Source organism: Pseudomonas sp. IT-P74, from assembly GCF_949768175.1.
Lineage (GTDB): Bacteria > Pseudomonadota > Gammaproteobacteria > Pseudomonadales > Pseudomonadaceae > Aquipseudomonas.
Genome location: NZ_CATKQD010000044.1, coordinates 114,315 through 229,179 on the forward strand (window position 1 = coordinate 114,315; position 114,865 = coordinate 229,179).

A 114,865-nucleotide genomic window follows, 5' to 3' on the forward strand; every position below is an offset into this window, starting at 1 on the left:
ATACGCCGCAGGTGCTTCAGGCCAAGGCATGACGGCGGACGGTCGGACATGGGATCCTTGTGATTTCCATCAGGGTCCATGGCTGACACATGACATCTGCATCCACTGTTTCACCGCACATTATCCATATCGCCGCCGCCCTGCTGATCGGCCCTGATGGCCGCACACTGTTGGTGCGCAAGCGCGGCACCACGGCGTTCATGCAGCCGGGTGGCAAGATCGAGCCTCACGAGTTGCCGGTCCACGCCCTGGCCCGGGAGCTGGAAGAAGAGCTGGGTCTGGGCATCGACCCGGCGCAGGCCGCTTACCTCGGTCACTTCTCGGCACCGGCCGCCAACGAGCCGGGCTTTGTCGTACACGCCGAGATTTTTCAGCTGCACATCGATGTCGACGTGACGCCCGCGGCAGAGATCGAAGAAGTGATCTGGATCGATCCGGCCACCGACGGCGGTGTCAGCCTGGCACCATTGACACGGGACCTGATCCTGCCGTTTTATCGAGCGTCGCTGACCGCGATCGCCTGATCATTACGCAAAGGACCTCGCCCATGATCCCGCTTCAAGACCTGCTGATTTTTGCTGCTGCCGCGTTGCTGATGGTACTGACACCGGGGCCGAACATGATCTACCTGATCTCCCGTTCGATCTGCCAGGGTCGCAAGGCCGGGGTGATTTCGTTGCTTGGGGTGGTTGCGGGATTCTTCGTGCACCTGTTTGCCGCCGCCGCCGGTTTGACCGCGGTGTTCCTGGCCGTGCCGATGGCCTATGAGGTGTTGAAGTGGGCCGGTGCGTTGTACCTGTTGTGGCTGGCCTGGCAGGCGATCAAGCCCGGTGCGCGCTCGCCGTTCGAGGCGCAGCAGTTGCCCCCGGATTCGTCGCGCAAGTTGATCACCATGGGCTTTCTGACCAGCGCCCTGAACCCGAAAATCGCGGTGTTCTATCTGTCGGTGTTTCCGCAGTTCATCACGCCGGAGCACGGCTCGGTGTTCAGCCAGAGCGTCATCCTCGGCCTGACCCAGATCAGCGTCAGTTTCTGCGTCAACCTGTTGATCGCCATGTTTGCCGCGGGCATCGCCTCGTGGTTCGTCAACAACCCGACCTGGCTGGCGATGCAGCGCTATTTCATGGGCTTCGTGTTGTCGGCGCTGGCGCTGCGGCTGATGCTTGAGCAAAAACGGATGGCTTGAGGATGTGGATCGAACGACTGAATGCCAGCCATGCCCTGGACTACCGGGCGCTCATGCTCGAGGCCTACGACCTGCACCCGCAGGCCTTCACCTCGAGCGTGCGTGAGCGGGCGGCGATGCCGCTGGGCTGGTGGGAGTCGCGCCTGAGCGGCAAGCTGGACGTGGTGTTCGGGGCGTTCGAAGAAGGCCGGTTGGCGGGCATCGCCGGCCTCGCATTCGAGTCTCGGGAAAAGGCCCGGCACAAGGTGACGCTGTTTGGCATGTATGTTTCACCGACGGTCCGCCAGCGCGGGCTCGGCTATCAACTGGTTCAGGCGGCATTGGCCGAGGCGCAGAACGATGCGGGTTTGCGCCTGATCCAGTTGACCGTCACCGCCGGCAATGATGCCGCGTTCAACCTCTACCAGCGCTGCGGTTTCGTCCAGTTCGGACTTGAGCCGATGGCGGTGCGGGTGGGGGAGGATTACTTCGACAAGATCCACATGTGGCGTGAGCTCTAAGGATCACCAGGATCCCTGTAGGAGCGAGCCTGCTCGCGATGGCGGCGTGTCAGTCAATGCAGATATTGAATGTCAGACCGCTATCGCGAGCAGGCTCACTCCTACAGGGATTTTTGTTGCTCTATCGAACGGCGCTGACACCATCGAGCGTCGAAAACGACGTGTCCTTGGCCGTCAGCAAGAAGTCACGCATGTACGGCGCATCGAGCATGTCGGCGCGGATCGCCGCATACAGTGTGGCGAACAAGCCTTTCTCACCCAGCCGCTTGGCTTTCACATAGCCTCGCGAGCTGTATTCATGCAGTGCCCAATGGGGCATGCCGCACACGCCGCGTCCGCTGGCCACCAATTGCATCATCATCACCGTCAGTTCCGAGGTGCGGACCTGGGCCGGTTCGATGTCGGCGGGTTCGAGGAAACGGGTGAAAATGTCCAGCCGATCCCGTTCCACCGGGTAGGTGATCAAGGTTTCCGGGAGCAAGTCTTCGGGAACGATATAGGCCTTGCCGGCCAGGCGGTGCTGGTTGGCCACCGCGAGCATCGCTTCATAAGTGAACAACGGTACATAGGTGATCCCGGCCAGGTCCACCGGATCGGAGGTCACCACCAGGTCCAGATCGCCACGGGCCAGGGCCGGCAACGGGGCGAAGGAAAACCCCGAGGCCAGGTCCAGCTCGACTTCCGGCCAGGCGTCGCGGAACTGGTCGATGGTCGGCATCAGCCACTGGAAGCAACTGTGGCACTCGATGGCCATGTGCAAACGACCGGCGGTGCCACCGGCCAGGCGACTGATGTCGCGTTCGGCGGCGCGCAGCAGCGGCAGGGTGGCGTCGGCCAGTTGCAGCAGGCGCAAACCGGCGCTGGTGAAGCGCACCGGTTTGGTCTTGCGCACGAACAGTGGCATGCCCATGCGCTCCTCCAGCTCCTTGAACTGGTGGGACAGGGCCGATTGGGTCAGGTGCAGGCGATCGGCCGCATCCACCAGGCTGTCGGCTTCGCGCAAGGCGTGCAGGGTCTTGAGGTGACGGATTTCAAGCACCGGAGGCTCCATGAGGAAAACTTGTCGACAAATCGAAAAGGTTGAGTTTGTCTCATGTTGAAGCCGCTGTCGACCACAAGCACGGCGGAGCACATTGCGTGCCCCGCCGTTGTTACTTTACAGCGCGGAAAAGTGTTTGTTGCCCAGCGGTTTGCCGATGTCACCGCGCCAGATCGCCTCGACCGTACCGCCACTGGCGGCCACGTCCTTCTGCCATTGCAGGCCCAGGTTGCGTTGTTCCGGCAGTTTCAGATGGCCTTTGACGAAGTCACTGAATTGCGGCTTGGCCGAGGTGTAGTGGAAGTGTGCATACCACAGGGTTCGGGCCGGTACGCTGCGCAGGTCGCGCACCTCGTACTCCTGCAGGAAGTCCCGTCGCCCGTCGGCGCGTTTGCCCAGATCACGCAAGCCGCCTTCCTTGCGGATGTCCACCATCTGCTGTTCCATCAAATAGTCCAGATAACCTTCGGTCGGGGTTTTGCTGTTCATGCTTTGATCGATGCGCAGGGTGCGCCCCGTGCGCAACATCTCATCCGCCCGATTGCGCAATTGCAGCGCCACGGCCTCGGTGGGGGATAGGCGTTCGATGTCCAGGGCGCGCGTGGTCAACTCCGTGGCCTCGCTGCTCATCATGTGTTCCAGGTCGACGGGCAGCATGTTTTTCTGAGCATAGCCTTTGACTTTGTGGGTATAGGCGTCCGCGGCCGCCAGCCTTTTTCCGGCCTCTGTCAACAGCAGCCTGACATCGGTCAGCAGCATCGGTTGCGCGGAGACGGCGGGTTCACTGAGGTGATATTTACCGGTGGAGCGGGGCAGCCAGGTTTCCTTGTAGCCATTGATATCTACGATGAAGTGCTGTTGCCGAGTCACGACATCGGTACTGGGCTCGCCAATCAGCAATCGGTTGTCTTCAGTCTCGAACAGTTGTTTTCCGGTGCTTTTTGTCGGAGGCGGGGCTGCAGATCGATTTCCGATGGCATGGCGGGCGAGCGCTTCCATCTGGTCGAGGTCGTCCAGAAACGCACGGACTTGTTCCATATCCAGGTGTTGCGGATAGCCTAGCGTCCAAGCGCCAAGCTGGCGGCGGAACTCGCTGTAAGTGGTCAGGCATTCTTCGAAAACGCGGTTGCGCTGGCCGATATTGGAACGGACTTGTGGTAGTTGATATTGGGTGAATAGAACACGCCCGACCTTTTCGCGGGATTGTTTCAATCGCACTTGGAAGTAAAGCCACGTAAGGTCGTCAACGGCTTCAAAATGGGGGATGGTCTCCAGGACATACGCCGTCCTCAAGTAACGGTAAGTCGAGTCACTGTACGTGTCGTTTAGAAGCTGCATGGTCTTGGCCGCCTCCTCTTTTTGCGGGGAGTGAGTGATTCGACGGACCCATTGTCTGGCGTCTTCGACAGCTTGGTGTTGCTGGCCAAACTCTTTGATAAAGTCCATTCGGGCCTCTTTGCGCTCGGCCAGCAGTTTCAAGTGTGCGGAGGTATTGGTGTCAGGCGTTGCGCCCGAACGATCGATCAACTGGTCGATCCTTGCGTTGTACTCTTGCAGGCGTTCCGTGGAGAAGGCGATCCGTTGTTCCTGACGGTAAAAGACAGTCGCGGCGCAAGTACTTTGGTCTTTGTTGATCAAGGCGCGCTTGTTGCCATGGCTTAACACTTTCAACTCGCCCAAAGTCAGGTACAGGGTCTGCGCGGCTTCGATATCTTCCAGACAGGCACGGTCGGCAGTCGCGAGAGGCGGACGCTGAGTACCTTCAGGCTTGAAGTAGCTCTTCAGTAAGGCGTCGGTGTTTCTGATTTGAGATTTGAGGCGACGGATATTGGCGTCGACGGTGTTATTCAAGGTCAATTGACGACGCAAGGCACGATCGGTCCACCAGCGTGGCAGCCAGCGGCGAATGGCGACCGGCCAGAGTGGGTCCAATCCATCGGCCATGTGCCCAAGCGCCGCGCCACCACCCAGGCCGCCGCCTTCGATCACGGTGCCGTACACCGCGTAATGGGTGTTCCAGTGGCCGGACTCATCGAGGGCGATCGGCTGTTTGTAGGTTCGCGTGTTGGTGCCGCTCAAGCGCCAGCGGGGTGGTTTGCCCTCCAGTTCGATGCGATAAATTCGCCCCTGGCTGAGCATGAAGTCGCCATCGGCGTGACGATACACGTTGCGATACAGGCCTTCGGTGCCCGGTTGTAGCCCCGCGAGGGAAACCGGCTTTTCATATTCATAACCCTTGAAGCGTTCCAGGGCGCGCTTCGCCTGATGTCGTGTCGATACCTGAAACGCCCGCGGACTTTTGCTCAGCGCCCGCCACTGCCGGCTGCGGGTGGCGATGCGAGCGGCAGCAGGGGCGGCAGATATGCCGGGGAGAATGTCCATGGCCGCATCGATCAACGACAACAGCACCGCCTCCACCTCGGCCAGGCCATGGCCGACATCACCGCGCAGGAAGGCCGCCACGGCCAGGTTGGCACTGTTCCAGGCGTCGTACAGGGCGATGGTCGTACCGATGAAGGGCAGCATACCCACGGCCATTTTCAGGTAGTTGAACATGGCGCCGGATTGCAGCGCGACCTGTTCCAGATACAGCGCATCGTTGGAGCGCGATGTCGCCCGATGGGCTTCCAACAATCGGCCCATGTGCACGTTCAGCAGATGCGTCGCCAGGGATGTGCTGGATGGCCAAGGCGTGCCGACACCGATCAGCCCGTCGAAGTTTTTCAAACGGGCCTGATTGATCCGGCTGACGTGATGGGCGACATCGCCCTTCAAGGCACGGTCGGCCAGGTAGTTGACCATCGGGCTGCGCAGGCAATCGTTGAACAGGCGCAGCCGTGCCTGCTCAAGGCTGTCGAACTGGCGCAGAAAAACACCGTCGGGACTGTCGGGCAGATAGAGCAGGGTCAGACCGCTGACCTGCTCCACGATAAAGGTGACGCCGGAAAGCGTGGTCGGCCCTTGGCCTGAGGTGTCCTTGCCGCCCACGGTCAGGTGTGCCGGCAGCAGTTCGATGCGCTTGCCGTCGCGCGCAAAGGCTTCACGACTGCTGGCCTCGATGGCGATTTCCAGCACTTGCTGGCCGTTGGTATCGATGTCCTTTGTCAGCACGGCGAATTCGCCTTGCAAACGCAGCATCAGGCGCCAGGGTTCGCTCAGGCATTCACGCCGGTATTCGTTGCTGAATTTCGATGCCGTCGAGGTGCCGAGGAAGGTTTCACGGATCAGCTTTTCATACTGTCCGGCCAGGTCCAGTTCGGTGACCATCTTGCGCAGCCAGGACGTAGTGATGCCGCTTTTCACCTTCTGCCGTTGTACGGCGTCGGCACCGCTGACCTCTACCTGCATCAGCGACAGTCGCCACCACATTTCCTGGTCGATGTTGCTCAGCGCCAGGTCGCCGAGGGACAGCTTGCTGCGTTGCTGGCTGGCGACCAGTATATTTTCCTGGGGTGTCCCTGGTGCCGCGCCTTCAGTGACGACCTTGCGCCAGGTGGTGGAGTCAGGCGCGTCCAGTATCACATCAACGTTCCGGCTCAGGCCGAACGCCTGGCGCAGGTGAGCATCGACGGCCTTTTTACTGAAGGCATCGCGGGGTGGCAACTCACGCTCCAGCCATTCATGGGAGCGCTTCATGGCCGTGATGTATGACTTGAACAGCGTCTTGATCCGCTCACGTTGCACGGAGGACAGAGTGCTTTGCCACGCTGGCAAACGTGCGGCCAGTGCACTGCTGTGAACTTGCTCGACAATGTGCTGGTACGCCAGCTCCCGGGCTGCGGGGACAGGGACCGTCAGACAGGCGAGGGTCTGTTCGCGCAGCTTTTCCAGTTCTGTCTCGCGTTGACTGGCACGGGACGGAACCGGATTGGCGGTCAACAGCCGGGTCACTTGTTGTTCACAGCTGTGAAGCTGGTTCTGCAAGGCGTACTCGAACGGGTTTGCAGTCAGCGGCAGCAGATGCAGCGTTTGAGTGTTGTCATTGGCCGCAAGCTTGAACAGCGTCTGTTCCAGCGTCTGTCGAGAGGCAAACCGTTGCAGGCCACCGAAACGGCCGGGCCAGTAGAGCAACAGGCTTTCGGTCGAGGACGGCAGCAAGGTCGATGGTTGGGCGAATAGCAATACGCCGTCCAGTTCCTGGGTTTGTGTGCCGGTGGTGTCACCTTCGGTATCCGTCATCGACAACACCAGGCGCGCCACCACCACCCCGGCCGGGCGTGGTTGATCCGGTGCATCCAGTACGCTGATCAGCCATTGATGTTCCTCGTGGTTAATCTGGTTCAGGCTCAGTTGCAATTCGGCTTCGGCGCGCAGGCCGTCCAGGCGTGCCTGGTAAAGGGTGGCGTAGTGCGGGCGGTTTTTGTGGCGCAGTTCCAGCATTTTCTGCGCACTGTCGGTGTGCAGCAGCGCGGTTGCGGCGGTGGTACTGGCCTGCTCGGCTATCGTGAGGGCGTTCATTTGCTGTTGCAGACGTTGCAGGCGCTGGTCTGCGTGGTTGCCCTGAAAGTTCTCGCCCAGCAAGGCATCCATTGCCGTGCGCTGTTGCGCCAGTGCCTGGCGACGGATGCCCAGTGGAATGTCGGGGCTTATCTGGCTGAACAGGACACCGTCGTCGTGGGTATCCGCGTCCGGCAGGGTGGCGGGCAGGGCCAGGATCGATTCGTTACGCGACCGGTCCTCAAGTGCGACGTGCAAACGCGACCACAGGGATTCGGCGCTGGTCTGCAGCACCCTCTGCTCAAGCATTGTGTACTCGACCCTGAGGGTGCCTGTCGGTAGCCGGGGTTGGTCGAATAGCTGCGGCTGATGTTCGATCAGCCAGCTTTCCATATCGACACGTTTTTCAAAGGTCATCCAGGCGGATGGCAGGGAAGGCAAGTACAACAACTGAGCGACCGGTTGCTTCGTATCCCGGGTGATGACCAAGGCGCCCGATAGTTTGACTGACAGGCCTTTTTCATCCTTGAACTGCATGTGCTCGACGTAGACCCGTGGAGTGGGAGGCGTTGCTGTCCGCGCGGGTGGGTCGATGATCGCCTGCAGTGTCTGGAACTGTTCGGTATCCAGGATACCCTGGGCAAAAGCCCATTGGCTCGACGCTTCGAAATGCTGGCGGTACAAGCGGTTTGCCTGTGCCTTGCGTGACTGATCCGTACCACGCGCACGGGCATTCCACCAGGTGCTAGCGAGCGGCGACTGCGGGTTTTGCGCCATAAGTGCCCACCACTGCTCACAGCATTCGTTCCAGCGTTCCGAGGCGCTCAGGGTCAGACCCTGATCCGGGTTCGCGGACAAAGGGAAGGCAAGGCCGAAATCGGCCGTTAGGGGTGTGGTTTCGTCAACCATGACGATGAATCTCCAGAAGGCCGGACCGTGCCGGCGGTTCGGGCATTAGGAGGCAGTCGTCAAACGGTCGGGTGGTACATAGTTATGGCGAGGCTGAATTTGACGCCGGATGACCGCTCGGCACTCTTCATCAAATTGTCATGGAACTGTGGCAGCGCGCTTGAACAAACTTCATCAGACTCGCGCTCTACTGGGGTTCTGCGTTTTGGTGTTTTTCATGGGTGCTTCATTCCTTTCACGAATCGTATTGTTGGCCGCGCTGTTGTTCGACCTGCCGTCCATGGCGGCTTCGCGTTGTGACGTCAATGTTCCGACCGAACGGGTGGATCTGGCCCAGGTAAGCCTGGCGTACCAGAGCATCGGTCGTGCGTCGGACCCGGCCTTGTTGCTGGTGATGGGCCTGGGCGGGCAGTTGATTCACTGGCCGGACGAGGTGGTGCTCGCCCTGTGCCAGCAGGGTTTCCGGGTGATCCGCTATGACAATCGCGATGTCGGCCTGTCGACCTGGCGGCAAGCACCGGCCGAAGCCAACCTGACCTTCGAAGTGCTGCGCTACAAACTCGGATTGCCGGTGTCGTCGCCGTATTCGCTGACCGACATGGCCGACGATGGCCTGGGCTTGATGGATGCCTTGCACATCGATCAATTCCACGTGTTGGGCGCCAGCATGGGCGGGATGATCGCCCAGCATATGGCGGCCATGGCACCGCAGCGGGTCGAGAGCCTGACCCTGATCATGACCACCTCCGGCGCCGAAGGCTTGCCGGCGCCGAGTGCGGCGCTGGTGCAGTTGTTGGCCCGGCGCGGCGCACCGAACCGCGAAGTGGCTCTGGAGCAACAGGCCGATCTGCTGGCGGCGCTGGGCAGCCCGATGGTCACCGATGATCGCCAGGTGTTGCTGCATCAGGCGGCGCTGTCCTATGACCGTGCATTCAATCCCGAGGGCGTGAAACGCCAGATCATGGCCATTCTTGCCGAGCCGAGCCGGGTGGTGCTGCTCAATCAGTTGCGGGTGCCGGCGCTGGTGGTGCATGGCACGGCCGACCCGCTGCTGCCGGTGATGCACGGGGTGCATCTGGCGGCGCATCTGCGTGGCAGTCGGTTGATCCTGATTCCGGGCCTGGCCCATCGTTTCCAGGAGGCGTTCAAGGCGCCATTGCTGGGGGCTGTGTTGCCGTATTTGCGCGAGCACCGCGAGGACACTTCGCACTGGGCGCAGATCGAGCCGGTGGCCGATCGCAACCTTCTCTAACTCCCTCCGATCACCTGTAGGAGCGAGCCCGCTCGCGATAGCGGTGTTTCAGCCAACGACGATGTCGACTGACCCGCCGCCATCGCGAGCAGGCTCGCTCCCACAGGAGAACACCTTCTAATGGCTCAGGCCGTACTTTTTCACTTTGTCGAACAGCGTGGTCTTGGCCATGCCCAATTCCTGGCTGGCCTGGGTCAGGTTGCCGCCGCTGCGTTGCAAGGCATCGCTGAGCAGGTTGCGCTCAAATGCCTCCACCGCTTCGGCAAAGGCCAGGCCCTGATTGCCGCCGCCGGCGCCGGTTTTCTTGAATGCCGGCAGGCCCAGGGCAAAGCGTTCGGCGACGTTGCGCAGTTCACGCACGTTGCCCGGCCAGTCGTGGCTCATCAGGTTCGAAACGGTCTGGTTGTCCAGTTCCGGCGCCGTGCGGTCGAAGCGTAGACACGACTGCTGCAAGAAGTGTTCGAACAATTGCAGGATGTCCTCACGGCGCTCGCGCAGCGGCGGCAGTTCCAGGGTCACCACGTTGAGGCGGTAATACAGGTCGCTGCGGAACTCGCCGGCCTTGCTCGACTCGACGAGGTCGGATTTGGTCGCCGCGATCACCCGGCAATCCACCGCTACGCTCTGGTTCGAACCGAGGCGTTCCAGGGTGCGTTCCTGCAATACCCGCAGCAACTTGATCTGCAAGGGCAGGGGCATGCTTTCCACTTCGTCGAGGAACAGCGTGCCGCCGTCGGCGTGTTCGATCTTGCCGATCCGCCGTTTACCCGCGCCGGTAAAGGCGTTGGCCTCGTGGCCGAAAATTTCGCTTTCGAACAGGTTCTCCGGCAGGCCGCCGCAGTTCAAGGCGACGAACTGTTTGGTGTGGCGGCGACTGAAATCATGCAGGCAGCGTGCAACCAGTTCCTTGCCGGTGCCGGTCTCGCCTTCGATCAGCACGTTGGCCGAGGTATCGGCAACGTTGGCGATCAGTTCCCGCAGGTTCTGCATGGCCGGCGAGCGACCGATGATCCGCCCTTCGAGGGAATCGCGTTCGGCCAGTTGCCGGCGCAACGACGAGACTTCCCGCGCCAGGCTGCGTTGCTCCAGGGCGCGGCGGGCGACATCCACCAGGCGCTCTGGGGAGAACGGCTTTTCCATGAAGTCGTAGGCGCCTTTCTGCATCGCGCCGACGGCCATGGAGATGTCGCCGTGCCCGGTGATCAGCACCACCGGCAGGCTGCGGTCGCGCTCCTTGAGTCGCGTCAGCAGTTCCAGGCCATCGATGCCCGGCAGGCGGATGTCGCTGACGACGATGCCGGCGAAGTTGTCGCCGACCCGCTCCAGGGCTTCTTCGGCGCTGCCCACGCCAATGCAGGGAATGTCTTCCAGGGTCAGCGCCTGCTGGCAGCCGAGCAGCACATGGGGGTCGTCTTCGACGATCAATACACTAAGGTCGTTGTTCATATTGGCTCGGCGGGAGTGAGGCTTACCAACGGTAAACTGAGGACGAATGCGGTACCACCGCTGGCCGGGTGCTCGACACCCAGGTGACCTCCGGTGGCGGCGGCAAGGCTGGCGGAAAGGGTCAGGCCCAGGCCCAGGCCCTGTTCGCCGGGTTTGGTGGTGAAGAACGGCTCGAACAGGTGCTTGCGCGCTTCGGCGTCGATGCCGTGGCCGTTGTCACGTACGCGCAGGCGGTATTTGCCATCGAACGCTTCGCCTTCGAGCCACAGTTCGGGTTGCGGTTGCGCTTGCATGGCGTCCAGGGCGTTACCGATCAGGTTGACCAGAATCTGCTCCAGGCGGGTCTGGTCGATCTGCACCTGCACCTCTTCGAGATGGCGGTGCAGCTGCGTGTTTTTCATTCGTCCATCGAGCAACTGCAACGCCGCGTCCACACCTTTGCCGAGGCAGGCCTGGCCCTTGTCATCACCGCGCCGGGCGAACGAGCGCAGGCTGGCGGTGATTCGGCCCATGCGGTCGATCAGTTCGTTGATGGTCTTGAGGTTGGTGCTGGCCACGTCAAGCTGGCCGCGTTCGAGGAAGCGCACGGTATTGCCGGACAAGGTACGCAGCGCCGCCAGCGGCTGGTTCAGTTCGTGGGCGATGCTGGTGGACATCTGGCCGATGGCTGCGAGTTTTCCGGCCTGTACCAATTCATCCTGGGCGCGGCGCAAGGTCTCTTCGGCCTGCCGGCGTTCGCGGATCTGGCCCTTGAGCCGTTCGTTGCTGGCGCGCAGGTCGGTGGTGCGTTCGGTAATCCGACGCTCCAGCTGATTGTTGGCTTCCTGCAAGGCTTCCCGGGCCGCCAGGCGGGTGGCGATCACCTTGCGCCGCTCGTTCCAGGCGATCAAAAGGAACGCCAGGAGGGCAAACGCCACGGCCACCAGGATCCCCCGGTTGATCGCTTCGCTGCGCAGGTCCTGGAGCGGCGTGAGCAGGGTGAAATTCCACGGCGTATCGCCGAGCGGCCGGGTTTGCGCCAGGTAGCTGATGTTTTCGTCGTCGGACACCAGCTCACTGTTGGCCGGGAACGTGAGTTTTTCCACACCTTCGGACAGGGTTTCCCGAGCCAGCGGCTGCAATTCGTTGAGCGGGAACCAGTAGTACTGCAGGCTGCGGGCGAGCTTTTCCTTGGTTTCTTCGCTCAGCGGCACCACCGATTTCAAGCGCCGCGCCGGATCGCTGGACAGAATGATGATGCCGTTTTCGTCGCTGACGAAGGCCTCCAGGCGTGCCCGTTGCCAGCGTTCTTCCATGGCTTCCAGGCGGACCTTGACCACCGCGACGCCGATGATCTTGCCGTGTTCTTCCAGGCCATGGGCCAGGTAGTAACCGGGTTCGCCGTTGGTGCTGCCGATGCCGTAGAAGCGCCCCGGCTGACCGCGCACGGCGTTCTGGAAATAGGCGCGGAAGGACAGGTCTTCACCCAGGTAACTGTCGACATCGCGCCAGTTGCTGGTGGCCATGACGCGGCCGGTGGTGTCCATCACGTAGATGGCCCGACTGCGGCTGCGCCGGTTCAGGCCTTCGAGGTAATCGTTGACCGTTTGCCGGTGTTCCGGGGTCGGGTCGGCCAGCAACTGCGAAACACTGGTTTCGAGCTCCAGCAGGCTGGGCAGGTAGGTGTATTTGCTGATTTCGCTTTCGACGGCGCGGGCGTGCAGTTCCAGCTGGCGCTGGCCGTTTTCGCTGAGGCTGCGGATGCCGTAGTGCTCACTGATCCAGAAGCCGATATAGCCCAGGCCGACCATCATGGCGATGATCAGCGGCGGCAGGAACAAATGACGAACCAGACGGGGTTTCACGGCAAGTGATGGCATTGCTGCGCGATAAAGGGTGGGGTCGCATTTCATCACAGATGCCTTGGGTCAACCAGCGATTGCCTGCCTACTCCGACTGTAGGAGCGAGCTTGCTCGCGAAGAACTCAAGGACAACGCGTGCATTCAGGATGAACGCGTCATCGTTAACGACCATCGCGAGCAAGCTCGCTCCTACAGGGTAGGGGCGAGCTACGTTGGTATTAGTGCTGCAGAATCTTGTTGAGGAAGTGCTGTGTACGCTCGGCGCGGGCGTTGATGTCACCGAAGAACTCTTCTTTCTTGCAGTCTTCGATGATTTTGCCGGCGTCCATGAAGATGACGCGGTCGGCCACTTTACGGGCGAAGCCCATTTCGTGGGTCACGCACATCATGGTCATGCCTTCGTGGGCCAGTTGCACCATCACGTCGAGCACTTCGTTGACCATTTCCGGGTCCAGCGCCGAGGTCGGTTCGTCGAACAGCATGACGATCGGGTCCATCGCCAGCGCACGGGCAATCGCCACACGCTGCTGCTGACCACCGGACAGTTGGCCAGGATGCTTGTGGGCGTGAGCCGAGAGGCCGACGCGCTCAAGCAGTTGCAGGCCTTTCTTGGTGGCTTCTTCCTTGCTGCGGCCCAGCACCTTGATCTGCGCGATGGTCAGGTTTTCGGTGATGGTCAGGTGCGGGAACAGCTCGAAGTGCTGGAACACCATGCCCACGCGCGAACGCAGTTTCGGCAGGTTGGTCTTTGGGTCGGCGATGGAGGTGCCGTCGACCACGATGTCGCCTTTCTGGAACGGTTCCAGGGCGTTGACGCACTTGATCAGGGTCGACTTGCCGGAACCGGACGGCCCGCACACCACGATCACTTCGCCTTTTTTGACCTCGGTGCTGCAATCAGTCAGTACCTGGAAGTCCCCATACCACTTGTTGATGCTTTTGATAGAGATCATACGGCGAACCTTTTTTGCAGACGCTTGACCAGCTGCGAGGCGGCAAAGCTGATGATGAAGTACACGAGACCGGCGAAAACCAGGAACTCATTGGAGCGGCCAATGATGTCGCCACTGGCGCGCGAAGCATTGAGGAAGTCCACCAGGCCGACGGCGTAGACCAGCGAGGTGTCCTGAAACAGGATGATGCTCTGTTGCAGCAACAGTGGTGTCATCTTGCGGAACGCTTGCGGCAGGATGATCAGGCGCATCATCTGCCCGTACGTCATGCCCAGTGCCTGGGCAGCGCCCATCTGGCCCTTGGGAATCGACTGCACACCGGCGCGGACGATTTCGCAGAAGTACGCCGCTTCGAACATCATGAAGGCCACGATGCAGGATGCGAACGCACCGATCGGCGTGTCTTCGCCAGTGATCCAGCGCAGCACGAACGGTACCGCCAGGTAGAACCAGGTGATCACCAGCAGCAAGGGGATCGAGCGGAAATAGTTGACGTACGCGCCGGCGATGTTCGACAGCACTTTGTTGTGGGACAGGCGCATCAGGGCAAGGATGGTGCCGAGAATGATGCCGCCGATCACGCCCATGGCCATCAGCTTGAGGGTCATGATCATGCCGTTCCACAGGCCCGGCAGGGACGGGATGATGCCCGAGAAGTCGAATTCCATCATTTACCCCCTACGGAAATCAGGCCCGGTACGGCGACTTTCTTCTCGACCATACGCATCAGCAACATCAGGCTCATGTTCAGGGTGAAGTAGATCAGCGTTGCCAGGGTAAAGGCTTCGAACAGGTTGGCGGAGAACTCGGCGGTCTGCTTGGTCTGCGCGAGCAGCTCCATCAAACCGATCAGCGAGGCCACGGAGGTGTTCTTGAAGACGTTCAGGAACTCCGAGGTAAGCGGCGGAATGATGATCCGGTAGGCTTGGGGCAGCAGCACGTTCCAGTAGATTTGTGGCAGCTTGAAACCCATGGCGCGGGCCGCGGACTCCTGGCCTTTTGGCAGGGCCTGGATACCGGTGCGCACCTGTTCGCAAACCCGGGCGGTGGTGAACAGGCCCAGGCATACGACGACGCTGAGGAAGGCCGAGGTGGTCGGGTTCAGGTCCTGCTTGTACCACTCTTGCAGGTCCGCCGGCAGCAGGTCGGGTACCAGGAAGTACCAGATGAACAGCTGAACCAGCAGCGGCACGTTACGGAAGAGTTCGACGTAGCAGGTGGCGATACCCGATACGATGCGGTTCGGCACGGTACGCATGACGCCCAGGATCGAGCCCAGTGTCAGGGCAATGATCCAGGCCGCGATGGCGATGCCGATGGTCCAGGCCAAGCCGGTCACGTACCAGTCGAAATAGGTCTCGCTGCCCACGCCGGTGGACTTGAAGAACACGCCCCAGTCCCAGTTGTAATTCATTAGGGTCTCCCCTCAGTTCAATCGATGTACAAGTGCCCGCTTGGGGGAAGCTCCGTTCCCGCCCGACCTTTACGATCAGGCACACGCTCCCGGCTCGACAGCCACCGGTTCGAGTGTTTCCAAAAAATGCCAGCAGGAAGTGACCACCTCCTGAAAGGGCCAGGGCCCTCTCAGGAGATAAGGTTAGTCAGAAATCAGGACTTCTTGTCGTCAGCCGCTTTATCAGTCGGTTTGGCGATCAGGGCCTTGAGTTCTTCGCTCATCGGGAAGTTCAGGTTCAGGCCTTTTGGCGGGATCGGTTGCATGAACCATTTTTCGTAGATCTTGTTGATCTCGCCCGATGCGTAGGTGGCCTTGATGGCGTCATCCACAGCCTTTTTGAACGGCTCGTCGCCTTTACGCACCATGCAGCCGTAGATTTCGTACGACTGTGGCGTGCCGGTCACGGCCCAGTCATCGGCCTTCTTGGCCTTGGCGGCTTCACCGGCCAGCAGGGCGTCGTCCATCATGAAAGCCACGGCGCGGCCGGTTTCCAGCATCTGGAAGGATTCGCCGTGGTCTTTGGCGGAGATGACGTTCATGCCCATCTGCTTGTCGGCGTTCATCGCCTTGAGGATGCGCTCGGACGTGGTGCCGGCGGTGGTCACGACGTTTTTGCCTGCCAGATCGGGGAAATCCTTGTACTTGGAGTCTTTCTTGGACAGCAGACGAGTACCGATTTCGAAGATGCCAACGGAGAAGTCAACCTGCTGCTGACGCTCGACGTTGTTGGTGGTGGAACCGCACTCCAGGTCCACGGTGCCGTTCTGCACCAGCGGGATACGGGTTTGCGAAGTCACCAGGTTGTACTTGACCTGCAGGTTCGGCATGTCCAGGTCTTTTTTCAGCGCTTCGACGACTTTCAGCTGGATGTCGTGGGAGTAGCCGACCGGTTTGCCGGAAGCGTCTGCAATGTAGGAAAACGGGATGGAAGCGTCGCGATGGCCCAGGGTGATGGTGCCGGACTCTTTGATCTTCTTCAGGGTGCCGGTGAGTTCGGCGGCGAAAACTGGCGTGCTGATCAGAGCGGCAGCAATGGCTGCGCCCAGGATATGGGGAACGATGCGCATCAAATTTTCCTCGACATTGTTTTTTTTATGGAGCCAGTTCATCGGCCCTTTTGTGCTGCAAAACACCTGAGCGCTATTGAGAGTCGGCGCAAAGGACATTCGTCGAAGAAGTGTAGAGCATGACTCGTGCCAGACCAGTCTCAATTGATCAACGTATTGATTTATAAGGGAATTAAATATTTTTTGCGTTGAAATTTCAGTGAGATGATCCGGTTAACCGAACCGACCCGCAGGTCGCGTTCGGAAAACCGAATGGTGGCAGGGGGCTACTCGGTCATCAGCTGTACTTGCGTTTGTCCGGCGCAGGCGGGAAGTACTGGTACAACCAGGTTTCACTCAGGGTGCGGTCGTTGGTGCGGATGAACAGGCGCAGCTCGACAGGCTCCACGCTGTCATTGGTCGGGTACCAGTCAAACAGGATGCGGTAGCCTTTGATGTCGTCGAGCTTCAGGATGCTGAAATCCTTGACCTCGCCGTTCGAGCAGGTAACGACCGGCTCGATGCCCGTACCTTCGGGCAAGCGGTCCAGGCCGCCACCGGTGAAGTCCACGGCAAAGCGCCGCGCCCACACCGGCGGATAGTGTTCGCCTGGCGCCCAGCCTTCGGTGAAGCCGCCCATGCCCGAACGGGTCGCGTTGACCCGTGCCAACGGCGTTCCGACTGGCGGCAATGCGCTCCAGTACAGCTTGTAGCCGTAGTTCAGCGAATCCCCTGCAGCCACCGGTTTCTTCGGCGTCCAGAAGGCGACGATGTTGTCCATGGTCTCGCCGGTGGTGGGGATCTCCAGCAGATCGACCGAGCCTTCGCCCCATGCGGTGGTCGGTTCAACCCACAGGCTCGGGCGACGGCTGTACCAGTCGACGGTGTCCTGATAGCTGGCGAACTCGTGGTCGGTCTGCACCAGGCCGAAGCCCTTCGGGTCGGTATCGGCGAAGGCATTGAATTGCAGGGTCGCCGGGTTGTTCAGCGGGCGGCAGATCCACTCGCCGTTGCCGCGCCACATGGCCAGGCGGTCGGAGTCATGGATTTGCGGGTGAATGGTGTCGCACATGCGGCGCTCGTGGGTGCCGCAACTGAACATGCTGGTCATCGGCGCAATGCCCAACTGGTCGATGGCGGTGCGTGCATTGACGTGGGCGTCGATCTCCATCACCACGCGCTCGGCCTGGCAGTCGATATCGAAGCGGTAGGCACCGGTGGCGCTCGGCGAATCGAGCAGGGCGTAGACCACGAAGCGGGTGCTGTCCTTGTCCGGGGTCTCGAACCAGAACTTGGTGAAATCGGGGAATTCTTCGCGCTTCTTGGCGTAGGTATCGATGGCCAGCCCGCGGGCCGACAAGCCGTACTGGCCGGTGGCGTCCACCGCACGGAAGTAACTGGCGCCGAGGAACGACACGACATCGTGCTTGTCCAGTTCCGGGGCCTTGAACAGCTTGAAGCCGGAGAAACCCAGGTCGCCCTTGAGCTGCGCGGTGTCGACCGTGGTGTTTTCATAGTTGAACAGCGACGGGCGGAAATGCACCTCGCGGGCCATCCGGGTTTTCGGATCGACGCTGTACATGCGCACCGGCTGCTTGAACCCCATGCCAACGTGGAAAAACTGCACGTCCAGCTGGCCCTTGAGCTCTTTCCACAAGGAATGATTGCCGTCGTAGCGGATCGCATTGAAGTTCTGCGGCGTCATGGTCGCCAGGGTCGGCGGCAACTGTTGCTTGGTGTCCTGATAGCGGTTGCTGGCGAGCTGTTTGGCCTGGAGTTTCAGCGCCTCGAAATCGAACGCGGTGGCCTCGCCATCAGCGGTGCCACCGGTGGCGGCCCAGGCCTTGGCGGCCAACAGGCCCGTAGCGGACAAACCGGTGTAGGCCGCGATGGCCATGGAGGCTTTGAGCAAGTTCCTGCGGTGCATAAATACAACCTGTCGTGAACAATCCCGTGCCGTTCCTGGCACGTGCTGGATCAGAAATATCGGTTCGGACATGCCTTCGGCCAAACACAACGGACTTTTACACAGATGCCCGACAGCTTAAACCGTTCGATTGAAGAGCAAAATTGATTGATGGCACTGCGCCGTCTCGGCAATGAAACAAGACATGTCGGGAAACAATTCCGACAGGGGTTTCTGATTTAGAGGGCATTTCTGCTTTTTTCGACTAATTACTCTAAAAACCGCTTTTCAGCGCCCGGAATATTTCTATTCTGTGCACATGACCGGTTTATGCCCTTCGGACCGGTGCGGTTCAGCGGGCACCCAGCGGCTGCTGAAAAAGGGATAGGGCGATGCGGTTTTTTGCAGTTTCTTTGACGTCTAGAGAAGGACATCGTCCATGTCGAAAGTACAAGGCATCACCGAAATGTTGGGAATCTTTCCGTGTCTGGCACTGGTGCGACGAAGACGCCGGCTCAACAGCGAGGAAATGAAACTGGTGGAACGCTATCGGGAACTGTCGGAGAGCGACAGGATCGCGATGAGGTATCTGGTGGATGCGATGAGGAGTGTTTCGAGGTTTTAATAAGGCAAACCAAAGGGACGGACTGTGAAGTCTGTCCCTTTTTTATCAGCTCGATTTATCCCTTCAGCGGCAAGTGCCAGCGATTGGGAAGGGTCGCTGCACCTGCATCAACTCAGGCATGTCTCGCCACTTGATCCAGGCGTGATGTTGGTAATGCAGCAAGGGCACTGAAACTCCGGCCCAATTCAAGGAACTCAGGCTTGGCAGGTTTTCCACAGGCGCTGATTTCGCATCACGCAATGAGGGTATGACTTCATTGCTCAACCACTGGCGCAGGTTGCGGTTTTCCGGGACGAAGTGGTGAACCAGCAAGGCGTACATGCCTGATTCGCTGATCATCAGGGTTTCGACCGTTTTGCCGTCCTTGCGCAGCCAGACGGTGCGACGTTGGTCGGGATCGAGTTTCAGGGTCAGGCGTTCATTGAGTGGTTTGCCCATCAAGCGACCCAGATCCTGGGCACAGAACCAGGCTTGGTTGTTTTGCATGAAGGCGTGGAGGAAACGGTTGTGGCGGGTGAAGACATTAGGAATGAAGCAGGAAGGAATTTCAGTCGGATGTGATGTGTGCTTGTGCATTTTTCGACTCCATGTTGAAGAAAGGAGCCGCCAATAATCCTTCGACAGATTTGGGTGGCGGACCGTGGGGCGTTCGAAGTCGGAACGTTCTCGATCAACATGGAAGCCGAGAGGCCCGCGCCACACGGCCCGCCATAACGCGAAACTGAAAGGCAAAAAAATGCCCCAGCTCATATGGGGGCGCGGATGCGCCATGTTGATATGTTCCGGCTTCGACTCCGGGCCGCTGATTTGGCAGCGACGGAGCAAAGCCTATCGGTCAGGCGCTCGCGGCGCCAAGTCTACTCTGGCGACGCTTGTTGTAGGAATCGAGGGTTTTTCAGGAAGGCTGTATCTGTAGGAATTTCCTGTTTTTGCATCTACCGAGGTGACATAGCGTTGCTCCCCTGATTTTTCCTATAACTTTTCCGGGTTCAAGAATGGACTGCAGATTTTTCTGCATTGATCGAGTTTCCAGCTAGTGCTTCTTCTATAAAACGCTTGTGGGAGGCGCGAGTTTTTTCAGAAGAGTCCAGCGAAAAAAACGTTCTTTCTACAAGTCAGGGAAGCAAATGCAGACGATCGTTGTCCGTTATCTCGAAACGGTGATCAATAAAACTACCGGCGGATCCAGCCAAGTCGTTCTGGGAACGGAAATTTACGAAGATATCCGTGAAACACTGATTCCAGGGATGCCGCGCTCCAAGCCGGGGACAGCCCTACACCCGGTTTTCCTGACCAAATGCTTCATCAATGACAGCAATCACCTTTGGCGACTCGAATCGATAAAGTCGACCGCCGCCACGGCTACGCGGCCCGCTGTTTTTTCGGTGCTGATTCAAAGACAGGATGTTTCTAAAGAGATTTTTCTGAATCAGACGCTGAAAAAAGACAAAAGCTTGAAGCTACAGAAACTTCTGGGGCGCCAAGGGAAACTGGTCGAAGTGGACTATGGGTTCGTGCAGCGAAGCGCACGCACAGATGCGTCGAGCAAGTCCAACAAGCGGTACATGGACACGCTGCTTGAGGCCGAGATGCATAAGCGCAGGCTTGCTGTCGTTGTGAAGGTGATATCAAAAAATCTTGTTCAGGTTGCCCCTGTGACATCAAGAGCTATTGCCGTCGAAGACAGGTCAGCCTTCAAGCTGGAACAGGCTACCTTGGACAAAATGCCTCGCTACCAAAACAGCGGAAAAGAAAGCTATGTGCTTTGCAGCATGCTTGAGTGCGTTTCGACCCAACGAATTTTGCCTCCAATCAGCTATTTCGGCGACGGGAGGGATACAGGGAGGAGCGTTAAGTACCCTTTTGCGCTGAGTGTCACCGAGAGCAAGTTGCTGAGGTCAGCGCTGATTCACGCCGTGGGAGCCTCCGGTTATGTTCCGTACAACGACTTACTTCAGGCTCAGCTTAAAGCTCAAAAGCTGCAGGAAGTCGTCGACCAACTCAATACAGCGTTGGACATTCGCAATACCGCATTGAGGCAGCTTGTTGCTGTCCAGAAGCTAGCCAAAAGGTGGGCGGCGGAAATGGGGCTTGAGTATGAGGATGAGCTCGAATTTCAACGAAATCTGGATGCTGAAAATGAAGTCGCGGCCACTGTTTTTTAACAAGCAAAACGAATTGACACCGCCTTCATCGGTTAATATCATTGGCTCACATGGCCTGGCAAAGAGAGCAGAACTCTACCCAGGCGACAGGGTTAATACCCTCTTCTGTGAAAGTAAAACCGCCTTTAGGGGCGGTTTTTTTATGTCTGTTCAAATGCTCAATTTGTTTTAGCAACCTCAACCCTGCCCGCATCGCTGCGGGCAGCGCGTCCGATCAACGAACTATTACCGACTAACCTTCCACGCATCCCCCGCAGGTGCCGTACCGTGGTCATACGGCTTGGCGATCCACATGTAAAGCAGGCCCAGGCCAATCACGATGGCAGTGCTCAGCACCATCGCGTAGTTGATGTACCACGCGGCGTCCGGGGTGCGTGGCCAGGCCATGTTGATGATGGCGCCGACGCCGTAGACCAGCGCGCCGACGTTCACCACCCAGCCCCAGGCGCCGAGGGTGAATTTGCCGCTGGGTTTCCAGCCCTTCATGCGGGCGTACAGGGCTGCGAGCACGATCATCTGAAACGCCAGGTAGATGCCGATTGCCGCGAAACTGACGATGGTGGCGACCGCGTCTTGCAGGAAGAAGCCGAGGATGATGATCAGTGCCGGCAGGACACCGGACACGAACAGTGCGGCAACTGGAACCTGAGTCGTAGGGGAAATCTTCTTCAGTAGTCGGCTGCCGATGACCATTTCGTCACGGGCGTAGGAATACAGCAGACGACTGGCCGCCGCTTGCAGGCTGATCACGCAGGAGATGAAGGAAATCATCACCACGCCCATCACCACTTTCGAACCGACCGGGCCGAAGGCGTTGTTGAGGATGGTGGTGACCGGGTCCTTGTCGGTGCCGTTGATCACCGCCTGCATGTCCGGCACGGCCAGGATCAGCGCCAGGCAGGCGAACATCGCCGCGATGCCGCCGATGTAGATGGTCATGCGCATGGCCACCGGGATCTGCTTGCTCGGGTTGGGGGTTTCTTCGGCCACGTCGCCGCAGGCCTCGAAGCCGTAGTACAGGAACATCCCCGCCAGCGACGCGGTGAGGAACGCCGGCAGGTACGAGCCGTCGACGCTGATATCGAAGGTGTTGAACAACACGCTGATGGGTTGATGACGCTCGAAAATCAGCAGGTAAACGCCAACGATCACCGCGCCCACCAGTTCGCAGAGGAAGCCGAACATGGCGATCCGCGCCAGCACCTTGGTGCCGCTGAGGTTGACCAGGGTGGCGAACAACGTCAGGAACAGAGCGATGATGATGTTGGTGTTGTTGCTCGGTTCAAAGCCCATCATGGCGGCGAGGTACGGACCGGCACCTACAGCAACGGCGGCGATGGTGACGCACAGGGCGATGGAGTAGATCCAGCCGACCATCCACGCCCAGCGCTTGCCCACCAAGCGGCGAGCCCACGGGTACACACCGCCGGAAATCGGGAACTGCGAAACCACTTCGCCGAAGATCAGGCACACCAGCAACTGGCCGCAACCGACCAGCAAGTAGGCCCAGAACATCGGAGGCCCGCCCGCGGCGAGGCACAGGCCGAAGAGGGTATAAACCCCTACGACCGGAGAGAGATAGGTGAAGCCCAGGGCGAAGTTTTCCCACAGGCTCATGCTGCGGTTGAAGTTGGAGGTGTAACCCAGTTTGCGTAGTTGCTCGGCATCGCTGTCGGCAAGGGCTGCAGAGAGATCGGGTGATGCACTCATGTGTGATTGCTCCGGAAAATCGGCAGATTTCGGATGTCCGAAACCGTGACGGGGCCTTGGGGGCGCCGCCCGGATCGGTGGTTATTGTTTTGAATTCCTGATGGTGCTTAGTGCCGGTTTCTACCTTGAAGCCGGGGTGACGCAATCGCCAGCAGGCTGGCTCCCACAGGGAAATGCATTCCAAACTGTGGGAGCCAGCCTGCTGGCGATGCTTTTAGTGCTTGAACATCACATGCCGCACAACGGTGTAGTCCTCAAGCCCGTACATGGACATGTCCTTGCCATAGCCGGACAGTTTCTGACCTCCGTGAGGCATTTCGCTGACCAGCATGAAGTGCGTATTGACCCAGGTGCAGCCGTACTGCAAACGCGCCGACAGGCGATGAGCGCGGCCGACGTCGGCGGTCCACACGGAGGAGGCCAGGCCGTAGTCCGAATCGTTGGCCCAGCCCAGCACCTGTGCTTCATCGCTGAATTTAGTCACCGAGACCACCGGCCCGAACACTTCACGGCGCACGATTTCGTCGTCCTGCTGCGCATCGGCCAACACCGTCGGTTCGAAGAAATAGCCGTTGCCCTCGACAGCCTTGCCGCCAGTGATCAATCGAATGTGCGGCTGGGCGATGGCGCGCTCGACGAAACCGGTCACGCGGTCGCGGTGTTGCGCGGTGATCAGCGGGCCGAGTTCGGTCGACGGATCATCCTGCAAGCCGTACTTGATGCTGCTGACGGCGGCGCCGAGTTTCTCCACGAACTTGTCGTAGATGCCTTCCTGGGCATAGATGCGGCAGGCGGCGGTGCAGTCCTGGCCTGCGTTGTAGAAACCGAAGGTGCGGATGCCTTCGACGGCGGCATCGATGTCGGCGTCGTCGAAGATGATCACCGGGGCCTTGCCACCCAGTTCCATGTGCATGCGTTTGACGCTGTCGGCGGTGCTGGAAATGATGTTCGAGCCGGTGGCGATCGAACCGGTCAGCGACACCATGCGCACTTTCGGGTGGGTCACCAGTGGACTGCCGACGGTAGGACCACGGCCGAACACCAGGTTGAGTACACCGGCCGGGAAAATCTCCGACGCCAGTTCGGCCAGACGCAGGGCGGTCAGCGGGGTTTGTTCCGACGGCTTGAGCACCACAGTATTACCGGCGGCCAGGGCCGGGGCGATTTTCCAGGCGACCATCATCAGCGGGTAGTTCCACGGCGCGATGGAAGCGATCACGCCCACCGGGTCGCGACGGATCATCGAGGTGTGGCCCGACAGGTACTCGCCGCCAGCCGAACCGCTCATGCAGCGGCTGGCGCCAGCGAAGAAACGGAACACGTCGGCAATCGCCGGGATCTCGTCGTTCAGTGCGGCGCTGTAGGGTTTGCCGCAGTTGTCCGATTCCAGTTTGGCCAGCTCTTCGCCGTGGGCCTCGATGACATCGGCGAGTTTGAGCAGCAGCCGTGAACGCTCTTTCGGCGGGGTTTGCGACCAGCTGTCGAACGCGGCGTCGGCAGCGCGTACGGCGGCATCGACCTGGGCCTCGCTGGCTTCGTTGATTTCCACCAGTACACGACCCAAAGCCGGGTTGAAGACGGGTTGGGCGGGGCCTTCGCCGTCGAGCAGTTGGCCGTTGATCAAGAGTTTGGTTTGCATGGCTTTGTCCTCACTAACACTTTTATTTTTCTGCTTGAACCGGCCCCCTGTAGGAGCGAGCCTGCTCGCGATGGTCTCAAACACACCGCGTTGAACCAGACTGAACGCGTCTTCGTTCACGTCCATCGCGAGCAGGCTCGCTCCTACAGGGGATGTTGGTTGTCGGTTACTTACCGCCACTCCCCGCAACGCTCTCACCACCCCGCGTCAGGTAATAGGCACCAAGAATCGGCAGCATGGTCACGATCATCACCAGCATCGCCACGACGTTGGTCACCGGCACGTCCCGTGGGCGGCTGAGCTGGTTGAGCAGCCACAACGGCAGGGTGCGTTCATGGCCGGCGGTGAAGGTGGTGACGATGATTTCGTCGAACGACAGGGCAAACGCCAGCATGCCGCCGGCCAGCAACGCCGAGCCGAGGTTCGGCAGGATGATGTAGCGGAAGGTCTGCCAGCCGTCGGCACCGAGGTCCATCGAGGCTTCGATCAAACTGTGGGAGGTACGGCGCAAACGGGCGATGACGTTGTTGTAGACGATCACCACGCAGAAGGTCGCGTGGCCGACGATGATGGTGAACATCCCCGGTTCGATGCCCAGTGTCTTGAAGGTCGCCAGCAGCGCGATCCCGGTGATGATCCCCGGCAGGGCAATCGGCAGGATCAGCATCAGCGAGATGCCTTGCTTGCCGAAGAAATCCCGGCGATACAACGCGGCCGAAGCCAATGTGCCAAGGACCATGGCGATCAGGGTGGCAATCGAGGCGATCTGCAACGACAGCTTGATGGCTTCCAGCACGTCCGGGCGCGAGAACGCCACGCCGATCCACTTCCAGGTGAAACCCTTGGGTGGAAAACTGAACGCCGCGTCTTCGGTGTTGAAGGCGTACAGGAAGATGATCAGGATCGGGAAGTGCAGGAACAGCAACCCGCCCCATGCGGCAATGCGCAGGCCGAGAGAGGCTTTGTCCCCCTGCTTTTCTGAATTAGAGTGCATCGAAGGCCCCCAGTCGTTTGACGATGGACAGGTAGATGGCGATCAGCACGATCGGCACCAGGGTGAAGGCCGCGGCCATTGGCATGTTGCCGATCGCGCCTTGCTGGGCATACACCATGCTGCCGACGAAGTAGCCGGGCGGGCCGACCAGTTGCGGCACGATGAAGTCGCCCAGGGTCAGCGAGAAGGTGAAGATCGAGCCTGCGGCGATGCCCGGGACCGACAGCGGCAGAATCACTTGCGTGAAGGTCTGGCGCGGCTTGGCACCGAGGTCGGCGGAGGCTTGCAGCAGCGAGGGCGGCAGGCGTTCCAGCGAGGCCTGGATCGGCAGGATCATGAACGGCAGCCAGATGTAGACGAACACCATGAAGCGCCCCAGGTGCGAGGTCGACAAGGTGCTGCCGCCGACGCCAGGAATCCCCAGCACGAACTGCAGGACCGGTTCCAGTCCCAGGTGCTGCACGAACCACTGCGCCACGCCGCCCTTGGCCAACAGCAGCGTCCAGGCGTAGGCCTTGACGATGTAACTGGCCCACATCGGCATCATCACCGCGATGTAGAAAAACGCCTTGGTCTTGCCGGTGGTGTAGCGCGCCATGTAGTAGGCAATCGGGAACGCGATGACGGCGCTGGCCATCGACACGACGACCGCCATGCCCAGGGTGCGCAGGATGATGTCGAAGTTCGACGGCTGGAACAGCGCGGTGAAGTTCGCCAGGGTCAGGTCGGGTGTGACCGCCATGGTGAAGTCATCGAAGGTGTAGAAGCCTTGCCACAGCAGCACCAGCAATGAGCCCAGGTAGATCGCGCCGAACCACAGCAACGGCGGCACCAGCAGCATCGACAGGTACAGGTTCGGCCGGCGATACAACAGGTTGGAAAACCTGCGCAACGGCGAGCCGCCTGAGGAGGTTTGAGAAATAGCCAGGGTGTTCATCTCACACCCCGCCTGCAAGGGTATCGTGCAACTGGACCATCGCTTCCCGCGCCCAGCGTGCGCTGAGGCGCTGCCCGGTCTGGTGTTGCGCGCTGCTGTCGATCCACTGGATGTTGGCCTGGCTGATGTTCAGGGTCTGGCCGTTTTCCAGTTTCAGTTCATAGCGGGTGGCGCTGCCCTGGTACTGGATGTCGTGCAGCAAACCGCTGACTTCGATCTCGTGACTGGCCAGCGGGCCTTCGGCGAAGCGCACGTGTTCCGGACGTATCGAGAACGGCTGCGGATTGCCACTGAGCTGCTTGGCCAGATCACCGCGAATCACGTTGGAGGTGCCGACGAATTCCGCCACGAAGGTGGTGGCCGGTTTCATGTACAGGTTGCGCGGGCTATCGACCTGTTCGATGCGCCCCTTGTTGAACACCGCCACCCGGTCGGACATCGACAACGCTTCGGTCTGGTCGTGGGTGACGAAAATGAAGGTGATGCCGAGCTGGCGTTGCAGCTTCTTCAGTTCGCCCTGCATTTGCTCGCGCAACTTCAGGTCGAGGGCGCCGAGGGGTTCGTCGAGCAACAGTACGCGAGGACGGTTGACCAAGGCACGGGCCAGGGCCACACGCTGGCGTTGGCCTCCGGAGAGCTGCACCGGCTTGCGCTCGCCATAGCCGCCGAGGGCGACCATCTCCAGGGATTCCTGGGCGCGCTTGAGGCGTTCGACCTTGCCGATGCCTTTGACTTTCAAGCCGTAGGCGACGTTATCGCGAACGTTCATGTGCGGGAACAGCGCGTAATCCTGGAACACGGTGTTCACGTCACGCTGGTACGGCGGCAGGCCGGCGGCCTCTTCGCCATGAATACGGATGGAGCCTGCGCTCGGTTGTTCAAAACCGGCGATCAGGCGCAAACAGGTGGTCTTGCCCGAGCCGGACGGCCCCAGCATGGAGAAGAACTCGCCGTCCTGGATGTCGATGGAAACCCGGTCGACGGCTTTCACTTCGCCGAACTGACGGGAGACGTTGGTGAACTGGACTGCAAGCGTCATGGTGCGGTGCTCCAAAAAGGCGAAGGCCGTCGCAGCGGCCCTGCCTGGACTTCTGAAAAAACGAACATCTTTTATCGGTGGGCCGAGCACGATAGTGGCAACGGCGCTGATCAACTGTAGGAGTGAGCCTGCTCGCGATGAGGGCGGAACAGTCAGAATCGTTGTCGACTGACACTCCGCCATCGCGAGCAGGCTCGCTCCTACAGGGTGGGGCGGGTTATCTACCGCCCATGATCGCGATGTAATCCTGGGTCCAGCGGCTGTACGGCACGAACTTGCCGCCTTCAGCCTGTGGAGTTTTCCAGAAGGCGATCTTGTCGAACTGGTCGAAACCGTTGGTCTTGCAGCCTTCGGCGCCGAGCAATTCACTGCCCTGGCACGCCGCCGGAACCGCTGGCAACGAGCCGAACCACGCTGCGACGTCACCCTGGACTTTCGGTTGCAGCGACCAGTCCATCCATTTGTAGGCGCAGTTCGGGTGCTTGGCCTCGGCGTGCAGCATGGTGGTATCGGCCCAACCGGTAGCGCCTTCTTTCGGGATGGTCGAGGCGATTGGCTGCTTCTCGTTCATCAGGCCGTTGACCTGATATGGCCACGCACCGGAGGCGACCACGCCTTCGTTCTTGAAGTCGCTCATTTGCACAGTGGTGTCGTGCCAGTAGCGATGGATCAACGGCTGCTGGGCGCGCAGCAGGTCGAGTACGGCCTTGTACTGGGCTTCGGTCAGTTCATAGGGGTTCTGGATGCCCAGTTCCGGCTTGGCGGTCTTCAGATACAGCGCCGCGTCGGCGATGTAGATCGGGCCGTCATAGGCCTGCACGCGGCCCTTGTTCGGCTTGCCGTCCGGCAGGTTTTCCGCATTGAACAGCACGCCCCAGCTGGTGGGCGGGGTCTTGAACACGTTGGTGTTGTACATCAACACGTTCGGGCCCCACTGATACGGGGCGCCGTAGGTCTGCTTGTTGACCACGTACCAGGGTCCATCCTTGAGGCGCGGGTCGAGGTTTTTCCAGTTCGGGATCAACGCGGTGTTGATCGGTTGCACACGCTTGCCGACGATCAGGCGCAGGGACGCGTCGCCGGACGCCGTGACCAGGTCGTAGCCGCCCTTGGCCATCAGGCTGACCATTTCATCGGAGGTGGCAGCGGTCTTGACGTTGACCTTGCAGCCGGTTTCCTTCTCGAAACCGGTTACCCAGTCGTAGGCCTTGTCACTCTCGCCACGTTCGATGTAGCCAGGCCAGGCCACAATATCCAGTTGGCCTTCGCCCGCCCCGACAGCTTTGAGCGGCTCGGCGGCCTGGACACTGGCGCTGGCCAGCAGCGCGGTGGTGATTGCACTGAGCAGTGCGGTCTTGTGCACGGACATGGGAATTCCCTCTTCTTTAATTATGGTCGGGGCAGTGTCTTGAACGTGGTGAAGCGCGCCGTTGGTGGCTTGTTATTAGCGTAGTCAGAGATGCTCGCCATGGCGGGCCATGATGTGCCGCACCACGCTGTAGTCCTGAAGCGAATCGCTGGACAGGTCTTTGCCGTAGCCCGAGCGTTTCAGGCCGCCATGGGGCATTTCGCTGACCAGCATGAAATGGCTGTTGATCCAGGTGCAGCCGTACTGCAAGCGCGCCGCGACCTGCATGGCCTTGTCGAGGTTCTGGGTCCAGACCGACGAGGCCAGGCCGTATTCCGAATCGTTGGCCCAATCCACCGCTTGTTCCAGCTCATCGAAGCGGGTCACGGTGACCACCGGCCCGAACACTTCGCGCTGGACGATCTCGTCACTTTGCTTGCAACCGGCGAGCAGGGTCGGCTGGTAATAGAAGCCGGCGCCGGAATGCACCGCCGCGCCGGTCACCCGTTCGATGTGCGGCTGGCCGAGGGCACGTTCGACAAAACTGGCCACGCGATCGCGCTGGCGGGTGCTGATCAACGGGCCGATTTCGTTGTCGGCGTCGCGTTTGCCAGCAAAGCGCAGGCTACTGACGGCTGCGCCGAGCTCGGCCACCAGACGGTCATGAATCCCGGCCTGGGCATAAATGCGGCAAGCGGCGGTGCAATCCTGGCCGGCGTTGTAGTAGCCGTAGGTGCGTACGCCTTCGACCACGGCCTGAATGTCGGCATCGTTGCAGACGATCACCGGAGCCTTGCCGCCGAGTTCGAGGTGGGTACGCTTGAGTGTTTTCGATGCGGCCTGGAGAATCTTCTGGCCGGTGACGATATCGCCGGTCAGCGACACCATGCGGATCTTCGGATGGCTGACCAAATGGCTGCCGACCCCTTCGCCGCCACCGCAAACGATGTTGATCACCCCCCGTGGCAGGATCTCGGCCAATGCCGGGGCCAGGGCCAGGATCGACAGCGGCGTGTGTTCCGACGGCTTGAACACCAGGGTGTTGCCGGCGGCGAGGGCCGGGGCGATCTTCCACGCGGCCATCATGATCGGGTAGTTCCAGGGCGCGATCGACGCCACGACCCCGATAGGATCGCGCCGAACCATGCTGGTGTAGCCCGGCAGGTATTCGCCGCTGAGCTGGCCGGTCTGGCAACGCACGGCACCGGCGAAGAAGCGGAACACGTCGACCGTGGCGCTCAAGTCGTCCTGGCGGGCCAGGTGCAGCGGCTTGCCGCAGTTCATGGATTCGAGGCGGGCCAGCAGGTCGGCATTTTTTTCGATGGTGTTGGCGATCTCCAGCAACAGGTTCGAACGTTGCTGCGGCGTGGTCCGTGACCAACCGGCAAAGGCGCGGTGGGCGGCGAGGATCGCGGCTTCGACTTGTTCGGTGCTGGCTTCGGCGATCTGCGTCAGGACTTCGCCGGTGGCCGGGTTGAGGATCGGCTCGACAAAGCCTTGCCCGGCGACCAGTTCACCATCAATCAACAGTGCGGTGAACAACGGGGTCTGCGCGCCAGCCATTTTTCGGGTTCTCGTTTTTTGTGTGGCTTGTTGTGTAGACATGGCAGCGCTCCCTGTGACTGGGGCCCGGCCGTCTTTATTAGATGCAACAAGACTAGTTCGCGGACCCGAGGACAACAAATACTAAATACTGAAGGTGGCGTTCGATTAAATAGATGGCTTGCGCCCGCCGTGGGGTTGTTCGCGAGCGACCGTAAGGAAGGGGTCTACCAGCGCCGGCCGCGCGGTGCCGCGACGCCAGGCCAGGCCGACATCCAGGGTCTGGCTGAGGTCGGCGATCGGTCGCGCTTCGATGATGTCGCCCTCCAGTGACCACGGGCGATAGGTCATGTCGGGCTGGATCGATACGCCCAATCCGGCGGCCACCAGGCTTCGCACCGCTTCGGTCGAAGCTGTGCGCAGGGTGATGCGCGGTTGCAGGGAGGCTGCCGACCACATGCGCTGGGCGTTGCGGTCCATTTCATCGACGTTCAGTTGAATCAATGGCTCGCGGGCCACGTCGGCGAGGTTGATGCTGTCGTGTTCCAGCAACGGGTGCTGGGCCGGCAGCCATAGTCGGTGCGGCGAGTGGGTCAGCACTTCGGTCTGCAAAGCGTGGCGGTCTTCGAGATTGGAGAGGATCAACACGCCGACATCGATTTCGCCGCTGACCAGCAAATGCTCAATGTACGGGCGCTCATCCTCCATTACGCGGATTTCCACGTTGGGGTAGGCGCGCTGGAAGCGGGTGAGCAGATCCGCCAGGTAATAACCGGCCACCAGGCTGGTTACACCGACGATCAATTGCCCGGCGACCTGGTCGGTGCTCTGTTGCAGGCTGCGCTTGGCGTTATCCACGGTAGCCAGGATCAAGTGCGCCTGACGCAGGAATTGATGCCCCTGGTGGGTCAGGGTCATGCCTTTGGCGTGGCGGCTGAACAGGCTGACGCCGATTTCCTCCTCCAGTTGCTGGATCGCCAGGGTCAAGGTCGACTGGGAAATGAACGCGGTTTGCGCGGCGGCCGAGATCGAGCCGGTCTCGGCCACGGCGATGAAGTGACGGATCTGACGCAAGGTCATCATGGGAAAGCACCCGGTGGGCTGTTTTTATCGATTGGCCAGAGTGTATATCGTTTTTTCTGATAGTCAGGTTCGAGCGGCAATACGCGCAATGCAACATCTGGAAGCACTCTCGCCCACGGGGCGTGGGTACTTTCGTTTTAGGCTGGTGGTCCTGGTTTAAGGTTAAACGTCTTGTGGAGGCGGTAAATGAACACCCGTGGATTGCTCGATCAACTACTCAAGTCCGGCCAGGACCTGTTGCAGAACAAGGCCGGCAGCTCACAGCAAAAGGGCGCGAGCGGTGGCAACGGTGCCCTCGGCAGTTTGCTTTCCGGCGCGAGTGGCGGGGCATTGGCGGCCGGCGCCATGGGCTTGCTGCTCGGTAGCAAAAAGGCCCGTAAAGTCGGGGGCAAGGTCGCGGTCTACGGCGGTCTCGCCGCGTTGGGCGTACTGGCTTATAAAGCCTACGGCAACTGGCAAGCGCAGCAGGGCGGCGCGGCCGGTACGGAACCGCAAACCCTGGACCGCGTGCCGGCCGCGCAAGTCGAGCTGCACAGTCAGGCGATTCTCAAGGCGCTGGTGGCCGCGGCCAAGGCTGACGGCCATGTCGATGAGCGCGAGCGTGCCTTGATCGAAGGTGAATTCACCCGCCTCGACAGCGACCAGGAGCTGCAACACTGGCTGCACGCCGAACTCAACAAGCCGCTGGACCCGAGCGATGTCGCCCGCGCCGCCCGGTCCCCGGAAATCGCCGCCGAGATGTACATCGCCAGCGTGATGATGGTGGACGAGGAAAACTTCATGGAGAAGGCCTACCTCGAGGAGCTGGCGCGCCAGCTCAAGCTCGAGCCGGGGTTGAAAGCCGAGCTGGAGAAGCAGGTTCGCCAGGCTTCGATGTAAGCCTTCAATCCGCTATCGCGAGCAAGCTCGCTCCCACAAAGAAGTCAAATGTGGGAGCGAGCCTGCTCGCGATGGCGTTTTCAGCCGGCCCACCGCCCCAATGGCCATTGCACGGCCCCTTTCTGCCCAATCACCCCTGGCACCCATCCCCTCCATTAGCGGACAGTCCCAACCCTGAGCCCATCCCGCCTTTTTTCAACGGGATGCGAAGTGGCGCGCATCCGTCTTATAAATGAAACACCGCCCTCGGCTATACTCCCCGCATTTCGAATCAGGCCCGAGGATTGACTGTGAAGAACTGGACGTTGCGCCAACGCATTTTGGCGAGCTTTGCGGTGATTATCACCATCATGTTGCTGATGGTGGTCGTGTCGTATTCCCGTTTATTGTCGATTGAGTCCAGTGAGAACGTTGTGCGTTCGGACAGTGTTCCCGGGATTCACTACAGCTCCCTGATTCGCGGTGCCTGGGTCGATGATTACGTGCTGACCCAGCAACTGATCGGGCTGGGGGGCGGTCGAGGCATGACCCAGGCTGACAAGGAGATGTACCAGGGGATTGAGGAACGGCTGCAACGCGCGATGGCCAGCTACCAGGGCACCATCTTCGAGAAAGATGATCGGGCAAGGTTCGAGGCGTTTGAAAAGCAGCACGATCAATATGACAAGCTGCTCGAAGAAGTGCTCGATGCCTACCAGCAAAAGGACTTCGAACAGGCCCGTCGCATCCTCGCCGAACAGATGACCCCGGCATGGGCTGCCGGCCGCAAACAGCTGGATGAACTCATTGAGTTCAACAGGGAGGCGGCTGAGGCGGCCACTGACTCGATCATTTCATCGGTAGCGATGGCGAAGTTGATCATGGGCATTTCGTTGCTGGTCGCAGTCATTAGTGCCGGGTTGTGTGGTCTTTTGTTGATGCGCGCGATCATGGCGCCGATGAACCGCATCGTGAGAATCCTCGAAATCATGCGCACTGGCGACCTCAGCAGCCGCCTGAATCTGGAGCGCAAGGACGAATTCGGCGCGGTAGAGACCGGTTTCAACGACATGATGACCGAGCTCACTTCTCTGGTGTCCCAGGCCCAGCGGTCGTCGGTGCAGGTGACTACGTCGGTGACCGAGATCGCCGCGACATCCAAGCAGCAACAAGCCACCGCCACCGAAACTGCCGCCACCACCACGGAAATCGGCGCGACCTCCCGTGAGATCGCCGCCACTTCCCGGGATCTGGTGCGCACCATGACCGAGGTCTCCACCGCCGCCGATCAGGCTTCAGTGGCCGCCGGCTCCGGACAACAGGGCCTGGCGCGCATGGAGGAAACCATGCACTCGGTGATGGGAGCGGCCGATCTGGTCAACGCCAAGCTGGCGATCCTCAACGAGAAGGCCGGCAACATCAATCAGGTGGTGGTGACCATCGTCAAGGTTGCCGACCAGACCAACCTGTTGTCGCTCAACGCCGCCATCGAGGCCGAGAAGGCCGGGGAATACGGACGCGGTTTTGCCGTGGTCGCCACCGAAGTGCGGCGTCTGGCGGACCAGACGGCGGTGGCCACCTACGACATCGAACAAATGGTGCGCGAGATCCAGTCGGCGGTGTCGGCCGGGGTGATGGGCATGGACAAGTTCTCTGAAGAAGTGCGCCGAGGCATGTCAGAGGTGCAGCAAATCGGCGAGCAGTTGTCGCAGATCATCCATCAGGTTCAGGCGTTGGCGCCGCGGGTGTTGATGGTCAACGAAGGCATGCAGGCCCAGGCCACGGGCGCGGAGCAGATCAACCATGCGCTGGTGCAGTTGGGCGATGCCAGCAGCCAGACGGTCGAGTCTCTGCGCCAGGCCAGTTTCGCCATCGATGAGCTGAGCCAGGTGGCCGTCGGGCTGCGCAGCGGCGTTTCGCGATTCAAAGTCTGATGAGCGAAATCACGGCCAAACGCTCTGTCGTGACGCAGGCGCTGCATGCCTTGTTTCTGGTGTTTCGCATCGGCAACGAGCGCTATGCCTTGAAGGCTGTCGAAGTGGCTGAAGTGTTGCCGCGCCTGCCCTTGAAGCCCATCCCCCATGCCCCCGCCTGGGTCGCCGGGGTGTTCGCCTATCGGGGCACCGTAGTGCCGGTGATCGACTTGAGCGCACTGACCTTTGGTACGTCTGCACAGGCCCGTACCAGCACGCGACTGGTGCTGGTCAACTATCACCCGGATGAATCCTCCGAGTCGCAGCTACTCGGGTTGATTCTGGAACAGGCGACTGACACCTTGCGCTGCGATCCGGCGGATTTTCAGCCCTACGGCCTGGACAATCGCCAGACGCCTTACCTCGGGCCGGTGCGCAAGGACGAGCAGGGCTTGCTGCAATGGGTACGGGTCGGCGATCTGCTGGACGACCGGGTGCGCGCCTTGTTGTTCCCCTCGCCGCCAATGGATCCGGTGCTGCTGCAGGAGCGGCCATGAACAGCGACCAGCGTTTTTTCGACTTCCTCAAGGAAACCATCGGACTCGACGTGACCTCGGTAGGGCCTGCGATCATCGAGCGAGCGGTGCGCCAGCGCAGCATCGCTGCGCAAGCACCCTCGGCCGATGAATATTGGCGAACCTTGCAGGGCTCGCGGGACGAGCAGCAGGCGTTGATCGAAGCGGTGATCGTTCCGGAAACCTGGTTCTTCCGCTATCCGGAGTCCTTCGTCACCCTGGCGAAACTGGCGGGCAAGCGTCTGTCCGAGATCAACAACCTGCGCGCACTGCGGATTCTCAGCCTGCCATGCTCCACTGGCGAAGAACCCTACTCGATCGCCATGGCGTTGCTCGATGCCGGGCTCAAACCGTACCAGTTCAAGGTCGACGGCCTGGACGTCAGCCCGTTGTCAGTGGAAAAAGCCCGGCGGGCGTTGTACGGCAAGAACTCCTTTCGGGGTGACGACATTGCGTTTCGCGACCGTCATTTCATTGCCGAAGGCGAGAGCTATCGCCTCGATCAGCGCGTGCTCGAGCAAGTGCGCCTGCAGGTCGGCAATCTGCTGGATCCGGCCTTGCTGGCCGGTGAACCGCCCTTCGATTTCGTGTTTTGTCGCAACTTGCTGATCTACTTCGACCAGCCGACCCAGAAGCAGGTCTTCGAAGTGCTCAAGTGCCTGACCCACGTTGACGGTGTGCTGTTTATCGGTCCGGCCGAGGGCAGTCTGCTGGGGCGTTTGGGGATGCGCTCGATCGGTATCGCACAGTCCTTCGCGTTCAGCCGGCAAGGGATGCCGGACCCTGAACACTTGCCGGCATTCGTTCCAGCGCCATTGCCAGTGCCGCAACCGCTGCGCAATCCACCGCCTGCGCCAGTGCGCAGCCGTCCGTTTGCCCAGGTTGCGCCGCTGCGGCCTGCGCCTGCCAACTCCGGCCCCGACACTGCCGCGCTACTGGCCAATATCGCCGTGCTGGCCGATGAAGGCAAAAGCGCCGAGGCGCGAGCGGCCTGTGAAAGCTACTTGCGCAGCCATGAGCCAGTGGCTCAGGTCTTTTATTGGTTGGGACTGCTCAGCGACGTGGCCGGCAATACCCTTGAAGCCCAGGGTTTTTACCGCAAGGCGTTGTACCTCGAACCGCAACATCCTGAAGCGTTGATGCACCTGGCCGGGTTGCTGCAGGCCCAGGGCGATGCGATGGGAGCCAGACGATTGCAGGAACGTGCCGCCCGCAGCGCACGCGCCGCCGACAGTGAGCTTAAACGATGATCGCCGCCGACACCTTTAGCGTCACCCGGGATGCCCAGGCCATCGACGATTGCTGGAACCGTATCGGTATCCACGGCGACAAGTCCTGCCCGCTGCTCAGCGAGCATATTCATTGCCGCAATTGTACGGTGTATTCCGCGGCCGCCACACGCTTGCTCGATCGCTATGCATTGCAGCAGGAAGATCGCGGGCCAGTGTCCGTCGCGGTCGAGAGCGAGGTGAAAACCCGCTCGCTGTTGATGTTCCGTCTGGGGGAGGAGTGGCTGGGGCTCGCGACCCGTAGTCTGGTGGAGGTGGCGCCGCTGCAAGCGATTCACTCTTTGCCGCATCAACGTTCCCGGGCCTTGCTCGGTGTGGCGAATGTGCGCGGTGCGCTGGTCGCCTGCCTGTCGCTGGTGGAGCTGCTCGACCTCGACGGCACCAGCAACGTGGCACCCGGCGCGCGGGTCATGCCACGCATGTTGATCATCGCTGCTGATGGCGGGCCGGTGGTGGTGCCGGTGGACGAGGTCGACGGGATCCATGCCATCGATGAGCGCATCCTCGATGCCGCGTCGCGCTCGGGTGCTCAGGCCAGCGCCAAATACACCCGTGGTGTGTTGCAATTCAAAGGTCGCAGCCTGCGTTGGCTGGATGAAGAACAGCTGCTGTCCGCCGTGACCCGGAGCCTCACATGACCCCCGAGCAAATGCGCGACGCCTCTCTGCTGGAGCTGTTCAGCCTGGAGGCCGAAGCCCAGACCCAGGTCTTGAGCGCCGGCCTGCTGGCACTTGAGCGCGATCCGACCCAGGCCGATCAACTTGAATCGTGCATGCGCGCGGCGCACTCGCTCAAGGGGGCGGCGCGGATCGTTGGCGTCGATGCCGGGGTCAGCGTTGCCCATGTGATGGAAGATTGCCTGGTCAGTGCCCAGGAAGGCCGCCTGTTGCTGCGCCCCGAGCACATCGATGCGTTGCTGCAAGGCACCGATTTGCTGATGCGCATCGCCACGCCGAACAGCACGCCGGGGGCCGCGGACATCGACGCCTATGTGGTATTGATGGCGCGGTTGCTGGACCCGGCGGCCTTCCTGGTTGCGGCTGTTGCACCGGTGATGGCCGAGCTACAACTCGAGGCACCCGCGCCCAAGGTCGAGCCGCCGGCGCCTGCAGTCGAACCGCCATCGGCGCCAGCCCCAAGCAAGTCCAAGCGCACCACCGAAAACGGCGAACGTGTACTGCGTGTCACCGCCGAGCGCCTGAACAGCCTGCTCGATCTGTCGAGCAAATCCCTGGTGGAAACCCTGCGGCTCAAACCGCACCTGGCGACCATGCAGCGACTCAAGCGCATGCAGAGCAACAGCCTGCGCGCACTGGAGAATCTCAATGTGCATCTCAAGGATCACGTCTTGAGCCTGGAGGCTCAGGAGACCCTTGAGGATGCGCGACGATTGCTCGCGCAATCCCAGCAACTGCTCATGGAAAAGAACGCCGAACTCGATGAGTTCGCCTGGCATGCCAGCCAGCGGGCACAGGTGTTGTACGACACGGCGTTGGCCTGTCGCATGCGGCCGTTTGCAGATGTGCTGACCGGGCAGGTGCGGATGGTCCGGGATCTGGGGCGCGATCTGGGCAAACAGGTGCGGCTGGAAATTGAAGGCGAAAAAACCCAGGTCGATCGCGACGTACTGGAAAAGCTCGAAGCACCGCTGACTCACCTGTTGCGCAATGCGGTCGACCACGGCATCGAAACCCCGGAGCAGCGCCTGCTGGCGGGCAAGCCGGCTGAAGGTTTGATTCGCCTGCGCGCTTCTCATCAGGCCGGTTTGCTGGTGCTCGAATTGAGCGATGACGGCAACGGCGTGGACCTGGAAAAGGTCCGTCGCAGCATTGTTGAACGAAGTTTGTCGCCCGCGCAAACCGCTGCTCAGTTGAGTGAAGAGGAGTTGCTGACGTTCCTGTTCCTGCCCGGTTTCAGTCTGCGCGACACAGTCACCGAGGTGTCCGGTCGCGGCGTCGGCCTGGATGCGGTGCAGCACATGGTCCGGCAGTTGCGCGGCGCGGTGGTGCTGGAGCAGGCGGCGGGCGAGGGCAGTCGTTTCCACCTTGAGGTACCGCTGACCCTGTCGGTGGTGCGCAGCCTCGTGGTGGACGTCGGCGACGAAGCCTATGCCTTCCCGCTGGCCCATATCGAGCGCATGTGCGACCTGGAGCCGGCGGATATCGTGCAGGTCGAAGGCCGCCAGCATTTCTGGCACGAAGGCCGGCATGTCGGCCTGGTGGCGGCCAGTCAGTTGCTGCAACGTCCGGCCAGCCAGAACAGCGGGCAAACCCTGAAAGTCGTGGTGATTCGCGAGCGCGATGCGATCTACGGGGTGGCGGTGGAACGGTTTATCGGTGAGCGCACCTTGGTGGTGCTGCCGCTGGATGAGCGTCTGGGCAAGGTGCAGGACATTTCCGCCGGGGCCCTGCTCGACGACGGTTCGGTGGTGCTGATCGTCGATGTCGAAGACATGCTGCGTTCGGTGGAGAAATTGCTCAATACCGGGCGTCTGGAGCGTATTGCCCGTCACAGCAATCAGATGGTCGAGGCGGTCCGCAAACGGATTCTGGTGGTGGATGATTCCCTGACCGTGCGAGAGTTGCAGCGCAAACTGTTGCTCAATCGCGGCTATGACGTGGCGGTTGCGGTGGACGGCATGGACGGCTGGAACGCGCTGCGTTCGGAGGATTTCGACCTGCTGATTACCGACATTGATATGCCGCGCATGGACGGCATCGAACTGGTCACGCTGCTGCGTCGGGACAATCGACTGCAATCGCTGCCGGTGATGGTGGTGTCCTACAAGGATCGTGAAGAGGACCGGCGCCGTGGACTGGATGCCGGGGCCGACTATTATCTAGCCAAGGCCAGTTTTCATGACGACGCCTTGCTCGATGCAGTGGTCGAGCTCATCGGAGGAGCACGAGCATGAGGATCGCAATCGTCAATGACATGCCCATGGCGGTGGAGGCCCTGCGTCGCGCCCTGGCATTCGAGCCGGCCCACGAGGTGGTCTGGGTCGCCGGCAATGGCGCCGAGGCGGTGCGCCAGTGCGCGCTGAACACGCCGGACCTGATTCTGATGGACCTGATCATGCCGGTGATGGATGGCGTCGAGGCCACGCGGCGGATCATGGCCGAGACCCCGTGTGCCATCGTCATCGTCACCGTGGATCGCCAGCAGAACGTGCACCGGGTGTTCGAGGCCATGGGCCACGGTGCGCTGGACGTGGTCGACACCCCGGCCCTCGGCGCCGGCAATGCCCAGGAAGCGGCCGCGCCGTTGCTGCGCAAGATCTTGAACATCGTCTGGCTGATCGGCGACAAGGGTAACCGCCCGCGCTTGGCGCCGACACCCGTGCGAAGTTCCGGCTCGCGCCAGAGCCTGATCGCCATTGGCTCATCCGCCGGCGGGCCGGCAGCGCTGGAGATCTTGCTCAAGGGACTGCCGCGTGATTTCTCTCCGGCCATCGTGCTGGTGCAGCACGTTGACCAGGTGTTTGCCGCCGGCATGGCCGAGTGGCTCGGCAGCGCCAGCGGCCTCGACGTGCGCCTGGCCCAGGAAGGCGAACCGCCGCAAAGTGGCGCGGTGTTGCTGGCCGGCACCAATCATCATATTCGCTTGCTGAAAAACGGCACGCTGGCTTACACCGCCGAGCCGGTCAACGAGATCTACCGGCCCTCCATCGATGTGTTCTTCGAGAGTGTGGCCAGTTACTGGAATGGCGACGCCGTAGGCGTTTTGCTAACCGGCATGGGGCGTGATGGCGCCCAAGGGCTTAAACTCATGCGCGAACAGGGCTACCTGACCATCGCACAGGACCAAAGCAGCAGTGCGGTATATGGCATGCCGAAGGCGGCCGCGGCCATCGACGCTGCCGTGGAGATTCGCCCGCTGGACAAGATAGCGCCACGATTGCTGGAGATTTTCGCCAAATGAGCACATTTTTCCTCATTCCTGGCTCAGGTAGTACTCAGGTGACCGCACATGACTGAATTACAGCTCGACGACTTCAAGACCGACGAAAACGCCGCCATGGTGTTGCTGGTGGACGATCAGGCCATGATCGGCGAAGCCGTGCGTCGCGGCCTGTCGAACGAAGAGAACATCGATTTCCACTTCTGCGCCGACCCGCACCAGGCCATCGCCCACGCGGTGCGCATCAAGCCGACGGTGATCCTGCAGGATCTGGTCATGCCCGGTCTTGATGGCCTGAGCCTGGTGCGCGAGTACCGCAATCACCCGGCGACCAAGGACATTCCGATCATCGTCCTGTCGACCAAGGAAGACCCGTTGATCAAGAGCGCGGCCTTTGCCGCCGGGGCCAACGATTATCTGGTCAAGCTGCCGGACAACATCGAACTGGTCGCGCGCATCCGCTATCACTCGCGCTCCTATATGACCCTATTGCAACGGGACGCGGCGTACCGCGCGTTGCGGGTCAGCCAGCAGCAACTGCTCGACACCAACCTGGTGCTGCAACGCCTGATGAACTCCGATGGCCTGACCGGGTTGTCGAACCGCCGGCACTTCGACGAATACATGGAGCTGGAGTGGCGCCGCGCTCTGCGTGAGCAGAGCCAGATGTCGTTGTTGATGATCGACGTGGATTACTTCAAGACCTACAACGACACCTTCGGCCACCTGGAAGGTGATGAAGCCCTGCGCAAGGTCGCCACTGCCATCCGTGAAGCCAGTGCCCGGCCTTCCGACCTGCCGGCCCGCTACGGCGGCGAAGAGTTTGCCCTGGTATTGCCCAATACCTCCCAGGGCGGTGCACGATTGATGGCGGAAAAGCTGCGCATGACCGTGGCAGCCCTCAAGATCCCGCACATTTCGCCGAGCGAAGGGGCGAGCCTGACCATCAGCATCGGCCTGTCGACCATGACGCCGACAGCGGGCAGCAATTGCCGCGAATTGATCTCGGCGGCGGACAAGGGGCTGTATTCGGCGAAGAACAATGGGCGTAATCAGGTGGGGATCGGGTAAGCGCATCGAAACCTGTAGGAGCGAGCTTGCTCGCGATGGTCGTGAACGATAACGCATAGAGCAAGATGCCCAGCGGTGCTTTTGGCTTTTTCGCGAGCAAGCTCGCTCCTACAGTCCCTTTTCAGCCAAGCGGACTGCCGTTTCAAGCCGTTTCCCGGTATACTCGCCGGCTTTCAAAAGTTCGCCAACGAGTGCTGCCCGTCATGGAAATCAACCCGATCCTGAACACCATCAAGGACCTGTCCGAGCGCTCCGAAACTATTCGGGGGTATCTTTGACTACGATCAAAAGCATGAGCGTCTGACCGAAGTCAATCGCGAGCTTGAAGATCCGGCTGTCTGGAACAAACCTGAATACGCCCAGGAACTGGGCCGCGAGCGCGCTGCGCTGGCGCAGATCGTCGATACCCTGGACGAATTGAACACCGGTCTGGCCGATTGCCGCGACCTGCTGGACATGGCCGTTGAAGAAAACGACGAAGGCGCAGTGGGCGATGTCGTCGCCGAGCTGGCCCGTCTCGAGGAAAATCTGGCGAAGCTGGAATTCCGACGTATGTTCAGCCATGAAATGGACCCGAACAACGCCTATCTGGACATCCAGGCCGGTTCCGGCGGCACCGAAGCCCAGGACTGGGCCAACATCCTGTTGCGCATGTACTTGCGCTGGGCTGACAAACGCGGTTTCGACGCGACCATCATGGAGCTGTCTGCCGGTGAAGTCGCCGGGATCAAGGGCGCGACCGTGCACATCAAGGGCGAATACGCCTTTGGCTGGTTGCGGACCGAGATCGGCGTGCACCGTCTGGTGCGCAAGAGCCCGTTCGACTCCGGCAACCGTCGCCACACCTCGTTCAGCGCAGTGTTCGTCTCGCCAGAGATCGATGACAAAGTGGAAATCGAGATCAACCCGGCAGACCTGCGGATCGACACCTATCGTTCCTCCGGTGCCGGTGGTCAGCACGTAAACACCACCGACTCGGCCGTACGTATCACCCACGTACCGACCAACACCGTGGTCAGCTGCCAGAACGAACGCTCCCAGCACGCCAACAAGGACACCGCCATGAAAATGCTGCGGGCCAAGTTGTACGAGCAGGAAATGCAGAAGCGCAACGCGGCGTCCCAGGCGCTGGAAGACACCAAGTCCGATATCGGCTGGGGTCATCAGATCCGTTCGTACGTGCTCGATGCCTCGCGCATCAAGGACCTGCGGACGAACATCGAACGCAGCGACTGCGACAAGGTGCTCGACGGCGACATCGACGAGTACCTGGAAGCCAGCCTGAAATCGGGCCTGTAACAGACGCCAACACAGGATCGACCGTTTCAGCTCGATCCCTGTAGGAGCCAGCCCTGCTGGCGATCCCCGGGCCGCAAGGTCCGGGGGCAACGAACCTGATGGAATATTTAAAGACATGAGCGACCTAGAACTCGACCCGCAAGCCCTGCAACAGGAAGAAAACTCCCTGATCGCCCTGCGCAAGGAAAAGCTTGCTGCCGAGCGCGCCAAGGGCAATGCCTTCCCGAACGACTTCCGCCGCGAAAACTACTGCGAACAACTGCAGAAACAGTATGCGGACAAGACCAAGGAAGAGCTGGCGGACGCTGCGATCCCGGTCAAGGTTGCCGGTCGTATCATGCTCAACCGTGGCTCGTTCATGGTGATCCAGGACATGACCGGTCGCATCCAGGTCTATGTCAACCGCAAGACCCTGTCCGAAGAAACCCTGGCGGCGGTGAAAACCTGGGACATGGGCGACATCATTGCAGCCGTTGGCACCCTGGCCCGTTCCGGCAAGGGCGACCTGTACGTTGAAATGACCAGCGTGCGCCTGCTGACCAAATCCCTGCGCCCGCTGCCGGACAAGCACCACGGCCTGACCGACACCGAACAGCGCTACCGCCAGCGCTACGTTGACCTGATCGTCAACGAAGACGTGCGCCAGACGTTCCGCGTGCGTTCGCAAGTCATCGCCCACATCCGCAGCTTCCTGATGAAGCGTGACTTCCTGGAAGTGGAAACGCCGATGCTGCAGACCATTCCTGGCGGCGCGGCAGCCAAGCCGTTCGAAACCCACCACAATGCGCTGGACATGGGCATGTTCCTGCGTATCGCGCCGGAGCTGTACCTCAAGCGCCTTGTTGTTGGCGGCTTCGAGAAAGTGTTCGAGATCAACCGCAACTTCCGTAACGAAGGCGTTTCGACTCGTCACAACCCTGAATTCACCATGTTGGAGTTCTACCAGGCTTACGCCGACTACGAAGACAACATGGACCTGACCGAAGAACTGTTCCGTGAACTGGCACAGCTGGTTCTGGGCAGCACCGACGTGCCTTACGGCGACAAGGTGTTCCACTTCGGCGAGCCGTTCGTGCGTCTGTCGGTGTTCGACTCGATCCTCAAGTACAACCCCGAGCTGACCGCCGATGATCTGAACGACATCGACAAGGCTCGCGCCATCGCCAAGAAAGCCGGCGCCAAGGTGCTGGGCTTCGAAGGTCTGGGCAAGCTGCAGGTGATGATTTTCGAAGAGCTGGTCGAGCACAAGCTGGAACAGCCGCACTTCATTACCCAGTACCCGTTCGAAGTGTCGCCGCTGGCCCGTCGCAACGACGACAACCCGAACGTCACCGACCGTTTCGAGCTGTTCATCGGTGGTCGTGAAATCGCCAACGCCTACTCCGAGTTGAACGACGCGGAAGACCAGGCCGAGCGCTTCATGGCCCAGGTGGCCGACAAGGACGCCGGCGACGACGAAGCCATGCACTACGACGCCGACTTCGTTCGTGCGCTGGAGTACGGCATGCCGCCAACGGCGGGTGAAGGCATCGGTATCGACCGTCTGGTGATGCTGCTGACCAACTCTCCGTCGATCCGCGACGTGATCCTGTTCCCGCACATGCGGCCGCAAGCGTAAGTGTTTCAAATAAAAAGCCGCCTTTGAGGCGGCTTTTTATTGCCTGTCTGGTACAAACGTATCAACTTGTTACTTTCATCTGAGAGGAAATACCTGTCGTGATTCGTGCAATAGCTCAAGAAGGTGCAGCGGGTGTCGCCACTGCGGTCGCTGAAAGTGTTCAGTACCAGGGTCGCAAGGCCAGCCGACAGGGCAGCGAACAGCGACGACAGGAAATCCTGGATGCCGCCATGCGCATTGTCGTGCGTGACGGCGTACGGGCTGTAAGGCACCGTGCGGTGGCCGCCGAGGCACAAGTGCCATTGTCGGCGACCACTTACTATTTCAAGGATATCGATGACCTGCTCACCGATACCTTCGCCCAATACGTGGAACGCAGTGCGGCGTACATGGGCAAGCTGTGGGTGAACAACGAGGGCCTGCTGCGCGAGATGATCGACAGTGGCGATGGCAGCCCGCAGGCGCGCTCGAAGCTGGCCGACGACATTGCACGGCTGATGACCGATTACGTTCACCGGCAACTGGTCAATCGCCGGGAGCATCTGATGGCCGAGCAGGCGTTTCGTCAGGAGGCATTGCTCAACCCACGCCTGGCCGAACTGGTGCGCTCGCATCAGCAAATCCTGTTGCAGGGCTCTTGCCAGCTGTTCCAGGTGCTAGGCTCGCGCGAACCGCATCAGGATGCCAAGGTGTTGACGGCGATTATCGGCCGGATGGAATATCAGGGCCTGCTCAACGTAGACGAGCCTGCCGCCGAAGAGGAAATGCTCGGCATCCTGACGCGCTACATGCACCTGGTGCTGGCGTCGGTGTAGTTCCTCCTGATTGGAGGCTACCCCTGTGGGAGCGAGCCTGCTCGCGAATACGGTCTGACATTCAACATCTCTGTTGACTGACACTGCGCTTTCGCGAGCAGGCTCGCTCCCACAGAAGGGCGGTGTTCATCTGAAGGCGACGTATGTTCATAGGGAGTATTGAATGAAAGCCTGGCGTGTCGTTGTGATCGCCTTGTCGTTCCTGTTGCTCAGTGGCTGTCTGGTGGTCTTCAAGGAACCGCTGCCTGCAAGCGAACCCGCGCCCAAGGGGTTGCTCGGCAAATGGACCAGCACCAACGCCTGGGGCGAGCCGCTCAACCTCGAGCTGACCCGCATCGGCGACAACCGCTATCAGGCCGTCAGCTATTACCGGGCCAGGCCCGGGGAGCGGGAGGCCTATCCCTTCACAGTGACGCGCCATGGCAACCGCTGGTATCTGTCGGCAAAGGTGCCGGCGCAGTTCGGCGGGCATTTCACCATTGGCGGGTTTGAACTGACCGACAAGCATGAGCTGGTGGTCTACAACCTCGACCTCGACCAGATCAACCAGGCCATGAAGCAAAAAGCCCTGAGCGGTGAAAGCTTCCAGACCGACAATGGCGATGGCGTATTGATCGACAGCCACATGGATCAAGTCGCCGCCTACCTCGACGACCCGGCCAATTCCGATGTGTTCGTCGAAGCCGTACGCTACCAGCGTCTGGCCAAAGCCAAATAAGCAGCACCAACAGGTTTCTACAGGAGTTTCGCGTGGACGATTACCAACAGTCGATACGCATTTTGTCCGATCGCATCGTGCTGGCGCAGACGCCGATCCGCGTCCTCGATGCGGTCAAGTGGGATGACAACATTCGTAAAGGGTTCCTTAAGGCCAAGGGCAAGGAAATGCCGGCGGTGGACCGCGACTACTACCTCAACCGGCCGCTGGCGTTCGACTCCAGCAAAGTGAAGCTGGAATTCCAGAACATCGAGCGCGACATCACCCGCCAGCTCGGCCAGTTCAACCCGGTCGGCCAGATCATGCGCCGCATGTGCAAGGAATACCGCATGGTGGTGCGCATGCTTGAAGCGCGTGGCACCGAGGATTTCGGCCTGATTTCCCAGGAGTTGTACGGCGCTGCATCCGATGCGTTCCATGCTGGCGACCCGACGCTGTCGGACCTGGGCATGATGTTGTCCGAATACCTGAACAACATCGACGGCCGTGGCGACCTGAAGGATGAACCGAAGACGCTGACGGCCAAGGACGCGGTGGACTTGTTGCAGCATCGCTTGAACAAGGTGTTTGGCGAGGCCGAGGAAACCATCCGTGTGTTCGAGTCCGACGGCATCGTCGCCGATGCGGCGGCGGGTGCCGACTACATCAAGATCCGCGCCGACGCGATGTTCAACGACCGCGACGTGCGGGCGCTGGAGGTCCACGAAGGGCTGGTGCACGTCGGCACCACCCTCAACGGCCTGAACCAGCCTATCTGCACCTTCCTCTCCAAGGGGCCGCCCTCGTCGACGGTGACCCAGGAAGGCCTGGCGATCCTGATGGAAATCATCACCTTCGCCTCGTACCCGAGCCGTCTGCGCAAACTGACCAACCGCACTCGCGCCATTCACATGGTGGAGGAGGGGGCCGACTTCCTGCAGGTGTTCGAGTTCTTCCGCGAGCAAGGCTTTGAAATGCCCGAGAGCTACAGCAACGCCAGTCGTGTTTTCCGCGGCTCGGTGCCGACAGGTCTGCCATTTACCAAAGACTTGTCCTACCTCAAGGGCTTCATCATGATTTACAACTACATTCAACTGGCCGTGCGTAAAGGCAAGCTGGAGCAGATACCGCTGTTGTTCTGCGGCAAAACTACGCTGGAAGACATGCGCACCTTGCGCCAGTTGGTGGACGAGGGCCTGGTGGTACCGCCCAAGTACCTGCCGGAACAGTTCCGCGACATGAACGCGCTGTCGGCGTGGATGTGCTTCTCCAACTTCCTCAACCACCTGAGCCTGGACCGGATCGAGGCGGATTACTCCAACATTTTGTGAGGCTGGAGTTATCCCCTGTGGGAGCCAGCCTGCTGGCGATAGCGATTGTGCATTCAACATTGATGTTGACTGATACACAGCTATCGCCAGCAGGCTGGCTCCCACAGTGTTCGGTGTTTCAACCTCATTTATTGCGAGGTTTCAACGGATGAGAATCCTCGGCATCCTCTGCCTTCTCCTGGTCTTGAACGGTTGCAGTTCGCTGCTGTTCTACCCCGAACCTGGCCAGTTGTTCACGCCGGAAAAGGCCGGGCTCGAATACCGCACCGTCACCCTGATCACCGCCGATGGCCTCAAGCTGAACGCCTGGTGGCTGCCGGCGAAGAAGGGTGTCGAGGTCAAAGGCACGGTGCTGCACCTGCACGGCAACGGCGGAAACCTGCCCATGCACCTCGGCGGCAGCTTTTGGTTGCCGAAAAATGGTTACCAGGTGTTGCTTGTGGACTATCGCGGTTATGGCCTGTCCGAAGGTGAACCGAGCCTGCCGGCGATCTATCAGGACATCGACGCGGCCTTCAAATGGCTCGACCAGGCGCCGGAGGTCAAAGGCAAGCCACTGATCCTTCTCGGCCAGAGCCTCGGTGGCTCGATGGCCGTACACTATCTGGTCCAGCACCCGGAACGGCAGAAACAACTGAAGGCTATTGTCCTCGACGGTGTGCCCGCCAGTTACCGAAGCATCGGTCAGTTTGCCTTGAGTACGTCATGGTTGACCTGGCCGGTGCAGGTGCCGTTGTCGTGGCTGGTGCCGGACGGCGACAGTGCGATCAACTCCATGGCGCAGCTCAAGGACGTGCCGAAACTGCTCTACCACAGCATCGACGATCCGATCGTGCCTCTTTCCAACGGCATCCGACTGTATCAAGCTGCGCCGCCGCCACGGGTGCTGCAACTGACCCGTGGCGGTCATGTGCAGACGTTCGCCGACCCGGTCTGGCGCAAGGTCATGTTGCGTTATCTTGATGATCCGCAGCATTTCAACGGCCTGCGCCGCCTGGGTGAGATCCCCAATTACCCGGCACCCCCGAATTCAGAAGATGAACCACCAGAGAGTCCGCAATGAGTGAAGAACGCAACGCCATCCCGCTGATCATCACCGGTATCTGCAGCATCCTCGGCACCGTCGGTGCCCTGTGGTGGTACGGTTACCTGCACTTCGCCAAGCCTGAGGATGCGTTGCTGCTCAACGAATTCACCATGCTCAAGACCGTGCCGGGTGAAGACTACAAAGTCTCCCTGCAACCGGCCGCCCAGGTGGCGCAGTGCATCGACGGCGTGCTGGTGCTGTTCGACATGGAACAGAAAGGCCTGACCGGCGTGCTGGTCGACAACAAGAAAAAAGCCGTGCGCTGCATGGGGCAGGAAACGCCGCAGAAGCTGGAGCAGTAACGCAATTTTCGCAGGCAACACAGAACCAATGTGGGAGCCAGCCTGCTGGCGATAGCGATTGTGCATTCAACATTGATGTTGACTGATACACCGCTATCGCCAGCTGGCTGGCTCCCACGGGTTTTTGTGTTGCGGCTGATTATTGGGTGTATGAACTCACCGCCGAACGCGGCATCACCGGCCGACTGTCATTGGAAATGGTCACCTCCACCCGACGGTTCATCGCCCGGCCCGAGGTGCTGCTGTTATCCGCCACCGGATACTCCTTGCCGTAGCCCTGGGCGACGATACGCGCCGGATCAACGCCCATCTTCACCAGTGCTGCACGCACGGAGCCCGCGCGACGCTCCGACAGCGACTGGTTGTGCGACGCCGTGCCGGTGCTGTCGGTATAGCCCTCGACGATCACTTTGCGCTCGGGGTTTTCCTGGAGGTACTGCGCCAGTTTGTTGATGTTCATCAGGCCGTTGGATTTCAGCTCGGCCTTGTCGGTGGCGAACAGCACATCCCCGAAGGTCACCAGCGTTCCGCGATCGGTCTGCCTGGCGTTGAGGCTGTCCTTCAACTGTTTGATCTGCTGATCACGGGCGTCGAGGCGCGCCTGAGCCCGTTGTGCCGAGGCATCTTTCAGACTGGCCTCGGCGGTGCGCAGGGCAATGGTCTGCTTGGCCACTTCGACGCGCTGGTTGGTCAGATAGGCAAGCTGGTCGACCTTGGCCGTGTCCTCCTTGTCCATGTAGGCCTTATCGGCCATGTTCAGATAGTCGCTGGCTTCCTTGGTTTCCAGGGCCGCGACCTTGGCCGATTGCGGGTCGGCTTGCAGGCCGCTGTAGTTGCTGCGGGCCTGTTCGAGGTTGGCGTTCGGTGGTGTGGAGCAGGCCGCCAGGGCTACGGTGACAGCCAGCAGGGCAGGGATCATCAGTTGTTTACGGTTCATGATTTCGTCCTTTTAGTCGAGTGGGAATGCGTGGCGCCGCGCCGCTTACTGAACGGTGCGCTGACTTTCCTGACGCATTTCCTGGACGCCTTTCTGAGCGTCCTTCACTGATTGTTCGGCCTTCATCGCCTGGGCCTTGCGCTCGGCCACGCGAGCGTCCCATTCGGCCTGTTCGGCGAGCATCCGGGCCTGGTCGTACTTCTTGTCGTGCATGGCTATTTCGGCTTGCTTGAGCTTGTCCTGGGCCGACTTCATTTCCACGGCGGCGAACTCGGTGCCGCCGGCGCTCACGGCGTCGTTGACGGCCGATTGGGTGACTGCGTACTGCTCGGTCGGCGGGTTACCGGCGCAGCCGGCCAGCACCAGGCTGCTGCCCAGGGCCAGCGCCGCCAGTTTGAGGCTTCGCGAACAGGTAAATGAGGACGTGCTGGTTCGGGTTTTCATGGTCTTCAACTCCATTGGGCCAGCTCCTGAAAAACGTCGAAATCCACCCTGGGCAAGGCGCTGAAACCATCAATTGAGGGGCGTTTTGAAACACTCGTCCCAGGCGTGGTTACTTGGGTTGACCCGAGGTTTTTTTTGAAAGTTCAGAGAAAATAGCCGGCTATCGAAAAACCTGGATCGAGTCGACAGTGCCCTTTAGGGCAGGAGAAGTGCGATTTTTTGAATTGGAATATGGACTAATGTGGGAGCGAGCCTGCTCGCGAAAGCGCCGTGTCAGTCAACATCAATTCCAACTGACAGCGCGCCTTCGCGAGCAGGCTCGCTCCCACAGGTTTTGCGGATGTTCAGTGCTTCTGTTTGTCGTCAGGCACCGACAAATCGTGCAGATGCCGACGGGACAGCGCCAGAAAGCGCGGGGTCGGCCCGATGTCTTCGTACAGCGGATCGCCTTCTTCATCGGTAGCGACCACGGTCGTGCCTTTGATGTACGGGAAGCTTCTTTCCAGTTCTTCCAGTGCGGCGCCGATCAGATCGCCGAGCAGTTCTTCGGGATGCCGCTTGGGGTACATCTCGACGAGCGCGGCCAGGCGTGCGGCAGACTCTACGTCCAGATGAATCGAGTAGCCGGTGTCGGTCAGGCGACCCTTGGCGTTTTCTTCCCAGTGGTGGGCAAGCTCGCGGATTTTCATATTGACCTCATTGCGCTCCCGCTCGTGGCGGGCAGAGTGAGTGTCCGGCACTGGCCGGTGACAACCGTTGTACGGCTTACCGTTCAAGACTAGCCTCAACAGGCAAGGTTTAAAGGCCCTTCGTCGTCTTGCTTGTAAGAACCTGTCTGGGGCGGCACTCTCTTGTTTCCTAGCCGCCCGGATTTTTTGCTGGAGACCTGCTGATGACCGATATTGATGCACGCTTGCGCGAGGACGTTCACCTGTTGGGTGAGCTGTTGGGCAACACCATTCGTGAGCAATATGGCGACGGTTTTCTCGACAAGATCGAGCAGATCCGCAAAGGCGCCAAGGCTGACCGGCGCGGCTCCATGGACGCTGAACTCAGCGCCAGCCTCAATCAGCTGAGCGAAGACGAGTTGCTGCCGGTGGCTCGGGCGTTCAACCAGTTTCTCAACCTGGCCAACATCGCCGAGCAATATCAGTTGATTCACCGCCGCGAGGAATCCCAGGCGGCGCCGTTCGAAGCCCGGGTGCTGCCGGAGTTGCTCGCGCGCCTGCGCGCCGAGGGGCATGGCGCCGACGCGCTGGCCCGGCAACTGGGCCGGCTGGAGATCGAACTGGTACTTACGGCCCATCCCACCGAAGTTGCACGCCGCACACTGATCCAGAAGTACGACGCCATCGCCGCGCAACTGGCGGCTCAGGATCATCGTGACCTGACCAGCGCCGAGCGCGAGCAGATCAAGACCACCTTGCAACGCCTGATCGCCGAAGCCTGGCACACCGAGGAAATCCGCCGCACGCGCCCGACACCGGTGGACGAAGCCAAGTGGGGTTTCGCGGTGATCGAGCATTCGCTGTGGCAGGCCATTCCCAATTACCTGCGCAAGGCCGATCAGGCCCTGCACGCCGCTACCGGCCTGCGCCTGCCCCTCGAGGCGGCACCGATCCGCTTTGCCTCGTGGATGGGCGGCGACCGTGACGGCAACCCGAACGTGACGGCGGCGGTGACCCGAGAAGTCTTACTGTTGGCGCGCTGGATGGCGGCCGATTTGTACCTGCGCGATGTCGATCGCCTGGCCGCTGAGCTGTCGATGCAGCAGGCCAGCGATGAATTGAAGGCCAGGGCGGGAGACAGCGCCGAACCGTACCGTGCAGTGCTTAAACAGCTGCGCGATCGCTTGCGGGCAACGCGTAACTGGGCGCACGCGGCCTTGTCGACGCCAGCTCCGGCACCGATCGATGTGCTGCAAGACAACCGCGAACTGCTCGATCCTCTGGAGCTTTGCTACCGCTCTTTGCACGAGTGCGGCATGGGTGTGATCGCCGACGGGCCGCTGCTCGATTGCCTGCGTCGGGCGGTGACATTCGGTCTGTTCCTGGTTCGTCTGGATGTACGCCAGGACTCCTCGCGGCACACTGCGGCGATGACCGAAATCACCGACTACCTCGGCCTGGGACGCTACGAGGGCTGGAGCGAGGAAGAGCGCATTGCCTTCCTGATGCGCGAATTGAGCAATCGTCGGCCCTTGTTGCCGACGTACTTCAAACCCTCCGCTGACACCGCCGAGGTGCTGGCAACCTGCCGGGAAATCGCCGCTGCGCCGTCGGCATCCCTCGGTTCCTATGTGATTTCCATGGCCGGTGCGGCTTCCGATGTGCTGGCCGTGCAGTTGTTGCTCAAGGAATCCGGCGTGTTGCGGCCGATGCGCGTGGTGCCGCTGTTCGAAACCCTGGCCGACCTCGACAACGCGGGTCCGGTGATCGAGAAGCTGTTGCTGTTGCCAGGTTATCGCTCGCGCCTGCAAGGGCCGCAGGAAGTGATGATCGGCTACTCCGACTCGGCCAAGGACGCCGGTACCACCGCGGCGGCCTGGGCGCAGTACCGGGCGCAGGAGCGATTGGTGGATATCTGCCGCGAACAACAAGTCGAGCTGCTGCTGTTCCACGGTCGCGGCGGCACCGTGGGGCGTGGTGGCGGTCCGGCTCACGCGGCGATCCTGTCGCAGCCACCGGGTTCGGTGGCGGGGCGTTTCCGTACCACCGAACAGGGGGAAATGATTCGATTCAAGTTCGGCCTGCCGGACATCGCCGAGCAAAACCTCAATCTGTACCTGGCCGCCGTGCTGGAGGCGACCTTGCTGCCTCCGCCACCACCTACGCCCGAGTGGCGCCATTTGATGGACGAACTGGCCGCGGACGGGGTCAGTGCCTATCGCGCCGTGGTGCGGGAAAATCCGCAGTTCGTGGAGTATTTCCGCCAGTCCACGCCGGAGCAGGAGCTCGGCCGTTTGCCACTGGGCAGTCGTCCGGCCAAGCGCCGGGCCGGGGGGATCGAAAGCCTGCGGGCGATTCCGTGGATCTTCGGCTGGACCCAGACGCGCCTGATGCTGCCGGCCTGGCTGGGTTGGGAAGCGGCCCTGAGCAAGGCACTGGAGCGTGGCGAAGGTGAGCTGCTGGGGCAGATGCGCGAGCAGTGGCCATTCTTCCGCACCCGCATCGACATGCTGGAAATGGTCCTGGCCAAGGCCGATGCCGACATTGCACAGTCCTACGATGAGCGTCTGGTGGAGCCGAATCTGTTGCCATTGGGTGCGCATTTACGCGACCTATTGTCGCAGGCATGCACCATTGTTCTCGGCCTGACCGGGCAGTCGCAGCTGCTGGCACATAGCCCCGCGACCCTTGAGTTCATCCGCTTGCGCAACACCTATCTCGACCCGCTTCATCTATTGCAGGCCGAGTTGCTGGCCCGTTCAAGAGTGCAGGACGTGGCGCAGGGCAGCCCGGTAGAACAGGCCTTGCTGGTGTCTGTGGCGGGTATTGCCGCCGGTTTGCGTAATACCGGCTAAGGTTTTTGCCGTGAGGTCAGGCATCCGGCGGGTGAGCCGGATGCCGCCGTATGACGGGTGTAAAAGTGCTGCCAGGCGACAGTTAATGATGGGGTTGCGACTTGGGGAACCGCGCGCAATGGTCGCAAGAGGTAGCGGTTTCTCCGACTTTCGGCGTCTTGTGTGGGCGCAGCCTGCTGTGTATCTTGATCAGCCTTTGACCGTTTGGGCGGTCACGACCCTATTTTTGAGATTGGCCCCACGAGGCGAATCTGACGTTATCCATATAAAAAATTGAGGAGCACATCGATGCGCGTCATTCTGCTGGGAGCTCCCGGGGCCGGTAAAGGTACTCAGGCTAAGTTCATCACCGAAAAATTCGGCATTCCGCAAATCTCCACCGGCGACATGTTGCGTGCAGCGGTCAAGGCCGGCACCGAGCTGGGCATCAAGGCCAAGGGCATCATGGATGCCGGTGGCCTGGTGTCCGATGACCTGATCATCGCACTGGTCAAGGACCGCATCGCCCAGTCCGACTGCGCCAACGGTTTCCTGTTCGATGGCTTCCCGCGCACCATTCCCCAGGCTGAAGCCCTGGTGACTGCCGGTGTTGAACTGGATGCCGTGGTTGAAATCGCCGTTGAAGACGAAGAAATCGTCCAGCGTATCGCCGGCCGTCGTGTTCACGAGGCCAGCGGTCGCGTGTACCACATCGTCTACAACCCGCCGAAAGTAGCCGGCCTTGACGACGTCACCGGTGAAGAGCTGGTACAGCGCAAGGACGACACCGAAGAAACCGTGCGTCATCGCCTGTCGGTCTACCACTCCCAGACCAAGCCGCTGGTGGAGTTCTACCAGACGCTGTCGGCTGCCAATGGCAAGCCGAAGTACAGCCACATCGAAGGCGTCGGTTCGGTTGAAGCGATCACCGCCAAGGTGCTTGCAGCCCTGAGCTGAAAAGTCTGATCCGCTGCATCATCCACGGCCCGCTTGCGGGCCGTAGTTGTTTATACTGACGCACTTTTTTCTGATCTCTCTTGTGGATACATCGATGAGCACCTTGCTGGCCCTGGACACCGCGACTGAAGCTTGCTCCGTTGCCTTGCTGCATGACGGCAAGGTCACGAGCCATTACGAGGTGATCCCGCGCCTGCACGCGCAGAAGCTGTTGCCGATGATCAAGCAACTGTTGGCCGATGCGGGTACCACGCTGCAAGCGGTCGACGCCATCGCGTTCGGCCGTGGCCCGGGCGCCTTCACCGGCGTGCGCATCGCCATCGGTGTGGTGCAAGGCCTGGCGTTTGCCCTGGAGCGCCCGGTGCTGCCGGTGTCGAACCTGGCCGTGCTGGCGCAACGTGCGTTGCGTGAACACGGCGCCACTCAGGTCGCCGCCGCCATCGATGCGCGCATGGATGAAGTGTATTGGGGTTGCTACCGCGAAACGGCCGGAGAGATGCGCCTGGTGGGTACTGAAGCGGTGCTGCCGCCGGAGTCCGCTGCATTGCCGATCGATGCCGGCGGTGAATGGTTCGGCGCAGGCACCGGTTGGGGTTATGGCGAGCGCATCGCTGTCAGCCTGAGCGGGCAGGACGCGGGCATGTTGCCCCACGCGCAAGACTTGCTGACTTTGGCGCGGTTTGCCTGGGAACGCGGCGAGGCAATCGTGGCCGATGAGGCGCAGCCGGTTTATTTGCGCGACAAGGTGGCGACGCCTAAAGCTCGATAGTATTCAGGGCCGAGTCGGTCCAATCGCGAGCAGGCTCGCTCCCACAGGGGGGTGCGCAGAACCTGTGGGAGCGAGCCTGCTCGCGATGCGATCTACCGGTTTTCACCAATCGTCATTTTCTAACCGCGGCTTTTAAACCTTTTGCCTTTTATGTGTTCTAGTTATCACTCGGCGGTTTGCGAAGTGGTTTTTGCGCCACTAAACTGCCATCACTGATTCCGAGTATGCACGTATGCGTATAGACGGCGTTTCCTCTCAGTCCTACCCCATCAAGCGCAAGCCTCGCAAAGGCCGCGTGGTGGAGGACGACGCCATTGATATCGAAGGCGAGCTGGAATTCCCGACTGAAGAGCAACTGGCTGCCCGCGCCGCCAAAGCCTCTGCGCAAAAACTGAGCAATCTTCCCGCCCGTCAGCAAGACCTGATTTACCACCGTGCCATGAGCAAAAGCGTGGCGACAGCCCTGGCGAGCTACCTGAGCACCGCCGGTTTCGTCGATTGGGAAGCGGATGTGCTGGGTCTCGACCTGTACATCTGATGCTGCTGCCGTATTACCTCGGTTGTCCGTCCTGGAGCGAAAACGCCTGGCGCGACTACCTGTATCCGCCGGACGCCAGACCCGCCGATTTCCTTGATCTCTATTCCCGGGTTTTCAATGCCGTGGAAGGCAACACGACCTTCTACGCGAGCCCGGCCGTCAGCACCGTGCAGCGTTGGGCCGAGACCATGCCCGAGCACTTTCGCTTCACCGCCAAGTTCCCCGGCGAGATCAGCCATGGTGGCGATCTGCGCGAGCAGTTGACTGCCGCCGAGACCTTCGTGCAATTGCTCAACCCGCTCGGCGAACGAGTGTCGCCATTGTGGTTACAACTGTCGAAAAGCTTCACGCCCCAACGTTTGCCTGAGCTGGCCGGATTCATCGATGCCCTTCAGCGACCGCTGGCCGTGGAAGTGCGGCACGACGAGTTTTTCGCCAAGGGTGACAGCGAGCGAATGCTCAACCGCTTGCTGCTGGATCGCGGCGTCGAGCGCATCTGTCTCGATCCCCGTGCGCTGTTCAGTTGCACCTCGACCGAGCCCTCGGTGCTCCACGCCCAATCGAAGAAGCCCCGGGTGCCACCGCGCCCTGCGGCATTCACGCAATTCCCGCAGGTGCGTTTTATCGGCCATCCAACGCTTGAGGCCAACGATGTGTTTCTGGAACCATGGGTCGAGAAAATCGCGTTATGGATCGAAGAAGGCCGCACGCCGTACATCTTCCTGCACACCGCCGACAACCTGCTGGCCGCGAAACTGGCGCAGCGTTTTCACGCGCGCCTGATGCTGCGTTTGCCTGGCTTGCCGGCGCTGCCTGAGCTATACAGAGAACCCGTCGCCGAGCAACTTGGCCTGCTCTGAGGCGAATTCTTTCCCCTCTTCAGGAGCCTGCCCAATGGATGCGCAAACCCTTCGAGCCCAGGCGTTCAAAGCCCTTCACGAACACCCCGGGGCTTTTGTGATTCCCAATCCGTGGGATGCCGGTTCAGCGAAAATGCTCGCCAGTCTCGGCTTCGAGGCGCTGGCGACCACCAGTGCCGGTTACGCCTTTTCCCAGGGTCGTGCCGATGGCGGATTGACCCTCGACGATACCCTGATGAATGTTCAGGCGATTGTCGCCGCCACCGACCTGCCGGTTGCAGTCGACCTGGAAAACGGCTTTGCCGACAACCCCGCCGACTGCGCGAAAAGTATCTTGCGCGCGGCAGAGGCCGGCGCCGTCGGTGGTTCGATCGAAGATGCCACCGGCCGCGAAGAAGGCCCGATCTATTGTTTCGAACACGCCGTGGCGCGCATCGAAGCCGCTGTGGCTGCCGCTCGCAGTCTGCCGTTCCACTTTACGTTGACTGCCCGGGCGGAAAACTTCCTGCACGGCAATCCCGATCTGGCCGACACCATCCGCCGTTTGCAGGCATTCGCCGAGGCCGGTGCCGATGTGCTCTACGCACCGGGTCTGCGCAGCGCCGAGGATGTGCTGGCGGTGGTGCGCGCCGTGGCGCCCAAACCTGTGAATGTGTTGATGTCGGGCGGCTTGAAGCTGACGGTCGCGCAGTTGGGTGAAATGGGCGTCAAACGCATCAGCGTCGGTTCGGCGCTGGCATTGGCGGCCTATGGCGAATTCTTCCGCGCCGCCGAAGAAATCCAGACGTCAGGCACGTTCGGTTTCACGTCCCGGTCGATGCCGTATCAGAAGGCCAATCAGTTTTTCAAAGGCTGAGGGAAGAGGGCGCGGCTGAGGATCAGGCGGCGATGCGCAGGTTCTGCAGGATGATCGGGCGCGCCCAGCCATTGTCGAAATCGAGTTGTTTTTGCTGCGCCACTAGTTCTTCTGGCGAGAATGGCGGGAACGGCTTGTCGAGCAGGTCGAGTTCGAATTCGGCGATGGGCAGGTGCAGCGGACGCGGTTGCGGGGCAGGGCCGACGTCTGGCAGCGGCTGACCGGCGTTCAACACGATTGGGCGAACCCAGCCGCTTTCGAAGTCCTGCTGTTTTTGCTGGGCGACGATTTCGTCCGCCGGGAACGGTGGGAACGGCTTGTCGGCCAGGTCCATTTCGAATTCGGCAATCGGCAGGAACAGCGGCTCGGGCGGGCGAATTTCGTTGTCCTTCACGTCGCATTCGCGCTGGGACACGATGTGGGCCAGCAGGTCGCTGCCAACGGTGGGTTCAACCGGGCTTTCGAGGTCGACCGGTGGAAAGTTCAGCGATTGCGGCAGCACTTCACCCGACTGTTCGGCCAGCGCTCGGGCAAAGAAATCCTGCCAGATGTGGCTGACGCCGCTCAGTGCCTGGGTGTTTCGCAGGTTGTAGTCGCCGTAGGGCGAGATAAAACCTGTGATTGTGGGTTGAATGCCTGACATTTCTCTCGGTCGACGCTCAGCTCTGGCAAAATGCTCGATAGTTTTGTTATCGGCCGTTTTTGCCGATCATTAATTTTTTGAGCGTGTTTTCCGATGATTGATCAACCTGCGGTCTGCCGCATCCATGTACAGGTCCTCGATGCGGCGTTCGAGCCACAAGCCGAGCAATGGGCCGAGCGCCTGGGCTTGCCAATGCAAGTGGCGGACGGCGAGTTTGCCTTGCAGGTGGGTGACATGGGCTTGCAACTGCAACAGCTGGGGCCGGATGCGCCGGGGCCGGTGCGGGTGGATTTCGTCGAGGGTGGTGCGGCCCATCGCCGGTTGTATGGTGGTGGCAGCGGACAGATGATCGCCAAGGCCGTTGGCGTCGCCCAAGGTGTGCGCCCGCGGGTACTGGACGCCACGGCGGGGCTGGGCAAGGACGCGTTCGTGCTGGCCAGCCTCGGTTGCGAGATGAGCCTGATCGAGCGTCAGCCGCTGATCGGTGCCTTGCTGGAAGACGGCCTGGCCCGTGGCGCGGAAGATTTCGACGTGGCGCCGATCGTGGCGCGCATGCGCTTGCTCAAGGGCAATTCGATCGAGGTCATGCGCAACTGGGAGGGCGAGCCGCCCCAGGTGATCTACCTTGACCCGATGTTCCCGCATCGCGAGAAAACCGCGCTGGTGAAGAAGGAAATGCGCCTGTTCCGGCCATTGGTGGGCGATGACCCGGATGCGCCGGCATTGCTCGAAGCCGCCTTGGCCCTGGCCAGCCACCGGGTGGTGGTCAAGCGTCCGCGCAAGGCGCCGTGCATCGAAGGGCCGAAGCCGAGCCATGCGCTCGATGGCAAGTCCAGTCGGTATGACATTTATCCGAAGAAGGCGCTCAAGCCTTAAGACCGAGTCGCACCCATCGCGAGCAGGCTCGCTCCTACAGGGGATTTGTGGTGTTGCATGGAACCACTGTAGGAGCGAGCCTGCTCGCGATGGTGTCATCACTTCCTCTACAAATCTTTCAGGCTCATTCCGGCCGATAAGCCCGCATAAACAACCCCACCACTTCCTGCACATGACTCTCGGCGGCCTCGTCGTCCAACGGCTCGCCACAGCCGAAGAGCAGCCGGAAATTCGCTGCGCCCTTGAGCAGGCAGAAGAAGTGTTCTGCTGCATTGTGCGGTTTGTCGATGCTCAATGCGCCGCTTTCGTTGACCTTGCTCAACAAGCGTTCCATGCCGTGCAGCATGCGCTGAGGCCCGGCCTCGAAGAAGATCAGTGAGAGTTTCGGGTCCTGACTGCCCAAGGCCATGATCAAACGGTGCAGGTTCAGCGATTCATCACTGTTGATCAGGTGATGAAAACCGCGCGCGATGTTCAGCAGCACGGTTTCCACGGCCACGCCTTCCGGCAGTTCGAAGAACAGCGTTGGCAACTGCTCCTCGCACTTGGCCATCACCGCGGCAGAGAACAGCGTCTCCTTGTCGTTGAAGTGGCTATAGACCGTCAGCTTCGACACACCGGCCTCGGCTGCGACGGCATCCATGCTGGTATTGGCATAACCCTTACTCAGAAACAGCGCTTTGGCCGCATCGAGAATCGCCTGGCGCTTGACCATGTCCTTGGGTCTGCCTGGGCCATTGGGTGCTGAAAGATTGTTTGGCATATTCTTTTTTATTACTGGACTGGTGAGTTTGCTATTAATAACATACTGCTCAGTATAATTATTTAAAGCACCATTAGCGAAAGGTCCTTCACCATGTTCCGCTATGCCTTGCCCCTCGCGTTGCCAGTCACCCTGGCTTTTTTATTGTCTGCGTGTGGTCACGAAGAGGCACCGCAAGTCAGCGTGCGCCCGGCCATGGTGGTTCAGCCAGAGCCTTCGGCGCAGGCCATGGAAAGCTATCCCGGCGAAGTTCGCGCGCGGTATGAGCCGGACCTGGCGTTCCGTATCGGCGGCAAAGTCAGCCGACGACTGGTCGAGGAAGGGCAGCGGGTCAAGGCCGATCAACCTTTGGCGGAGCTCGACCCCCAGGACGTGCGCCTGCAATTGGAGGCCACCAGAGCTCAGGTCGCCGCCGCCGAAGCCAATCTGAACCTGGTACGTTCCGAGCGTGATCGCTACAAGACCTTGATGGAGCGCCAACTGGTCAGCCGCTCGCAGTACGACAACGCCGAAAACCTCTACCGCTCCGGCGAAGCGCGGCTCAAGCAAATCAAAGCCGAATTCAACGTTTCCAATAACCAGGCCAGTTACGCCGTGTTGCGTGCGCCGCAGGATGGCGTCGTCGCCAAGCGTCTGGTGGAAGTCGGGCAAGTGGTGGCCTCCGGGCAAACGGTGTTCACCCTGGCAACCGATGGTGAGCGTGAAGTCTTGATCAGCCTGCCGGAGCAGAACTTCGGCCGCTTCAAGGTCGGTGAGCCGGTGTCGGTGGAACTCTGGACCCAACCCGATCAGCGATTCGAAGGTCGTATCCGTGAACTGTCGCCGTCGGCTGATCCAAAATCACGCACCTTCGCGGCCCGCATTGCCTTCAGTTCCGGCAAGGTTCCTGTCGAACTGGGCCAGAGCGCCCGGGTGTTCGTGCAGGCCGCCGACGTCGTTCCTCTGTCCGTTCCTCTGTCTGCGCTGACGGCGGAAAACGGCGTGACCTATGTCTGGGTCGTCAGCGCCAACAACACCTTGAAAAAGGCCCCGGTGCGGGTCGGTGCCTTCGGTGAGAAAACCGTTCCGGTGCTTGAAGGGCTCAACGCCAGCGACTGGGTGGTGGCCGCCGGTGTCCATGTGCTTCTCGAAGGGCAGCAGGTACGCCCGGTGGATCGCTCCAATCGCGTGGTCAATCTGGCGGACAAGGAGTAAGCCCCGATGCGTTTCAACGTTTCCGAATGGGCGCTGCGTAATCGCCAGATCGTCCTGTTCCTGATGCTGTTGCTGGCCGTTGTCGGCGCACTTTCCTACACCAAGCTCGGCCAAAGCGAAGACCCGCCGTTCACTTTCAAAGCGATGGTGATTCGCACCAACTGGCCGGGAGCGACCGCCGAAGAAGTCTCGCGTCAGGTCACCGAACGCATCGAAAAGAAGCTGATGGAAACCGGCGAATACGAACGCATCATGTCGTTCTCCCGCCCCGGCGAATCCCAGGTGACCTTCATCGCGCGCGACTCCATGCACTCGGTGGAGATACCGGAGCTCTGGTATCAGCTGCGCAAGAAAATCAGCGACATCCGCCATACCCTGCCGCCGGGGATTCAGGGGCCGTTCTTCAACGATGAATTCGGCACCACGTTCGGCAATATCTACGCCCTGACCGGTGAGGGTTTCGACTACGCCGTGCTCAAGGATTATGCCGACCGCATCCAGATCCAGCTGCAGCGGGTCAAGGATGTGGGCAAGGTCGAACTGCTGGGGGTGCAAGACGAGAAAATCTGGATCGAGCTCTCCAATGTCAAGCTCGCCACCCTCGGCTTGCCGCTGGCGGCCGTCCAGCAAGCCCTTGAAGAGCAGAATGCGGTGTCCACGGCAGGTTTCTTCGAAACCAGCAGCGAACGATTGCAGCTACGGGTAACGGGGAATTTTCAGACGGTCGAAGAGATCAAGAACTTCCCGATCCGCGTCGGTGATCGCACCTTCCGCATCTCCGACGTGGCCGACGTGCGCCGTGGTTTCAACGATCCACCGGCGCCGCGCATGCGCTTCATGGCGCAGGACGCCATCGGCCTGGCGGTGGCGATGAAGGACGGTGGTGACATTCTGGTACTGGGCAAGGCACTGGAAATCGAGTTCGCCCGCATCCAGAAAAACCTCCCGGCCGGTATGGAACTGCGCAAAGTCTCCGACCAACCGGCGGCGGTGAAAACCGGTGTTGGCGAGTTCGTGCAAGTGTTGGTCGAGGCGCTGGCCATTGTGTTGCTGGTGAGTTTCTTCTCCCTCGGCGTGCGCACCGGCATGGTGGTGGCCCTGGCGATTCCGCTGGTGCTGGCGATGACGTTCGCCTGCATGTATTACCTCGGCATCGGCCTGCACAAGATCTCCCTCGGCGCGCTGGTACTGGCCCTGGGCTTGCTGGTGGACGATGCGATCATCGCCGTGGAAATGATGGCGATCAAAATGGAGCAGGGCTTCGACCGGGTCAAAGCGGCGAGTTATGCCTGGACCAGTACCGCGTTCCCGATGCTCACCGGTACGCTGATCACCGCGGCCGGCTTCCTGCCGATTGCCACGGCGCAATCGGGCACTGGCGAATACACCCGTTCGATCTTCGAGGTGGTCACCATCGCGCTATTGGCGTCGTGGGTGGCCGCGGTGGTCTTCGTGCCGTATCTGGGGGAAAAACTGCTGCCGGACCTGGCGAAGACTCACGCCGCCAAGCACGGTGCCGGCCAGCCGGATCCGTATGCCACGCCGTTTTACCAGCGTGTCCGGCGTCTGGTGGAGTGGTGCGTGCGCTGGCGCAAAACCGTGATCGCCGCGACCGTGGTCCTGTTCATCGCGTCCATCGTGCTGTTCAAATTTGTCCCGCAGCAATTCTTCCCGGCATCGGGTCGCCTGGAGTTGATGGTCGATCTGAAACTGGCCGAAGGTGCTTCGCTGAGCAACACCGCCGACGAGGTCAAGCGCCTCGAAGCGCTGCTCAAGGACAAGGCGGGGATCGACAATTACGTGGCCTACGTCGGCACCGGTTCGCCGCGTTTCTACCTGCCTCTGGATCAACAACTGCCGGCGGCGAGCTTCGCCCAGTTTGTCGTCCTGGCGAAAACCATCGAAGAACGGGAATCCCTGCGCACCTGGTTGATCTCAACCCTTAACGAACAATTCCCTGCTCTGCGCTCGCGGGTCACGCGCCTGGAAAACGGTCCGCCGGTTGGCTACCCGGTGCAGTTCCGCGTGACCGGGGAGCACATCGAGGAAGTGCGGGCGCTGGCGCGCAAAGTCGCGGCCAAGGTTCGCGAGAACCCGCATGTGGTCAACGTCCACCTGGACTGGGAGGAGCCGAGCAAGGTTGTCTACCTGAACATCGATCAGGACCGCGCGCGGGCGCTGGGCGTGAGCACGGCGAACCTGTCGACGTTCCTGCAAAGCTCCCTGACCGGTTCCAGCGTCAGCCAGTACCGTGAAGACAACGAGTTGATCGAGATCCTGTTGCGCGGCACCTTGCATGAGCGCACCGAGTTGTCATTGCTGCCGAGCCTGGCGGTGCCGACCGATAACGGTCGCAGTGTCGCGTTGTCGCAGATCGCGACCCTGGAATACGGCTTCGAAGAGGGCATCATCTGGCACCGCAATCGCCTGCCCAACGTGACGGTTCGCGCCGACATCTATGGCAAGGAGCAACCGGCGACGCTGGTGCAGCAGATCATGCCGACCCTCGATCCGATCCGCGCCGAACTGCCCGACGGCTATTTGCTGGATGTCGGCGGCACGGTGGAAGACTCGGCGCGCGGACAGAACTCGGTGAAGGCCGGCGTGCCGTTGTTCATTGTGGTGGTGCTGACCTTGCTGATGCTGCAATTGCGCAGTTTTTCGCGTACGGCGATGGTGTTCCTGACGGCGCCGCTGGGGTTGATCGGGGTGACGCTGTTTCTGTTGGTGTTCCGTCAGCCGTTCGGTTTCGTGGCCATGCTGGGGACTATCGCGTTGTCCGGGATGATCATGCGTAACTCGGTGATTCTGGTGGATCAGATCGAGCAGGATATTGCGGCGGGGTTGAAGCCTTGGCAGGCGATTATCGAGGCTACGGTTCGGCGGTTTCGGCCGATTGTGTTGACGGCGCTTGCCGCCGTTTTGGCGATGATTCCGTTGTCGCGCAGTGTGTTTTTCGGGCCGATGGCGGTGGCGATCATGGGGGGGTTGATTGTGGCCACGGCGTTGACGCTTTTGTTTTTGCCTGCGTTGTATGCGGCTTGGTTCCGGGTCAAGAAGGAAGCCGTTTGACTGGGTGCATATCCATTTCTTCGGTAACGGCGGCTGGCGGTTTCGCCCTTACGGCGACTCACTTTTTTACAAGCGCCTAAAAAAGTAAGCAAAAAACGCTCGCCCCGAACGTACGGCCCCTCGCTAAGGCTCGGGGTTCCTTCGCTGCGGCATTCATCCGGGGGCATCGCCCTCCGGTTGGCTTCGCTGGCACCTACATGCGATGAGTTCGACTGCGTCGAACGGCGCTGCGCGTCAATCCCCGGATAAACGCCTCCACTCAGCCTCCCGAAGGGGCGGGCAAATCAAAAGCCGCCGAGGCGGCCTACCGGCCGGCCTGGTTGTTTGGTCCGTACACATTTGAAAACTGTGGGACCGGGCTTGCCCGCGAAGGCGGCCTGCCAGCCGACCATTCCCTTACAGATGTACCCGATCAAATTGTAGGAGCGAGCCTGCTCGCGAAGGCGGCCTGCCTGCCAACCAATCTCTCACAGATGTACCCGATCAAATTGTAGGAGTGAGCCTGCTCGCGATTGCGGTGTGTCAGCCAACGCTGATGTCGACTGACATGGCCTCATCGCGAGCAGGCTCGCTCCTACAATGGTTGCACCAGGGTCAGAGCGTACCAAACACCTTCTTCGCCAAACTGGTCGCCGCAGCCGCCGGGTTCTGGCGGATGGTTTCTTCCTGTTTGCCGATCATTTCGAACAAGCCATTCAACGCTTGCTCGGTGACGTAGTTTTCGACGTTGGCATTCTTCGCATCCACTACGCCCATGGTCGCTGCTTGCCCGGCGAACGAGTTGTACTGCTGGGCCAGGCCAACCTTGTCGGTGGCTTGCTTGACGATCGGCAGGAACTTCGCGCGGATCTGTTCGCGGCTGGTCTTGTTCAGGTATTGGGTGGCCGAGTCGTTGCCGCCGCTGAGGATGCCCTTGGCATCTTCCACGGTCATTTTCTTCACGGCGTCGACAAGGATGGGCTGGGCCTGGGTCACGGCGCTTTCCGCCGCCTTGTTCATGCTGGCTTCCAGTTCATCGACCTGGTCACCCATGCCGAACTGTTTCATTTTGCTGGCGACCTTGCCCAGTTTGCCCGGAAGTTCGATTTTCACGTCGGGGTTGTTGCTGAAGCCCCCCGGAGTGCCGAGTTGTTTGACGGCCAGTTGCGCGCCTTGGGTCAGTGCGTCCTTGAGCCCACCGGTGGCGTCTTTCTGCGACAGGTCGGTGAGGGACAGCGCCAGGGCGTTGGCACAGATCATCAAGCCAGCGCACAGGCCGGCAAAACGGAGGGTAGGGCGGAGCATGGCAACTTCCTTTTTCAAAAAACACTCAGCGGGCCGCGTCGACACGGACCTTCAGCGGTTGTGGATCGGTGCCGTCCAGACGCACGGCGTGATTTTCGGTGGTGATGAACAGCAGTTTGCCGTCGACTTCAATGCGTGCATTCACTGAGTAACGGTGATTGGGCTCTACCGTCAGCGGGTCGTAGCTGAGATGGAATGGCAGCGGCACCTGGCCTTTGACCGGGCCGCGTTGCTCGTTAATGACTTTCGCCGGGGCATCGGCCAGTGAGATGTCTTGCAGGCTGACGCTGAGGATCGCGTTCGGCGGCAGTGCGATGCGTTGCAGGTAGAAGACTTCACCAGCGAGGGATGCCTTGGGCGCCGGTGTCGGATGTTGGCAGGCAGTCAACAGCAAGGCGGCTGCGATCAGGGACAGTTTTTTCATTGAAAGATCTCCGTATCGAGGGCGCCAGAACCGACTGGCGCCCTGATCAATCTAGACGGTTTCGACCGGTGGTGCGGGTTGATCCGCCGCATCTTCACTGCGATGCAACGCCACCTGACGGATCGACAAACGAATCTCCGCCGGCAATACGCGCTTGGCCGCGCCTTCGGCCAGTTCACCGAGTAGTTCGTGATAGCTCAACTTGCCTGCTTCATCGCGCTTGAGCACGTCGAGGTCGAGCATGGTCTGGATGAAGTGGCGGAACAGGCTCTTGTCGAAGAATTCCGGGGCGTTGAGGCCATGCAGGATCGACAGGCGCTGGGCCATGACCGTGCACAGGTCCTCCAGTTCTTCGGCGCTGATGCTGTTCTGGCCACTGTTGAGCAGCAGGGACACGGTCATGTAGAAGCGCTGCAAGGTCTGGGCGATGCTTTTCGACAGCAAGGTCAGCAGCACGAAATGCCGCGAGCTTGGCGCCGGACGCAGATACACGTTGTTCTCGAAACGCAACAGGCCTTGTTCGACGAAAGCTTCCAGCCATTGGTCGATCACCCCGTCCAGTTCGTCCAGCGACCAGCGGATGAACAGCTCCGCCTGCAGGTATGGATACAACGCGCGGGTGTAGCGCAGGATCTGTTCGCGGCTCATGCGCGAGGCGCTCTGGAAGAAACTTGCGAGCAGCGCCGGCAGGGCAAAGATGTGCAGCACGTTGTTGCGGTAGTAGGTCATCAGGACGGCGTTCTGTTCGTCCAGATACAGGATCTTGCCCAGCGCATCGCTCTGCTCGGACAGCAGGTCCATGTCCTTCACGTGCGCGATCAGCGCCCGGCCATCGCCTTCCGGCAAGGTGGTGTGCGGTGAATACGGGACCTTGCGCAGCAGCGCCAGGTACAGGTCCAGCACCCGCGCCATGGCCCGGTCATCCAGTGCCAGTCGGGTGGTCGACAGCAGCGCCAGTGCCACCAGATTGACCGGGTTGATCGCTGCCGCTTCGTTCAGATGCCGGGCGACCTTCTCGCCGAGGCGGTTGGTGGTTTCGTTGAGCCAGGCGGGTCTGAACTGCGGGCCGAGTTCCTGTTGGCGCCAGTCCGGCTGTTCGCCGTCGAGGAATTCCGCCAGCTTGATCGGCTCGCCGAAGTTTACAGCCACCTGGCCGAAGCGCTGCTTGAGTGCGCCAATGACTTTGAAAATATCGAAGATCGACTCTTTCTTCTTGGCCGCACCGCGCAACTCGCCAAGATAGGTCCGGCCTTCCAGTACGCGCTCGTAGCCGATGTACACCGGCACGAACACGATTGGCATGCGCGACGAACGCAGGAAGCTGCGCAGGGTGATCGCCAGCATTCCGGTTTTCGGTTGCAGCATGCGCCCGGTGCGCGAGCGGCCGCCCTCGACGAAGTACTCTACCGGAAAGCCCTTGGTGAACAGGGTGTGCAGGTATTCGTTGAACACCGAGGTGTACAGCGGGTTGCCCTTGAACGTGCGACGCATGAAGAACGCGCCGCCGCGACGCAGCAGGCCGCCGATCACCGGCATGTTCAGATTGATGCCGGCGGCAATGTGCGGCGGGGTCAGGCCGTTGCGAAACAGCAGATAGGACAGCAGCAGGTAGTCGATGTGGCTGCGGTGGCACGGCACGTAGATCACTTCGTGACCCTGGGCGACCTTCTGCACGCCTTCGATATGGTTGACCCTGATGCCGTCGTAGATCTTGTTCCAGAACCAGCTCAGCACCACTTCCATAAAACGGATCGCAGTATAGGTGTAGTCCGAGGCGATTTCGTTGCCGTAGCGTAGCGCTTGAGCTTTGGCCTTCTCTGGCGAGATGTTCTCGCGCTCGGCTTCGTCGAAGATCGCTTGTTTGACCTGTGGCTGGTTGAGCAAGCCTTTGACCAGATTGCGGCGGTGGGAAATGTCCGGGCCGATCACCGCGGCCTTCAGATTGCGGAAATGCACCCGCAGGATGCGCTGGGCCATGCGCACGGTGCGCTCGTGGCCCTTGTCGTGCTCGATCAGTTCGCGCAGGTGGATCGGCGCGGAGAACTGCACGCGGGTCTTGCGTCCCAGCACGATGATGCTCAGCAGACGACGCAGACGCCCGGTAACGGCCCAGCTGTCGGCGAACAGCAGTTTCCATGGGCTGTTTTCGCTGTCCGGCGATTGGCCCCAGAACACGCTCACCGGAATGATCTGTGCGTCTTCGGCGGCGTTCTGGCTCAGGGCGCTGACCAGGCGGGTCAATGTTGGCGGCGCTCCGCGCTTGTCCTGGCGGCCGAGCCAGTCCGGGTCCGGCGTCAGGTAGAAAAACGCGGCAGGTTCCAGCAGGTTGCCCACCGATACCGGCAGCACCGGGCGTGGCAGGCCGGCCTTGCTGCACTCGGTGTCGACCACAGCGAGGTCGGTCAGCGAAGGGTTTTGCAGGACGTAGAACACCGGACGACTGCGGTCGAGGTTGAGGGTGAACGACGACTGGTTGATCGTCTCGGAGCGAACCCAGAGGTACAACAGTCGGCGCAGGGTGCCAAACACAAGACGGCGGAACGGGGAGCGGGTCATACGGCTTCTGCGTGAGTGAATAAAACCGAGCGTTTGCTCGGGAGGCCGATAGTGTGCCGGATTCGTCGAAAATCGGCAAAAAAGCGGGTAAGTAAACTTGAGTTGAGAGTTTCGCTGCCTGTCATATACTCGGCCGTCTGCTGTCGGTGCCCTTGTAGGGACGTCGAACGCAGACAGACGTTCCCGAGGCTTTCCTGCGAAAAGCCCGACCAATAATAAAAAGGGAGTATGAACAAATGGCAACACGCGAAACCGGCAACGTGAAGTGGTTCAACGACGCCAAGGGCTACGGCTTCATTCAGCGCGAGGACGGGGTGGACGTGTTCGTGCACTACCGCGCGATTCGCGGTGAAGGCCACCGTTCACTGACCGAAGGCCAGCAGGTTGAATACGCGGTGGTGGAAGGGCAGAAGGGGTTGCAGGCTGAGGATGTTGTAGGTCTGTAATCCCCGCGCAAAAACCACTGTAGGAGCGAGCTTGCTCGCGAAGAACTCAAGGACACCGCGCTTTTACTGAATTGACGCGTTATCGTTGACGACCATCGCGAGCAAGCTCGCTCCTACAGGGGCGGTGTTCAGGCTTTACGCGGTTTTCCAGGTGATTTCTTCTTCACCATCGGCGCTGATGCGAATCCAGCGATCGGCTGTTTCTTCACCTTCTTCCTCGACCCAGGTACCCGGTGCGCAACGCACTTCGACGTTGAGTGCGGCAAACGCGGCGCGGGCGCAGGCGATGTCATCGTCCCACGGGGTCTGGTCGCTTTCCAGGTACAGGCTGTTCCACTTGCCGACGGCTTTTGGCAGCCAGGTCACTGGCACGTTGCCGGCCTTGCACTTGTAGGTCTGGCCCTTCTGGACCCAATCCGTGCACGGGCCCAATGCCGCACCGAGCCAGGCGGAAATGGCTTTGTGGTCGACGTCGGCGTCTTTCAGGTAAATCTCGATATCGGGTTGGCGCATGGATGTCCTCACTGCGGGTCTGAAAAATCCATTCGCGGATTTAGCCGGCCCCGGGCACTCGCCCGGAACCAAAAGTTATTGAAGAACGAAATAATCGTAGCGCATTGATACGGTGGTCTCGAACGGCTCGGCCTGTTCGATAACCGCTGTCCGGCGCTCGGCGCTGGCACGCCAGCCATGGGGCGTCATCGCCAGCAGGTTGGCGCGGTCCTGCGGCTTGTCCAGCGTCAGCTTGAACGTCAACGTTTCGCTGTGCGCCAGCGCCATGCCTTCCGGCACCAGGTCCAGATGCTTGTCGTCAATGTACTCGCGGACTTCGTCGTATAGCCGTTCGCGTAGTTCCATCAAGTGGCCGCTGGTCGGCCCGACTTTCATCAGGCCGCCGCCAACACTGAGCAGGCGCTTGGCTTCTTCCCAATCCAGCGGGCTGAAGACACTGGCCAGGAACTGGCAACTGCCGGAAGCCAACGGCACCCGTGCCATGCTGGCGATCAACCAGGTGAGCTGCGGGTTGCGTTTGCAGGCGCGTTTGACCGCTTCCCGGGAGATGTCCAGCGCATAGCCATCAGCGTCCGGCAAGGCATCGGCGATCTGCGCGGTGTAGTAACCCTCGCCGCAACCGATATCGACCCAGCGGGTCGGCGCGTAACCGGCCGCCAGCTCGGCCAGACGCTTGGCCACCGGCGCGTAATGGCCGGCGTTCAAAAAGTCGCGGCGAGCCTCGACCATGGCCTGATTATCCCCAGGATCGCGACTGTTCTTGTGTTGCACCGGCAACAGGTTCAAATAACCCTGGCGCGCGCGGTCGAAACGATGCCCGGCGGGGCAGGCCACGCCGTTGTCCACCGCATTGAGCGGCTCACTGCAGATCGGACACGCCAGCATCAGGCGAGCAACTTGATCAGGGTCTGGTAGTAGATCTCGGTCAGCACGTCGAGATCGGCGGCCAGCACGCGTTCGTTGACCTGGTGGATGGTCGCGTTGACCGGCCCCAGCTCAACCACTTGGGTGCCCATGGTCGCGATGAAACGCCCGTCGGAGGTGCCACCGCTGGTGGACGCCTTGGTTTCACGACCGGTGATGTCCTTGATGCTCGCCGACACAGCGTCCAGCAGCGCGCCCGGTTCGGTGAGGAACGGCAGACCGGACAGCGCCCAATCGATGTGCCAGTCCAGGCCATGCTTGTCGAGGATGTCGGCGACGCGCTTTTGCAGGCCCTCGACGGTGGACTCGGTGGAGAAGCGGAAGTTGAACACCGCCACCAGGTCACCCGGGATCACGTTGGTCGCGCCGGTGCCGGAATTGACGTTGGAGATCTGAAAACTGGTCGGCGGGAAGAAATCGTTGCCGTGGTCCCAGTGCTCGGCTGCCAGTTCGGCCAGGGCCGGGGCAGCGAGGTGGATCGGGTTCTTCGCCAGGTGCGGGTAGGCCACGTGGCCTTGCACACCGTGCACGGTCAGCTTGGCGCCGAGGGAGCCGCGCCGGCCGTTCTTGACCACGTCACCGACCAGGGTGGTGCTCGACGGTTCGCCGACGATGCACCAGTCCAGACGTTCCTTGCGCGCGGCGAGGCGTTCGACCACGGCCTTGGTGCCGTGGTGCGCCGGGCCTTCTTCGTCGCTGGTGATCAGGAACGCGACTTTGCCCTTGTGATTCGGGTAGTCGGCGACAAAACGCTCGGAGGCGACGGTCATGGCGGCGAGGCTGCCTTTCATGTCGGCGGCGCCACGGCCGCAGAGCATGCCGTGTTCGTCGATCAGGGCGTTGAACGGCTCGATCTGCCAGGCCGCTACCGGGCCGGTCGGGACCACGTCGGTGTGGCCGGCGAAGCACAGCACCGGACCGTCGTCCTGGCCGTGGGTGGCCCAGAAGTTATCCACATCTTCGATGCGCATCGGTTCCAGGGTGAAACCGGCATCGCCCAGGCGCTGCATCATCTGCTTCTGGCAATCGGCGTCGAGCGGCGTCACGGATGGACGGCGGATCAGGTCGATGGCGAGTTGGAGGGTCGGCGAAAGGTCGGCGTGGGCCGTCATGGAAAACTCCGGAAATCATGAATGTGGGCACGGACTAAATGTGGGAGCCAGCCTGCTGGCGATGACGGTGTGTCAGTCAACTTAAACTGTGATTGTTACACCGCTATCGCGAGCAGGCTCGCTCCCACAGGGGATAGTGTTCGGTCAGTCAGACCGGTATCACGCCAAGCCCCGCAAAATGGCGCTTATCTTAAAGCAAAACGGCGACCATTGGCCGCCGTTTAGTGCATCCGTAGAGATTTAGACCGCTGGTGCCGTTTCAGTCTCGACCGACGGTTTCGGCAGCGACGACAGGAACGCCATGATCAACGCCGCCAGGTATGGCAGCGACTGCACCAGCAGCATGGTCACCCAGAAGCGCATGTCGTTGCTCGGCATGCCGTTCACCAGGAAGATCCCCAAGGCAGCGCCCCACAACAGCAGCATGATGAACATCTCTTCCCGGGCTTCCGAAATCGCCACCCAGAAGCCGTGGTTGTCGGCATTCTTCGGCGTACGGAAGAACGGAATGCTGCTGGTGAAGAAGCCGTACAGCACTGCTTTGGCGATGGTGTGGGACAACGCCAGACCGGCCAGCGCCGCGCAGAAGGCATCCTTCAAATTGACCCCGACCGCACGACGGTAGAGGAAGATGATCTTGGCGACCTTGAACACGAACAGCGCCAATGGCGGGATTGCGAAGATCAGCAGCGGCGGATCGACCCGTTGCGGCACGATGATCATCGCCGCCGACCACAACAGCGCGCCGACGGTGAAGAAGATGTTCATGCCGTCCGCGACCCACGGCAACCAGCCCGCGAGGAAGTGGTAACGCTGGCCACGGGTCAGCTCGGTGTCCTTGCCGCGCAGCAGGCTGGCGGTGTGGCGCTTGATGATCTGGATCGCTCCGTAGGCCCAACGGAAACGCTGTTTCTTGAAGTCGATGAAGGTATCGGGCATCAGGCCCTTGCCGTAGCTGGTGTGGTAGTACGCTGCCGACAGGCCTTTTTCGAATACCCGCAGGCCCAGTTCGGCGTCTTCACAGATGCACCAGTCGGCCCAGCCCAGCTCTTCGAGCACCGAGCGGCGGGTCATGGTCATGGTGCCGTGCTGGATGATCGCGTCACGATCGTTGCGGGTGACCATGCCGATGTGGAAGAAGCCCTTGTATTCCGCGTAGCAGAGCTTCTTGAAGGTACTTTCGTTCTGGTCGCGGTAATCCTGTGGCGACTGCACCACGGCGATTTTCGGGTCGGCGAAGTGCGGCACCATGTGCTTGAGCCAGTTCGGGTGCACGCAGTAATCGGAGTCGATCACTGCGATCACTTCGGCATCTTTGGCGGTGTGCGGGATCAGGTAGTTCAGTGCGCCGCCCTTGAAGCCGGCCAGCGGTGCCACGTGGAAGAACTTGAAGCGCGGGCCGAGGGTTTCGCAATAATCGCGCACCGGTTCCCAGACCGCCGGATCCTTGGTGTTGTTGTCGATGATCAGGACTTCGAAATCCGGATAGTCGAGGTTGGCCAGGGCGTTGAGGGTCTGTTTGACCATCTCCGGCGGCTCGTTGTAGCAGGGCACGTGGATCGAGACTTTCGGTCGGTAGTCAGAATCGCCTACCACGGGCAGGAATTCACGCCGGCGTTTGTGGGTCCAGACGGTCTCGGCCAGTTCGTGGGCTTCGGTCAGCAACACGATAAACACCCCGAGCGCACCGAGGGCGAGCAAGAAGCCTACCGTCAGGCTGAACCAGGTGCTGTATTGCTGGCTGTAGTCGTAACCGATCCACACCAGTGCCGAGCCACCGAGGAACGCGGTGAAGGTCAGGAAGGTACGGCCACGCTGGCGCAGGGCCGAGCCGTCGATCATCAGCAGGGTCAGGGACAACAGCGCCAGTACCACGGAGCCGACCGCCAGTACCCGCCATTGCGGAATCGCAACGACCGGGCCTTCGAAGTTGAACTTCTGCTGGCGTGCGGCGTTGAACACACCCCAATAGGCGCCGACGGAACCTTCGTCACTGGCTTTCCACGGCTGGTCAAACGCTTCGATCACGAAGTAGTTGAAGCCCTGACGGTTGAGCTTGTTGACCAGCGTTCGCAGGTAGATCGCCTGGTCTGCCGGTGAGGCATCGGCGCCACCGCGCATGCGGCCGTTGCTCGGCCAGCCCACTTCGGACAGTAGCAGCGGCTTTTTCGGGAACATCTTCTTCAAGTCGCGGGCGCGGTCGAGGACGAACTGCCCGGCCTTGTCCATCGGGATGAATTCCCAGTAAGGCAGGATGTGCGCGGCGATCAGGTCGACGTGCTTGGCCAGTTCCGGGTGTTCTTCCCACACGTGCCACTGTTCGGACGTGGTCACCGGCACTTTCACCGCAGCGCGCACGCGATCGAGCATGACGCTGAGTTCCTGGGCTGTGATTTCCTTGCGGTAAATGGCCTCGTTGCCGACCACCACGCGAACCACGCTGCGCGAGGCGTTGGCGATTTCAATGGCGCGGGTGATTTCCCGTTCGTTGCGTTCCTGGTCCGGACTGATCCAGATCCCCAGGGTGACCCGCAAGCCGAACTCTTCCGCCAGCTTCGGGATGTTTTGCAGGGTGCCATCGACCGAGTAGATGCGGATGTTGTCCGTCAGCTTGCTCATGATCTCCAGGTCGCGACGCATTTGATCGTCGGTCGGGAACTGGTCTTTCTGCGGGAACTGGCCCTGCTGGAATGGCGAGTACGAGAAGCCGGAGATCTGTTCAGGCCAGTTGGGGGCGGTGACCGGGCGGTTGATCAGCGCCCAGAAGCCGGTAAACAAGGCAGCGATGGCGAGCACCACGACCAGGTTGAGTCCAAATTTACGCGATGACATAGTTATTTCGGGTTCCAAAGACTGTGGAACGAAGGAACGGTTGGCGGTCGCCAAGGGGCGCGCATCCTACACCGGGCATTCTCTGGTCGTACAGCGAACAGGGAATTGCCTGACATTGGGCAATCCAAGTCGGTTTAAGTTCTTTCGTTAGAGCGTGTAGGACAAATCTTTGTTCGATGTGGTTTTCGTGGATGTTGCCCGTTCATAGCGCAATGATGCTCTTGCGCGCCGACGGCCCTATAATGCGCGCCGGTTTTTGGGGTAATGGTCATGAGTACAGAAGATCCGCGGTTTGCTGGCATCGCCCGTTTGTATGGCATCGAAGGCCTTGAACGCCTGCGCGCGGCCCATGTGGCGATCGTCGGCGTCGGTGGTGTCGGTTCCTGGGCGGCGGAAGCCATGGCCCGTTGTGGCGTGGGCGAGATTTCGCTGTTCGACCTCGACGACGTCTGCGTCAGCAACGCCAACCGCCAGTTGCACGCGCTGGACAGCACGGTGGGCAAGCCCAAGGTCGAGGTGATGGCCGAGCGTCTGCGCGGGATCAACCCGGACTGCACGGTGCACGCGGTGCCTGACTTCGTCACCCGCGACACCATGGCCGAGTACATCACGCCGAACATCGACTGCGTGATCGACTGCATCGACAGCGTCAACGCCAAGGCCGCGCTGATCGCCTGGTGCAAGCGCCGCAAGATCCAGATCATCACCACCGGCGGTGCGGGCGGGCAGATTGACCCGACGTTGATCCAGGTCTGCGACCTCAATCGCACGTTCAACGATCCGTTGGCGTCGAAAGTGCGTTCCACGCTGCGCCGCGACTATGGCTTCTCACGCACCGTGACCCGCCATTACAGCGTGCCGTGCGTGTTTTCCACCGAGCAACTGCGCTATCCGAAACCCGATGGCAGCATTTGCTTGCAGAAGAGTTTTGTCGGGGATGGGGTGAAGCTCGACTGTGCCGGTGGGTTTGGCGCGGTGATGATGGTGACGGCGACCTTCGGCATGGTCGCGGCGACCAAGGCTGTGGACAAGATTGTGGCGGGTGTGCGGCGGCCGGCGGAGCGGGTCAAGCCGCAGGCCTGATCTGTAAGGCTGATGGCCCCATCGCGAGCAGGCCCACGGTGATTTCGGTGATCCTGTAGGAGCGAGCCTGCTCGCGATGGACTGCGAAGCAGCCCCTCTATTGAGCCAACTCCCGCATCCGCTGTAGGACTGCATTCAAACCATTGCTACGAGACTCGGACAACTGCCGCCCCAACCCCAGTTGATTGAACCAGTCCGGCAAATCCACCTGCTGCAACTCAGCCGCCGACAACCCGTTGACCCGCGCCAGCAGCAATGCCACCAACCCGCGAATCAAGCGTGCATCGCTGTTGGCGTTGAACTGCCAATGGCCATCGTGCAATTCACCCACCAGCCACACCTGGCTTTCACAGCCGTGCACCCGATTGGCATCACACATCTGCGCATCACTCAAGGCCGGCAGACGCTCGCCCCATTGCATCAACAGGCGTGCGCGTTGTTCCCAGCCGGCCGCTTTCTGAAAGGTGTCCAGTGCCGTCACGGCATCGGCGGGCAAGTTCATCGCAAGAGCTCCAGCGCCTGATCCAGGGCTTCAAAGAACCGCTCCAGGTCTTCGGAATCGTTGTACAACGCCAACGACACCCGAATCGCTCCGGCCAGTTCGAAGCGTTTGAGTAGTGGCATGGCGCAATGATGGCCGGCACGCACCGCGATCCCTTGTTCGGTCAGCAAATGCGCGAGATCGGAGTTATGCACACCCTCGACGGTAAAACTGGCCAGCGCCACTTGCGGCTTGCCCAGAAGGCGAATGCCATTTCGCGCCTCAAGGCCCTTTAACAGAGTGGCATGCAACGCCGCTTCATGGGCGGACACCGCGTCCTGATCGAGCCCGGCAAGGTAATCCAGGGTCGCTCCCAGGCCGATTACACTGGCAATCGGAGGCGTCCCGGCCTCGAAGCCCAGCGGTGCCGGGCGAAAGCGTGCGTCGTGGTAATTGGCATCCAGCACCATTTCGCCGCCAAACTGCCAGGGACGTAGCTGTTGCAGCGCTGCATTGCGCCCGAACAGCACGCCCAGGCCATCGGGGCCATAAAGCTTGTGGCTGGAAAATACATAAAAATCGCAGCCCAGCGCTTGCACGTCGTGGCGGCCATGGACCACGCCCTGGGCGCCGTCGATCACGGTCAGGGCGTTGTGTGCCTTGGCCAGTGCCATTAACTCTGGCAGCGGCTGCCACGCGCCAATCACGTTGGACAACTGGCTGACGGCCAACAGACGTGTGCGCGGGCCGATCAGACCAGCCGCGGCTTCCAGGTCGATCACGCCGTCGGCATCCAGCGGCAGGATTACCAGTTTCAGCTCGCGACGGTGCGCCAGTTGCTGCCATGGCAGCAGGTTGGCGTGATGCTCCAGGGCGCTGATGACAATCTCGTCGCCTGGATTGAAAAGATGTTCCAGGCCATAGGCCAGGAGATTCAGCGCGGACGTCGCGCCGTGGGTAAAGATGATTTGCCCGCAATCGCCCGCATTGAGCCATTGCGCGACTTTGCGGCGGCTGTCCTCGAACGCCTGGGTGGCGTGGGCGCCGGGCAAATGCTGCGCCCGATGCACGTTGGCCGCGCCGTTGGCGTAGTAGTGCGCCAGGGCATCGAGCAGGGCTTGAGGTTTTTGCGTGGTGGCGGCATTGTCCAGATAGGTCTGGTCTTGCCGTTGCAGGGCGGCGATGGCCGGAAAATCGGCACGCCAGGGAGAGAGAATCATCATGTGTTCAGCCCTGTGAACTTGGGCGGGTGTACACCGGACCCCTGTAGGAGCGAGCCTGCTCGCGATGGACGTGAACGATAACGCGCATTATTTGGATAAACGCGTTGCCCTTACGTTTTTCGCGAGCAGGCTCGCTCCTACAGGTGAACTCGTGTGCTGCTTAGTTGTGAGCGTGCAGCGCTTCGTTCAGTTCGATGGCCGATTTGTGGGTTTTGCATTCCACGGCACCGGTCTGCGAATTGCGACGGAACAGCAGGTCCGGCTGGCCGGCCAGGTCACGGGCCTTGACCACTTTGACCAATTGATTGTTCTCGTCCAGCAGCGCCACTTTGGTACCAGCGGTCACGTACAGGCCCGACTCGACGGTGTTGCGATCGCCCAACGGGATACCGATACCGGCGTTGGCGCCGATCAGGCAGCCTTCGCCGACCTTGATCACGATGTTGCCGCCGCCCGACAGGGTGCCCATGGTCGAGCAGCCACCGCCCAGGTCCGAACCCTTGCCGACGAATACGCCAGCGGATACGCGGCCTTCGATCATGCCCGGGCCTTCGGTGCCGGCGTTGAAGTTGATGAAACCTTCGTGCATCACGGTGGTGCCTTCGCCCACGTAAGCGCCCAGGCGCAGACGCGCAGCGTCAGCGATACGCACGCCGGCCGGAACCACGTAGTCGGTCATTTTCGGGAACTTGTCCACCGAGAACACTTCCAGCAGCTCGCCGCGCAGGCGGGCTTCGAGTTGCAGTTCGGCCAGCTCGCTCAGGTCGACCGCGCCCTGGCTGGTCCAGGCCACGTTTGGCAGCAACGGGAAGATCCCGGCCAGGTTCAGGCCGTGTGGCTTGACCAGGCGATGGCTCAGCAGGTGCAGCTTGAGGTAGGCCTCAGGGGTGGACGACAACTGGGTGTCTTCAGCCAGCAAGGTGGCAACCAGCGGCTTGTGGCTCTCGGCCAGGCGGGTCAGCAGGGCAGCCTGGGCAGCGTCGACGCCTTTGAGCGCTTCAGCCAGTTGCGAGGCCTGGGCGGTGCTGAACGCGATAGCCTGATTGCCTTCGGTGTAGCCCAGGATCGGTGCGATAGCGGCCAGGACTTCAGCCGAAGGCTTGAGTACCGGGGCGGCGTAGAACACTTCCAGCCATGCGCCTTGACGGTTTTGAGTGCCGACGCCGAAGGCCAGGCTGAACAGGGTAGTGGACATGTGTATACCTCTAACAAAATTGAACGGGCTGCTTACTTGAGCGCGGCCGCGTAGATATCTGGCTTGAAGCCAATCAGGGTTCGGTCACCGAGATCGAGCACCGGGCGCTTGATCATCGAGGGTTGTGCAAGCATCAGTTCGATGGCTTTCGTCTGGTCGAGATCGGCTTTGCGTTCGTCGTCGAGCTTGCGAAAGGTCGTGCCTGCACGGTTCAACACCACTTCCCAGCCGTGCTCGCTGCACCATTGGGTCAGGTGTTCACGGTCGATACCGACCGCCTTGTAATCATGAAAGTCATAGCTGACAGCGTGTTCATCGAGCCAGGTGCGCGCCTTTTTCATGGTGTCGCAGGCTTTGATGCCGAAAAGGTGCAACGTTTTGCTTGAAACGGTCAAGGAATCGCCCCCTTTACAGGTGCTGGGTTTAAACGGTGTCGGATTATGCCATGGCCAAACCCGGCCAGGTGAAGCAACACCTGGACCTGAGCGGCGGCGGGGTTATTTGCGGCGCTGGATGAATGCGCGAATCCGCTCGGCAGCTTCGACACATTCGGCAAGCGGCGCCACCAGTGCCATGCGTACACGCCCGGCACCCGGGTTGACGCCATCTACATCCCGCGACAGATAAGAACCTGGCACCACGGTCACGTGCTCCTGCTCGAACAGGTCACGGCAGAAGGCGGCGTCGTCACCGGCTACATTTGGCCACAGGTAGAAGCTGCCATCCGGCCGCTGTACGTCCATGACCGGGCTGAGGATTTCCAGTACCGCATCGAACTTCTCGCGATACAGCGCCCGGTTGGCGCGCACGTGCACCTCGTCATTCCACGCAGCAACACTGGCCAGTTGTGTTTGAACCGGCATCGCGCAGCCGTGGTAGGTGCGATAAAGCAGGAAGCCTTTGAGGATGTCGGCATCGCCCGCGACAAAACCTGAGCGCAAGCCCGGCAGGTTGGAGCGCTTGGACAAACTGTGGAACACCACGCAACGCTTGAAGTCCTTGCGATCCAGTTCCGCGCAGGCGCTGAGCAGGCCAGGCGGCGGGGTTTGTTCGTCGAAATACAGTTCGCTGTAGCACTCGTCCGCGGCGATCACGAAATCGTGTTCATCGGCCAGGGCAATCAGCTTTTTCAGGGTCTCGACCGGGATCAGGGCGCCGGTCGGGTTGCCGGGCGAGCACAGGAACAGGATCTGGCAGCGTTTCCAGATGTCCGGCGATACGGCGTCGAAATCCGGGTTGAAGCCGTTTTCGTCCAGGCATGGCAGGTAATGCGGCTTGGCCCCGGCGAGGAACGCCGCGCCTTCGTAGATCTGGTAGAACGGGTTCGGGCTGACCACCAGCGCGTCATCGCCACGGTTGACCACAGTCTGGGTGAAGGCAAACAGGGCCTCGCGGGTGCCGTTGACCGGCAGCACGTTGCGCGCCGGGTCGATCCAGCCGCTCGGAACACCGAAGCGACGCTCGCACCATGCCGCAATGGCTTCACGCAGCTCCGGGATGCCGAGTGTGGTCGGGTACACCGCCATTTTTTCCAGATTGTTGGCCAGGGCCTCGGCGACAAAGCTTGGCGAACGGTGTTTCGGCTCGCCGATGGACAGCGCGATCGGACGCTTGTCCGGATTGGGCGTCACGCTGCCGAGCAGGGCACGGAGTTTCTCGAACGGGTAGGGCTGGAGCTGGGACAGAGCGTTGTTCATCGATGTATCTCGTTCGGTGTAGGAGCGGGCAAACCCTGGTTCCTGTAGGAGCTGGCTTGCCAGCGATGGGCGTCAACGAAAACGCTTGCTTACCGGGTAAACGTGGCGCTTTTGATTCCTTCGCTGGCAAGCCGGCTCCTACAAAGGGCAGGTTCGCCCCCCGGATAGGGGTCGGTTGATTCAGATGTTGATGCGCGACAGTTTGATATCAGGTTCCTGATTGACGCTCAGTTGTTCGACGATGGCATCCTGCAGGCGGCTGCACAGCAGCGGGTCGGACAACGGCTGATTGTTGGCGTCGGTGATGAAGAACACGTCTTCCACGCGCTCGCCGAGGGTGGCGATCTTGGCGTTCTGCAGCGACAGGTCGAACTCCAGGAAGATCGTGCCAATCCGCGCCAGCAGGCCCGGGCGGTCGGGTGCGGTCAGTTCCAGCACCGTCACCGGACGCTGGGCGTCATTGTGGATCGTCACCTGAGGTGCAAAGGCGAAATGCTTGAGCTGACGTGGCACCCGGCGCTGGATGATGGTCGGGTAGTCGTCCGGGTTGCGCAGGGCTTCGGTCAGGCCATCGCGGATTTGTTTGATCCGTGCCGGGTTGTCGCCAATCGAGTCGCCGTCGGCGTCGAGCACGATATAGGTGTCGAGGGTGAACTGGCTGCTGGAGGTGATGACCCGGGCGTCGTGAATGTTCAGGTTGAGCTGGTCCATCGCGGCCACGGTCACGGCAAAGAAGTCGTGCTGGTCCGGGGCGTAGATGAAGATCTGCGTTCCGCCTTCGAACTCGCGCTGGGTGGTTTCCTTGATCAGTACCAGAGGCCCGCCGTCGGTCGGTTGCTGGAGGATCGCGTCGCTGTGCCAGGCCACATCGCCGGCTGTGTGGCGCAGGAAATAGTCATCGCCCAACTGCGCCCACAGTTGCTCGACATCGTCCGGGTCGGTGCCGCCGCGCACCAGGATATCCAGGGCGGCGCTCTGGGTCTGGCGGATCTGCTCTTCGCGGTCCACCGGGTTTTCCAGGCCTCGACGCAGGGCGCGCTTGGTTTCGGTGTAGAGCTGGCGCAGCAGGCTGGCGCGCCAGGAGTTCCACAGGGTCGGGTTGGTGGCGTTGATGTCGGCGACGGTCAGTACGTAGAGGTAGTCGAGGCGGGTTTCGTCGCCGACGATCTGGGCAAAATCGTGGATCACCTGCGGGTCGGACAAGTCCTTGCGCTGGGCGGTGGTCGACATCACCAAGTGGTTCTGCACCAGCCACACGATCAGGCGGCTGTCCCACACTGGCAGCTGATGGCGCTGGCAAAACGCCTCGGCATCGACCGCTCCGATGTCCGAGTGGTCGCCATGCCGGCCTTTGCCTATGTCGTGGTACAGGCCGGCCATGTAGATCAGCTCGGGTTTGGGTAGTTTGCCCATGAGCTTGCTGGCCAGCGGGAATTTTTCCGACACCTGGGTGTACTGCAACTTACGCAGGTGCTTGATCAGGTTCAGGGTATGGGCATCGACCGTATAGATGTGGAACAGGTCATGCTGCATCTGCCCGACGATAAAGCCGAATTCGGGCAGATAGCGCCCCAGAATGCCGTAACGGTTCATCCGCCGCAGGTTACGGTGGATGCCGATCTTGCACTTGAACAGCTCGATAAACAGGCTGGTGTTGCGAATGTCGTTGCGGAAGTCGTCGTCGATCAGGTGACGGTTTTCCCGCAGTAGACGAATGGTGTCGGCGCGTACACCCTTGATTTCCGGCTGCTGGGCCATCAGCACGAAGATTTCGAGCATGGCGAACGGCGTGCGGCGGAAAACGTTGTCGTTGCGTGCCTCGATGTAGCCGTCATGCAACTGGAAGCGCGAGTTGATCGGCTGCGGTGGTGATTCGTCTTCCGGTGCGAGGATGACTTCCTCGAAGTGCTGGATGATCAGGTCGCTGAGCTGGGCGATGCTCATGACCACCCGGTAATACTGCTGCATGAAGTTTTCGATGGCTTGCTTGGCGTCGTCGCCCTTGAAGCCCAGCAGCCCGGCAATGGTGCGCTGGTGATCGAACAGCAGGCGATCTTCGGAGCGGCCAGCCAGCATGTGCAGGGCATAGCGAACCTTCCACAGGAACTCCTGGGAGGAGGCGAGCAGGGCGTTTTCACTCTCGACCAGGAATCCTTCGCCAGCCAGTGCCCGCAGGTTCAGGGTACCGTACTCGCGACGGGCCACCCACAGAATCGTCTGGATATCCCGCAGGCCGCCGGGTGAGCCTTTGACGTTGGGTTCCAGGTTGTATTCGGTGTCGTTGTACTTGTGGTGGCGAGCCTTTTGTTCGGCGCGCTTGGCCAGGAAGAATTCCTTGCTCGGCCACATGTGTCCGGTGCTGGTGACGTCCAGCATGCGCTGGCGCAAACGCTCGGGGCCGGCGATGGTGCGGCTTTCCATCAGGTTGGTGACGACCGTCAGGTCGGCGCGGGCCTCGACGGCGCATTCGTCGACCGAGCGAACGCTCTGACCGACCTCCAGGCCGATGTCCCACAACAGCGTCAGAAAGCGCTCGATGGAATCGCGGAAAACCTCGTGGTCGGCACTGTCCAGCAGGATCAGCAAGTCGATATCGGAATAAGGGTGCAATTCGCCACGGCCGTAGCCGCCGACCGCGACCAGCGCGATGTCGGCGTCCTCACTCCAGCTGAACTGCTCCCAGGCCTTTTGCAGGATGTTATCGACGAACCAGGCGCGATCCTCGATCAATCGGCGAATGTCCCGGCCATCGCGAAAGCGCGTATCGAGCACCTCACGGGCCTGGCGGATCGCCTTCTTGAAGGCCGAAATCGGGCTTGCCTTCAGGGCCAGTTCAGCCTGGAACTGGCCGCGGTCGAAGAGTTCGGGATCCACCTGCGGCATCGATTGGCTTTCCTTTCTATAGGCGAGGTTCGGTGGTGGGATCAGGCCGAAACGCGAGGGATGGTGTCATCGCTGCGCAGGGTGAAGATCTCGTAACCGGTTTCGGTCACCAGCAGGGTATGTTCCCACTGCGCCGAGAGCTTGCGGTCCTTGGTGATCGCGGTCCAGCCGTCGCCCAGTACCTTGGTGTCGGCACGGCCCTGGTTGATCATCGGCTCGATGGTGAAGGTCATGCCGGCCTTGAGTTCCATGCCGGTGCCCGCGCGGCCGTAGTGCAGGATCTGCGGCTCTTCGTGGAACACCTTGCCAATACCATGGCCGCAGAATTCACGAACCACCGAGAAGCCGTTCTTTTCCGCGTGCTTCTGAATGATTTCGCCGATGTCGCCCAGGCGGCAGCCGGGTTTGACGATTTCGATCGCCTTGTACATGCATTCCTGGGTCACCTGGGACAGACGCTCGGCCCAGACCGGCACGGTGCCGACGTGGAACATGCGGCTGGTGTCGCCGTGGTAACCGTCCTTGATGACGGTGACGTCGATGTTCAGGGTGTCGCCATCCTTGAGCGGCTTGTCGTTCGGGATGCCATGGCAGACCACATGGTTGATCGATGTGCAGATCGACTTCGGATAGCCCTTGTAGTTGAGCGGGGCAGGGATGGCCTTCTGCTCATTGACGATGTAGTCGTGGCAGATCTGGTTCAGTTGATCGGTGGTAACGCCCGGCTTGACGTATTCGGCAATCATTTCCAGCACATCGGCGGCCAGTTTGCCGGCGATACGCATTTTGGCGATATCCTCGGGGGTTTTGAGGGTGACGGTCATACAGGCTCTCTCTGCGCCAGGCGGCGCTTTCTAAACGGAAAGGGCATCGCGTGATGGAACTTCGCGGCCCTGAAAAATGCGATTCTACCAGACGATCAGCGCAAATCTGCGCCTGTGTGCATCGCTTCTCTCTATAGAATGGTGCATTCTTGGCGGATTCCAAGGGCAGGAGCGAAGCGCTCGCCAGGATTTCAGAATCCGGGTTCCGTTTTGCCCTGTCTTGTGATATAAAATGCGCCGCTTTCCGGGGATGTCCCGTAAAGCCTAAATCCACACACGTGTCGACACGATGACCTGGGTGCCTTCAGCTGATGCTGCTGGTTGGTCATTGGGATACGTGGAGGCCAAACCCGACTTATTAAGGAACTATCATGTCCCAAGTCAACATGCGCGATATGCTGAAGGCCGGTGTGCACTTCGGTCACCAGACCCGTTACTGGAACCCGAAAATGGGCAAGTACATTTTCGGCGCGCGTAACAAGATCCACATCATCAACCTTGAAAAAACCCTGCCAATGTTCAACGAAGCTCTGACTTTCGTAGAGCGTCTGGCCCAGGGCAAAAACAAGATTCTGTTCGTCGGCACCAAGCGTTCCGCTGGCAAGATCGTTGCTGAAGAAGCAGCACGTTGCGGTTCGCCGTACGTCGATCACCGCTGGTTGGGCGGCATGCTGACCAACTTCAAAACCATCCGTGCTTCCATCAAGCGTCTGCGTGACCTTGAAGTGCAAGCCGAAGACGGCACTTTCGCCAAGCTGACCAAGAAAGAAGCGCTGATGCGCACTCGTGACCTGGAAAAGCTGGATCGTTCCCTGGGTGGTATCAAGGACATGGGCGGTCTGCCAGACGCTCTGTTCGTTATCGACGTTGATCACGAGCGCATCGCGATCACCGAAGCCAACAAGCTGGGCATCCCGGTTATCGGCGTAGTCGATACCAACAGCAGCCCGGAAGGCGTTGACTACATCATCCCAGGCAACGATGACGCAATCCGCGCTATCCAGCTGTACATGGGTTCGATGGCTGACGCTGTCATCCGTGGTCGCAACAATGTTGGCGGCGGCACCGTAGAGTTCGCAGCTGAAGAAACTCAGGCTGCAGCTGAGTAATTGACGCCCTGGCGTTGACTCAGTAAGCAAAAAGGGGGCTTGGCCCCCTTTTTGCCACCTCGAAAACCATTTGTCGGCGCCCACTGCTCTATCTGTAACGTGTGGCAGCTAACAAGGGTGGTTCGGGAAGAATTGATCGCCCGTTCGATCGGGTGGAATGGTTGAAAACCTATCCAAGAGGATTTTGAAATGGCAGAGATTACTGCAGCGTTGGTCAAAGAACTGCGCGAGCGTACTGGCGAAGGCATGATGGATTGCAAAAAGGCCTTGACCAAGGCTGGCGGCGACATCGAGAAAGCCATTGATGACATGCGTGCTTCGGGCGCCATCAAGGCTGCCAAGAAAGCCGGCAACGTTGCCGCTGAAGGCGCTATCGCTCTGAAGGAAGACGGTAAATCCGCCGTTTTGCTGGAAGTGAACTCGCAGACCGACTTCTTGGCCCTGCAGGACGACTTCAAGGAATTTGTTGCAGCAAGCGTTGAAAAAGCGTTCGCCGACAAGATGACTGAAGTTGCTCCGCTGATCGAAGCTCAAGAAACTGCTCGCCTGGTACTGGTCGGCAAGGTTGGCGAAAACGTCAACATCCGTCGTCTGGTACGCGTTGAAGGTGACGTTGTCGGTGGCTACCTGCACGGCAACAAGATCGGTGTTGCAGTTGTCCTGAAAGGCGGCAGTGTTGAGCTGGCCAAGGACATCGCTATGCACGTAGCGGCTACCAATCCTGAATTCCTGCTGCCATCGGAAGTTTCCGCTGAAGCGATCGAGCGCGAGAAAGGCGTGTTCCTGACGCTGAACGCTGACAAGATCGCCGGCAAGCCGGAAAATATCGTTGAAAACATGGTCAAAGGCCGTATCAGCAAGTTCCTGGCCGAAGCCAGCCTGGTTGAGCAGGCTTTCGTCAAGAACCCTGAAATCAAGGTCGGCGAACTGGCCAAGAAAGCCGGCGCTGAAATCGTTTCCTTTACTTACTTCAAAGTAGGCGAAGGCATCGAGAAGCCAGTGGACAACTTCGCAGAAGAAGTTGCTGCCCAGCTGGCTGCCGCCAAGCAATAAGACGGTTTTTTAACTGTCGCCCAGAAGAGGCTGCCCGCTCACGCGCGCAGCCTCTTTTCAGATGGGGTATCAATTTTTATTTGGTTTCCCTTTGGAACTGGCTTACAAAGCCGTGTTCCGATGGCGCTGAAGCAGCGCCAAGCTAGAGTGAACGCCAGCTGTAAACAGCTCGCAAAGAATTTTTAAAATACGCCGCAGGAGAGATTCGCAATGGCTCAGCAGGGCAGTGGTTATCAGGCTCGCTATAAACGCATTCTACTCAAGCTCAGCGGCGAGGCCCTGATGGGCTCGGAAGAGTTCGGGATCGATCCGAAGGTCCTGGATCGCATGGCATTGGAAGTTGGCCAACTGGTCGGCATCGGTGTTCAGGTCGGTCTGGTCATCGGTGGTGGCAACCTGTTCCGCGGTGAAGCGCTGAGCAAGGCTGGCATGGACCGGGTCACCGGCGATCACATGGGCATGCTGGCCACTGTGATGAACGCCCTGGCCATGCGCGACGCCCTCGAGCGCGCCAACATTTCGGCCATCGTGATGTCCGCTATTTCCATGGTTGGCGTGACCGATCACTATGATCGTCGCAAGGCCATGCGTCACCTGAACTCCAAGGACGTGGTGATTTTCGCGGCCGGTACCGGCAACCCGTTCTTTACGACGGATTCGGCAGCCTGCCTGCGTGCAATCGAAATCGATGCCGACGTCGTGCTCAAGGCGACCAAGGTCGATGGTGTCTACACCGCTGATCCGTTCAAAGACCCGCATGCCGAGAAGTTCGATCATCTGACTTACGATGAAGTGCTGGATCGCAAGTTGGGCGTGATGGATCTGACGGCCATTTGCCTGTGCCGCGACCACAAGATGCCGTTGCGTGTCTTTAACATGAACAAGCCCGGCGCCCTGCTGAACATTGTGCACGGCGGCGCTGAAGGGACCCTGATCGAGGAAGGTCAACAATGATCAACGAAATCAAGAAAGACGCTCAAGAGCGCATGCAGAAATCCCTGGACTCTCTGGCCCATGCTTTTGGTCAGATTCGTACCGGCAAGGCCCACCCAAGCATTCTGGGCAGCGTGATGGTGCCGTACTACGGTGCTGACACCTCCATCACTCAAGTGGCCAACATCACTGTTAAGGACTCGCGCACCCTGCAAGTCGTGGCGTTCGAGCGCAACATGCTCGCGGCGGTCGACAAAGCGATCCAGAGCGCTGGCCTGAACCTCAACCCGACCAACCTGGGCGAGTTGTTGTTGATCTCCATGCCTGCCCTGACCGAAGAAACCCGCAAGGGCTTCACCAAACAGGCGCGCAGTGCTGCCGAAGACGCTCGTGTTGCCGTGCGCAACATTCGTCGCGATGCCTTGGGCGACCTGAAGAAACTGGTTAAAGACAAAGAGATCAGCGAAGACGAGGAGCGTCGTGCCGCTGCCGATATCCAGAAGCTCACCGACAAGGCTGAAGCCGATATCGACGCGGCTACCAAGCAGAAAGAAGCGGATCTGATGGCCGTATAAGGGTCGAGTTTTTAATGGACAAGACCAAGCAGACTGCGCCGTCCGCGGTGCCGCGCCATGTCGCGATCATCATGGATGGCAACAATCGTTGGGCGAAAAAACGCTTTATGCCGGGTGTCGCCGGGCATAAAGCGGGCGTGGATGCGGTACGTGCCGTCATTGAAGTTTGTGCCGAGGCCAAGGTCGAAGTGCTGACCCTGTTCGCCTTTTCCAGCGAGAACTGGCAGCGTCCGGCCGATGAGGTCAGCGCTTTGATGGATCTGTTCTTCAAGGCGCTGCGTCGTGAGGCCAAGCGCCTCAACGACAACAACATCAGCCTGCGGATCATTGGCGATCGCTCGCGCTTTCATCCCGAGTTGCAGGCTGCCATGCGTGAAGCCGAGTCCATGACGGCCGGCGCCAATCGATTCGTCCTGCAGATCGCCGCCAATTACGGCGGTCAGTGGGATATCGCGCAAGCTGCGCAACGACTGGCGCGAGAGGTCCAGGCCGGACACCTGCGTCCGGAAGACATCACGCCTGATCTGCTGCAGACCTGCCTGGCCACGGGCGACCTGCCGCTGCCGGACCTGTGTATCCGCACCGGTGGCGAGCACCGCATCAGCAACTTCCTGCTCTGGCAGCTGGCCTATGCCGAGCTGTATTTCTCCGACCTGTTCTGGCCGGACTTCAAACACGATGCCATGCGCAATGCGCTGGCCGATTTCGCTTCCCGCCAGCGCCGCTTCGGTAAAACGAGCGAGCAGGTCGAGGCTGGAGCCCGGGTTTAATGCTTAAACAACGAATCATCACCGCACTGATCCTGCTGCCGATTGCCCTGTGCGGGTTTTTCCTGCTTGAGGGTTCCGGTTTTGCACTGTTTATCGGGCTGGTCGTGACCCTTGGTGCCTGGGAGTGGGCACGTCTGGCGGGTTTCGCCGGTCAGGCGTTCCGCGTTGGCTATGCCGCCGTGGTCGCTCTGGCGCTGTTCCTCATGTACATCCTGCCAGGCCTCGCGCCTTGGGTGTTGGGCGCGTCAGTGCTGTGGTGGGCTGTGGCGACGTATCTGGTGCTGACCTATCCGCGTTCGAGCGAGCACTGGTCCGCTGCGGCCACCAAATTGGTGATCGGCCTGTTGATTCTCCTGCCAGCCTGGCAAGGTCTGGTGCAGATCAAGCAATACCCATTGGGTAACTGGCTGATCATGGCGGTGATGGTGCTGGTCTGGGGTGCCGATATTGGCGCCTACTTCTCCGGTCGTGCTTTCGGCAAGCGCAAGCTCGCACCGCAGGTCAGTCCGGGCAAAAGCTGGGAAGGCGTGTACGGTGGTCTGGCGCTAAGCCTGGTGATTACCACAATCGTTGCTCTGGTGCGCGACTGGACGGTGGCCGAGCTGTTCAAGGGCTTGATCGGTGCCGCGCTGATCGTGTTCATTTCGGTGGTGGGTGATCTCACTGAAAGCATGTTCAAGCGACAATCCGGGATCAAGGACAGCAGCAACCTGCTTCCGGGACACGGCGGCGTGCTGGATCGTATCGACAGCCTGACGGCAGCGATTCCAGTGTTTGCGGTACTGCTGTGGATGGCGGCGCCATGAGCCGTCCGCAACAGATTACCGTTCTGGGCGCGACCGGTTCGATTGGCCTGAGTACGCTCGACGTCATCGCTCGTCACCCCGATCGATATCAAGTCTTTGCCTTGACTGGCTTCACTCGCTTGAGCGAATTGCTGGCGCTCTGCGTGCGCCATGTGCCGCGATTTGCCGTGGTGCCTGAAGCCGCAGCTGCCCGCGCCTTGCAGGATGATCTGCATGCGGCAGGCCTTTCGACCCGTGTTCTGGCGGGTGAAGAGGGTTTGTGTCAGGTCGCTTCCGATCCGGAAGTCGATACGGTCATGGCGGCCATCGTCGGTGCGGCCGGATTGCGTCCGACACTGGCGGCGGTCGAGGCCGGAAAGAAAATCCTCCTGGCCAATAAAGAAGCGCTGGTCATGTCCGGCGCGCTGTTCATGCAGGCCGTGCGCAAGAGCGGTTCGGTGTTGCTGCCGATCGATAGCGAGCACAACGCCATTTTCCAGTGCATGCCGCTGGATTATGCCCGTGGTCTTGAGGCGGTCGGCGTACGCCGGATTTTGCTGACGGCTTCCGGTGGTCCGTTCCGACAGACGCCAATGGCCGAGCTGGCGCATGTTTCTCCCGATCAGGCGTGTGCTCACCCGAACTGGTCCATGGGGCGAAAAATCTCCGTTGACTCGGCCAGCATGATGAACAAGGGGCTTGAGCTGATCGAAGCCTGCTGGTTGTTCGATGCCAGACCTTCGCAGGTCGAGGTGGTGATTCACCCGCAAAGCGTGATTCATTCGCTGGTCGACTATGTCGATGGTTCTGTCCTGGCACAGTTGGGAAATCCTGACATGCGCACGCCCATCGCCAATGCCCTGGCGTGGCCTGAGCGGATCGATTCGGGTGTGGCGCCGCTGGATCTGTTTGCCATTGCGCGGCTGGACTTCCAGGCGCCCGATGAAGAGCGTTTCCCTTGCTTGCGTCTGGCCCGTCAGGCGGCCGAAGCGGGTAACAGCGCGCCGGCCATGCTCAATGCGGCGAACGAAGTGGCGGTGGCGGCATTTCTCGACGAGCGGGTTCGTTACCTGGAAATCGCGAGTATCATCGAGGAAGTACTGAATCTGGAGCCCGTAGTGGCTGTGGATGATCTCGATGCAGTGTTCACGGCAGACGCGAAGGCGCGATTGCTGGCCGGACAATGGTTGAGCCGTCACGGGCGGTAAATGCTGCGGATAGTTGGCCGAGGCAGCAGCGGATAGGATTGCGGAGAAAGTAGATGAGCGCGCTCTATATGATTGTCGGCACCCTGGTCGCTCTGGGTGTGCTGGTTACCTTCCACGAGTTCGGCCATTTTTGGGTCGCGCGTCGCTGTGGGGTCAAGGTGCTGCGCTTCTCCGTAGGCTTCGGCATGCCTTTGCTGCGCTGGCACGACAAGCGGGGCACCGAATTTGTCGTCGCCGCCATTCCGTTGGGCGGCTACGTCAAAATGCTCGACGAGCGCGAAGGTGAAGTACCGCTCGATCAGCTTGATCAATCCTTCAATCGCAAGTCCGTTCGGCAGCGCATTGCCATCGTAGCGGCGGGGCCGATTGCCAACTTCCTGCTGGCATTGGCGTTCTTCTGGGTGTTGGCAATGCTCGGCAGCGAGCAGGTGCGTCCGGTCATCGGCGCTGTCGAGTCCGGCAGTATTGCGGCCAAGGCAGGTTTGAGCCCCGGCCAGGAAATCGTGGCGATTGATGGTGAGGCGACTTCCGGCTGGGCGGCGGTGAACCTGCAGTTGGTGCGTCGCCTGGGCGAAAGCGGTCAGTTGCAGATAATGGTGCGCGAACAGGGTTCCACCACCGATTCTCCTCGTGAACTTGTACTGGACAAATGGCTCAAAGGGGCCGATGAGCCTGATCCTATCCAGTCGTTGGGGATTCGTCCGTGGCGCCCGGCATTGCCACCAGTCCTGGCTGAACTCGATCCGAAGGGGCCGGCCAAGGCTGCCGGCCTGAAGACCGGTGACCGGTTGCTGGCGCTAGATGGTCGTGGGCTGGATGACTGGCAGCAGGTTGTCGATACCGTCCGTATGCATCCTGATACCAAAATCATGCTGCGGGTTGAGCGCGACGGTGCTCAAATCGACGTCCCGGTAACGCTTGCCGCTCGCGGCGAGAGTAAATCACCCAGCGGCTATTTGGGGGCAGGGGTGAAGGCGATCGACTGGCCGCCGGAGATGATCCGCGAGGTCAGTTACGGGCCATTGGCAGCAATTGGCGAGGGGGCTCGACGCACCTGGACCATGAGTGTGCTGACCCTCGATTCACTGAAGAAAATGTTGTTCGGCGAGCTCTCGGTAAAAAACTTGAGTGGACCGATAACCATTGCTAAAGTGGCGGGCGCTTCGGCCCAGTCGGGTGTCGCTGATTTCCTGAATTTCCTTGCTTATCTGAGTATTAGCCTGGGGGTTCTGAATTTGTTGCCCATTCCAGTACTGGATGGGGGGCATTTGTTGTTTTATCTGATCGAGTGGGTGCGTGGTCGTCCCTTGTCAGATCGGGTGCAAGGTTGGGGGATACAGATCGGCATCAGTTTGGTGATCGGGGTGATGTTGCTTGCTCTGGTCAATGATCTGGGTCGACTGTAACGCTTCGCTGAATTGCGAATCTGCCGCATTTTGCGGCAGTTTGTTTATTGCCAGTTGGAATAAGAAAGGACTTCATGAAACGTCTGCTGCTAACTGCGGTTCTCACCGTATTGATGATCGCCGAAGTTCACGCCGAGTCCTTCACTATCTCTGATATTCGCGTCAATGGCCTCCAGCGGGTCTCCGCGGGTAGCGTCTTTGGTGCTTTGCCGTTGAACGTCGGTGAACAGGCGGACGATCGTCGCCTGGTGGAATCCACTCGTGCGTTGTTCAAAACCGGTTTCTTTCAAGATATCCAGCTGGGCCGCGATGGCAACGTCCTGGTCATCACGGTAGTCGAGCGCCCGTCGGTCGCCAGTATCGAGATCGAAGGCAACAAGGCGATCTCTACCGAAGACCTGATGAAAGGCCTCAAGCAATCCGGTCTGGCCGAAGGCGAGATCTTCCAGCGTGCCACCCTTGAAGGTGTGCGTAACGAACTGCAACGCCAGTACGTCGCCCAGGGTCGCTACTCGGCTACCGTCGACACCGAAGTGGTGCCACAGCCGCGTAACCGCGTCGGCCTGAAGGTCAACATCAACGAAGGCACCGTTGCGGCTATCCAGCACATCAACGTGGTGGGCAACACGGTCTTCCCTGATGAAGACCTGATCGACCTGTTCGAGCTCAAGACCACCAACTGGTTGTCGTTTTTCAAGAACGACGACAAGTACGCCCGTGAAAAACTGTCCGGTGACCTGGAGCGCCTGCGTTCCTACTACCTGGACCGTGGCTATATCAACATGGATATCGCTTCGACCCAGGTCTCCATTACGCCAGACAAGAAGCACGTCTACATCACCGTCAACGTCAACGAAGGCGAGAAGTACACCGTTCGTGACGTCAAACTCAGCGGTGACCTGAAAGTCCCTGAAGACCAGGTCAAGTCCCTGCTGCTGGTGCAAAAAGGCCAGGTGTTCTCGCGCAAGCTGATGACCACCACCTCCGAGCTGATCACCCGTCGCCTGGGTAACGAGGGTTACACCTTCGCCAACGTCAACGGCGTGCCTCAACCCCACGATGAAGATCACACCGTAGACATCCTGTTCGCGGTCGATCCGGGCAAGCGTGCCTACGTGAACCGCATCAACTTCCGTGGCAACACCAAGTCCGAAGACGAAGTGCTGCGTCGTGAAATGCGTCAGATGGAAGGCGGCTGGGCTTCGACCTACCTGATCGACCAATCCAAGACCCGTCTGGAGCGTCTGGGCTTCTTCAAGGAAGTCAACGTCGAGACCCCGGCCGTGCCAGGTGTCGATGACCAGGTGGACGTCAACTACAGCGTTGAAGAACAAGCCTCCGGTTCGATTACCGCCAGCGTCGGTTTCGCCCAGAGCGCCGGTCTGATTCTCGGTGGTTCGATCACCCAGAACAACTTCCTGGGTACCGGTAACAAGGTCAGCGTCGGCTTGACCAAAAGCGAATACCAGACCCGCTATAACTTCGGCTTTGTCGACCCCTACTGGACCGCCGACGGCGTGAGCCTGGGTTACAACGCGTTCTACCGCACGACTGACTACGATGAGCTCGATACCGACGTCGCCAGCTACGCCGTGGACAGCCTGGGTGCCGGTGTGAGTGTCGGTTATCCAATCAGCGAGACTTCGCGTCTGACCTTCGGCCTGAATGCGCAACAGGACACGATCAAGACTGGCGTTTACACCGTCGATGAAATCTTCGACTTCGTTAACCAGGAAGGCGACAAGTACCTGAACTTCAAGGCTTCGGCCGGTTGGTCCGAGTCCACCCTGAACAAAGGCGTTTTGGCGACTCGTGGTCACTCCCAAAGCTTGACGGCGGAAGTCACCGTGCCGGGAAGCGACTTGTCGTTCTTCAAACTCGATTACCGTGGTCAGTTGTTCCAGCCGCTGAGCGAAAACTACACCATGCGCCTGCACACCGAATTGGGTTATGGCGACGGCTACGGTTCGACCGAAAGCTTGCCATTCTATGAAAACTACTATGCTGGTGGTTTCAACTCGGTTCGTGGCTTCAAGGACAGTACACTGGGGCCGCGTAGTACTCCGAGCCGCGGCGTACTCGAAACGGGCAATGCCGGAACGCAGGCTGACCCGGACCAGGATCCACTGCCGTTCGGTGGTAACGTCCTGATCCAGGGTGGTGTGGAAGTTCTGTTCCCGCTGCCGTTCGTCAAGGATCAACGATCCCTGCGTACCTCGGTATTCTGGGATGTGGGTAACGTATTCGACTCCAAGTGCGAGCAGACGACCAATACCAACCCTGCGTCGAAGTCCAATACGCAGTGTAACGATGTCAGTCTGAGCAATATGGCCAGTTCCGTCGGTGTGGGAGTGACCTGGGTCACCGCGCTGGGGCCTCTGAGTTTCGCCCTGGCCATGCCAGTCAAGAAGCCGGATGACGCTGAAACCCAAGTGTTCCAATTCTCTCTCGGCCAGACGTTCTAAGCGTCTGACCCAAGATAACGACAATGAATTTTGTAGGAGTGCATCGTGCGTAAGTTGACTCAATTGGTTCTCCTGGCCAGCGTACTGGTCGCTGGTCCGGCGTTCGCCGACATGAAAATTGCTGTTCTGAACTATCAGATGGCTCTGCTGGAGTCCGACGCGGCCAAGAAATACGCCGTGGATGCCGAGAAGAAGTTCGGTCCTCAGCTGACCAAGCTCAAGACACTGGAAAGCAGCGCCAAGGGCATTCAGGATCGCCTGATGGCCGGTGGCGACAAAATGCAGCAGGGCGAGCGCGAGCGTCTAGAGCTTGAGTTCAAGCAAAAGGCCCGTGACTTCCAGTTCCAGTCCAAGGAACTGAACGAAGCCAAAGCCGTTGCCGACCGTGAAATGCTGAAGCAGCTCAAGCCGAAACTGGACAGCGCTGTGGAAGAAGTCATCAAGAAAGGTGCTTTTGACCTGGTCTTCGAGCGTGGCGCAGTGATTGATGTCAAGCCTCAGTACGACATCACCCGCCAGGTTATCGAGCGCATGAATCAGCTGAAGTAACCCATGACCGTGACCATTAAGCTCGGCCAGTTGGCCGAGTTCCTCGGCGCTACACTACGTGGCGACCCCGAGAAAGCAATTACTGGGCTAGCCACCTTGCAGGAGGCTGGCCCAGCTCAGTTGAGCTTTCTCGCAAACCCCCAGTATCGTAAATACCTGGCAGGCAGTCAGGCTGCAGCCCTGTTGCTCAAAGCTGCTGATGCCGAAGGCTTTTCCGGTAATGCGTTGGTGGTGCCTGACCCGTACGCAGCCTACGCCCGTATTTCTCACTTGTTCGATCCCAAGCCCAAAACGGCTGCCGGTGTTCATCCGACGGCGGTGATCGCGGCGGATGCGGTGGTTGACCCGACGGCGAGTATCGGTGCTTTTGCAGTCATCGAAAGCGGGGTGCATATTGCTGCCGATACCACCGTTGGTGCGCACTGTTTCATCGGTGCCCGTTGTGTGATCGGCGAAGGTGGCTGGCTCGCTCCGCGCGTGACCTTGTATCACGACGTGCGCGTCGGCAAGCGTGTGGTGATTCAGTCCGGTGCCGTACTCGGTGGTGAAGGTTTCGGTTTTGCCAACGAGAAAGGCATCTGGCAGAAAATCGCCCAGATTGGTGGCGTTTTGATCGGCGACGATGTGGAAATCGGCGTGAATACCGCCATTGACCGTGGCGCACTGGCCGACACCATCATTGGTAACGGTGTGAAGCTCGACAACCAGATTCAGATCGCCCACAACGTCCAGGTCGGTGATCACACCGCCATGGCCGCGTGCGTGGGGATTTCCGGCAGCACCAAAATCGGCAAGCACTGCATGCTTGCCGGTGGCGTAGGGCTGGTGGGGCATATCGATATTTGCGACAACGTGTTCATCACCGGGATGACCATGGTGACTCACTCGATCACCGAGCCGGGCGCTTATTCATCCGGTACGGCGATGCAACCAGCGGCCGAATGGCGCAAAAGCGCGGCACGTCTGCGTCAGCTCGATGACATCGCGCGACGTTTGCGACAGCTGGAAAAGCAGGCAGGGGAAGTGACCCCTGGCGGTAAAGCTTCATCAGATGGCTGATACCATTTCCATATCAAGTGTGCACAGCCGCTAGACTGCGTCCTTGATTTGCTAGAGGAGCGCGCGCCAGTCGCGCGCCCCCAATCTTTACATAGGCTTCCCCCCGAAATGATGGACATCAACGAGATTCGCGAATACCTGCCTCACCGTTACCCGTTCCTGCTGGTGGACCGGGTAGTGGAGCTGGATGTTGAAGGCAAGCGCATTCGCGCCTACAAGAATGTCAGCATCAACGAACCGTTCTTCAATGGTCACTTCCCTGCGCATCCAATCATGCCGGGCGTATTGATCATCGAGGCAATGGCTCAGGCTGCCGGGATCCTTGGTTTCAAAATGCTCGACGTGAAGCCGGCCGATGGCACGCTCTACTACTTCGTCGGTTCCGACAAACTGCGTTTCCGCCAGCCTGTGCTGCCGGGCGATCAGTTGATCCTTGAAGCCAAGTTCATCAGCTGCAAGCGTCAGATCTGGAAGTTCGAATGCCAGGCTTCGGTCGATGGCAAACCGGTCTGCTCTGCTGAAATCATCTGTGCGGAACGCAAGCTATGAGTTTGATTGACCCTCGTGCAATCATCGATCCGTCGGCTGTTCTGGCTGACGGCGTCGAGGTCGGCCCGTGGTCGATCGTCGGCGCAGGTGTGGAAATCGGCGAGGGGACAGTCATCGGGCCACACGTGATTCTCAAGGGCCCGACCCGAATCGGTAAGTACAATCGCATCTACCAGTTTTCCTCGGTGGGCGAAGACACACCCGACCTGAAGTACAAGGGCGAGGAAACCCGCCTGGTGATCGGTGATCACAACGTCATCCGTGAAGGCGTGACGATTCACCGTGGCACTGTCCAGGACCGTTCGGAAACGACCCTGGGCGATCACAACCTGATCATGGCCTATGCCCACATCGGCCACGACAGCGTTATCGGCAACCACTGCATCCTGGTGAACAACACCGCACTGGCGGGCCATGTGCACGTGGAAGATTGGGCGATCCTCTCCGGTTTTACGCTGGTTCACCAGTATTGCCACATTGGCGCCCACAGCTTTTCAGGCATGGGTACGGCGATCGGCAAGGATGTTCCTGCGTATGTCACGGTGTTCGGCAATCCTGCCGAAGCCCGCAGCATGAACTTCGAGGGCATGCGCCGTCGGGGCTTCAGCGAAGATGCGATCCATGCGCTGCGTCGTGCCTACAAGGTGGTGTACCGCCAGGGCCTGACCGTGGAGCAGGCACTCGCCGAACTGGCCGAGCCTTCTGCGCAGTTCCCGGAAGTAGCGGTGTTCCGTGACTCCATCCAGTCTTCGACTCGCGGCATCACTCGCTGACCATGGCCAATCTGCGTATTGCGCTGGTAGCGGGTGAAGCTTCCGGCGACATTCTGGGTGCGGGCCTCATGCGCGCGCTCAAGGCTCGTCACCCGGCTGTCGAGTTCATCGGTGTCGGTGGTCCGTTGATGCAGTCTGAAGGCCTGACCTCGTATTTTCCGATGGAACGTCTGTCCGTCATGGGCCTGGTGGAAGTGCTGGGCCGGTTGCGCGAACTGCTGGCGCGGCGCAAGAAGCTGGTCGCCGACCTGATCGACGCGAAACCCGATGTGTTCATCGGTATCGACGCGCCGGACTTCAACCTCAATATCGAACTCAAGCTGCGTCAGGCCGGAATCAAGACCGTGCATTACGTCAGCCCGTCGGTCTGGGCCTGGCGGCAGAAACGCGTGCTGAAGATTCGCGAAGGCTGCGACCTGATGCTCACGCTGTTCCCGTTCGAAGCCAGGTTCTACGAAGAGAAGGGCGTGCCGGTGCGGTTCGTCGGCCATACCCTGGCCGATGCCATTCCACTGCAGGCCGATCGCGCGGCTGCCCGGGCCGAACTCGGTTTGCCCGACGGGCCGCTGGTGGCGTTGATGCCCGGCAGCCGCGGTGGTGAAGTTGGCCGGCTCGGTGCGTTGTTCCTCGACACGGCCCAGCGCTTGCGAGCGTTGCGCCCGGGTGTGCGGTTTGTCATGCCATGCGCCAGTGCGCAACGTCGCGCACAGCTTGAAGAACTGTTGGCCGGTCGCGATCTGCCCCTGACCCTGCTCGACGGCCAGTCTCATCTGGCCCTGGCAGCGTGCGATGCGGTGTTGATTGCCTCGGGCACCGCAACGCTTGAAGCGCTGCTGTACAAGCGACCGATGGTGGTCGCCTATCGCCTGGCGCCGCTGACGTTCTGGATTCTCAAGCGCATGGTGAAAAGCCCCTACATTTCGTTGCCGAACCTGTTGGCCCAGCGTCTGTTGGTACCCGAGTTGTTGCAGGACGATGCCACGGTCGAAGCGCTGGCCCAGACCTTGTCGCCGCTGATCGAAGGTGGGGAAGAACAGACCCGCGGTTTCGACGAGATTCACCGGACCCTGCGTCTGGATGCCTCCAACCAGGCTGCGGACGCAGTGCTGAACCTGATCGGCCAAGTAAAATGAGTAAAACGAATATGCAGATGGGGCTGGATTTCACCTTGGTCGCTGAAATCGAAGAGTTGGTTGCCGGTGTCGATGAAGTGGGGCGCGGCCCGCTCTGTGGCGCGGTGGTGACGGCGGCAGTGATCCTTGATCCAAACCGCCCGATCCTCGGCCTGAACGATTCGAAGAAACTCACCGAAGCCCGCCGTGAAAAGCTCTACGACGAAATCTGCGAAAAGGCCCTGAGCTGGTGCATCGCTCGTGCCGAAGTCGAAGAAATCGACGAGCTGAATATCCTGCACGCCACCATGTTGGCCATGCAGCGCGCGGTCGCCGGGCTGCACGTTCAGCCAAAACTGGCGATGATCGACGGCAACCGTTGCCCGAAACTGCCGATGCGCTCCGAGGCTGTGGTCAAAGGCGATAGCAAGGTCCCCGCCATCGCCGCCGCATCGATTCTGGCCAAGGTCAGTCGCGACCGGGAAATGGCTGCGTTCGAATTGATCTACCCGGGTTACGGTATTGGCGGGCACAAAGGCTACCCGACCCCCGTTCATCTGGAAGCGCTCGCCCGTCTTGGTCCTACCCCGATTCACCGGCGTTCGTTTGCTCCGGTCCGGATGGCGTATGAAGCGTTGGAAATCATCATCGAGAGTTAGTCGCAAGGCTGATTTTTTCTACCAAGGCCCGGTACAATCCGGGCCTTGTTGTCTTCACGCTTACAGACAGGATCACTATGCCGGCTTCATTCGTTCACCTACGCCTGCACACTGAATACTCCCTGGTCGACGGTCTGGTGCGGATCAAACCGCTGGTCAAGACCCTGGTCGGCATGAACATGCCTGCCGTGGCGGTCACCGACCAGAACAACATGTGTTCCCTGGTCAAATTCTATAAAAACGCCATGGGTGCCGGGATCAAGCCGATCTGCGGTGCCGACCTGTGGCTGTCGAACAAGGATCCGGACAACCCGCTGAGCCGGATCAGCCTGCTGGTGATGAACGCCGAAGGCTATCGCAACCTTACCGAACTGATTTCACGCGGCTTCATCGACGGTCAGCGCAATGGTGCGGTCATCATCGAACGCGAATGGGTTGCTGAAGCCAACTCGGGCTTGATCATGCTGTCGGCGGCCAAGGAAGGCGAGATCGGCCAGGCCATGCTCGGCGGCAACCCGGCCGAGGCCGAAACCCTGGCTCGCGAATGGATGGAAGTGTTTCCGGACCGTTTTTATCTGGAAATCCAGCGCACCAACCGCCCCAACGATGAAGAGCAACTGCACGGCGCCGTGGCCCTGGCCGAGAGGCTCGGTGCGCCGCTGGTCGCGACCAACGATGTGCGCTTCATCAAGCAGGAAGACTTCGCCGCCCACGAAACCCGCGTTTGCATCGGTGAGGGCCGCGCCCTCGATGATCCGCGGCGTTCGAAGAATTACAGCGATCAGCAGTACCTCAAAAGCGCCGAGGAAATGGCCGAGCTGTTCAGCGACATTCCCGAGGCGCTGGAAAACACCGTCGAGATCGCCAAGCGCTGCAACATCGAAGTGAAGCTGGGTACGCACTTCCTGCCCAACTTCCCGATCCCCGATGGCATGACCATCGACGAGTACTTCCGCAAGGTATCCTTCGACGGCCTGGAAGAGCGCCTTAGTGTTCTGCTGCCCAAAGACACCACCGAAGACTACGAAGCCAAGCGTCAGGTCTATGTCGACCGACTGAATTTCGAACTGGATATCATCATCCAGATGGGGTTCCCCGGTTACTTCCTGATCGTGATGGACTTTATCCAGTGGGCCAAGAACAACGGCGTACCAGTGGGCCCTGGCCGTGGATCGGGTGCCGGGTCGCTGGTGGCCTACGTACAGAAGATCACCGACCTCGACCCGCTGGAATATGACCTGCTGTTCGAACGTTTCCTCAACCCAGAACGGGTATCCATGCCCGACTTCGACGTCGACTTCTGCATGGACGGTCGTGACCGGGTCATCGACTACGTAGCCGAGAAGTACGGCCGCAACGCCGTGAGCCAGATCATCACCTTCGGTTCCATGGCGGCAAAGGCTGTGGTCCGCGACGTGGCGCGGGTGCAGGGCAAGTCCTATGGCCTGGCGGATCGTCTGTCGAAGATGATTCCGTTCGAAGTCGGCATGACCCTGGAAAAGGCCTACGAGCAAGAAGAGATCCTGCGCGACTTCATCAAGGTCGATGAAGAGGCCGCGGAAATCTGGGAGATGGCCCGCAAGCTCGAAGGCGTTGTGCGTAACGTCGGCAAGCACGCCGGTGGTGTGGTTATCGCCCCGACCAAACTGACCGACTTCTCGCCGATCTATTGCGACGAGGCCGGTGACGGCCTGGTAACCCAGTTCGACAAGGATGACGTCGAGGCGGCGGGCCTGGTGAAGTTCGACTTCCTCGGTCTACGGACCCTGACGATCATCGACTGGGCGCTGAAAACCATCAACCGTGACCGTGCCAAGGTCAACGAGCCGCCGCTGGATATCGCGTTCATTCCGCTGGATGACAAGCCGACCTACACCTTGCTGCAAAAAGCCGAAACCACGGCGGTGTTCCAGCTTGAATCCCGGGGCATGAAGGAGCTGATCAAAAAGCTCAAGCCCGACTGCCTGGAAGACTTGATTGCACTGGTGGCGCTGTTCCGTCCGGGTCCGCTGCAATCGGGCATGGTGGACGACTTCATCAACCGCAAGCACGGTCGCGCCGAGCTGGCGTATCCGCACTCGGACTACCAGTACGAGGGCCTCAAGCCCGTACTGGCACCGACTTACGGCATCATCCTGTATCAGGAACAGGTGATGCAGATTGCCCAGGTCATGGCCGGTTACACCCTCGGTGGTGCGGACATGCTGCGTCGCGCCATGGGTAAGAAAAAACCCGAGGAAATGGCCAAGCAGCGTGGCGGCTTCATTGAAGGTTGCGCCACCAACAATATCGACGCGGACCTCGCCGGTAACATTTTCGACCTGGTAGAAAAATTCGCCGGTTACGGCTTCAACAAATCCCACTCCGCCGCCTATGGCCTGGTGTCGTACCAGACCGCATGGCTGAAGGCGCACTACCCGGCGCCGTTCATGGCGGCGGTACTCTCGGCGGATATGCACAACACCGACAAGGTCGTGACCTTGATCGAAGAAGTGCGGACCATGAAGCTGCGTCTCGACGCGCCGGACGTGAACACGTCCGAATTCAAGTTCACGGTGAACGACGAAGGCCGGATCATTTACGGCCTGGGCGCCATCAAGGGCGTGGGCGAGGGTCCGGTCGAGGCGATCACCGAAGCGCGTCTGGCCGGTCCGTTCAAGGATCTGTTCGATTTCTGCGCCCGGGTCGACCTCAAGCGCATCAACAAGCGCACCCTCGACGGTTTGATCCGCAGCGGTGCCCTGGATCGCCTCGGGCCGTATTTCCACGATGAGCAGAAAGCCTACCAGGCCAACATCGACCGCAATCGCGCGGTGCTGCTGACAGCCATGGAAGAAGCGATCAAGGCGGCCGAACAGACCGCGCGCACTCAGGACAGCGGTCACTCCGACCTGTTTGGCGGTCTGTTTGTCGAAGAGGACGCCGACGTCTACGCCAACCACCGCAAGGCCAAGGAGCTGACCCTCAAGGAGCGCCTGAAAGGGGAGAAAGATACCCTCGGCCTGTACCTGACCGGTCACCCGATTGACGAATACGAAGGTGAAATCCGTCGCTTCGCCCGCCAACGCATCATCGATCTGAAACCGGCGCGTGATACCCAGACGGTTGCAGGGATGATCATCGCCTTGCGGGTGATGAAGAACAAAAAGGGCGACAAGATGGGGTTCATCACCCTCGACGACCGCTCCGGGCGGATCGAGGCCTCGCTGTTTTCCGAGGCGTTCCATTCCGCGCAGTCGCTGTTGCAGACCGATGCGATGGTGGTGGTCGAAGGCGAGGTCAGCAACGACGACTTCTCCGGTGGCCTGAAGTTGCGGGTCAAGCGGGTGATGAGCATGGAGGATGCTCGCACCAATCTGGCCGAAAGCCTGCGCCTGAAGTTGCATGCCAAGGACCTCAAGGGCGATCAGCTACGCTGGCTGGGTGAGCTGTTGAAGCGTCACCGCGGCGCGTGCCCGGTCACCATGGACTACACCAGCCCCGATGCGAAGGCCATGTTGCAGTTCGGCGAAGGCTGGCGAATCGATCCGGCGGATGCGTTGATTCAAGCCCTGCGTGACCAGTTCGGGCGAGACAACGTCTTCCTCCAATACCGTTGACGGTCAGTGCTATCAGAATGCCCTGACCTTGACCTGAATTTTTAATCTCGACCTCAACGCGCCTGTCCCTTAAGGTAGGGCGCGAATAGACAACCGGCCGGCCCAAGAACCCTTGGGACTCGACCCAAGACGGACGCCTATGAACCCGAATTTTCTAGATTTCGAACAGCCGATCGCCGACCTGCAAGCCAAGATCGAAGAGTTGCGCTTGGTCGGTAATGACAATTCGCTGAATATCGGCGATGAGATCTCCCGCCTGCAGGACAAGAGCAAAACGCTGACCGAAGACATCTTCGGCAAGCTGACCAGCTGGCAGATCGCACGTCTGGCGCGTCACCCGAAACGTCCGTATACCCTGGACTACATCGAACACATCTTCACCGAGTTCGACGAACTGCACGGTGACCGTCACTTCTCGGACGACGCCGCGATCGTTGGCGGTATTGCCCGTCTGGACGACAAGCCGGTGATGATCATCGGTCACCAGAAAGGCCGTGAAGTGCGCGAGAAGGTTCGCCGCAACTTCGGCATGCCGCGTCCGGAAGGCTACCGCAAGGCTTGCCGCCTGATGGAAATGGCCGAGCGTTTCAAAATGCCGATCCTGACCTTCATCGACACCCCGGGCGCTTACCCCGGCATCGACGCTGAAGAGCGCAACCAGAGCGAGGCGATTGCCTGGAACCTGCGTGTCATGGCTCGCCTGAAAACCCCAATCATCGCCACCGTGATCGGTGAGGGTGGTTCCGGCGGTGCACTGGCGATCGGTGTCTGCGACCAGTTGAACATGCTGCAATACTCGACCTACGCGGTGATCTCGCCGGAAGGTTGCGCTTCGATTCTGTGGAAAACCGCCGAGAAAGCACCGGATGCCGCAGAAGCGATGGGCATCACCGCCGAGCGCCTTAAAGGCCTGGGCATCGTGGACAAGGTGATTGGCGAGCCACTGGGTGGCGCGCACCGTGACCCGGCCGCCGCCGCCGCATCGATCCGCGCCGAGCTGAGCTCGCAACTGTCGATGCTGAAGAAGTTCGACAACGATGCGCTGCTCAAGCGCCGCTACGATCGACTGATGAGCTACGGTCTCTAAGTCGAACACGCAGTGCCCATGTGGGAGCGAGCCTGCTCGCGAAAGCGGTATGACAGCCAACGAATGTGTTGAATGTTGCACCGTCTTCGCGAGCAGGCTCGCTCCCACATTTGATTTGTGCAAGGTGATGGATATGAGTCGGTCCAATATTGATCTGCCCGCCAGACTCTTGTTGAATCTTGCCTCGTGGCGCAATGCGGCCCATTGGCACATCGCCTTCTCCGGCGGCCTGGACTCCACCGTCCTGCTGCACCTTCTTGCACACCTCGCAAAAACCGAATCCCTCCCCGCCCTGAGCGCCATCCATGTCCATCACGGCCTTCAAGCCGTGGCCGATGCGTGGCCGGAACGTTGTCGTGCCGTGTGCGCTGCGCTGGGCGTGCAACTGCAAGTGGTTCGCGTGCAGGTGCAGCCGGGTGCCAGCCTTGAACGTGCAGCCCGGGATGCGCGTTATCAGGCCTTCACTCAAACCGTTCAGGCCAACGAAGTGCTGCTGACGGCCCAGCACCGCGACGATCAGGCGGAAACCCTGTTGTTTCGTTTGTTGCGCGGAGCGGGCGTGCGCGGATTGTCTGCCATGCCGCGTCAGCGCCCGTTGGGCAAGGGGCACTTGCTGCGGCCATTGCTTGATGTCACGCGGGCTGAACTGGAGGCTTATGCCAGTGCGCATGGCTTGAGCTGGATAGAAGACCCCTCGAACCAGGACCGGCAGTACTCGCGCAATTACCTCAGGCATCAAGTCTTGCCCGTGCTGATCCAGCGCTGGCCACAAGCGGTGGCGACCATGGCCCGCAGCGCGGCGCATTTGACTGAAGCGCAGGGGTTGCTCGAAGAGCTGGCGGACATGGATTTGCGTGAGGCCAGCTCTGGCAGCGAATTCGCCTGGCTGGGATTGCGATCTCTTGAACTGGCGCCTCTTGCGCAACTGTCTGATGCCCGGCAGCGCAATGCCTTGAGTCATTGGCTCGAACCGCTGACCCGTTTGCCGGACACTGACCATTGGTCGGGTTGGAAGGATTTGCGCGACGCCACCGGTGATGCCTGCCCGGTGTGGCGGCTGGCCGATGGCGAACTGCATCGGGCGGGGGGGCGGATCTGGTGGCTGTCCGGCCGCTGGCTGCGGCCTTTGCCCGGCGCCGGGGTGTGGCTGGATCCGGCTTCTGCGCTGGCTATTGCGGGCAACGGCGTGCTTTCGCTCACCGGTCAAATCCCCGATGGCCCGCTGCATATCCGCTATCGTGAAGGGGGAGAGGTCATGGCCTTGCCAGGCCGGGGCCATCGGGACCTGAAACGTTTGCTCAATGAAAGCGCTGTACCGTCCTTCGTACGCGGCAGATTGCCGCTGCTCTACAAAGACGGGCAACTGCTGGCGGTAGCGAACCTCAAGGGGCTCGATGGTAGTGCGCTCGGCGACTGGCATTTGCATTGGCAGCCACTGAACGAAGATCAAGGTTTGAGCTGAAAGGGGCTTTCCGGTAGACTACGCTCCCTTCTTGATACAACTTCTGTGGATTCGCCTGAATTGCAGGAGTTGCCGATTACCAAGCAGTCTTTGCTGGGCGATTCCAAAAAATGTGTAGCGAGCAACGAACCGGTGTTTCATCTTCCGGTCTGTCCCAACGCGGCGGTTTTTTTGAAAGGTGCACTGTGATTAATGCAGGTGATCGGGGGCTTCGGCCTTCCTTCGCTTTCCCCGGCGGCTCGGACCGCTTTAACGCAGACTTCTAGGGTTTTTCATGACGCGCTACATATTCGTCACGGGCGGTGTTGTTTCTTCATTGGGGAAAGGCATTGCATCGGCATCATTGGCGGCCATCCTGGAGGCGCGGGGACTTAAGGTCACCATGCTGAAGCTGGACCCGTACATCAACGTCGACCCGGGCACCATGAGCCCGTTCCAGCACGGTGAAGTGTTCGTCACCCACGACGGCGCCGAGACCGACCTGGACCTGGGTCACTACGAGCGGTTCATCCGCACGACCATGACCCAGAACAACAACTTCACCACCGGCCGTGTTTACGAGCATGTCCTGCGCAAGGAGCGCCGTGGTGACTACCTGGGCGCAACCATCCAGGTGATCCCGCACATCACCGACGAAATCAAGCGCCGCATCATCAAGGGTGCAGGCGATGCCGACGTGGCAATGGTCGAGATCGGTGGCACCGTGGGTGACATCGAATCGCAACCGTTCCTCGAAGCCATCCGCCAGTTGCGTTTCGAAGTCGGCGCCAAGCGTGCGATGCTGATGCACCTGACACTGGTGCCGTACATCGCCACCGCCGGCGAAACCAAGACCAAGCCAACCCAGCACTCGGTGAAGGAACTGCGTTCCATCGGCCTGCAACCGGACGTGCTGGTCTGCCGCTCCGACCACCCGATCGATATTTCCTCGCGTCGCAAGATCGCGCAGTTCACCAACGTTGAAGAGCGTGCGGTGATCGGCCTGGAAGACGCCGATACCATCTACAAGATCCCGGGCATCCTGCACTCCCAGGGCCTGGACGATTTCGTCGTCGAGCGTTTCGGCCTGCAATGCGGCGGTGCCGATCTGTCCGAGTGGGAAGCCGTGGTCGACGCCAAGCTCAACCCTGAGCACGAAGTCACCATCGCCATGGTCGGCAAGTACATGGAGCTGCTGGACGCCTACAAGTCGCTGATCGAAGCGATGAGTCACGCAGGCATCAGCAACCGTACCAAGGTCAACCTGCGCTACATCGATTCCGAAGACATCGAGAACCAGGGCACTGCGCTGCTCGAAGGCGTCGACGCCATCCTTGTGCCTGGCGGCTTCGGTTTGCGTGGCGTTGAAGGCAAGATCACCGCGGTTCAATACGCTCGCGAAAACAAGGTTCCGTACCTGGGTATCTGCCTGGGCATGCAAGTGGCCGTCATCGAGTTCGCACGTAACGTGATGGGCTGGAAAGACGCCAACTCCACCGAGTTCGATCGTGCAAGCGGTCACCCGGTCGTGGGCCTGATCACCGAGTGGGAAGATGCCACCGGCGCCGTCGAAACCCGTACCGAAACCTCCGACCTGGGCGGCACCATGCGCCTGGGCGCGCAGGATTGCCTGCTGGAGCCAGGCTCCCTGGTCCACGGTTGCTACGGCAAGGACGTGATTGTCGAGCGTCATCGTCATCGCTATGAAGTGAACAACAACCTGCTGCCGCAAATCATGGAAGCCGGTTTGAAAATCTCCGGTCGTTCCGGTGATGGCGCACTGGTTGAAGTGGTTGAAGCGCCGGATCACCCATGGTTCGTCGCTTGCCAGTTCCACCCTGAGTTCACCTCGACGCCACGCGACGGTCACCCGCTGTTCAGCGGTTTCGTCAAGGCAGCGTTGACTCAACACCAGAAGAAGGCGTAACCCCGATGGCACAGAAGATCATCCGCGTCGGCGACATCGAGATTGCCAACGACAAGCCCATGGTGCTGTTCGGCGGCATGAACGTGCTGGAAAGCCGTGACATGGCCATGCAGGTTTGCGAAGAGTATGTGAAGGTCACCGAAAAGCTCGGTATCCCTTATGTGTTCAAGGCCAGTTTCGACAAGGCCAACCGGTCTTCTGTGACCTCCTATCGTGGTCCTGGCCTGGAAGAAGGCATGCGCATCTTCCAGGACATCAAGCAAGCCTTCGGCGTGCCGATCATCACCGACGTCCACGAACCTGATCAGGCCGCGGTCGTCGCTGAAGTCTGCGACATCATCCAGTTGCCGGCCTTCCTGTCGCGCCAGACCGACCTCGTGGTCGCAATGGCAAAGACCGGCGCCGTGATCAACATCAAGAAAGCCCAGTTCCTCGCCCCTCAGGAAATGAAGCACATCCTGAACAAGTGCGTGGAAGCGGGTAACGATCAGTTGATCCTCTGCGAGCGTGGTTCGAGCTTCGGCTACAACAACCTGGTCGTCGACATGCTCGGCTTCGGCATCATGAAGCAGTTCGAATACCCGGTGTTCTTCGACGTGACCCACGCGCTGCAAATGCCGGGTGGTCGCTCCGATTCCGCCGGCGGTCGTCGCGCCCAGGTCCTCGATCTGGCGAAGGCCGGCATGAGCCAGTCGCTGGCCGGCCTGTTCCTGGAAGCCCACCCGGATCCGGACAACGCCAAATGCGACGGTCCTTGCGCCTTGCGCCTGGACAAACTGGAGCCATTCCTGGCCCAGCTCAAGGCTTTGGACGAACTGGTGAAGAGTTTTCCGACGGTAGAAACCGCGTAATCCTCAATTCTCCGGTAAAGTACCGCACGATTTAACGCTCAGGCCCTCGGGCCTGAGCCTTGTCGTCTGCAAGACTGCCCGCTGCACCTCACTTGCCGACGATCATAGATTTCCTACAGCTGCGTCGTTTTCGTCAACTTTGGAGTGTTTACAACAATGGCTAAAATCGTCGACATCAAAGGTCGTGAAGTTCTCGACTCCCGTGGCAATCCCACCGTGGAAGCGGACGTGCTTCTCGACAACGGCATCATCGGCAGTGCCTGCGCGCCGTCCGGTGCTTCCACTGGCTCGCGTGAAGCGCTCGAGCTGCGTGATGGCGACAAGAGCCGTTACCTGGGCAAGGGCGTTCTGAAGGCCGTAGCCAACATCAACGGTCCAATCCGCGACCTGTTGAAAGGCATGGACCCAAGCGACCAGAAAGCGCTTGATCTGGCAATGATCAAGCTCGACGGTACTGAAAACAAAGGTTCCCTGGGCGCCAACGCGATCCTCGCCGTTTCCCTGGCCGCGGCCAAGGCAGCAGCACAGGACCAGGACCTGCCGCTGTACGCTCACATCGCCAACCTGAACGGCACTCCGGGTGTCTACTCGATGCCGGTTCCGATGATGAACATCATCAACGGTGGCGAACACGCCGACAACAACGTCGACATCCAGGAATTCATGGTTCAGCCGGTTGGCGCCAAGTCTTTCTCGGAAGGCCTGCGCATGGGCACCGAGATTTTCCACCACCTCAAAGCTGTGCTGAAGGCCCGTGGCCTGAGCACTGCCGTCGGTGACGAAGGTGGTTTCGCGCCGAACCTGGCTTCCAACGAAGACGCTTTGAAAGTGATCTCCGAAGCCGTGGCCAACGCCGGTTACAAGCTGGGCACCGACGTGACCCTGGCCCTGGACTGCGCGGCCAGTGAATTCTACGAAGACGGCAAGTACAACCTGTCCGGCGAAGGCCAGGTGTTCACCGCTGAAGGTTTCGCTGATTACCTGAAAGGTCTGACCGAGCGTTACCCGATCATCTCCATCGAAGATGGCCTGGACGAGTCCGACTGGGCTGGCTGGAAGATCCTCACCGACAAGATCGGCGAGAAGACCCAGCTGGTGGGCGACGACCTGTTCGTGACCAACACCAAGATCCTGAAAGAAGGCATCGACAAGAAGATCGCCAACTCGATCCTGATCAAGTTCAACCAGATCGGCACCCTGACCGAAACCCTGGAAGCCATCCAGATGGCCAAGGCTGCCGGTTACACTGCCGTGATCTCGCACCGCTCCGGCGAAACCGAAGATTCGACCATTGCCGACCTGGCCGTGGGCACCTCGGCTGGCCAGATCAAGACCGGCTCCCTGTGCCGTTCCGACCGCGTTTCCAAGTACAACCAACTGCTGCGTATCGAAGAGCAGTTGAACGGCAAAGCCAAGTACAACGGTCGTAGCGAGTTCCGCGGTTAAGCGGAAATCGATAAAAAGACACCGGATTGTGTCGAAAAAATCGCTACAGCGACGTTTTTGCCACTAATCTGATGCCTTATATGCACAAGCCTGGTTCTTCCAGGCTTCGTGCTATCAGAAGCTTCACGTTTTGGCATGGCTGTCTTTTTTCACTGGATACCTGATATTCGATGCGCAGTCCCAATTGGTTGTTCCTCATCCTGCTTTTGCTGCTGGCTGGCTTGCAGTACCGCCTGTGGGTGGGAAACGGCAGTCTGGCGCAAGTGGCCGAGTTGACTCAGCAGATTGCCGATCAGCAGGCTGAGAACCAGGCATTGCTGGAACGCAACCGGGTGATGGACGCCGAAGTCAGTGAGTTGAAAAAAGGCATGGAGACCGTTGAAGAGCGGGCTCGTCATGAGTTGGGCATGGTCAAGGACGGTGAAACCCTTTACCAGTTGGCCCAATGATTAATTCGTTACCGGCCTTCTGGGCCGTGATTCCTGCCGCGGGCGTCGGTGCCCGTATGGCCGCGGACCGTCCCAAGCAATACTTGCAATTGGGCGGGCGCACTATTCTCGAACACAGCCTTGGCTGTTTCCTTGATCATCCATGCCTCAAAGGCCTGGTGGTCAGCGTTGCTGTTGACGATCCTTATTGGCCGAACCTGGCGTGTGCCAGTGATCCGCGTATTGCGCGGGTCGAGGGCGGTGCCGAACGTTCCGGGTCGGTGCTCAATGCCTTGCTGCACTTGCATGCGCAGGGTGCCGACGATGAGGATTGGGTACTGGTTCACGATGCCGCACGGCCGAACCTCAGTCGTGACGATCTGGACAAGCTGCTGGCTGAACTGGCTGACGATCCTGTTGGCGGGCTGTTGGCGGTTCCGGCGCGGGATACGCTCAAGCGGGTCGACAAGCACGGTCGTGTGGTCGAAACCGTGGATCGCAGTGTGATCTGGCAGGCCTACACGCCGCAGATGTTTCGCCTTGGGGCGTTGCATCGGGCACTGGCTGACAGCCTGGTGGCCGATGCCGTTATTACCGACGAAGCTTCGGCCATGGAGTGGGCCGGTTCGTCACCACGGCTGATCGAAGGGCGGTCCGACAACCTCAAGGTTACGCGTCCTGAAGACCTTGAATGGTTGAGGCAGCGTTGGGCCAATCGTCGCTAAAAGATCTTAAATCCTGTACTCCGGCCTTTGAGCCAACCCCTCCTTTAAAAAATCCACCAACTTGCGCACCTTCGGCGACAAATGCCGCTGTTGCGGATACAGCGCCCAAACCGCTGTGTTCGGCGGTTGATGCGCCTCCAGCAACGAAATCAACGCACCGCTTTTCAAGTGTTCCAGCACGTAATAGTCCGGCAACTGACACAGCCCGACGCCTTGCAGTGCAGCGTCCAATACCGCTTGCCCACTGTTGCAGCGCCAGTTTCCCTGAACCCTTTGCGAAAATTCCCGTCCGTTCTGTTCCAGTTGCCAGAGGTCCGAACTGCCGATGAGGCAGTTGTGGCGGTTCAGCTCCGACAGGCTGTGCGGGCGACCGTAGCGTTCAAGGTAGGAGGGCGATGCACAGAGAAACATGCGTCGCGGCGCGAGGCGGGTGGCGACCAGCCGTGAGTCCTGCAAGCGCCCGAGGCGAATCGCCAGATCCAGGCCTTCGTGCACGAGGTCAAGCTGGCGATTGCTAAGTTCGATGTCGATACGCAGTTGCGGATACAGCCCCATGAAGCGGGTCACCAGCGGCACGATGAAGCGCTCACCGTAAGCCACGGCACAGGTCATGCGCAGCATGCCCTTGGGTTCGCTGGTCAAGTCACCGACTGCGCGCAACGCTTCTTCGCGACCATCCTGCAAACGCTGACAATGTTGCAGGAAGGTTTGCCCGGCTTCGGTCAGCGCGACCCGGCGAGTACTGCGGTAGAGCAGGCGGGTTTGCAGGCGTTCTTCGAGGCGTACGATTTGTCGACTGATGTGGGAGGAAGAAACCCCCAGGCGCTCCGCAGCAGCGGTGAATTGGCTGCATTCGGCGACGGCGACAAACTCGTCGATTCCTTCCCAGCGATTTTCGGACATCGATGATTATCCCTGTGCGGCAATAATATTTTGCATTTGTATCGATTATTCATCGTTGAGCCATGTATTACACTCCCTGTCTCGTTTAAATTCACCGGAGAGTCACCATGATCAAGTCGCGCGCCGCCGTTGCCTTCGAGGCCAAGAAGCCCCTCGAAATCGTTGAAGTCGATGTCGCCATGCCCAAGGCCGGCGAAGTCTTGCTGCGCGTGGTGGCCTCCGGTGTTTGTCATACCGATGCCTACACACTGTCCGGCGCAGATCCGGAAGGCATCTTCCCGTCGATCCTCGGCCACGAAGGCGGTGCGATCGTGGAAGCGATTGGCGAGGGCGTGACCTCCGTTGCAGTCGGCGATCATGTGATCCCGCTGTACACCCCGGAATGCCGTCAGTGCAAATTCTGCCTGTCGGGTAAAACCAACCTCTGCCAGGCGATTCGCGCGACCCAGGGCAAAGGCTTGATGCCCGACGGTACTTCGCGTTTTTCCTACAAGGGCGAAACGATTTTCCACTACATGGGTACTTCCACCTTCTCCGAGTACACCGTGCTTCCGGAGATTTCCGTGGCGAAGATCGCCAAGGAAGCGCCACTGGAAAAGGTCTGCCTGCTGGGCTGCGGTGTCACCACCGGCATCGGCGCGGTACTCAACACCGCCAAGGTGAAGCCGGGTGACACCGTGGCCATTTTCGGCCTCGGCGGCATCGGTCTGTCGGCTGTCATCGGGGCTGTCAAAGCCAAGGCTGCCCGCATCATTGCCATCGACATCAACCCGGCGAAATTTGAAATCGCCAAACAGTTGGGTGCAACCGACTGCGTGAACCCGAAAGACTTCGATCGCCCGATCCAGGAGGTCATCGTCGACATGACCGATGGCGGCGTGGATTTTTCCTTCGAGTGCATCGGCAATGTGCAACTGATGCGCGCGGCGCTGGAGTGCTGCCACAAGGGCTGGGGCGAGTCGGTCATCATCGGCGTTGCCGGTGCCGGCCAGGAAATCTCGACCCGTCCGTTCCAGTTGGTCACCGGCCGCGTCTGGCGGGGTTCGGCGTTCGGCGGCGTGCGCGGCCGTACCGAGTTGCCAAGCTATGTGGAAATGGCCGAGACCGGTGAGATTCCGCTGGATACCTTCATCACCCACACAATGGGCCTGGAAGATATCAACAAGGCGTTTGACCTGATGCATGAAGGAAAAAGCATCCGTTCCGTCATCCATTTCTGAGGTCCGCCATGAGCCTGGAAAACATCTCCTGCCAGAAAAGCTTCGGCGGCTGGCACAAACGCTATCGCCATCGCTCGGAAGTGCTTGGCTGCGACATGGTGTTCGCCGTGTACCTGCCGCCGCAGGCGGAGCAGGGCGGCAAGCTGCCGGTGTTGTACTGGTTGTCCGGCCTGACCTGCACCGATGAGAATTTCATGCAAAAGGCCGGCGCCATGCGCATGGCCGCCGAACTGGGGCTGATCATCGTCGCCCCGGACACCAGCCCTCGCGGCCCTGAAGTGCCGGGCGATCCAGATGGCGCCTGGGACTTCGGCCTCGGTGCCGGGTTTTACCTGAATGCCACCCAGGAGCCTTGGTCGCGGCACTATCGGATGCATGACTATGTCGTGCAGGAATTACCGGCGTTGGTCGAAGCCCATTTCCCTGCGTCGGACAAGCGCGGCATCAGTGGCCATTCCATGGGTGGCCACGGTGCGCTGGTCTGCGCCTTGCGCAATCCGGGGTGTTATCTGTCGGTGTCGGCGTTCTCGCCGATCAACAATCCGATGGATTGCCCGTGGGGGCAGAAAGCCTTCTCCCGCTATCTGGGAGAGGACCGTTCGAAATGGCGCGAATGGGATGCCTGCGCGTTGATTGCCGAGGCCGATGAAAAGCTGCCGCTGCTGGTCGATCAGGGTGATCGCGACGATTTCCTCGCCAACCAGCTCAAGCCCGAAGCCTTGCAGCAGGCGGCCAAACTGGCCGGTCATCCGCTGACGTTGCGCCTGCAACCGGGCTACGACCACAGCTATTTCTTCATAGCCAGTTTCATCGATGAGCACTTGCGGCATCACGCGCATGCTCTGGTTGGCTAATGCAGGTAGAATCACGCCCTGACAAAAATCGGGGCGTTTTTTTATGCGTATTGGCCACGGCTATGATGTGCACCGTTTCGCTGAAGGCGATTTCATCACTCTGGGCGGCGTGCGCATTGCGCACAGCTTCGGGTTGCTCGCTCACTCTGACGGTGACGTCCTCCTGCACGCCTTGAGCGATGCCTTGCTCGGCGCCGCGGCGCTGGGAGACATCGGCAAGCATTTCCCGGACACCGACCCGAAATTCAAGGGCGCCGACAGCCGTGCGCTGTTGCGTCACGTCGTCGCACTGGTCCATGCCAAAGGCTGGAAAGTCGGCAACGTCGATAACACCATCGTCGCCCAGGCGCCGAAAATGGCCCCGCATATCGAATCGATGCGCGCGCTGATTGCCGCGGATCTTCAAGTAGAGTTGGATCAAGTGAACGTGAAAGCTACCACCACCGAAAAGCTCGGCTTTGTCGGTCGCGAAGAAGGCATTGCCGTGCACTCCGTTGCCTTGTTGCTGCGCGCATGAACGAGGCGCAATTGCTCGGCCCGCGGGCTTACGGTGATGCCCTCGGCACGGCGATCCTGAAAGCGATCGCGGAAGATTTCCAGGTCGACGAAGTCCTCGACATTCCCCTCAGCGGCGAAGGCGAGCACCTGTGGATCTGGGTGGAAAAGCGCGGCCTGAATACTGAAGAAGCGGCGCGACGGATTGCCAAGGCTGCCGGCGTGCCATTGCGCACCGTCAGTTATGCCGGGCTCAAGGACCGTCAGGCGTTGACTCGCCAATGGTTCAGCGTGCAATTGCCGGGCAAGGCAGACCCTGATCTGTCGGCTGCGCAAAACGATACGCTGAAGATCCTCAAGACCGCCCGCCACAAGCGCAAATTGCAACGCGGTGCCCACTCGGCCAACGGTTTTACGTTGCGCCTGACGCAATTCGCCGGCGACAAGGCTGCGCTTGAAGAGCGTCTGCAACTGATCGCCAAACAAGGCGTCCCCAATTATTTCGGTGCCCAGCGTTTCGGTCATGACGGCGGCAACGTCGTTGATGCTCGTGCCTGGGCCGCGCGCAAGGCGCTGCCGGAGCAGCGAAACGTGCGCTCGCGTTTGCTCTCTACGGCGCGAAGTTTTCTGTTCAATCAGGTATTGGCCGCACGTGTCGCCGATGGCACCTGGCAGCGTGCCCAGGTGGGCGATCTGCTGGCGTTCACCGACAGCCGCAGCTTTTTCCCGGCAGGCGAAGCCGAGTGCAGCGACCCGCGCCTGGCGATTCTCGATCTGCACCCGACCGGTCCGCAGTGGGGCGAAGGTGACTCGCCGGCCACGGGCGCTGTCCATGAACTGGAGCAGGCGATTGCCGCGCGCGAAGCAGACCTTCGCGATTGGTTGATCAACGCCGGAATGAGCCACGAACGTCGCATCCTGCGGCTGCCCATTGCCGGGTTGACGTGGCATTATCCCTCGCTGGACATTCTGCAACTGGAATTCGTCCTGCCGGCCGGATGCTTCGCCACCGTATTGGTGCGCGAGCTTGTTGATCTGGTGCCGGTGGGACAGACGGACAGCCCATGCGTATTCTGATTTCTAACGACGATGGGGTAACAGCACCCGGTCTCGCCGCGCTTTATGCTGCGCTGGCGGATTACACCGAGTGCGTGGTTATCGCCCCGGACCAGGACAAGAGCGGCGCCAGCAGTTCGCTGACGCTCGACCGTCCGCTGCACCCGCAAACCCTGGCCAACGGCTTTATCAGCCTCAATGGCACGCCAACCGATTGTGTGCACCTGGGCCTCAATGGCCTGCTGGAGCGCGAAGCGGACATGGTTGTTTCCGGGATCAACCTGGGGGCGAACCTGGGGGACGATGTCCTGTATTCCGGTACGGTGGCGGCGGCCCTCGAGGGGCGTTTCCTGAAACACCCTTCGTTTGCCTTTTCGCTGGTCTCACGCCAGATAGATAACCTTCCCACAGCTGCCCATTTCGCGCGCAAACTGGTTGAAGCCCATGCTGACCTGGATCTGCCACCGCGTACGGTACTGAACGTGAACATTCCCAATTTGCCGCTGGATCGTATCCGCGGTATTCAGTTGACCCGCCTGGGCCATCGCGCCCGGGCCGCGGCACCGATGAAAGTGGTGGATCCGCGGGGCAAGTCCGGTTACTGGATCGCGGCGGCCGGGGATGCCGAAGACGGTGGTCCGGGTACCGATTTCCATGCAGTGATGCAGGGTTATGTTTCGATCACGCCGCTGCAACTGGATCGCACCTTCAATGATGCCTTCAGAAGTCTGGACGGCTGGCTGGAGGGGCTGCGCTGATGGGTCGCGAACAAGACGATATGCTGCGCCGCGGCATTGGCATGACCTCCCAGCGAACCCGGGAGCGGCTGATCCAGCGCCTGTACGAAGAAGGTATCTCCAACGCCAGGGTGCTGGAGGTCATTCGCCGGACCCCGCGCCACCTGTTCGTCGACGAAGCGCTGGCACACCGTGCCTATGAAGACACCGCGCTGCCGATAGGTAACAACCAGACCATCTCCCAGCCTTATATGGTGGCGCGCATGAGCGAGCTGCTGCTGGAGGCCGGTCCCCTCGACAAGGTGCTGGAGATCGGCACCGGGTCGGGTTATCAGACGGCGGTGCTGTCGCAACTGGTCGAGCGTGTGTTCTCGGTCGAACGCATCAAGGTTCT

Annotated in this window: 100 protein-coding genes (2 of these 100 only partly in view); 62 read left to right on the forward strand and 38 right to left on the reverse strand. The window is 60.3% G+C overall.

Going from position 1 to position 114,865, the window contains the following annotated elements; genetic code table 11:
* The 4 genes in view from ACM6J5_RS18965 to ACM6J5_RS18980 are tightly spaced (at most 57 nt apart) and all read left to right on the forward strand, a layout consistent with a single transcriptional unit that may run on beyond the window.
* Nucleotides 1–32 carry the end of an HD domain-containing phosphohydrolase gene (locus tag ACM6J5_RS18965; RefSeq protein ID WP_414929144.1) on the forward strand. The gene continues 1,327 nt to the left of window position 1, outside the view, so 32 of the gene's 1,359 nt are visible here — the last part of the coding sequence; its start codon lies beyond the left edge, outside the window; it ends in the stop codon at nt 30–32.
* Between the two features lie 57 nt (nt 33–89).
* Nucleotides 90–524, forward strand: coding sequence for an NUDIX hydrolase (locus ACM6J5_RS18970; protein WP_095943106.1), 435 nt, complete (start codon nt 90–92; stop codon nt 522–524).
* 23 nt (nt 525–547) lie between these two features.
* Entirely contained in the window at nt 548–1,186 is a 639-nt protein-coding gene (locus tag ACM6J5_RS18975) for a LysE family translocator (protein WP_095943107.1), read from the forward strand.
* Between the two features lie 2 nt (nt 1,187–1,188).
* Entirely contained in the window at nt 1,189–1,686 is a 498-nt protein-coding gene (locus ACM6J5_RS18980; protein ID WP_414929145.1) for a GNAT family N-acetyltransferase, read from the forward strand.
* 121 nt (nt 1,687–1,807) lie between these two features.
* Here ACM6J5_RS18980 and metR read toward each other — a convergent pair whose 3' ends face one another.
* Nucleotides 1,808–2,725: a transcriptional regulator MetR gene (gene metR, locus ACM6J5_RS18985; protein WP_008021042.1), complete on the reverse strand. Its 918-nt coding sequence runs from the start codon at nt 2,723–2,725 to the stop codon at nt 1,808–1,810.
* Between the two features lie 117 nt (nt 2,726–2,842).
* Entirely contained in the window at nt 2,843–8,071 is a 5,229-nt protein-coding gene (locus ACM6J5_RS18990) for a dermonecrotic toxin domain-containing protein (RefSeq protein ID WP_414929146.1), read from the reverse strand.
* A 217-nt stretch (nt 8,072–8,288) separates the two neighbouring features.
* Between ACM6J5_RS18990 and ACM6J5_RS18995 the strand changes: the two genes are divergently transcribed.
* Nucleotides 8,289–9,323, forward strand: coding sequence for an alpha/beta fold hydrolase (locus tag ACM6J5_RS18995; RefSeq protein ID WP_414929147.1), 1,035 nt, complete (start codon nt 8,289–8,291; stop codon nt 9,321–9,323).
* Between the two features lie 117 nt (nt 9,324–9,440).
* On the opposite strand, the gene ACM6J5_RS19000 is transcribed toward ACM6J5_RS18995, so the two are convergent.
* From ACM6J5_RS19000 to ACM6J5_RS19030, 7 genes are all read right to left on the reverse strand, one after another.
* The gene (locus tag ACM6J5_RS19000; protein ID WP_150673012.1) at nt 9,441–10,769 is read right to left on the reverse strand and encodes a sigma-54-dependent transcriptional regulator; all 1,329 of its coding nucleotides are present in this window, start codon (nt 10,767–10,769) and stop codon (nt 9,441–9,443) included.
* Entirely contained in the window at nt 10,766–12,661 is a 1,896-nt protein-coding gene (locus ACM6J5_RS19005; RefSeq protein WP_150673013.1) for a sensor histidine kinase, read from the reverse strand. Before ACM6J5_RS19005 ends, ACM6J5_RS19000 begins: the two co-directional genes overlap by 4 nt.
* Nucleotides 12,662–12,829: 168 nt before the next feature.
* A complete protein-coding gene (locus ACM6J5_RS19010; RefSeq protein ID WP_056721096.1) occupies nt 12,830–13,564 on the reverse strand; it encodes an amino acid ABC transporter ATP-binding protein in 735 nt (244 codons plus the stop codon).
* Nucleotides 13,561–14,232: an amino acid ABC transporter permease gene (locus ACM6J5_RS19015; protein ID WP_095943113.1), complete on the reverse strand. Its 672-nt coding sequence runs from the start codon at nt 14,230–14,232 to the stop codon at nt 13,561–13,563. The genes ACM6J5_RS19010 and ACM6J5_RS19015 overlap by 4 nt, the downstream gene beginning before the upstream one ends.
* Nucleotides 14,232–14,978, reverse strand: a complete 747-nt coding sequence (locus tag ACM6J5_RS19020) for an amino acid ABC transporter permease (protein WP_095943114.1) — start codon at nt 14,976–14,978, stop codon at nt 14,232–14,234. Before ACM6J5_RS19020 ends, ACM6J5_RS19015 begins: the two co-directional genes overlap by 1 nt.
* A 194-nt stretch (nt 14,979–15,172) precedes the next feature.
* Complete coding sequence (locus ACM6J5_RS19025; protein WP_095943159.1) at nt 15,173–16,087, reverse strand: glutamate/aspartate ABC transporter substrate-binding protein; 915 nt, start codon at nt 16,085–16,087, stop codon at nt 15,173–15,175.
* Between the two features lie 277 nt (nt 16,088–16,364).
* A complete protein-coding gene (locus tag ACM6J5_RS19030) occupies nt 16,365–17,993 on the reverse strand; it encodes a glucan biosynthesis protein D (protein WP_414929148.1) in 1,629 nt (542 codons plus the stop codon).
* A 418-nt stretch (nt 17,994–18,411) separates the two neighbouring features.
* On the opposite strand from ACM6J5_RS19030, the gene ACM6J5_RS19035 reads away from it, so the two are divergent.
* Nucleotides 18,412–18,597 carry a hypothetical protein gene (locus ACM6J5_RS19035; RefSeq protein ID WP_095943116.1) on the forward strand — a complete coding sequence of 62 codons (186 nt, stop codon included), beginning with the start codon at nt 18,412–18,414 and terminating at the stop codon, nt 18,595–18,597.
* Nucleotides 18,598–18,660: 63 nt separating this feature from the next.
* On the opposite strand, the gene ACM6J5_RS19040 is transcribed toward ACM6J5_RS19035, so the two are convergent.
* Complete coding sequence (locus ACM6J5_RS19040; RefSeq protein ID WP_414929149.1) at nt 18,661–19,173, reverse strand: Bro-N domain-containing protein; 513 nt, start codon at nt 19,171–19,173, stop codon at nt 18,661–18,663.
* A 551-nt stretch (nt 19,174–19,724) separates the two neighbouring features.
* Between ACM6J5_RS19040 and ACM6J5_RS19045 the strand changes: the two genes are divergently transcribed.
* Entirely contained in the window at nt 19,725–20,762 is a 1,038-nt protein-coding gene (locus ACM6J5_RS19045; protein ID WP_414929150.1) for a hypothetical protein, read from the forward strand.
* A 225-nt stretch (nt 20,763–20,987) separates the two neighbouring features.
* Here ACM6J5_RS19045 and ACM6J5_RS19050 read toward each other — a convergent pair whose 3' ends face one another.
* The 8 genes from ACM6J5_RS19050 to ACM6J5_RS19085 all read right to left on the reverse strand — a co-directional run bounded on the left by ACM6J5_RS19050 (nt 20,988) and on the right by ACM6J5_RS19085 (nt 31,054).
* Entirely contained in the window at nt 20,988–22,472 is a 1,485-nt protein-coding gene (locus ACM6J5_RS19050; protein ID WP_414929151.1) for an APC family permease, read from the reverse strand.
* Between the two features lie 214 nt (nt 22,473–22,686).
* Nucleotides 22,687–24,111, reverse strand: a complete 1,425-nt coding sequence (locus ACM6J5_RS19055) for a gamma-aminobutyraldehyde dehydrogenase (protein ID WP_414929152.1) — start codon at nt 24,109–24,111, stop codon at nt 22,687–22,689.
* A gap of 166 nt (nt 24,112–24,277) precedes the next feature.
* Nucleotides 24,278–25,105, reverse strand: coding sequence for an ABC transporter permease (locus ACM6J5_RS19060; RefSeq protein ID WP_108216604.1), 828 nt, complete (start codon nt 25,103–25,105; stop codon nt 24,278–24,280).
* A complete protein-coding gene (locus ACM6J5_RS19065; RefSeq protein WP_095943120.1) occupies nt 25,095–26,042 on the reverse strand; it encodes an ABC transporter permease in 948 nt (315 codons plus the stop codon). Before ACM6J5_RS19065 ends, ACM6J5_RS19060 begins: the two co-directional genes overlap by 11 nt.
* A gap of 1 nt (nt 26,043) precedes the next feature.
* Nucleotides 26,044–27,081 carry an ABC transporter ATP-binding protein gene (locus ACM6J5_RS19070; protein WP_150673019.1) on the reverse strand — a complete coding sequence of 346 codons (1,038 nt, stop codon included), beginning with the start codon at nt 27,079–27,081 and terminating at the stop codon, nt 26,044–26,046.
* A gap of 217 nt (nt 27,082–27,298) precedes the next feature.
* Nucleotides 27,299–28,450, reverse strand: a complete 1,152-nt coding sequence (gene ydcS / locus ACM6J5_RS19075) for a putative ABC transporter substrate-binding protein YdcS (protein ID WP_095943122.1) — start codon at nt 28,448–28,450, stop codon at nt 27,299–27,301.
* 84 nt (nt 28,451–28,534) lie between these two features.
* Entirely contained in the window at nt 28,535–29,992 is a 1,458-nt protein-coding gene (locus ACM6J5_RS19080) for a gamma-aminobutyraldehyde dehydrogenase (protein ID WP_414929219.1), read from the reverse strand.
* A 147-nt stretch (nt 29,993–30,139) separates the two neighbouring features.
* A complete protein-coding gene (locus ACM6J5_RS19085) occupies nt 30,140–31,054 on the reverse strand; it encodes a LysR family transcriptional regulator (RefSeq protein WP_007975056.1) in 915 nt (304 codons plus the stop codon).
* A 186-nt stretch (nt 31,055–31,240) separates the two neighbouring features.
* Between ACM6J5_RS19085 and ACM6J5_RS19090 the strand changes: the two genes are divergently transcribed.
* From ACM6J5_RS19090 to ACM6J5_RS19160, 15 genes are all read left to right on the forward strand, one after another.
* Complete coding sequence (locus ACM6J5_RS19090) at nt 31,241–31,933, forward strand: tellurite resistance TerB family protein (protein ID WP_414929153.1); 693 nt, start codon at nt 31,241–31,243, stop codon at nt 31,931–31,933.
* 290 nt (nt 31,934–32,223) lie between these two features.
* Nucleotides 32,224–33,846 (forward strand): methyl-accepting chemotaxis protein, encoded by a 1,623-nt coding sequence (locus tag ACM6J5_RS19095; RefSeq protein WP_414929154.1) that lies wholly within the window; start codon nt 32,224–32,226, stop codon nt 33,844–33,846.
* Nucleotides 33,846–34,382 (forward strand): chemotaxis protein CheW, encoded by a 537-nt coding sequence (locus ACM6J5_RS19100; RefSeq protein ID WP_414929155.1) that lies wholly within the window; start codon nt 33,846–33,848, stop codon nt 34,380–34,382. The genes ACM6J5_RS19095 and ACM6J5_RS19100 overlap by 1 nt, the downstream gene beginning before the upstream one ends.
* Nucleotides 34,379–35,650, forward strand: coding sequence for a CheR family methyltransferase (locus ACM6J5_RS19105; RefSeq protein WP_414929156.1), 1,272 nt, complete (start codon nt 34,379–34,381; stop codon nt 35,648–35,650). The genes ACM6J5_RS19100 and ACM6J5_RS19105 overlap by 4 nt, the downstream gene beginning before the upstream one ends.
* Nucleotides 35,647–36,327: a chemotaxis protein CheW gene (locus tag ACM6J5_RS19110; RefSeq protein ID WP_150673026.1), complete on the forward strand. Its 681-nt coding sequence runs from the start codon at nt 35,647–35,649 to the stop codon at nt 36,325–36,327. The genes ACM6J5_RS19105 and ACM6J5_RS19110 overlap by 4 nt, the downstream gene beginning before the upstream one ends.
* Nucleotides 36,324–38,603 (forward strand): hybrid sensor histidine kinase/response regulator, encoded by a 2,280-nt coding sequence (locus ACM6J5_RS19115; protein WP_414929157.1) that lies wholly within the window; start codon nt 36,324–36,326, stop codon nt 38,601–38,603. Before ACM6J5_RS19110 ends, ACM6J5_RS19115 begins: the two co-directional genes overlap by 4 nt.
* A complete protein-coding gene (locus ACM6J5_RS19120) occupies nt 38,600–39,610 on the forward strand; it encodes a chemotaxis response regulator protein-glutamate methylesterase (RefSeq protein ID WP_095943130.1) in 1,011 nt (336 codons plus the stop codon). Before ACM6J5_RS19115 ends, ACM6J5_RS19120 begins: the two co-directional genes overlap by 4 nt.
* 48 nt (nt 39,611–39,658) lie before the next feature.
* Nucleotides 39,659–40,660: a response regulator gene (locus ACM6J5_RS19125; protein ID WP_095943131.1), complete on the forward strand. Its 1,002-nt coding sequence runs from the start codon at nt 39,659–39,661 to the stop codon at nt 40,658–40,660.
* Nucleotides 40,661–40,863: 203 nt separating this feature from the next.
* Nucleotides 40,864–41,959, forward strand: a protein-coding gene (prfB, locus tag ACM6J5_RS19130; protein WP_095943132.1) for a peptide chain release factor 2 whose coding sequence is annotated in 2 segments (ribosomal slippage) — nt 40,864–40,935 and nt 40,937–41,959 — 1,095 coding nt in all. Because the reading frame shifts where the segments join, the coding sequence is not laid out codon by codon here.
* Between the two features lie 115 nt (nt 41,960–42,074).
* A complete protein-coding gene (gene lysS, locus ACM6J5_RS19135; RefSeq protein ID WP_414929158.1) occupies nt 42,075–43,577 on the forward strand; it encodes a lysine--tRNA ligase in 1,503 nt (500 codons plus the stop codon).
* Between the two features lie 98 nt (nt 43,578–43,675).
* On the forward strand, nt 43,676–44,392 hold the full coding sequence (locus ACM6J5_RS19140; protein ID WP_056721047.1) for a TetR/AcrR family transcriptional regulator: 717 nt from the start codon (nt 43,676–43,678) through the stop codon (nt 44,390–44,392).
* Between the two features lie 163 nt (nt 44,393–44,555).
* The gene (locus ACM6J5_RS19145; RefSeq protein ID WP_414929159.1) at nt 44,556–45,110 is read left to right on the forward strand and encodes a hypothetical protein; all 555 of its coding nucleotides are present in this window, start codon (nt 44,556–44,558) and stop codon (nt 45,108–45,110) included.
* A gap of 32 nt (nt 45,111–45,142) precedes the next feature.
* Entirely contained in the window at nt 45,143–46,420 is a 1,278-nt protein-coding gene (locus ACM6J5_RS19150; protein ID WP_008051382.1) for a flavohemoglobin expression-modulating QEGLA motif protein, read from the forward strand.
* 148 nt (nt 46,421–46,568) lie between these two features.
* On the forward strand, nt 46,569–47,483 hold the full coding sequence (locus tag ACM6J5_RS19155; RefSeq protein WP_414929160.1) for an alpha/beta hydrolase: 915 nt from the start codon (nt 46,569–46,571) through the stop codon (nt 47,481–47,483).
* Nucleotides 47,480–47,809 carry a hypothetical protein gene (locus ACM6J5_RS19160; protein WP_095943135.1) on the forward strand — a complete coding sequence of 110 codons (330 nt, stop codon included), beginning with the start codon at nt 47,480–47,482 and terminating at the stop codon, nt 47,807–47,809. The genes ACM6J5_RS19155 and ACM6J5_RS19160 overlap by 4 nt, the downstream gene beginning before the upstream one ends.
* 139 nt (nt 47,810–47,948) lie before the next feature.
* Here ACM6J5_RS19160 and ACM6J5_RS19165 read toward each other — a convergent pair whose 3' ends face one another.
* From ACM6J5_RS19165 to ACM6J5_RS19175, 3 genes are all read right to left on the reverse strand, one after another.
* Nucleotides 47,949–48,746, reverse strand: coding sequence for an OmpA family protein (locus ACM6J5_RS19165; RefSeq protein ID WP_095943136.1), 798 nt, complete (start codon nt 48,744–48,746; stop codon nt 47,949–47,951).
* Nucleotides 48,747–48,791: 45 nt separating this feature from the next.
* Nucleotides 48,792–49,205 (reverse strand): DUF4398 domain-containing protein, encoded by a 414-nt coding sequence (locus ACM6J5_RS19170; protein ID WP_095943137.1) that lies wholly within the window; start codon nt 49,203–49,205, stop codon nt 48,792–48,794.
* Between the two features lie 329 nt (nt 49,206–49,534).
* On the reverse strand, nt 49,535–49,879 hold the full coding sequence (locus ACM6J5_RS19175; RefSeq protein WP_095943138.1) for a pilin assembly protein: 345 nt from the start codon (nt 49,877–49,879) through the stop codon (nt 49,535–49,537).
* Nucleotides 49,880–50,082: 203 nt separating this feature from the next.
* On the opposite strand from ACM6J5_RS19175, the gene ppc reads away from it, so the two are divergent.
* The 6 genes from ppc (at nt 50,083) to ACM6J5_RS19205 (ending at nt 56,672) form a co-directional block, all read left to right on the forward strand.
* On the forward strand, nt 50,083–52,713 hold the full coding sequence (ppc, locus tag ACM6J5_RS19180; RefSeq protein ID WP_414929161.1) for a phosphoenolpyruvate carboxylase: 2,631 nt from the start codon (nt 50,083–50,085) through the stop codon (nt 52,711–52,713).
* Between the two features lie 288 nt (nt 52,714–53,001).
* Nucleotides 53,002–53,649 (forward strand): adenylate kinase, encoded by a 648-nt coding sequence (gene adk / locus ACM6J5_RS19185; RefSeq protein ID WP_095943140.1) that lies wholly within the window; start codon nt 53,002–53,004, stop codon nt 53,647–53,649.
* A 94-nt stretch (nt 53,650–53,743) separates the two neighbouring features.
* Nucleotides 53,744–54,418: a tRNA (adenosine(37)-N6)-threonylcarbamoyltransferase complex dimerization subunit type 1 TsaB gene (gene tsaB, locus ACM6J5_RS19190; protein WP_095943141.1), complete on the forward strand. Its 675-nt coding sequence runs from the start codon at nt 53,744–53,746 to the stop codon at nt 54,416–54,418.
* A gap of 232 nt (nt 54,419–54,650) precedes the next feature.
* Nucleotides 54,651–54,956, forward strand: coding sequence for a hypothetical protein (locus tag ACM6J5_RS19195; RefSeq protein ID WP_008051395.1), 306 nt, complete (start codon nt 54,651–54,653; stop codon nt 54,954–54,956).
* Nucleotides 54,956–55,816, forward strand: coding sequence for a DUF72 domain-containing protein (locus ACM6J5_RS19200; RefSeq protein ID WP_414929162.1), 861 nt, complete (start codon nt 54,956–54,958; stop codon nt 55,814–55,816). The genes ACM6J5_RS19195 and ACM6J5_RS19200 overlap by 1 nt, the downstream gene beginning before the upstream one ends.
* Nucleotides 55,817–55,850: 34 nt before the next feature.
* Nucleotides 55,851–56,672 carry an isocitrate lyase/PEP mutase family protein gene (locus ACM6J5_RS19205; RefSeq protein WP_414929163.1) on the forward strand — a complete coding sequence of 274 codons (822 nt, stop codon included), beginning with the start codon at nt 55,851–55,853 and terminating at the stop codon, nt 56,670–56,672.
* A gap of 22 nt (nt 56,673–56,694) precedes the next feature.
* Here the strand turns inward: ACM6J5_RS19205 and ACM6J5_RS19210 are convergent, their stop codons facing one another.
* Complete coding sequence (locus ACM6J5_RS19210; protein ID WP_414929164.1) at nt 56,695–57,315, reverse strand: energy transducer TonB; 621 nt, start codon at nt 57,313–57,315, stop codon at nt 56,695–56,697.
* Between the two features lie 93 nt (nt 57,316–57,408).
* Here ACM6J5_RS19210 and ACM6J5_RS19215 point away from each other — a divergent pair, with 93 nt between their 5' ends.
* Nucleotides 57,409–58,191 (forward strand): class I SAM-dependent methyltransferase, encoded by a 783-nt coding sequence (locus ACM6J5_RS19215; protein WP_414929165.1) that lies wholly within the window; start codon nt 57,409–57,411, stop codon nt 58,189–58,191.
* A gap of 124 nt (nt 58,192–58,315) precedes the next feature.
* Here ACM6J5_RS19215 and ACM6J5_RS19220 read toward each other — a convergent pair whose 3' ends face one another.
* Nucleotides 58,316–58,954, reverse strand: coding sequence for a TetR/AcrR family transcriptional regulator (locus tag ACM6J5_RS19220; protein ID WP_095943147.1), 639 nt, complete (start codon nt 58,952–58,954; stop codon nt 58,316–58,318).
* 93 nt (nt 58,955–59,047) lie between these two features.
* Here ACM6J5_RS19220 and ACM6J5_RS19225 point away from each other — a divergent pair, with 93 nt between their 5' ends.
* Nucleotides 59,048–60,148, forward strand: coding sequence for an efflux RND transporter periplasmic adaptor subunit (locus tag ACM6J5_RS19225; RefSeq protein ID WP_095943148.1), 1,101 nt, complete (start codon nt 59,048–59,050; stop codon nt 60,146–60,148).
* A gap of 6 nt (nt 60,149–60,154) precedes the next feature.
* Complete coding sequence (locus ACM6J5_RS19230; protein WP_414929166.1) at nt 60,155–63,220, forward strand: efflux RND transporter permease subunit; 3,066 nt, start codon at nt 60,155–60,157, stop codon at nt 63,218–63,220.
* A gap of 594 nt (nt 63,221–63,814) precedes the next feature.
* On the opposite strand, the gene ACM6J5_RS19235 is transcribed toward ACM6J5_RS19230, so the two are convergent.
* The 3 genes from ACM6J5_RS19235 to plsB are packed head-to-tail and all read right to left on the reverse strand — an operon-like array spanning nt 63,815 to nt 67,484.
* Entirely contained in the window at nt 63,815–64,504 is a 690-nt protein-coding gene (locus tag ACM6J5_RS19235; protein ID WP_095943151.1) for a DUF4197 domain-containing protein, read from the reverse strand.
* Nucleotides 64,505–64,529: 25 nt separating this feature from the next.
* Nucleotides 64,530–64,928, reverse strand: a complete 399-nt coding sequence (locus ACM6J5_RS19240; RefSeq protein ID WP_095943152.1) for a YbaY family lipoprotein — start codon at nt 64,926–64,928, stop codon at nt 64,530–64,532.
* Nucleotides 64,929–64,979: 51 nt separating this feature from the next.
* A complete protein-coding gene (gene plsB, locus ACM6J5_RS19245; protein WP_150673042.1) occupies nt 64,980–67,484 on the reverse strand; it encodes a glycerol-3-phosphate 1-O-acyltransferase PlsB in 2,505 nt (834 codons plus the stop codon).
* A 236-nt stretch (nt 67,485–67,720) separates the two neighbouring features.
* Between plsB and ACM6J5_RS19250 the strand changes: the two genes are divergently transcribed.
* Complete coding sequence (locus ACM6J5_RS19250; RefSeq protein ID WP_007954750.1) at nt 67,721–67,930, forward strand: cold shock domain-containing protein; 210 nt, start codon at nt 67,721–67,723, stop codon at nt 67,928–67,930.
* 135 nt (nt 67,931–68,065) lie between these two features.
* On the opposite strand, the gene ACM6J5_RS19255 is transcribed toward ACM6J5_RS19250, so the two are convergent.
* The 4 genes from ACM6J5_RS19255 to ACM6J5_RS19270 all read right to left on the reverse strand — a co-directional run bounded on the left by ACM6J5_RS19255 (nt 68,066) and on the right by ACM6J5_RS19270 (nt 73,311).
* A complete protein-coding gene (locus ACM6J5_RS19255; protein WP_046041100.1) occupies nt 68,066–68,443 on the reverse strand; it encodes a hypothetical protein in 378 nt (125 codons plus the stop codon).
* Between the two features lie 75 nt (nt 68,444–68,518).
* Nucleotides 68,519–69,328, reverse strand: a complete 810-nt coding sequence (locus ACM6J5_RS19260) for a putative RNA methyltransferase (RefSeq protein ID WP_095943154.1) — start codon at nt 69,326–69,328, stop codon at nt 68,519–68,521.
* Nucleotides 69,328–70,479 carry a succinyl-diaminopimelate desuccinylase gene (dapE, locus tag ACM6J5_RS19265; RefSeq protein ID WP_414929167.1) on the reverse strand — a complete coding sequence of 384 codons (1,152 nt, stop codon included), beginning with the start codon at nt 70,477–70,479 and terminating at the stop codon, nt 69,328–69,330. The genes ACM6J5_RS19260 and dapE overlap by 1 nt, the downstream gene beginning before the upstream one ends.
* Nucleotides 70,480–70,719: 240 nt before the next feature.
* Entirely contained in the window at nt 70,720–73,311 is a 2,592-nt protein-coding gene (locus ACM6J5_RS19270; RefSeq protein ID WP_414929168.1) for a glycosyltransferase, read from the reverse strand.
* A 270-nt stretch (nt 73,312–73,581) separates the two neighbouring features.
* Here ACM6J5_RS19270 and tcdA point away from each other — a divergent pair, with 270 nt between their 5' ends.
* Nucleotides 73,582–74,394 carry a tRNA cyclic N6-threonylcarbamoyladenosine(37) synthase TcdA gene (gene tcdA / locus ACM6J5_RS19275; protein ID WP_414929169.1) on the forward strand — a complete coding sequence of 271 codons (813 nt, stop codon included), beginning with the start codon at nt 73,582–73,584 and terminating at the stop codon, nt 74,392–74,394.
* A 97-nt stretch (nt 74,395–74,491) separates the two neighbouring features.
* On the opposite strand, the gene ACM6J5_RS19280 is transcribed toward tcdA, so the two are convergent.
* The 7 genes from ACM6J5_RS19280 to map all read right to left on the reverse strand — a co-directional run bounded on the left by ACM6J5_RS19280 (nt 74,492) and on the right by map (nt 82,697).
* On the reverse strand, nt 74,492–74,896 hold the full coding sequence (locus tag ACM6J5_RS19280) for a SufE family protein (protein ID WP_150673044.1): 405 nt from the start codon (nt 74,894–74,896) through the stop codon (nt 74,492–74,494).
* Nucleotides 74,893–76,098, reverse strand: coding sequence for an aminotransferase class V-fold PLP-dependent enzyme (locus ACM6J5_RS19285; protein ID WP_095943869.1), 1,206 nt, complete (start codon nt 76,096–76,098; stop codon nt 74,893–74,895). Before ACM6J5_RS19285 ends, ACM6J5_RS19280 begins: the two co-directional genes overlap by 4 nt.
* 160 nt (nt 76,099–76,258) lie before the next feature.
* Nucleotides 76,259–77,293 (reverse strand): 2,3,4,5-tetrahydropyridine-2,6-dicarboxylate N-succinyltransferase, encoded by a 1,035-nt coding sequence (gene dapD, locus ACM6J5_RS19290; RefSeq protein WP_095943870.1) that lies wholly within the window; start codon nt 77,291–77,293, stop codon nt 76,259–76,261.
* 32 nt (nt 77,294–77,325) lie between these two features.
* Nucleotides 77,326–77,688 (reverse strand): ArsC family reductase, encoded by a 363-nt coding sequence (locus tag ACM6J5_RS19295; RefSeq protein WP_007978403.1) that lies wholly within the window; start codon nt 77,686–77,688, stop codon nt 77,326–77,328.
* A 102-nt stretch (nt 77,689–77,790) separates the two neighbouring features.
* On the reverse strand, nt 77,791–78,990 hold the full coding sequence (dapC, locus tag ACM6J5_RS19300; protein ID WP_095943871.1) for a succinyldiaminopimelate transaminase: 1,200 nt from the start codon (nt 78,988–78,990) through the stop codon (nt 77,791–77,793).
* 180 nt (nt 78,991–79,170) lie between these two features.
* On the reverse strand, nt 79,171–81,873 hold the full coding sequence (locus tag ACM6J5_RS19305; RefSeq protein ID WP_414929170.1) for a [protein-PII] uridylyltransferase: 2,703 nt from the start codon (nt 81,871–81,873) through the stop codon (nt 79,171–79,173).
* Between the two features lie 41 nt (nt 81,874–81,914).
* Nucleotides 81,915–82,697, reverse strand: coding sequence for a type I methionyl aminopeptidase (map, locus tag ACM6J5_RS19310; RefSeq protein ID WP_008057306.1), 783 nt, complete (start codon nt 82,695–82,697; stop codon nt 81,915–81,917).
* Nucleotides 82,698–83,068: 371 nt separating this feature from the next.
* Here map and rpsB point away from each other — a divergent pair, with 371 nt between their 5' ends.
* The 23 genes from rpsB to ispD all read left to right on the forward strand — a co-directional run bounded on the left by rpsB (nt 83,069) and on the right by ispD (nt 109,206).
* Nucleotides 83,069–83,806, forward strand: coding sequence for a 30S ribosomal protein S2 (gene rpsB, locus ACM6J5_RS19315; protein WP_095189367.1), 738 nt, complete (start codon nt 83,069–83,071; stop codon nt 83,804–83,806).
* A 189-nt stretch (nt 83,807–83,995) separates the two neighbouring features.
* A complete protein-coding gene (gene tsf / locus ACM6J5_RS19320) occupies nt 83,996–84,859 on the forward strand; it encodes a translation elongation factor Ts (protein ID WP_095943873.1) in 864 nt (287 codons plus the stop codon).
* A 210-nt stretch (nt 84,860–85,069) separates the two neighbouring features.
* The gene (gene pyrH / locus ACM6J5_RS19325; RefSeq protein ID WP_003222124.1) at nt 85,070–85,813 is read left to right on the forward strand and encodes a UMP kinase; all 744 of its coding nucleotides are present in this window, start codon (nt 85,070–85,072) and stop codon (nt 85,811–85,813) included.
* Nucleotides 85,810–86,367: a ribosome recycling factor gene (gene frr / locus ACM6J5_RS19330; RefSeq protein WP_042557876.1), complete on the forward strand. Its 558-nt coding sequence runs from the start codon at nt 85,810–85,812 to the stop codon at nt 86,365–86,367. The genes pyrH and frr overlap by 4 nt, the downstream gene beginning before the upstream one ends.
* 14 nt (nt 86,368–86,381) lie before the next feature.
* Nucleotides 86,382–87,137 (forward strand): polyprenyl diphosphate synthase, encoded by a 756-nt coding sequence (gene uppS / locus ACM6J5_RS19335; RefSeq protein WP_095943874.1) that lies wholly within the window; start codon nt 86,382–86,384, stop codon nt 87,135–87,137.
* Nucleotides 87,137–87,943 (forward strand): phosphatidate cytidylyltransferase, encoded by an 807-nt coding sequence (locus ACM6J5_RS19340; RefSeq protein WP_414929171.1) that lies wholly within the window; start codon nt 87,137–87,139, stop codon nt 87,941–87,943. Before uppS ends, ACM6J5_RS19340 begins: the two co-directional genes overlap by 1 nt.
* Nucleotides 87,940–89,130 carry a 1-deoxy-D-xylulose-5-phosphate reductoisomerase gene (gene ispC / locus ACM6J5_RS19345; protein ID WP_414929172.1) on the forward strand — a complete coding sequence of 397 codons (1,191 nt, stop codon included), beginning with the start codon at nt 87,940–87,942 and terminating at the stop codon, nt 89,128–89,130. The genes ACM6J5_RS19340 and ispC overlap by 4 nt, the downstream gene beginning before the upstream one ends.
* A gap of 53 nt (nt 89,131–89,183) precedes the next feature.
* Nucleotides 89,184–90,536: a sigma E protease regulator RseP gene (gene rseP, locus ACM6J5_RS19350; protein ID WP_414929173.1), complete on the forward strand. Its 1,353-nt coding sequence runs from the start codon at nt 89,184–89,186 to the stop codon at nt 90,534–90,536.
* Between the two features lie 74 nt (nt 90,537–90,610).
* A complete protein-coding gene (gene bamA / locus ACM6J5_RS19355) occupies nt 90,611–93,001 on the forward strand; it encodes an outer membrane protein assembly factor BamA (protein ID WP_095943878.1) in 2,391 nt (796 codons plus the stop codon).
* 45 nt (nt 93,002–93,046) lie between these two features.
* Nucleotides 93,047–93,550: an OmpH family outer membrane protein gene (locus tag ACM6J5_RS19360; RefSeq protein ID WP_007990260.1), complete on the forward strand. Its 504-nt coding sequence runs from the start codon at nt 93,047–93,049 to the stop codon at nt 93,548–93,550.
* 3 nt (nt 93,551–93,553) lie between these two features.
* Nucleotides 93,554–94,609: a UDP-3-O-(3-hydroxymyristoyl)glucosamine N-acyltransferase gene (lpxD, locus tag ACM6J5_RS19365; protein WP_095943879.1), complete on the forward strand. Its 1,056-nt coding sequence runs from the start codon at nt 93,554–93,556 to the stop codon at nt 94,607–94,609.
* Between the two features lie 108 nt (nt 94,610–94,717).
* Nucleotides 94,718–95,158, forward strand: a complete 441-nt coding sequence (fabZ, locus tag ACM6J5_RS19370; protein ID WP_007978374.1) for a 3-hydroxyacyl-ACP dehydratase FabZ — start codon at nt 94,718–94,720, stop codon at nt 95,156–95,158.
* Nucleotides 95,155–95,931 carry an acyl-ACP--UDP-N-acetylglucosamine O-acyltransferase gene (gene lpxA, locus ACM6J5_RS19375; protein WP_095943880.1) on the forward strand — a complete coding sequence of 259 codons (777 nt, stop codon included), beginning with the start codon at nt 95,155–95,157 and terminating at the stop codon, nt 95,929–95,931. Before fabZ ends, lpxA begins: the two co-directional genes overlap by 4 nt.
* Nucleotides 95,932–95,933: 2 nt before the next feature.
* Entirely contained in the window at nt 95,934–97,064 is a 1,131-nt protein-coding gene (gene lpxB / locus ACM6J5_RS19380) for a lipid-A-disaccharide synthase (protein WP_095943881.1), read from the forward strand.
* An 11-nt stretch (nt 97,065–97,075) separates the two neighbouring features.
* A complete protein-coding gene (gene rnhB, locus ACM6J5_RS19385; protein WP_414929220.1) occupies nt 97,076–97,702 on the forward strand; it encodes a ribonuclease HII in 627 nt (208 codons plus the stop codon).
* Nucleotides 97,703–97,779: 77 nt separating this feature from the next.
* Nucleotides 97,780–101,301 (forward strand): DNA polymerase III subunit alpha, encoded by a 3,522-nt coding sequence (gene dnaE, locus ACM6J5_RS19390; protein WP_095943883.1) that lies wholly within the window; start codon nt 97,780–97,782, stop codon nt 101,299–101,301.
* Between the two features lie 139 nt (nt 101,302–101,440).
* Complete coding sequence (locus ACM6J5_RS19395) at nt 101,441–102,388, forward strand: acetyl-CoA carboxylase carboxyltransferase subunit alpha (RefSeq protein ID WP_095943884.1); 948 nt, start codon at nt 101,441–101,443, stop codon at nt 102,386–102,388.
* Nucleotides 102,389–102,521: 133 nt separating this feature from the next.
* Nucleotides 102,522–103,850, forward strand: a complete 1,329-nt coding sequence (tilS, locus tag ACM6J5_RS19400) for a tRNA lysidine(34) synthetase TilS (RefSeq protein WP_414929174.1) — start codon at nt 102,522–102,524, stop codon at nt 103,848–103,850.
* Between the two features lie 274 nt (nt 103,851–104,124).
* Nucleotides 104,125–105,756, forward strand: a complete 1,632-nt coding sequence (locus ACM6J5_RS19405) for a CTP synthase (protein ID WP_095943886.1) — start codon at nt 104,125–104,127, stop codon at nt 105,754–105,756.
* Nucleotides 105,757–105,761: 5 nt separating this feature from the next.
* Nucleotides 105,762–106,607, forward strand: a complete 846-nt coding sequence (gene kdsA, locus ACM6J5_RS19410) for a 3-deoxy-8-phosphooctulonate synthase (protein ID WP_056720954.1) — start codon at nt 105,762–105,764, stop codon at nt 106,605–106,607.
* 156 nt (nt 106,608–106,763) lie between these two features.
* Complete coding sequence (gene eno, locus ACM6J5_RS19415) at nt 106,764–108,053, forward strand: phosphopyruvate hydratase (protein WP_056720952.1); 1,290 nt, start codon at nt 106,764–106,766, stop codon at nt 108,051–108,053.
* Between the two features lie 170 nt (nt 108,054–108,223).
* Nucleotides 108,224–108,502 (forward strand): cell division protein FtsB, encoded by a 279-nt coding sequence (gene ftsB / locus ACM6J5_RS19420; RefSeq protein WP_007970710.1) that lies wholly within the window; start codon nt 108,224–108,226, stop codon nt 108,500–108,502.
* The gene (gene ispD / locus ACM6J5_RS19425; protein ID WP_095943887.1) at nt 108,499–109,206 is read left to right on the forward strand and encodes a 2-C-methyl-D-erythritol 4-phosphate cytidylyltransferase; all 708 of its coding nucleotides are present in this window, start codon (nt 108,499–108,501) and stop codon (nt 109,204–109,206) included. The genes ftsB and ispD overlap by 4 nt, the downstream gene beginning before the upstream one ends.
* A gap of 6 nt (nt 109,207–109,212) precedes the next feature.
* On the opposite strand, the gene ACM6J5_RS19430 is transcribed toward ispD, so the two are convergent.
* Entirely contained in the window at nt 109,213–110,109 is an 897-nt protein-coding gene (locus tag ACM6J5_RS19430) for a LysR substrate-binding domain-containing protein (protein WP_095943888.1), read from the reverse strand.
* A 107-nt stretch (nt 110,110–110,216) separates the two neighbouring features.
* Between ACM6J5_RS19430 and ACM6J5_RS19435 the strand changes: the two genes are divergently transcribed.
* The 6 genes in view from ACM6J5_RS19435 to ACM6J5_RS19460 are tightly spaced (at most 43 nt apart) and all read left to right on the forward strand, a layout consistent with a single transcriptional unit that may run on beyond the window.
* Entirely contained in the window at nt 110,217–111,329 is a 1,113-nt protein-coding gene (locus ACM6J5_RS19435; protein WP_015093777.1) for an S-(hydroxymethyl)glutathione dehydrogenase/class III alcohol dehydrogenase, read from the forward strand.
* An 8-nt stretch (nt 111,330–111,337) separates the two neighbouring features.
* Nucleotides 111,338–112,183 carry an S-formylglutathione hydrolase gene (fghA, locus tag ACM6J5_RS19440; protein ID WP_095943890.1) on the forward strand — a complete coding sequence of 282 codons (846 nt, stop codon included), beginning with the start codon at nt 111,338–111,340 and terminating at the stop codon, nt 112,181–112,183.
* A 43-nt stretch (nt 112,184–112,226) separates the two neighbouring features.
* Complete coding sequence (gene ispF, locus ACM6J5_RS19445; protein WP_056720941.1) at nt 112,227–112,700, forward strand: 2-C-methyl-D-erythritol 2,4-cyclodiphosphate synthase; 474 nt, start codon at nt 112,227–112,229, stop codon at nt 112,698–112,700.
* Nucleotides 112,697–113,755, forward strand: coding sequence for a tRNA pseudouridine(13) synthase TruD (gene truD, locus ACM6J5_RS19450; protein ID WP_150673053.1), 1,059 nt, complete (start codon nt 112,697–112,699; stop codon nt 113,753–113,755). Before ispF ends, truD begins: the two co-directional genes overlap by 4 nt.
* Nucleotides 113,743–114,492, forward strand: a complete 750-nt coding sequence (surE, locus tag ACM6J5_RS19455) for a 5'/3'-nucleotidase SurE (RefSeq protein WP_095943892.1) — start codon at nt 113,743–113,745, stop codon at nt 114,490–114,492. Before truD ends, surE begins: the two co-directional genes overlap by 13 nt.
* A 41-nt stretch (nt 114,493–114,533) precedes the next feature.
* A protein-coding gene (locus ACM6J5_RS19460; RefSeq protein ID WP_172435346.1) for a protein-L-isoaspartate(D-aspartate) O-methyltransferase crosses the window boundary here: on the forward strand, nt 114,534–114,865 show its 5' portion. It continues 304 nt past the right edge of the window; only the first 332 of its 636 coding nucleotides appear in the window; its start codon is at nt 114,534–114,536; its stop codon lies beyond the right edge, outside the window.

What these genes read in the sequence shown, in the direction of transcription:
- ACM6J5_RS19015 (WP_095943113.1), bottom strand. Translation starts at nt 14,232, where the DNA reads ATGGAATTCGACTTCTCGGGCATCATCCCGTCCCTGCCGGGCCTGTGG.
- lpxB (WP_095943881.1), top strand. Translation starts at nt 95,934, where the DNA reads ATGGCCAATCTGCGTATTGCGCTGGTAGCGGGTGAAGCTTCCGGCGAC.
- ACM6J5_RS19285 (WP_095943869.1), bottom strand. Translation starts at nt 76,098, where the DNA reads ATGATGATTCTCTCTCCCTGGCGTGCCGATTTTCCGGCCATCGCCGCC.
- ACM6J5_RS19125 (WP_095943131.1), top strand. Translation starts at nt 39,659, where the DNA reads ATGACTGAATTACAGCTCGACGACTTCAAGACCGACGAAAACGCCGCC.
- ACM6J5_RS19110 (WP_150673026.1), top strand. Translation starts at nt 35,647, where the DNA reads ATGATCGCCGCCGACACCTTTAGCGTCACCCGGGATGCCCAGGCCATC.
- ispC (WP_414929172.1), top strand. Translation starts at nt 87,940, where the DNA reads ATGAGCCGTCCGCAACAGATTACCGTTCTGGGCGCGACCGGTTCGATT.
- ispD (WP_095943887.1), top strand. Translation starts at nt 108,499, where the DNA reads ATGATTAATTCGTTACCGGCCTTCTGGGCCGTGATTCCTGCCGCGGGC.
- frr (WP_042557876.1), top strand. Translation starts at nt 85,810, where the DNA reads ATGATCAACGAAATCAAGAAAGACGCTCAAGAGCGCATGCAGAAATCC.
- ACM6J5_RS19260 (WP_095943154.1), bottom strand. Translation starts at nt 69,328, where the DNA reads ATGCTGGCGTGTCCGATCTGCAGTGAGCCGCTCAATGCGGTGGACAAC.
- ACM6J5_RS18980 (WP_414929145.1), top strand. Translation starts at nt 1,189, where the DNA reads ATGTGGATCGAACGACTGAATGCCAGCCATGCCCTGGACTACCGGGCG.
- dnaE (WP_095943883.1), top strand. Translation starts at nt 97,780, where the DNA reads ATGCCGGCTTCATTCGTTCACCTACGCCTGCACACTGAATACTCCCTG.
- ACM6J5_RS19115 (WP_414929157.1), top strand. Translation starts at nt 36,324, where the DNA reads ATGACCCCCGAGCAAATGCGCGACGCCTCTCTGCTGGAGCTGTTCAGC.
- dapD (WP_095943870.1), bottom strand. Translation starts at nt 77,293, where the DNA reads ATGTCCACTACCCTGTTCAGCCTGGCCTTCGGCGTCGGCACTCAAAAC.
- kdsA (WP_056720954.1), top strand. Translation starts at nt 105,762, where the DNA reads ATGGCACAGAAGATCATCCGCGTCGGCGACATCGAGATTGCCAACGAC.
- fabZ (WP_007978374.1), top strand. Translation starts at nt 94,718, where the DNA reads ATGATGGACATCAACGAGATTCGCGAATACCTGCCTCACCGTTACCCG.
- ACM6J5_RS19210 (WP_414929164.1), bottom strand. Translation starts at nt 57,315, where the DNA reads ATGTCAGGCATTCAACCCACAATCACAGGTTTTATCTCGCCCTACGGC.
- ACM6J5_RS18990 (WP_414929146.1), bottom strand. Translation starts at nt 8,071, where the DNA reads ATGGTTGACGAAACCACACCCCTAACGGCCGATTTCGGCCTTGCCTTC.
- ACM6J5_RS19000 (WP_150673012.1), bottom strand. Translation starts at nt 10,769, where the DNA reads ATGAACAACGACCTTAGTGTATTGATCGTCGAAGACGACCCCCATGTG.
- truD (WP_150673053.1), top strand. Translation starts at nt 112,697, where the DNA reads ATGAACGAGGCGCAATTGCTCGGCCCGCGGGCTTACGGTGATGCCCTC.
- ACM6J5_RS19215 (WP_414929165.1), top strand. Translation starts at nt 57,409, where the DNA reads ATGATTGATCAACCTGCGGTCTGCCGCATCCATGTACAGGTCCTCGAT.
- dapC (WP_095943871.1), bottom strand. Translation starts at nt 78,990, where the DNA reads ATGAACAACGCTCTGTCCCAGCTCCAGCCCTACCCGTTCGAGAAACTC.
- uppS (WP_095943874.1), top strand. Translation starts at nt 86,382, where the DNA reads ATGGACAAGACCAAGCAGACTGCGCCGTCCGCGGTGCCGCGCCATGTC.
- ACM6J5_RS19280 (WP_150673044.1), bottom strand. Translation starts at nt 74,896, where the DNA reads ATGAACTTGCCCGCCGATGCCGTGACGGCACTGGACACCTTTCAGAAA.
- ispF (WP_056720941.1), top strand. Translation starts at nt 112,227, where the DNA reads ATGCGTATTGGCCACGGCTATGATGTGCACCGTTTCGCTGAAGGCGAT.
- ACM6J5_RS19005 (WP_150673013.1), bottom strand. Translation starts at nt 12,661, where the DNA reads ATGAAATGCGACCCCACCCTTTATCGCGCAGCAATGCCATCACTTGCC.
- plsB (WP_150673042.1), bottom strand. Translation starts at nt 67,484, where the DNA reads ATGACCCGCTCCCCGTTCCGCCGTCTTGTGTTTGGCACCCTGCGCCGA.
- ACM6J5_RS19405 (WP_095943886.1), top strand. Translation starts at nt 104,125, where the DNA reads ATGACGCGCTACATATTCGTCACGGGCGGTGTTGTTTCTTCATTGGGG.
- rseP (WP_414929173.1), top strand. Translation starts at nt 89,184, where the DNA reads ATGAGCGCGCTCTATATGATTGTCGGCACCCTGGTCGCTCTGGGTGTG.
- ACM6J5_RS19040 (WP_414929149.1), bottom strand. Translation starts at nt 19,173, where the DNA reads ATGCACAAGCACACATCACATCCGACTGAAATTCCTTCCTGCTTCATT.
- ACM6J5_RS19070 (WP_150673019.1), bottom strand. Translation starts at nt 27,081, where the DNA reads ATGACGCTTGCAGTCCAGTTCACCAACGTCTCCCGTCAGTTCGGCGAA.
- ACM6J5_RS19200 (WP_414929162.1), top strand. Translation starts at nt 54,956, where the DNA reads ATGCTGCTGCCGTATTACCTCGGTTGTCCGTCCTGGAGCGAAAACGCC.
- tsaB (WP_095943141.1), top strand. Translation starts at nt 53,744, where the DNA reads ATGAGCACCTTGCTGGCCCTGGACACCGCGACTGAAGCTTGCTCCGTT.
- ACM6J5_RS19030 (WP_414929148.1), bottom strand. Translation starts at nt 17,993, where the DNA reads ATGCACCGCAGGAACTTGCTCAAAGCCTCCATGGCCATCGCGGCCTAC.
- ACM6J5_RS19270 (WP_414929168.1), bottom strand. Translation starts at nt 73,311, where the DNA reads ATGTCATCGCGTAAATTTGGACTCAACCTGGTCGTGGTGCTCGCCATC.
- fghA (WP_095943890.1), top strand. Translation starts at nt 111,338, where the DNA reads ATGAGCCTGGAAAACATCTCCTGCCAGAAAAGCTTCGGCGGCTGGCAC.
- ydcS (WP_095943122.1), bottom strand. Translation starts at nt 28,450, where the DNA reads ATGTCCGTGCACAAGACCGCACTGCTCAGTGCAATCACCACCGCGCTG.
- ACM6J5_RS19305 (WP_414929170.1), bottom strand. Translation starts at nt 81,873, where the DNA reads ATGCCGCAGGTGGATCCCGAACTCTTCGACCGCGGCCAGTTCCAGGCT.
- ACM6J5_RS19240 (WP_095943152.1), bottom strand. Translation starts at nt 64,928, where the DNA reads ATGAAAAAACTGTCCCTGATCGCAGCCGCCTTGCTGTTGACTGCCTGC.
- ACM6J5_RS19205 (WP_414929163.1), top strand. Translation starts at nt 55,851, where the DNA reads ATGGATGCGCAAACCCTTCGAGCCCAGGCGTTCAAAGCCCTTCACGAA.
- dapE (WP_414929167.1), bottom strand. Translation starts at nt 70,479, where the DNA reads ATGACGGCCCACGCCGACCTTTCGCCGACCCTCCAACTCGCCATCGAC.
- ACM6J5_RS19100 (WP_414929155.1), top strand. Translation starts at nt 33,846, where the DNA reads ATGAGCGAAATCACGGCCAAACGCTCTGTCGTGACGCAGGCGCTGCAT.
- ACM6J5_RS19225 (WP_095943148.1), top strand. Translation starts at nt 59,048, where the DNA reads ATGTTCCGCTATGCCTTGCCCCTCGCGTTGCCAGTCACCCTGGCTTTT.
- ACM6J5_RS19050 (WP_414929151.1), bottom strand. Translation starts at nt 22,472, where the DNA reads ATGAGTGCATCACCCGATCTCTCTGCAGCCCTTGCCGACAGCGATGCC.
- ACM6J5_RS19105 (WP_414929156.1), top strand. Translation starts at nt 34,379, where the DNA reads ATGAACAGCGACCAGCGTTTTTTCGACTTCCTCAAGGAAACCATCGGA.
- eno (WP_056720952.1), top strand. Translation starts at nt 106,764, where the DNA reads ATGGCTAAAATCGTCGACATCAAAGGTCGTGAAGTTCTCGACTCCCGT.
- ACM6J5_RS19235 (WP_095943151.1), bottom strand. Translation starts at nt 64,504, where the DNA reads ATGCTCCGCCCTACCCTCCGTTTTGCCGGCCTGTGCGCTGGCTTGATG.
- tsf (WP_095943873.1), top strand. Translation starts at nt 83,996, where the DNA reads ATGGCAGAGATTACTGCAGCGTTGGTCAAAGAACTGCGCGAGCGTACT.
- ACM6J5_RS19145 (WP_414929159.1), top strand. Translation starts at nt 44,556, where the DNA reads ATGAAAGCCTGGCGTGTCGTTGTGATCGCCTTGTCGTTCCTGTTGCTC.
- ACM6J5_RS19165 (WP_095943136.1), bottom strand. Translation starts at nt 48,746, where the DNA reads ATGAACCGTAAACAACTGATGATCCCTGCCCTGCTGGCTGTCACCGTA.
- pyrH (WP_003222124.1), top strand. Translation starts at nt 85,070, where the DNA reads ATGGCTCAGCAGGGCAGTGGTTATCAGGCTCGCTATAAACGCATTCTA.
- ppc (WP_414929161.1), top strand. Translation starts at nt 50,083, where the DNA reads ATGACCGATATTGATGCACGCTTGCGCGAGGACGTTCACCTGTTGGGT.
- ACM6J5_RS19090 (WP_414929153.1), top strand. Translation starts at nt 31,241, where the DNA reads ATGAACACCCGTGGATTGCTCGATCAACTACTCAAGTCCGGCCAGGAC.
- ACM6J5_RS19080 (WP_414929219.1), bottom strand. Translation starts at nt 29,992, where the DNA reads ATGGCTGGCGCGCAGACCCCGTTGTTCACCGCACTGTTGATTGATGGT.
- tcdA (WP_414929169.1), top strand. Translation starts at nt 73,582, where the DNA reads ATGAGTACAGAAGATCCGCGGTTTGCTGGCATCGCCCGTTTGTATGGC.
- ACM6J5_RS19010 (WP_056721096.1), bottom strand. Translation starts at nt 13,564, where the DNA reads ATGATCTCTATCAAAAGCATCAACAAGTGGTATGGGGACTTCCAGGTA.
- ACM6J5_RS19060 (WP_108216604.1), bottom strand. Translation starts at nt 25,105, where the DNA reads ATGCACTCTAATTCAGAAAAGCAGGGGGACAAAGCCTCTCTCGGCCTG.
- ACM6J5_RS19025 (WP_095943159.1), bottom strand. Translation starts at nt 16,087, where the DNA reads ATGCGCATCGTTCCCCATATCCTGGGCGCAGCCATTGCTGCCGCTCTG.
- ACM6J5_RS19430 (WP_095943888.1), bottom strand. Translation starts at nt 110,109, where the DNA reads ATGTCCGAAAATCGCTGGGAAGGAATCGACGAGTTTGTCGCCGTCGCC.
- ftsB (WP_007970710.1), top strand. Translation starts at nt 108,224, where the DNA reads ATGCGCAGTCCCAATTGGTTGTTCCTCATCCTGCTTTTGCTGCTGGCT.
- ACM6J5_RS19055 (WP_414929152.1), bottom strand. Translation starts at nt 24,111, where the DNA reads ATGCAAACCAAACTCTTGATCAACGGCCAACTGCTCGACGGCGAAGGC.
- lpxD (WP_095943879.1), top strand. Translation starts at nt 93,554, where the DNA reads ATGACCGTGACCATTAAGCTCGGCCAGTTGGCCGAGTTCCTCGGCGCT.
- bamA (WP_095943878.1), top strand. Translation starts at nt 90,611, where the DNA reads ATGAAACGTCTGCTGCTAACTGCGGTTCTCACCGTATTGATGATCGCC.
- ACM6J5_RS19220 (WP_095943147.1), bottom strand. Translation starts at nt 58,954, where the DNA reads ATGCCAAACAATCTTTCAGCACCCAATGGCCCAGGCAGACCCAAGGAC.
- rpsB (WP_095189367.1), top strand. Translation starts at nt 83,069, where the DNA reads ATGTCCCAAGTCAACATGCGCGATATGCTGAAGGCCGGTGTGCACTTC.
- map (WP_008057306.1), bottom strand. Translation starts at nt 82,697, where the DNA reads ATGACCGTCACCCTCAAAACCCCCGAGGATATCGCCAAAATGCGTATC.
- ACM6J5_RS19250 (WP_007954750.1), top strand. Translation starts at nt 67,721, where the DNA reads ATGGCAACACGCGAAACCGGCAACGTGAAGTGGTTCAACGACGCCAAG.
- ACM6J5_RS19045 (WP_414929150.1), top strand. Translation starts at nt 19,725, where the DNA reads ATGCAGACGATCGTTGTCCGTTATCTCGAAACGGTGATCAATAAAACT.
- ACM6J5_RS19085 (WP_007975056.1), bottom strand. Translation starts at nt 31,054, where the DNA reads ATGATGACCTTGCGTCAGATCCGTCACTTCATCGCCGTGGCCGAGACC.
- ACM6J5_RS19255 (WP_046041100.1), bottom strand. Translation starts at nt 68,443, where the DNA reads ATGCGCCAACCCGATATCGAGATTTACCTGAAAGACGCCGACGTCGAC.
- tilS (WP_414929174.1), top strand. Translation starts at nt 102,522, where the DNA reads ATGAGTCGGTCCAATATTGATCTGCCCGCCAGACTCTTGTTGAATCTT.
- ACM6J5_RS19160 (WP_095943135.1), top strand. Translation starts at nt 47,480, where the DNA reads ATGAGTGAAGAACGCAACGCCATCCCGCTGATCATCACCGGTATCTGC.
- rnhB (WP_414929220.1), top strand. Translation starts at nt 97,076, where the DNA reads ATGCAGATGGGGCTGGATTTCACCTTGGTCGCTGAAATCGAAGAGTTG.
- lpxA (WP_095943880.1), top strand. Translation starts at nt 95,155, where the DNA reads ATGAGTTTGATTGACCCTCGTGCAATCATCGATCCGTCGGCTGTTCTG.
- ACM6J5_RS19035 (WP_095943116.1), top strand. Translation starts at nt 18,412, where the DNA reads ATGTCGAAAGTACAAGGCATCACCGAAATGTTGGGAATCTTTCCGTGT.
- surE (WP_095943892.1), top strand. Translation starts at nt 113,743, where the DNA reads ATGCGTATTCTGATTTCTAACGACGATGGGGTAACAGCACCCGGTCTC.
- adk (WP_095943140.1), top strand. Translation starts at nt 53,002, where the DNA reads ATGCGCGTCATTCTGCTGGGAGCTCCCGGGGCCGGTAAAGGTACTCAG.
- ACM6J5_RS19170 (WP_095943137.1), bottom strand. Translation starts at nt 49,205, where the DNA reads ATGGAGTTGAAGACCATGAAAACCCGAACCAGCACGTCCTCATTTACC.
- ACM6J5_RS19020 (WP_095943114.1), bottom strand. Translation starts at nt 14,978, where the DNA reads ATGAATTACAACTGGGACTGGGGCGTGTTCTTCAAGTCCACCGGCGTG.
- ACM6J5_RS18970 (WP_095943106.1), top strand. Translation starts at nt 90, where the DNA reads ATGACATCTGCATCCACTGTTTCACCGCACATTATCCATATCGCCGCC.
- ACM6J5_RS19195 (WP_008051395.1), top strand. Translation starts at nt 54,651, where the DNA reads ATGCGTATAGACGGCGTTTCCTCTCAGTCCTACCCCATCAAGCGCAAG.
- ACM6J5_RS19155 (WP_414929160.1), top strand. Translation starts at nt 46,569, where the DNA reads ATGAGAATCCTCGGCATCCTCTGCCTTCTCCTGGTCTTGAACGGTTGC.
- ACM6J5_RS19175 (WP_095943138.1), bottom strand. Translation starts at nt 49,879, where the DNA reads ATGAAAATCCGCGAGCTTGCCCACCACTGGGAAGAAAACGCCAAGGGT.
- lysS (WP_414929158.1), top strand. Translation starts at nt 42,075, where the DNA reads ATGAGCGACCTAGAACTCGACCCGCAAGCCCTGCAACAGGAAGAAAAC.
- ACM6J5_RS18995 (WP_414929147.1), top strand. Translation starts at nt 8,289, where the DNA reads ATGGGTGCTTCATTCCTTTCACGAATCGTATTGTTGGCCGCGCTGTTG.
- ACM6J5_RS19065 (WP_095943120.1), bottom strand. Translation starts at nt 26,042, where the DNA reads ATGAACACCCTGGCTATTTCTCAAACCTCCTCAGGCGGCTCGCCGTTG.
- ACM6J5_RS19230 (WP_414929166.1), top strand. Translation starts at nt 60,155, where the DNA reads ATGCGTTTCAACGTTTCCGAATGGGCGCTGCGTAATCGCCAGATCGTC.
- ACM6J5_RS19435 (WP_015093777.1), top strand. Translation starts at nt 110,217, where the DNA reads ATGATCAAGTCGCGCGCCGCCGTTGCCTTCGAGGCCAAGAAGCCCCTC.
- ACM6J5_RS18975 (WP_095943107.1), top strand. Translation starts at nt 548, where the DNA reads ATGATCCCGCTTCAAGACCTGCTGATTTTTGCTGCTGCCGCGTTGCTG.
- ACM6J5_RS19395 (WP_095943884.1), top strand. Translation starts at nt 101,441, where the DNA reads ATGAACCCGAATTTTCTAGATTTCGAACAGCCGATCGCCGACCTGCAA.
- ACM6J5_RS19340 (WP_414929171.1), top strand. Translation starts at nt 87,137, where the DNA reads ATGCTTAAACAACGAATCATCACCGCACTGATCCTGCTGCCGATTGCC.
- ACM6J5_RS19120 (WP_095943130.1), top strand. Translation starts at nt 38,600, where the DNA reads ATGAGGATCGCAATCGTCAATGACATGCCCATGGCGGTGGAGGCCCTG.